At 69.1% G+C, this 115,343-nt stretch carries 91 protein-coding genes, 4 pseudogenes and 1 riboswitch (2 of these 96 running past the window's edge); of the genes and pseudogenes, 31 read left to right on the top strand and 64 right to left on the bottom strand.

The window, feature by feature from the left end:
- From FHS42_RS12005 to FHS42_RS12090, 19 genes are all read right to left on the bottom strand, one after another.
- A protein-coding gene (locus FHS42_RS12005) for an FAD-binding oxidoreductase (protein ID WP_184571937.1) crosses the window boundary here: on the bottom strand, positions 1 to 744 show its start. It extends 771 nt beyond the left edge of the window; 744 of the gene's 1,515 nt are visible here — the first part of the coding sequence; the start codon lies at positions 742 to 744; its stop codon lies beyond the left edge, outside the window.
- A gap of 396 nt (positions 745 to 1,140) precedes the next feature.
- Entirely contained in the window at positions 1,141 to 2,553 is a 1,413-nt protein-coding gene (locus FHS42_RS12010; RefSeq protein ID WP_184571939.1) for a cation:proton antiporter domain-containing protein, read from the bottom strand.
- A complete protein-coding gene (locus FHS42_RS12015) occupies positions 2,540 to 4,345 on the bottom strand; it encodes an NAD(P)/FAD-dependent oxidoreductase (RefSeq protein WP_221476388.1) in 1,806 nt (601 codons plus the stop codon). Before FHS42_RS12015 ends, FHS42_RS12010 begins: the two co-directional genes overlap by 14 nt.
- 20 nt (positions 4,346 to 4,365) lie before the next feature.
- Complete coding sequence (locus tag FHS42_RS12020) at positions 4,366 to 5,160, bottom strand: TauD/TfdA dioxygenase family protein (protein ID WP_184571941.1); 795 nt, start codon at positions 5,158 to 5,160, stop codon at positions 4,366 to 4,368.
- Positions 5,161 to 5,442: 282 nt separating this feature from the next.
- On the bottom strand, positions 5,443 to 5,883 hold the full coding sequence (locus FHS42_RS12025; RefSeq protein WP_184571943.1) for a hypothetical protein: 441 nt from the start codon (positions 5,881 to 5,883) through the stop codon (positions 5,443 to 5,445).
- Between the two features lie 3,952 nt (positions 5,884 to 9,835).
- Entirely contained in the window at positions 9,836 to 10,660 is an 825-nt protein-coding gene (locus FHS42_RS12030) for an inositol monophosphatase family protein (RefSeq protein ID WP_184571945.1), read from the bottom strand.
- Positions 10,657 to 11,883 (bottom strand): alpha-D-ribose 1-methylphosphonate 5-triphosphate diphosphatase, encoded by a 1,227-nt coding sequence (locus FHS42_RS12035; RefSeq protein WP_184571947.1) that lies wholly within the window; start codon positions 11,881 to 11,883, stop codon positions 10,657 to 10,659. The genes FHS42_RS12030 and FHS42_RS12035 overlap by 4 nt, the downstream gene beginning before the upstream one ends.
- Positions 11,880 to 12,776, bottom strand: coding sequence for an ATP-binding cassette domain-containing protein (locus tag FHS42_RS12040; protein WP_184571948.1), 897 nt, complete (start codon positions 12,774 to 12,776; stop codon positions 11,880 to 11,882). The genes FHS42_RS12035 and FHS42_RS12040 overlap by 4 nt, the downstream gene beginning before the upstream one ends.
- An 11-nt stretch (positions 12,777 to 12,787) precedes the next feature.
- Positions 12,788 to 13,666 (bottom strand): ATP-binding cassette domain-containing protein, encoded by an 879-nt coding sequence (locus FHS42_RS36190; protein WP_221476389.1) that lies wholly within the window; start codon positions 13,664 to 13,666, stop codon positions 12,788 to 12,790.
- On the bottom strand, positions 13,663 to 14,652 hold the full coding sequence (locus FHS42_RS36195) for an alpha-D-ribose 1-methylphosphonate 5-phosphate C-P-lyase PhnJ (protein ID WP_221476390.1): 990 nt from the start codon (positions 14,650 to 14,652) through the stop codon (positions 13,663 to 13,665). Before FHS42_RS36195 ends, FHS42_RS36190 begins: the two co-directional genes overlap by 4 nt.
- The gene (locus FHS42_RS12050) at positions 14,649 to 15,893 is read right to left on the bottom strand and encodes a carbon-phosphorus lyase complex subunit PhnI (RefSeq protein WP_184571950.1); all 1,245 of its coding nucleotides are present in this window, start codon (positions 15,891 to 15,893) and stop codon (positions 14,649 to 14,651) included. The genes FHS42_RS36195 and FHS42_RS12050 overlap by 4 nt, the downstream gene beginning before the upstream one ends.
- Positions 15,890 to 16,966, bottom strand: a complete 1,077-nt coding sequence (locus FHS42_RS12055) for a carbon-phosphorus lyase complex subunit PhnI (protein ID WP_184571952.1) — start codon at positions 16,964 to 16,966, stop codon at positions 15,890 to 15,892. The genes FHS42_RS12050 and FHS42_RS12055 overlap by 4 nt, the downstream gene beginning before the upstream one ends.
- Position 16,967: 1 nt before the next feature.
- On the bottom strand, positions 16,968 to 17,663 hold the full coding sequence (gene phnH, locus FHS42_RS12060) for a phosphonate C-P lyase system protein PhnH (protein ID WP_184571954.1): 696 nt from the start codon (positions 17,661 to 17,663) through the stop codon (positions 16,968 to 16,970).
- Positions 17,660 to 18,100, bottom strand: a complete 441-nt coding sequence (phnG, locus tag FHS42_RS12065) for a phosphonate C-P lyase system protein PhnG (protein WP_184571956.1) — start codon at positions 18,098 to 18,100, stop codon at positions 17,660 to 17,662. The genes phnH and phnG overlap by 4 nt, the downstream gene beginning before the upstream one ends.
- 207 nt (positions 18,101 to 18,307) lie before the next feature.
- Positions 18,308 to 19,030, bottom strand: coding sequence for a GntR family transcriptional regulator (locus tag FHS42_RS12070; protein ID WP_221476391.1), 723 nt, complete (start codon positions 19,028 to 19,030; stop codon positions 18,308 to 18,310).
- Between the two features lie 241 nt (positions 19,031 to 19,271).
- Positions 19,272 to 21,161, bottom strand: a complete 1,890-nt coding sequence (gene phnE, locus FHS42_RS12075; RefSeq protein WP_184571958.1) for a phosphonate ABC transporter, permease protein PhnE — start codon at positions 21,159 to 21,161, stop codon at positions 19,272 to 19,274.
- The gene (phnC, locus tag FHS42_RS12080) at positions 21,158 to 22,195 is read right to left on the bottom strand and encodes a phosphonate ABC transporter ATP-binding protein (RefSeq protein WP_221476392.1); all 1,038 of its coding nucleotides are present in this window, start codon (positions 22,193 to 22,195) and stop codon (positions 21,158 to 21,160) included. The genes phnE and phnC overlap by 4 nt, the downstream gene beginning before the upstream one ends.
- A complete protein-coding gene (locus tag FHS42_RS12085; RefSeq protein ID WP_184571960.1) occupies positions 22,195 to 23,142 on the bottom strand; it encodes a phosphate/phosphite/phosphonate ABC transporter substrate-binding protein in 948 nt (315 codons plus the stop codon). The genes phnC and FHS42_RS12085 overlap by 1 nt, the downstream gene beginning before the upstream one ends.
- Before the next feature lie 352 nt (positions 23,143 to 23,494).
- Positions 23,495 to 24,442 carry an RNA polymerase sigma-70 factor gene (locus FHS42_RS12090; RefSeq protein ID WP_184571962.1) on the bottom strand — a complete coding sequence of 316 codons (948 nt, stop codon included), beginning with the start codon at positions 24,440 to 24,442 and terminating at the stop codon, positions 23,495 to 23,497.
- Between the two features lie 237 nt (positions 24,443 to 24,679).
- On the opposite strand from FHS42_RS12090, the gene FHS42_RS12095 reads away from it, so the two are divergent.
- Positions 24,680 to 25,444 (top strand): SDR family oxidoreductase, encoded by a 765-nt coding sequence (locus tag FHS42_RS12095; RefSeq protein WP_184571964.1) that lies wholly within the window; start codon positions 24,680 to 24,682, stop codon positions 25,442 to 25,444.
- A gap of 185 nt (positions 25,445 to 25,629) precedes the next feature.
- Positions 25,630 to 26,091: a hypothetical protein gene (locus FHS42_RS12100; RefSeq protein WP_184571966.1), complete on the top strand. Its 462-nt coding sequence runs from the start codon at positions 25,630 to 25,632 to the stop codon at positions 26,089 to 26,091.
- A 469-nt stretch (positions 26,092 to 26,560) separates the two neighbouring features.
- Here FHS42_RS12100 and FHS42_RS12105 read toward each other — a convergent pair whose 3' ends face one another.
- The gene (locus FHS42_RS12105; RefSeq protein WP_184571969.1) at positions 26,561 to 27,463 is read right to left on the bottom strand and encodes a S1 family peptidase; all 903 of its coding nucleotides are present in this window, start codon (positions 27,461 to 27,463) and stop codon (positions 26,561 to 26,563) included.
- Positions 27,464 to 28,035: 572 nt separating this feature from the next.
- Between FHS42_RS12105 and FHS42_RS12110 the strand changes: the two genes are divergently transcribed.
- Entirely contained in the window at positions 28,036 to 29,367 is a 1,332-nt protein-coding gene (locus FHS42_RS12110) for a helix-turn-helix domain-containing protein (protein WP_184571971.1), read from the top strand.
- Positions 29,368 to 29,406: 39 nt separating this feature from the next.
- Here the strand turns inward: FHS42_RS12110 and FHS42_RS12115 are convergent, their stop codons facing one another.
- Positions 29,407 to 30,258, bottom strand: coding sequence for a helix-turn-helix transcriptional regulator (locus FHS42_RS12115; protein ID WP_184571974.1), 852 nt, complete (start codon positions 30,256 to 30,258; stop codon positions 29,407 to 29,409).
- An 87-nt stretch (positions 30,259 to 30,345) separates the two neighbouring features.
- On the opposite strand from FHS42_RS12115, the gene FHS42_RS12120 reads away from it, so the two are divergent.
- On the top strand, positions 30,346 to 31,146 hold the full coding sequence (locus FHS42_RS12120) for an SDR family NAD(P)-dependent oxidoreductase (RefSeq protein ID WP_184571976.1): 801 nt from the start codon (positions 30,346 to 30,348) through the stop codon (positions 31,144 to 31,146).
- A gap of 31 nt (positions 31,147 to 31,177) precedes the next feature.
- Here the strand turns inward: FHS42_RS12120 and FHS42_RS12125 are convergent, their stop codons facing one another.
- The 3 genes from FHS42_RS12125 to FHS42_RS12135 form a co-directional block, all read right to left on the bottom strand.
- Positions 31,178 to 32,116 (bottom strand): SDR family NAD(P)-dependent oxidoreductase, encoded by a 939-nt coding sequence (locus tag FHS42_RS12125; protein ID WP_184571978.1) that lies wholly within the window; start codon positions 32,114 to 32,116, stop codon positions 31,178 to 31,180.
- A gap of 471 nt (positions 32,117 to 32,587) precedes the next feature.
- On the bottom strand, positions 32,588 to 34,255 hold the full coding sequence (locus FHS42_RS12130; RefSeq protein WP_184571980.1) for a catalase: 1,668 nt from the start codon (positions 34,253 to 34,255) through the stop codon (positions 32,588 to 32,590).
- 225 nt (positions 34,256 to 34,480) lie between these two features.
- Positions 34,481 to 34,714 (bottom strand): metallothionein, encoded by a 234-nt coding sequence (locus tag FHS42_RS12135; RefSeq protein WP_184571982.1) that lies wholly within the window; start codon positions 34,712 to 34,714, stop codon positions 34,481 to 34,483.
- Between the two features lie 756 nt (positions 34,715 to 35,470).
- Here FHS42_RS12135 and FHS42_RS12140 point away from each other — a divergent pair.
- Both FHS42_RS12140 and FHS42_RS12145 read left to right on the top strand, forming a co-directional pair.
- The gene (locus FHS42_RS12140) at positions 35,471 to 36,559 is read left to right on the top strand and encodes a Ppx/GppA family phosphatase (RefSeq protein ID WP_184571984.1); all 1,089 of its coding nucleotides are present in this window, start codon (positions 35,471 to 35,473) and stop codon (positions 36,557 to 36,559) included.
- 741 nt (positions 36,560 to 37,300) lie between these two features.
- The gene (locus tag FHS42_RS12145) at positions 37,301 to 37,990 is read left to right on the top strand and encodes an HAD family hydrolase (RefSeq protein WP_376772573.1); all 690 of its coding nucleotides are present in this window, start codon (positions 37,301 to 37,303) and stop codon (positions 37,988 to 37,990) included.
- On the opposite strand, the gene dhaL is transcribed toward FHS42_RS12145, so the two are convergent.
- Both dhaL and FHS42_RS12155 read right to left on the bottom strand, forming a co-directional pair.
- Positions 37,984 to 38,661 (bottom strand): dihydroxyacetone kinase subunit DhaL, encoded by a 678-nt coding sequence (dhaL, locus tag FHS42_RS12150; RefSeq protein WP_184571988.1) that lies wholly within the window; start codon positions 38,659 to 38,661, stop codon positions 37,984 to 37,986. The genes FHS42_RS12145 and dhaL overlap by 7 nt on opposite strands.
- Before the next feature lie 166 nt (positions 38,662 to 38,827).
- Positions 38,828 to 39,829 carry a dihydroxyacetone kinase subunit DhaK gene (locus FHS42_RS12155; RefSeq protein WP_184571990.1) on the bottom strand — a complete coding sequence of 334 codons (1,002 nt, stop codon included), beginning with the start codon at positions 39,827 to 39,829 and terminating at the stop codon, positions 38,828 to 38,830.
- Positions 39,830 to 40,471: 642 nt separating this feature from the next.
- Here FHS42_RS12155 and FHS42_RS12160 point away from each other — a divergent pair.
- The 8 genes from FHS42_RS12160 to FHS42_RS38600 all read left to right on the top strand — a co-directional run bounded on the left by FHS42_RS12160 (position 40,472) and on the right by FHS42_RS38600 (position 51,483).
- Entirely contained in the window at positions 40,472 to 40,918 is a 447-nt protein-coding gene (locus tag FHS42_RS12160) for a ChaB family protein (protein WP_184571992.1), read from the top strand.
- A gap of 218 nt (positions 40,919 to 41,136) precedes the next feature.
- Positions 41,137 to 42,084, top strand: coding sequence for a XamI family restriction endonuclease (locus FHS42_RS12165; RefSeq protein ID WP_184571994.1), 948 nt, complete (start codon positions 41,137 to 41,139; stop codon positions 42,082 to 42,084).
- Between the two features lie 253 nt (positions 42,085 to 42,337).
- Positions 42,338 to 43,906, top strand: a complete 1,569-nt coding sequence (locus FHS42_RS12170; protein WP_312866843.1) for an Eco57I restriction-modification methylase domain-containing protein — start codon at positions 42,338 to 42,340, stop codon at positions 43,904 to 43,906.
- Positions 43,907 to 44,380: 474 nt separating this feature from the next.
- The gene (htpG, locus tag FHS42_RS12175; protein WP_184571998.1) at positions 44,381 to 46,351 is read left to right on the top strand and encodes a molecular chaperone HtpG; all 1,971 of its coding nucleotides are present in this window, start codon (positions 44,381 to 44,383) and stop codon (positions 46,349 to 46,351) included.
- 575 nt (positions 46,352 to 46,926) lie between these two features.
- Positions 46,927 to 47,217, top strand: coding sequence for a hypothetical protein (locus tag FHS42_RS12180; protein WP_184572000.1), 291 nt, complete (start codon positions 46,927 to 46,929; stop codon positions 47,215 to 47,217).
- An 87-nt stretch (positions 47,218 to 47,304) separates the two neighbouring features.
- Entirely contained in the window at positions 47,305 to 48,810 is a 1,506-nt protein-coding gene (locus FHS42_RS12185; RefSeq protein ID WP_184572002.1) for a hydantoinase/oxoprolinase N-terminal domain-containing protein, read from the top strand.
- Complete coding sequence (locus FHS42_RS12190) at positions 48,797 to 49,903, top strand: DUF917 domain-containing protein (RefSeq protein WP_184572005.1); 1,107 nt, start codon at positions 48,797 to 48,799, stop codon at positions 49,901 to 49,903. Before FHS42_RS12185 ends, FHS42_RS12190 begins: the two co-directional genes overlap by 14 nt.
- Positions 49,900 to 51,483, top strand: a complete 1,584-nt coding sequence (locus tag FHS42_RS38600; protein ID WP_184572008.1) for a helix-turn-helix domain-containing protein — start codon at positions 49,900 to 49,902, stop codon at positions 51,481 to 51,483. The genes FHS42_RS12190 and FHS42_RS38600 overlap by 4 nt, the downstream gene beginning before the upstream one ends.
- 82 nt (positions 51,484 to 51,565) lie before the next feature.
- On the opposite strand, the gene FHS42_RS12200 is transcribed toward FHS42_RS38600, so the two are convergent.
- The 6 genes from FHS42_RS12200 to FHS42_RS12220 all read right to left on the bottom strand — a co-directional run bounded on the left by FHS42_RS12200 (position 51,566) and on the right by FHS42_RS12220 (position 58,386).
- A complete protein-coding gene (locus FHS42_RS12200; protein WP_184572010.1) occupies positions 51,566 to 53,242 on the bottom strand; it encodes a hydantoinase B/oxoprolinase family protein in 1,677 nt (558 codons plus the stop codon).
- Positions 53,242 to 55,284 carry a hydantoinase/oxoprolinase family protein gene (locus FHS42_RS12205; RefSeq protein ID WP_184572012.1) on the bottom strand — a complete coding sequence of 681 codons (2,043 nt, stop codon included), beginning with the start codon at positions 55,282 to 55,284 and terminating at the stop codon, positions 53,242 to 53,244. Before FHS42_RS12205 ends, FHS42_RS12200 begins: the two co-directional genes overlap by 1 nt.
- A 34-nt stretch (positions 55,285 to 55,318) precedes the next feature.
- Positions 55,319 to 55,450, bottom strand: coding sequence for a hypothetical protein (locus tag FHS42_RS38180; RefSeq protein WP_281392727.1), 132 nt, complete (start codon positions 55,448 to 55,450; stop codon positions 55,319 to 55,321).
- A gap of 115 nt (positions 55,451 to 55,565) precedes the next feature.
- Complete coding sequence (locus FHS42_RS12210; protein WP_184572014.1) at positions 55,566 to 56,006, bottom strand: nuclear transport factor 2 family protein; 441 nt, start codon at positions 56,004 to 56,006, stop codon at positions 55,566 to 55,568.
- A gap of 186 nt (positions 56,007 to 56,192) precedes the next feature.
- Complete coding sequence (locus FHS42_RS12215) at positions 56,193 to 57,158, bottom strand: hypothetical protein (protein ID WP_221476394.1); 966 nt, start codon at positions 57,156 to 57,158, stop codon at positions 56,193 to 56,195.
- Between the two features lie 202 nt (positions 57,159 to 57,360).
- Complete coding sequence (locus tag FHS42_RS12220) at positions 57,361 to 58,386, bottom strand: WD40 repeat domain-containing protein (protein WP_184572016.1); 1,026 nt, start codon at positions 58,384 to 58,386, stop codon at positions 57,361 to 57,363.
- 297 nt (positions 58,387 to 58,683) lie between these two features.
- Here FHS42_RS12220 and FHS42_RS12225 point away from each other — a divergent pair, with 297 nt between their 5' ends.
- Complete coding sequence (locus FHS42_RS12225; protein WP_184572019.1) at positions 58,684 to 59,073, top strand: DUF779 domain-containing protein; 390 nt, start codon at positions 58,684 to 58,686, stop codon at positions 59,071 to 59,073.
- A gap of 155 nt (positions 59,074 to 59,228) precedes the next feature.
- Here FHS42_RS12225 and FHS42_RS38185 read toward each other — a convergent pair whose 3' ends face one another.
- From FHS42_RS38185 to FHS42_RS12245, 4 genes and pseudogenes are all read right to left on the bottom strand, one after another.
- Positions 59,229 to 61,928, bottom strand: a complete 2,700-nt coding sequence (locus FHS42_RS38185; RefSeq protein WP_281392728.1) for an EAL domain-containing protein — start codon at positions 61,926 to 61,928, stop codon at positions 59,229 to 59,231.
- 610 nt (positions 61,929 to 62,538) lie between these two features.
- Positions 62,539 to 63,681, bottom strand: coding sequence for an NAD(P)/FAD-dependent oxidoreductase (locus FHS42_RS36945; protein WP_312866856.1), 1,143 nt, complete (start codon positions 63,679 to 63,681; stop codon positions 62,539 to 62,541).
- Positions 63,664 to 65,079: pseudogene (locus FHS42_RS36950) on the bottom strand (NAD(P)/FAD-dependent oxidoreductase); the annotation flags it as partial. The gene FHS42_RS36945 and the pseudogene FHS42_RS36950, both read right to left, overlap by 18 nt.
- 126 nt (positions 65,080 to 65,205) lie before the next feature.
- On the bottom strand, positions 65,206 to 66,642 hold the full coding sequence (locus FHS42_RS12245) for an FGGY family carbohydrate kinase (protein WP_184572023.1): 1,437 nt from the start codon (positions 66,640 to 66,642) through the stop codon (positions 65,206 to 65,208).
- Positions 66,643 to 67,461: 819 nt separating this feature from the next.
- Here FHS42_RS12245 and FHS42_RS12250 point away from each other — a divergent pair.
- Positions 67,462 to 68,457: a hypothetical protein gene (locus FHS42_RS12250; protein WP_184572025.1), complete on the top strand. Its 996-nt coding sequence runs from the start codon at positions 67,462 to 67,464 to the stop codon at positions 68,455 to 68,457.
- A gap of 187 nt (positions 68,458 to 68,644) precedes the next feature.
- Positions 68,645 to 70,183 carry an amino acid permease gene (locus tag FHS42_RS12255; RefSeq protein ID WP_184572027.1) on the top strand — a complete coding sequence of 513 codons (1,539 nt, stop codon included), beginning with the start codon at positions 68,645 to 68,647 and terminating at the stop codon, positions 70,181 to 70,183.
- A gap of 130 nt (positions 70,184 to 70,313) precedes the next feature.
- On the opposite strand, the pseudogene FHS42_RS12260 reads toward FHS42_RS12255, so the two are convergent.
- A pseudogene (locus tag FHS42_RS12260) lies at positions 70,314 to 70,463 on the bottom strand (peptidase C39 family protein); the annotation flags it as partial.
- A 215-nt stretch (positions 70,464 to 70,678) separates the two neighbouring features.
- On the opposite strand from FHS42_RS12260, the gene FHS42_RS36955 reads away from it, so the two are divergent.
- A complete protein-coding gene (locus FHS42_RS36955) occupies positions 70,679 to 71,062 on the top strand; it encodes a hypothetical protein (protein WP_246494595.1) in 384 nt (127 codons plus the stop codon).
- 51 nt (positions 71,063 to 71,113) lie between these two features.
- Entirely contained in the window at positions 71,114 to 71,773 is a 660-nt protein-coding gene (locus FHS42_RS12270) for an HAD family hydrolase (RefSeq protein WP_184572029.1), read from the top strand.
- Positions 71,774 to 72,571: 798 nt separating this feature from the next.
- On the opposite strand, the pseudogene FHS42_RS12275 reads toward FHS42_RS12270, so the two are convergent.
- Positions 72,572 to 72,871, bottom strand: a pseudogene (locus tag FHS42_RS12275) (aldo/keto reductase); the annotation flags it as partial.
- Between FHS42_RS12275 and FHS42_RS12280 the strand changes: the two are divergent.
- On the top strand, positions 72,871 to 73,869 hold the full coding sequence (locus tag FHS42_RS12280) for a helix-turn-helix domain-containing protein (protein WP_312866844.1): 999 nt from the start codon (positions 72,871 to 72,873) through the stop codon (positions 73,867 to 73,869). The pseudogene FHS42_RS12275 and the gene FHS42_RS12280 overlap by 1 nt on opposite strands.
- Positions 73,870 to 73,907: 38 nt before the next feature.
- Here the strand turns inward: FHS42_RS12280 and FHS42_RS12285 are convergent, their stop codons facing one another.
- The gene (locus FHS42_RS12285) at positions 73,908 to 75,314 is read right to left on the bottom strand and encodes a C39 family peptidase (protein ID WP_184572033.1); all 1,407 of its coding nucleotides are present in this window, start codon (positions 75,312 to 75,314) and stop codon (positions 73,908 to 73,910) included.
- A 298-nt stretch (positions 75,315 to 75,612) separates the two neighbouring features.
- Here FHS42_RS12285 and FHS42_RS12290 point away from each other — a divergent pair, with 298 nt between their 5' ends.
- Together FHS42_RS12290 and FHS42_RS12295 are read left to right on the top strand one after the other, a co-directional pair.
- Positions 75,613 to 76,251 (top strand): uridine kinase family protein, encoded by a 639-nt coding sequence (locus FHS42_RS12290; RefSeq protein WP_184572035.1) that lies wholly within the window; start codon positions 75,613 to 75,615, stop codon positions 76,249 to 76,251.
- A 502-nt stretch (positions 76,252 to 76,753) separates the two neighbouring features.
- Positions 76,754 to 78,649, top strand: a complete 1,896-nt coding sequence (locus tag FHS42_RS12295; protein ID WP_184572037.1) for an AAA family ATPase — start codon at positions 76,754 to 76,756, stop codon at positions 78,647 to 78,649.
- A gap of 84 nt (positions 78,650 to 78,733) precedes the next feature.
- Here FHS42_RS12295 and FHS42_RS12300 read toward each other — a convergent pair whose 3' ends face one another.
- The 10 genes from FHS42_RS12300 to ribD form a co-directional block, all read right to left on the bottom strand.
- Positions 78,734 to 79,789: a hemolysin family protein gene (locus tag FHS42_RS12300; RefSeq protein ID WP_184572039.1), complete on the bottom strand. Its 1,056-nt coding sequence runs from the start codon at positions 79,787 to 79,789 to the stop codon at positions 78,734 to 78,736.
- Positions 79,786 to 81,324 carry a hemolysin family protein gene (locus FHS42_RS12305; RefSeq protein WP_184572041.1) on the bottom strand — a complete coding sequence of 513 codons (1,539 nt, stop codon included), beginning with the start codon at positions 81,322 to 81,324 and terminating at the stop codon, positions 79,786 to 79,788. Before FHS42_RS12305 ends, FHS42_RS12300 begins: the two co-directional genes overlap by 4 nt.
- 196 nt (positions 81,325 to 81,520) lie before the next feature.
- Positions 81,521 to 81,976 (bottom strand): PH domain-containing protein, encoded by a 456-nt coding sequence (locus FHS42_RS12310; protein WP_312866845.1) that lies wholly within the window; start codon positions 81,974 to 81,976, stop codon positions 81,521 to 81,523.
- Between the two features lie 142 nt (positions 81,977 to 82,118).
- Complete coding sequence (gene hisG / locus FHS42_RS12315) at positions 82,119 to 82,967, bottom strand: ATP phosphoribosyltransferase (protein ID WP_184572043.1); 849 nt, start codon at positions 82,965 to 82,967, stop codon at positions 82,119 to 82,121.
- A 164-nt stretch (positions 82,968 to 83,131) separates the two neighbouring features.
- Positions 83,132 to 83,404, bottom strand: a complete 273-nt coding sequence (locus tag FHS42_RS12320) for a phosphoribosyl-ATP diphosphatase (protein WP_184572045.1) — start codon at positions 83,402 to 83,404, stop codon at positions 83,132 to 83,134.
- A gap of 35 nt (positions 83,405 to 83,439) precedes the next feature.
- Entirely contained in the window at positions 83,440 to 83,925 is a 486-nt protein-coding gene (ribH, locus tag FHS42_RS12325; protein ID WP_184572047.1) for a 6,7-dimethyl-8-ribityllumazine synthase, read from the bottom strand.
- Positions 83,926 to 84,141: 216 nt separating this feature from the next.
- A complete protein-coding gene (locus FHS42_RS12330) occupies positions 84,142 to 85,458 on the bottom strand; it encodes a bifunctional 3,4-dihydroxy-2-butanone-4-phosphate synthase/GTP cyclohydrolase II (protein WP_184572049.1) in 1,317 nt (438 codons plus the stop codon).
- The gene (locus tag FHS42_RS12335; RefSeq protein WP_312866847.1) at positions 85,455 to 86,114 is read right to left on the bottom strand and encodes a nicotinamide mononucleotide transporter family protein; all 660 of its coding nucleotides are present in this window, start codon (positions 86,112 to 86,114) and stop codon (positions 85,455 to 85,457) included. The genes FHS42_RS12330 and FHS42_RS12335 overlap by 4 nt, the downstream gene beginning before the upstream one ends.
- Positions 86,111 to 86,887 (bottom strand): riboflavin synthase, encoded by a 777-nt coding sequence (locus FHS42_RS12340; protein ID WP_184572052.1) that lies wholly within the window; start codon positions 86,885 to 86,887, stop codon positions 86,111 to 86,113. Before FHS42_RS12340 ends, FHS42_RS12335 begins: the two co-directional genes overlap by 4 nt.
- Position 86,888: 1 nt before the next feature.
- Positions 86,889 to 87,983, bottom strand: coding sequence for a bifunctional diaminohydroxyphosphoribosylaminopyrimidine deaminase/5-amino-6-(5-phosphoribosylamino)uracil reductase RibD (ribD, locus tag FHS42_RS12345; protein ID WP_184572375.1), 1,095 nt, complete (start codon positions 87,981 to 87,983; stop codon positions 86,889 to 86,891).
- A 183-nt stretch (positions 87,984 to 88,166) separates the two neighbouring features.
- A riboswitch (FMN riboswitch) is annotated at positions 88,167 to 88,297 on the bottom strand.
- Between the two features lie 355 nt (positions 88,298 to 88,652).
- On the opposite strand from ribD, the gene FHS42_RS12350 reads away from it, so the two are divergent.
- Positions 88,653 to 90,965 (top strand): chitinase C-terminal domain-containing protein, encoded by a 2,313-nt coding sequence (locus FHS42_RS12350; protein WP_184572054.1) that lies wholly within the window; start codon positions 88,653 to 88,655, stop codon positions 90,963 to 90,965.
- 255 nt (positions 90,966 to 91,220) lie between these two features.
- Here the strand turns inward: FHS42_RS12350 and FHS42_RS12355 are convergent, their stop codons facing one another.
- Positions 91,221 to 92,468, bottom strand: a complete 1,248-nt coding sequence (locus FHS42_RS12355; protein WP_184572056.1) for an ROK family transcriptional regulator — start codon at positions 92,466 to 92,468, stop codon at positions 91,221 to 91,223.
- A 327-nt stretch (positions 92,469 to 92,795) separates the two neighbouring features.
- Here FHS42_RS12355 and FHS42_RS12360 point away from each other — a divergent pair, with 327 nt between their 5' ends.
- A complete protein-coding gene (locus FHS42_RS12360; RefSeq protein WP_184572057.1) occupies positions 92,796 to 94,046 on the top strand; it encodes an MFS transporter in 1,251 nt (416 codons plus the stop codon).
- Positions 94,047 to 94,184: 138 nt separating this feature from the next.
- Here FHS42_RS12360 and FHS42_RS12365 read toward each other — a convergent pair whose 3' ends face one another.
- Positions 94,185 to 94,622, bottom strand: a complete 438-nt coding sequence (locus tag FHS42_RS12365; RefSeq protein WP_184572059.1) for a hypothetical protein — start codon at positions 94,620 to 94,622, stop codon at positions 94,185 to 94,187.
- Between the two features lie 151 nt (positions 94,623 to 94,773).
- Between FHS42_RS12365 and FHS42_RS38190 the strand changes: the two are divergent.
- Positions 94,774 to 95,319, top strand: a pseudogene (locus FHS42_RS38190) (transposase); the annotation flags it as partial.
- A 296-nt stretch (positions 95,320 to 95,615) separates the two neighbouring features.
- On the opposite strand, the gene FHS42_RS12375 reads toward FHS42_RS38190, so the two are convergent.
- From FHS42_RS12375 to FHS42_RS12395, 5 genes are all read right to left on the bottom strand, one after another.
- A complete protein-coding gene (locus FHS42_RS12375; RefSeq protein ID WP_184572061.1) occupies positions 95,616 to 96,731 on the bottom strand; it encodes a trypsin-like serine protease in 1,116 nt (371 codons plus the stop codon).
- A gap of 43 nt (positions 96,732 to 96,774) precedes the next feature.
- Complete coding sequence (locus FHS42_RS12380) at positions 96,775 to 98,556, bottom strand: PKD domain-containing protein (protein WP_184572063.1); 1,782 nt, start codon at positions 98,554 to 98,556, stop codon at positions 96,775 to 96,777.
- A 103-nt stretch (positions 98,557 to 98,659) separates the two neighbouring features.
- Positions 98,660 to 99,658 carry a hypothetical protein gene (locus tag FHS42_RS12385; RefSeq protein ID WP_221476396.1) on the bottom strand — a complete coding sequence of 333 codons (999 nt, stop codon included), beginning with the start codon at positions 99,656 to 99,658 and terminating at the stop codon, positions 98,660 to 98,662.
- 768 nt (positions 99,659 to 100,426) lie between these two features.
- On the bottom strand, positions 100,427 to 101,044 hold the full coding sequence (locus tag FHS42_RS12390; RefSeq protein WP_221476433.1) for a LuxR C-terminal-related transcriptional regulator: 618 nt from the start codon (positions 101,042 to 101,044) through the stop codon (positions 100,427 to 100,429).
- A 17-nt stretch (positions 101,045 to 101,061) separates the two neighbouring features.
- On the bottom strand, positions 101,062 to 102,885 hold the full coding sequence (locus FHS42_RS12395; RefSeq protein ID WP_312866848.1) for a sensor histidine kinase: 1,824 nt from the start codon (positions 102,883 to 102,885) through the stop codon (positions 101,062 to 101,064).
- A 324-nt stretch (positions 102,886 to 103,209) separates the two neighbouring features.
- Between FHS42_RS12395 and FHS42_RS12400 the strand changes: the two genes are divergently transcribed.
- On the top strand, positions 103,210 to 103,803 hold the full coding sequence (locus FHS42_RS12400; protein WP_184572065.1) for a L,D-transpeptidase family protein: 594 nt from the start codon (positions 103,210 to 103,212) through the stop codon (positions 103,801 to 103,803).
- 1,211 nt (positions 103,804 to 105,014) lie between these two features.
- Here FHS42_RS12400 and FHS42_RS12405 read toward each other — a convergent pair.
- On the bottom strand, positions 105,015 to 106,403 hold the full coding sequence (locus FHS42_RS12405; protein WP_184572067.1) for a uracil-xanthine permease family protein: 1,389 nt from the start codon (positions 106,401 to 106,403) through the stop codon (positions 105,015 to 105,017).
- 366 nt (positions 106,404 to 106,769) lie between these two features.
- On the opposite strand from FHS42_RS12405, the gene FHS42_RS12410 reads away from it, so the two are divergent.
- Positions 106,770 to 107,504 carry a DUF5995 family protein gene (locus FHS42_RS12410; RefSeq protein ID WP_221476397.1) on the top strand — a complete coding sequence of 245 codons (735 nt, stop codon included), beginning with the start codon at positions 106,770 to 106,772 and terminating at the stop codon, positions 107,502 to 107,504.
- A gap of 95 nt (positions 107,505 to 107,599) precedes the next feature.
- Here FHS42_RS12410 and FHS42_RS12415 read toward each other — a convergent pair whose 3' ends face one another.
- The 7 genes from FHS42_RS12415 to FHS42_RS12445 all read right to left on the bottom strand — a co-directional run bounded on the left by FHS42_RS12415 (position 107,600) and on the right by FHS42_RS12445 (position 112,971).
- Positions 107,600 to 109,315: a flavin monoamine oxidase family protein gene (locus FHS42_RS12415; protein WP_184572069.1), complete on the bottom strand. Its 1,716-nt coding sequence runs from the start codon at positions 109,313 to 109,315 to the stop codon at positions 107,600 to 107,602.
- 183 nt (positions 109,316 to 109,498) lie between these two features.
- Positions 109,499 to 110,305: a carbon-nitrogen hydrolase family protein gene (locus FHS42_RS12420; RefSeq protein ID WP_184572071.1), complete on the bottom strand. Its 807-nt coding sequence runs from the start codon at positions 110,303 to 110,305 to the stop codon at positions 109,499 to 109,501.
- A gap of 267 nt (positions 110,306 to 110,572) precedes the next feature.
- The gene (locus FHS42_RS12425) at positions 110,573 to 110,713 is read right to left on the bottom strand and encodes a lasso RiPP family leader peptide-containing protein (RefSeq protein WP_184572080.1); all 141 of its coding nucleotides are present in this window, start codon (positions 110,711 to 110,713) and stop codon (positions 110,573 to 110,575) included.
- A 90-nt stretch (positions 110,714 to 110,803) separates the two neighbouring features.
- On the bottom strand, positions 110,804 to 111,205 hold the full coding sequence (locus tag FHS42_RS12430) for a DUF6463 family protein (protein ID WP_184572082.1): 402 nt from the start codon (positions 111,203 to 111,205) through the stop codon (positions 110,804 to 110,806).
- Positions 111,202 to 111,585 carry a DUF2867 domain-containing protein gene (locus tag FHS42_RS12435; RefSeq protein WP_184572084.1) on the bottom strand — a complete coding sequence of 128 codons (384 nt, stop codon included), beginning with the start codon at positions 111,583 to 111,585 and terminating at the stop codon, positions 111,202 to 111,204. The genes FHS42_RS12430 and FHS42_RS12435 overlap by 4 nt, the downstream gene beginning before the upstream one ends.
- A gap of 130 nt (positions 111,586 to 111,715) precedes the next feature.
- Positions 111,716 to 112,279: a TetR/AcrR family transcriptional regulator gene (locus FHS42_RS12440; protein ID WP_184572086.1), complete on the bottom strand. Its 564-nt coding sequence runs from the start codon at positions 112,277 to 112,279 to the stop codon at positions 111,716 to 111,718.
- A gap of 335 nt (positions 112,280 to 112,614) precedes the next feature.
- Positions 112,615 to 112,971 (bottom strand): hypothetical protein, encoded by a 357-nt coding sequence (locus FHS42_RS12445; RefSeq protein ID WP_184572399.1) that lies wholly within the window; start codon positions 112,969 to 112,971, stop codon positions 112,615 to 112,617.
- Positions 112,972 to 113,014: 43 nt separating this feature from the next.
- Between FHS42_RS12445 and FHS42_RS12450 the strand changes: the two genes are divergently transcribed.
- The 4 genes from FHS42_RS12450 to FHS42_RS12465 form a co-directional block, all read left to right on the top strand.
- A complete protein-coding gene (locus tag FHS42_RS12450) occupies positions 113,015 to 113,200 on the top strand; it encodes a hypothetical protein (protein WP_221476398.1) in 186 nt (61 codons plus the stop codon).
- 150 nt (positions 113,201 to 113,350) lie between these two features.
- A complete protein-coding gene (locus tag FHS42_RS12455; protein ID WP_184572088.1) occupies positions 113,351 to 113,869 on the top strand; it encodes a MarR family winged helix-turn-helix transcriptional regulator in 519 nt (172 codons plus the stop codon).
- Between the two features lie 146 nt (positions 113,870 to 114,015).
- Positions 114,016 to 114,489, top strand: coding sequence for a hypothetical protein (locus FHS42_RS12460; RefSeq protein WP_184572090.1), 474 nt, complete (start codon positions 114,016 to 114,018; stop codon positions 114,487 to 114,489).
- Positions 114,490 to 114,590: 101 nt separating this feature from the next.
- On the top strand, positions 114,591 to 115,343 hold the 5' portion of the coding sequence (locus FHS42_RS12465; protein ID WP_184572092.1) for an NmrA family NAD(P)-binding protein. The gene runs 114 nt beyond the window's last position; 753 of the gene's 867 nt are visible here — the first part of the coding sequence; it begins with the start codon at positions 114,591 to 114,593; the stop codon falls past the right edge of the window.

Consider the following 115,343-nt stretch of genomic DNA (forward strand, 5'->3'; position numbering starts at 1 on the left):
CCCCGGCAGCACCTTTTCGGAGAAGGAGAACATCAGCAGGCGCAGTTCCTCGCGCCGTGGCAGCAGATCGACCACCGCGGCGGTCACGATGCCCAAGTTGGACTGGACGAACAGCCCGTCCAGTCCAGGACCGAGGCCATGGCGGTAGTGATGCGAGTGGCGAGCGTCGGCACCAGACCATAGGCCGGTACGTATCAACTCCCCGGTGCCGAGCACTACTTCGAGGCCCCGTACCTCCTCCGCCCGGTGCCGCCGAAAGCCCGTGCCGCGCTCCAGCAAGTTGCCCATCACCGACGAATTCGGGGACGAGCCGGTCACGTTGGTGACCAGGTCGGGTGCGTGCTCGGCCAGGTGGTCGGCCAGCTGCTTTTGGGTCACACCGGGCTCCACCACGGCGAACCGGCCCCGCGCATCGACGTAACGGATGCGGTTCATGCCGGACAGGTCAAGGAGTGCGGAGCCGGGGCGGACCGGCAGCTTCGAGCCGAGGCCCCAGTTAAGCCCGGTACTGACGGGGTGGAGCGGCACCTGCTGCTCGCGTGCTACCCGTACGACATCGGGGATCTGCGCCGCCTGCGTGGGACGTAGCACGGCGGTCACATCACGTGGCGGGAAGGCGGAGGTGTTGCGCCCCACCGCGGCCAGCGCGGCCGGCGTATGCAGGACCCCCTCGGCCCCCAAAATCTCGCGCCACCCCGCGAGCGCCTTCTCCTGATCTGCTTCGTCCCGCTGGTTTGGACTCATCTGTTCCGCTCCTGATAATCGAGGGATAACACCTGCGGCACCCGGTGAAAGAACGTGGTGAGCACGAGGGCAGTGGTGAACACGAGGCCATAGGTGCCGACGGCCGCCACTCGCTCCGCTCCCCCGCTGCGGCCCCTGTGAGCACTGAGGACACTGTGGGCACTGTGGACACTGTGGGCACTTGCGAGGCCGCTGAACATTCGTACGGGAGCATCGGCCAGGGACGCCGTTCGCGTCCCGTAGGCCGTGCTCCCGCCTCCGACCGTGGCCCTGCGGTGAGCGCCACGGCCGGTCCTTCATATGGTCCCTTGGACACCGTCGTTGTTTCCGGTGACTGCGTTACTTTCCGTGACTATTGTTTTCTGTTACCGCGTAACGGCGAGGCAGTTGCCCCCGTCAGACCCGAGGGTCGGAACGCAGGGCCCAGATCAATCGGAGCCCCGGCCCGGTCATGGCGGTGGTCACGAGGGTGACGACGACGAGCACCACAAAGAGCTGCGTGTCGATCACCTCCGCTTCGTGGCCGATGCCGAGGACGACTAGTTCGGTCAGGCCACGCGTGTTCATCAAGATCCCGAGCTCCAGCGAACGGGCTCGGGAGAGCCCCGTCAGATAGCCGGCCACCCCCGCGCCGATCACCTTCGTGAGCGTGGCCAGTGTCAGCAACCCCGCCAGGAGTAGGGCGCCGTCCGCGTCCAGGGAGAGGTCCCCCAGATCGAGGGAGAGACCGAACCCCAGGAAGAAGAACGGCAGCAAGAGCCCCGCGAGGGTGGTGACGGACGACAGTGCCACCGCATCGTCGCCCTTCCCCGAGATATGCGGCCAGGCGAGGCCGAAGAGAAACGCGCCGATGAGCTGATGAATGCCGAGGAGGGCCGTCACTCCCGCCGAGGCAGCGACGCCGGCAATGCACAGGGTGCTCGTGATGACCGGCGAGTGCTTCGTGCTGCCGTCGAGCAGCCGTGCGAGCCAGATGCGAACCGGCCCAAGGAGTACGACGGCCGTTGCCACGAAGAGCAGCAGTTTCCACCACTGGCCGCCCGCGCCCTCGCCCGAGGCCAGCGCAAGAGCCGCGGTGAGCACCACCCAGCAGACCCCGTCCCCCACTGCCGCCGCGTAGAGGCTGAGCCGGCCCGTGCGGGTTTTCAGCAACCCGAGGTCGGTGAGGACTCTGGCAAGGACGGGGAAGGCCGTGACACTGAGCGAGCACCCTAGGAACAGAGCGAACGCGAGCGGGTTTTGCGTGCTTCCGCTGTGTTCCTCCCACAGCCACAGGGCCGTTGCGGTGCCGGCGGCGAACGGCACCAGGAAGGAGGCGCAGGTCACCAGGGCGAACCCCCGCTCGACGCGGGTTTGCCGAGCCTGAGCCAGTTCTTGGCCCACCCCGAACATGAAGAGGACGAGGCCGAGTTGGGCCAGGGCGTCAAGCCCCGTCACCACCTTGGCCGGGAAGATCCAGTCCGACACGTCGGGGGCCACCTGGCCGAGTACCGAGGGCCCAAGGGCCAGCCCGGCACAGATCTCCCCCATGACTCGCGGCTGGCCGATGCGGACTGCCAGCGCCCCGGCGCCGAGCGCCACCGCGAGGACCCCCGAGGCGGCGAGCAGCAGCTTGGCCGTGGTGTGGTCCACACCGTGCCCCGCCCCCGCCGCGCCCGATCCCTCGGGCGCGGCGATGAGCGCGACGACACAGATGATGGCGGGGAGCGCGACGAGTGCGGCGTAACCCAGCAGGCGCTGACGTCTGCCGCGAGGACGGTCCTCTCCCTCACTAGTGTCGGGAGTGCCTCTGGCCTCAACGAGGCTCATGCGCCCCCCTGCTCGCACCGCCCAGGTCAAGCATGCCTGCGTGCAGCAGGCGCCGCAGGAATCGCTGCCCGGCACCGTCGAGCGAACGGATCAACTCCTCCCACAAGACGGGGCCCTGGCGCAGCCGTTCGGTGATCTGGGCCGCGCCGTCCCAGGCATCGATGCCGCGCACCTGTTCGGCATCGGGCTTGCCCTTGAAGGCGAAACGATGGCACGGCACCGTCCTGCCGAGCGAGGACGGGGTGGCGTCCGCGTTGCGCATCGGGTCGTCCCAGTACGTGGAGGCGCCCTTCTGCTCTTCCTCGGTCATCATCTCGGGGATCGGCGGGACGGCCGCCTTGAAGCCGGGAACGTCGAGCCCGGGCCCCGCCGACACCTCGACGCCGGGGGCCAGTGTGACCTCGGTGCCCTCGTCAAGGTTGAGACCGTGGGCCTCGGCGTACGCCACCATGAAGGGCCCGGTGACGTCGAGGGCGTCCACTCCCTCGCCTTGGGCGAGCACCTCAAGGAGGTCGGGAGTGAAGGCGGTGTTCAACAGGGCGTGGAAGGACTGCTCGTGGGTGATGCCGAGCGAGCCCGCCTTGCCGCGGCTGTTCCAGTAGATGCTGTCGGGGTTGTCCTGCCCGATGGCGTAATACCACTGGTCGATGGAGAGCGCGAAGGTCACCGCCATGCCGTGCCACTCGACGTCGTAGTCCCGCCACAGACCCCGCACCTGCGGATCGTCCAGTGTTCCGTCCGACGTCTTGCCCAGCAGCGTGGCGGCTGCCACGGCCTGGTTGGTCGCGAAGGCCACCCCGGAGGAGAAGAGCGGGTCCACGAAGTAGGAGGCGTCGCCGAGCAGAATCCACCGCTCGTCGTAGTTCGCGAAATTGTCGTTGATCATCGAGTAGTTGGTGGCCGTGAGCACGCCGTCGGCGACGGGTTTGACGTCCTGGATCAGCTCACGCAGCTTGGGAACGTCCTTGACCGTACGGAGGAATACCTGCGGGTCGGTGAAGTCGCAGCCGTCCTGCTTGAGGATGGCCGGGTCGGTGACGATGCCGATGGAGTGCGTCACTACGCGTTCGCCATTGACGATCTTCGGCACCGGAATGTACCAACACCAACCGTCACGGAAGGCGAAGCACCCGATGGGCGACTGGTCCTTCTCGCGGAAGATGTTCCAGTCCCCGTCCAGGGTCTGGGTCTTCTTCCCGCCCAGGTAGTGCTGCCAGATGGCGATGTTGCGGTAGCCCGAGAGCCAGTTGCGCTTCTTGTTCGTGACAATGCTGTTGCGACGCCCCGAGGCGTCCACGAACCAACCGGCCCGCACCGTACGGCCGTCCTTGAGGACCACCTCGCGGGCGCTGCCGTCAGGCGTCATCGTGCAACGGGAAACGGACGCACCCTCGAAGACCTCGGCGCCGGTCTCCGCCGCGTGGTCCAGCAGGATCTTGTCGAAATCGGCGCGGTTGACGTGCACGGCCCAGCGGTGGACTCCGTCGCGGACCGTGTTGGTGTGGTCGAAGAACGCGACATGGGGCTCGTCACCGCGCCACTGGAAGATCCCGCCGAACTTCTTCACCCAGCAGTCACTCGCCATGACCTTGTCCAGTACGCCGCTCTCCTCAAGAACGGGTATGAGCGGGTGCGCGAAGGACTCCCCTATGTGCTCGCGGGGGAAGTGCTCCTTTTCCAGCACGGCGACGCTCAACCCGCCCTGCTTCATCAGGAGCGCCGCGAGGGTCGAGCCTCCGGGCCCGCCGCCCATGATGACAACGTCGTAGTACGGCTTCAGTTGCTCTGTCATGTTTTCCCCGTTCGTGGTGGTCATAAGACGTGTACGCGCCGAAGGTGCCGTGCCCCGCTCCCGGAGAAGGCGGTACGGCCATGCAGCAACGCATGGTTATCGGTGAGGACGATGTCGCCGTCCTGCCAGTCGTGGTAATAGGTGACGTCCTCGGCGTAGAGGCGCTCCTCGATGTCCTGGAAGAACTCCTCCTGCGACAGGTCGTCGGGAAGCCCCTCCACGTCCAAGAACAGCGGGCTCAGGAACCGCTCGGGATCGAGCGGTTCCGCATAGCGCACGACCGGTGCGTCGGTGTGCGGGTGCTGCTGGATCAGCGGGGCGGTGATGTGCCCGCCGTAGTGCGCCGTCTGCTCCTTGCGGTACGTGACATTCAGGCGCTCCCACACCTGTCGTGTCTCGGCCGGCAATCCGGCCAAGACGAGCCCGGTGTCACAAAAGACGGTCTGACCGCCGGCGACGGGGGCGCGCACACACTGGAAGATCTGGTGTGAGGGCACCTTCTCGGCGAAGGCGCCGTCCCAGTGATAGGGCACCGGCCCCTGGGTGAAGACGTAGTCCTTGGGGTCGTCATGCACCGCAAGGTCGAGGATCTCGCCAAAGTTCCAAGAGAGCAGCGGGCCCCAAAGCCGCGCGTACTCGGTCATCTCATCGCGCTCCCAGATGCGGAAGCCGCGCAGCACCACCACGCGATGTTCCAGCACCAGCGCCCGAGCCTCTTCCGGCGCGATCAGGCCCGGGTCGGCATTCGGAACGCGGGACTCGACGAGTGCGCCGAAGGGCTTGCCGCGCGTGAGGACCGTGTCGGGGGCGCTCATCGAGTAACCCCCTTGCCAGCCAGGCCCGGCCGGGAGGCCAGCGACTGGGAAGCCCGCGGCTGAGGGAAGTTGCCGGGACGCTCGCCCCGCTGGGCCCGCATCGACCCGGGCCGTGCGGTCCCGTGTCGGCGGTCCGGACGGGTGACATCGCTGTCGCCCCGCACTACATCAGGTTGGGAGGTGGGCCAATGTTCCTGAGTGCGAATCATGTGTATACCGATCTTTTGAGAGTGGCTGCCCTGCGGAGGGGTGGACAGCCTCAGCGCCAGGTGACAGGACGTGTCAACGTGCCTGCTCCTGTCGTCGCTTCGCTGGATCATTGTGGTACGGAATGGGCTCCCAGGGCGCCTCAACGCCTAGGCGGACGGCGCCGATGCCGGTCTGGGTCTCGCCGTTGCGTAACCGGCGCGGCAGCGTCACACCCCGGTCGGCCATGTCTGCCCGGTCGGCGGCGTGGCGCTGGTCGTCCCCGCCGTGTACGGGGTAACCGTCTCCCGTTCGCGGTGGCGTGCGCCGCGAGCGGCGTCCCGTGGCCGGCGTCGAAGCGCACGGTGATCCGTACGTCGATGGCGTTTCGCTCTCCGACAGCACGGAGCGAGGCGAGGATGTGAGCGGGGATTCGGCCGGTTCCCTGGTGACCGCGCTGCGATCCGACAGCGCCGCCGGTCCAACGGAACGTACCCGAGCCGCGGTGAGGCGGGGAGTCTCGTTTGGGAGGGTCACGGTGGTCCCCTTTCTCTCGACTACGCGGCTTTCTTTCGACTACGCGGCGGTGCTACGGACGTCCGTTGCCGGACCTTCCGAAGCACGAGCAGCCTTTCGGCACCGAAGACGTTGGCTTGCGCCCGGGCGGAAGCGGCGGATGCGACGGGGGAGGCTAGGTGGTGGGAATGGTGAGAATGGTGGGAATGATGGCCAGGTAAGCGGGTGGGAGATGCTCGGCGGTCATCGGAAGACGTCTCGCAGTCGAACGTCGCGCTTTCCCCGGTGGTCGTTGCTGCACCACCGTCTCGGGCCGTGCTCACGGGATGCCGAGAGCAGCCGCTGCTGCCGCCCGAACGGCATCGACGTCTGTGGCACGACTACGGGAGCCTGAGCGGTCAGCACGATCGGCGTCAGCAGCCAGACATCGGTCAGCACACCGCACTGCGCGCAGGAGGCGGGACCGAAGGCCAGTTGGGCCGACCCGGTACCAAGTTCGCAGTTAGGTTCCCGATCGGGACATGCGACAAAGGCAGCAGATTAATTATGAGAAGTCCCTTCCGGATTGCGCGAGGAATCCCTTCCGCATTGCCTGCCGAATACTTCGGCTATCAACAGATAGGTATCACACTACTGTGCGATGCGGATAGGTCGCCTGCCTGTTTACCGACCCTTGACGAACAGCTTGCCGGAGTACCAACAGTCGCAATACTACTCGACGGTCGAGGTAAGCCCTTGGGAGCGAAGGAGCCGGTCGATGCGCAGCCGAAGGCACACTGCTTCTGACCGCCGAGCAAATAGCGGAATTCGCCCTTCCTATTTTGCAACTGCTCACCCCTTGGACCGCTCGTAGCCCAGCCGGTCAAGCAGCAACTTACTCAGCTCCCCGTTAGCAGCTCGGCGGCGCCCGGGAGGTGGCAGCGCTCGCGTCCCTTGCGTCGATCGGCGACCAGGCGAGTGCCGCAACAGTGATCCTCGACATGGAGTCATTCTCATACGCAGCCGCCCACCCGTAAAGCAGCACACTTCCAGCCACTCAACAGACGGGCCAAAATGGCGGAATGATCATCTCCGGCTATTGACAGGGCTCCGAGCTGTTGCTGTGTCGGATGACGAAGAAGAGGAATCCACACTTCCGGCTTGAGGCAAAATCGGTCATCTCGCTGCCCGCCTCGGGTTCCGCATAGGACGGGTCACGCGTCGGGAGTGCGCGCATCGGCCCGCCACCGACGCCGCCGTGGAGCGCACCGGTCCAAGGCGTGGACAGCCCCGCAACTAGCTGCACCGCGGCAGGCCCGCACCAGCATCTGGATGCCTAGGACGCTGCCGAACAGGAATTCACCAAAAGTCCGCGACGCGGCGGTTGACGTGTACTCGACTATCGCAGCGGAGATTGGTTGGCATTTCGGCAGTTCGCCTGGCAGTGGCACCGCGCCCCGTATCTTCATCTTCGTCATAAGCGCATTGCCAGACACCGGCGGTAAAGCCCGCTCATTAGATGAGGTCTGACACGTTTACGGCGCCGGCGGCCCAATCGGCGGTGGGGAATTTACGGAGTCCCGGACTTCGTGTCGATGTCCTTGCCCCAGCACATCTGCCTGAGCGTATCCGTGTGTACAGTGCCGAGCACCATGCGCCACCCGGCCGTGGCCGCTGGGGACGCGCTTTTCGACAACGCCCCGCTCCTTTTCTCGCCGTATCTCACAGTGCGGCGCTGAGCGCGGATGAGGCAGCGCGTTGTGTGCGGGAAAACCAGCGCTGAGGCCATCTTTTGCGCGAGCGCCTCGTCCGGCAGACAGGAATGATCGAAGACGGCGCACAGCGTGGCTTATGCCTTCGTCAGCGTGGCGCCGGGCGAAGGGACGGGTCAACGTCCTCACGTTGGGCAGAAGGTGATGGACATGGGTGGGATTTCAGCCTGTCGTTGCCTGGGAACAGGATTTCCTCAAACGCACCACAGGGTAGGGGCAAGCCGTATCCCGCCGATTTCCCGCTACGCTCGCCGGGGGCAACGCGCACGGCCGGAAATGGTTCGCCCATGTCGGCCCTCACCGACGTCAAGGAAATGACGGCGGCCGGCTGGACGCCTTTTGGGCGCCGAAGGCACCCAAAGCACCGCCGGCACGATCCCCCGAGTCGCGGTCCGCCTCTCGGCACTGGTCTACGCACCACGGACCCGCTGCGGCGATCACTTTGAAGCGACCTCACTAGCGGATTCCCGGGCGAGCGACGCTGCTTGCGCTGGCATGGGCCGCCACCTTCGTGGGGACCTCAGCGGCCGGGACACCGCGCCGTTGGGGCCGCGCCCCAGCACCACGCCCCGAGACCGCGCCCCGCACCGCCCCGCACCCGGCACCGCACCCCGCCAGTCAGCCAACGCGAAGAACGGCGACGAGTCACATCGGGACCGGCCACCGGGACCAGCCATCGTGAGCGCCGCCCGGCAGCTCCTGGCAGCTCCCGGCAGTTCCCGGCTCCGCTCGACAGCTCCGATATTTCCTCAGCCCGTTGGGGGCATCGACATGGGCCGCTACCCACCCAGGGGATTGAGGCCACATTGATGGCCAGCGCTGCGGTAAGTAAGCCTCTCCCCTTAGCTTTCCCCTTAACCGCCGCTCTCTCCCGATGCCAGGACGCTCAACCGCACGGCGCCCGGCGCGGTGGGCCCGACCGGTCAACCCCCGGGTCAGCAACCGACATTCCTGCCCACGACCGTCCGACCGCATCGCCCCCTCATCCGACGCCAAGGGAAAAACGGCCGCGTTCAACTCGTCCCCATGCCTTCGGCCATCGGGACCGAGTCGTACCTGCCCGCGTCCGATCGTTACGGTCACGTTGTACATATGGCCTGCCCCGTACGCCGATGCACTCCAGGTACGGCGTATGGAAAGCGTCTGCCACCTCATCGGGAAACGGCGTTCGGGCACCGCACCCGGCTCTCACGCGATTTCGCTCACGCCATCTGTGGTGGGAGATCCCCACCCACCCGACGCCCGCCCGCGTGGCTCACGCCCGGCGATCCTCGCCGCGGCATCGTGTCGCCAACGGCTCTCCAGGTGCGAAATGCGGAGAAAATTCCGCCACCCCGTACCTGCATAGCCACAGCCCACATTCCACAACAGGCCAACTCTGCGGCGATAGAAACCCGAGCGCGTACGGGCCGAAGGTGGCCGACCAGCGGGCGATCAATCGCCTGCGGCCCACCACATAGGACCCGGGTGACGTCCGTTTCCCTGCCTTCGCCGCCCATAAGTCCCCTATAAAAGTGCAGAATTGAACGATATACACCGGCCTTCTCGGGACCCACCTACCCGCGCCCTCCGCTTTCCCGCGTACCCCGGTGACCGTTTCGCAGAGCCTCGCCTCCACACTCGCCCGAGACAACGGCACGACTCAGTCCCCACCACCGCACCAGCACGCCTAGCTCAACCGACTACCACGGCTCCAACCGGTGCTGAGCCCGATCAGATGCCAGCAAGTGATACTTCCCGTTTCCACTGACGCCAGCGACGTGAGAAGTGCGTGTTGCACCACGGACGCCTAGCGGACGTTCGTCGGGGTCTGCTGTGCACTGCCTGGGCACACGGTGTGGGAGGGCTATTACGTCACGCTCCCCACGCGTCGCGCTTCATGGCCCGAATTCCTCGGGTTACCCAGAGGATTCCCAGGCCGCGCCGAACGGCATTTCTCCGACCTCCCTTCGAGACGACCGGCGGTGCGGCGCCGTGAACAGGCAGACATACGCTGCGCAGCAGCCGGCCATCTCAGGCATACGCCGACAACCACTCGTGGTTGGCCCCACACTTTCACCATGGAAATGACGCAATGCCCCCTCATTTCGTCGGCCGCCGCGTGCTGTACGCCCTCTTCGTGCTGACGCCACATCCGCGGGCACCACTGCCACCGCCGGACCCCGCCCCAGCGCCGGCCTCAACTGGCGGGGCGAGGGCGGGGCCCGGGCCGGTCACAGACGTCAGCCCTCCCGCTGGGCCGAACGCGCCGCCTGCGATAGCACATCGACCAGTTCCCAAGCCAGCTGTGGCGTGGCCGCCACCACACCGGACCAGCGGCGGGTGAGGTCCGGGTCGAAGCAGATCGGGCGGCCGAACGCGTCCAGGACCGCACCGCCCGCGCGGGTGACCATCACCACCGCGGCGGCCAGGTCAACCAGGCGATGGGTGTCCGAGCAGGCATCGGCGAAGGCGTCCGTCGCCCCCTCGGCGACCAGGGCCGCTTCCAGGCAGCTGGTGGAGAGGATACGGACCCGGGCGGCCCGCGAGGCCGCCGCCCACCAGGCCGCGGCAGGACCGGGTTTGGCGGTGTGCGGGCGCAACATCGACAGGGCGGCACCGGTGAGTTCCGTCCGGCCCGAAGTGCGGTAGGGCGTGGGAACGTCGCGGTGGGCCCACCAGGTGCGGCCGGTGTCGAGCCAACTGGTGTACGCCTGTGTGAACTCGCCCTCGACCGCGATCGCACCGGCGAAGGCCGTCAGGGGCACACCCGCCGCCCCGTTGGCCGACCCGTCCAGTGGATCGATGACCAACGTCACCTCGCTGCCTCGGTCGAGCCAACCACTCTCCTCGGAGAGGATGTTGACCGCGTGCGGCTCCAGGGCGTGCAGCACCGCGTCCTCCACGATGCGGTCGATGCGCATGGTCGGGGTGCCATCCGCGCCCTGGGCGACGGTCTCGGCCAGGGCCGCCCGGCCATGGGTGGCGCGGGCACGGGCGTAGGCGGCGTGTGCTGCTTCGGCGGCTGCGACGAGCGCCGGGGCCGGAGTGCCGGGAGCCTGGCTCATGCCCGGCCTCCCGCGGCGGCGAGCAGTCGGGCCACGGATACCGGGGCGTCGGTGGTCTGTCGGGATTCCTCGGCGAGCAGCGACATGCGTACGGTGTGCTGGCCGCTGTCCGCCGTGACGACGATCAGGTCGGCGCGCAGACCAGGAAGCAGGGCGCCACGGTCGGCCAGCCCCGCGGTGCTGGCCGCGCCCGAGGTGATCAGGGCCACCGCGCGCGGCAGCGGTACGACGCCTTCCCTGGCCAGCCACAGGGCAGCGGCGAGCAGCGTGGTCGGCATGTAGTCGCTGGAGAGGTTATCGACCAGGCCGGCCGCGACCAGTTCCGTGGCGCTGACGTTGCCGCTGTGCGAGGACCCGCGCAGCACATTGGGGGCTCCGGCGACGACCGACATGCCTGCGGCCATCGCCGCGCGAGCGGCGGCGATGGTAGTGGGGAACTCGGCAACGGCGGCGCCGGCCTCTCGGACCCCAGCCACCTCGTCCGGGCTCTCCACGTCGTGCGCGAGTAGCCGGATGCGCCCGGCGCGCGCCTGTTCGCTGAGGTAGGCGAGGGCCACCGCGCGCTGAGGTACGCCCTGCGCGCGTGCGGAGATCTGCCGCGTCACGAGCGCTTCGGCCTCCACCGCGCCGATCTTCTCCTGGTCTTGGATCATGCGGAGATAGGAGTGGAGGTCGCGGTACTGGCCCTGGCCAGGGGTGTGGTCCTCGTAGGAGACCAGTGGCGGTACGCCGGCCACCGGCAGATCGGCCAGCGCGGTACGGAGCACCGACAAGGCGTCGGCGTCACGGGCGTCGAGGCGGTGGAGCAGCCTGTGGTCGATCAGGCTGAGGCCGGCGGCGGCCCGTTCACGGACGGCGGTGGCCAGCGCCAGGGAGCGCTCGATGGTGCGGTCTTTGCGGGCGTGGGTCTGGTAGCTGACGGCGTGGTGCATGGTGGTGACGCCGGCGGCCCGTACCCGACCTTCGAAGCTGACCACCGCGAACTCGGGCGGGAACTCCACGGTGGGTCGGGGCCGTTGCTCCCTTTCCAAGGCGTCGCTGTGGGTATCGACGATGCCCGGCATCAGCAGCGCGCCGCGCAGGTCGGCGGCCTCGGCGGGGACGGCTCCGGCAGTGGCGTCGCCGACCTCGGTGATCAGCCCGTCCTCGACGGTGACCAGCGCATCGTCAAGGACACGGTCCGGCAGTACGGCGCGAGCGTGGACGAAGACGTAGCGGCTCATCGAGCCACCTCCAGCGGCAGGTTCGAGTCACGCAGGATGTCGCTGGGCGGGCCGGCCGCAAGCACCCGGCCGCCCCCGAGCACGACGACCCGGGTGGCCAGGCGCTCGATGGCGTCGAGGTCGTGGAAGACGGACAGGACGGCGGTACCGGTCTCCTTCAAGCGGGCGATCAGGTCGAGCACGGCGGCCCGGTTGGCCGGGTCGAGCGCGGACACGGGCTCGTCCAGGAGCAGCAGCCGGGGCGGTGCGATGGTGCCGGCCGCGATGTTCACGCGCTGCTTTTGGCCGCCGGACAGGACGGTGGCGTGCATGTCCCACAGGTGCTCGGCGATGGCGACCTGGTGCAGCGCGGCTTCGGCGGCCGTACGCGCGGCGGCGCGGGTCATGCCGCGCGCGGTCCCGGCTGAGGTGACGATCTCGTGTACGGAGCGGCGCGGTTGGGGCCGCAGGAACTGGGACACGTAGCCGATCTCCTGGCCGCGTAGGTCGGCCACCTCGGCGTCGGGCAGCGCTGCCACGTCCCGCAGGTCACCGGCCGCGGTGCGGAACCAGATGCTGCCGCCGCCCGAGAGGTAGGTGCGGTAGACGCAGCGCAGCAGGGTGGACTTGCCGGCGCCTGAGGTGCCGGCAAGCGCTACGTGTTCGCCGGGGGCGACATCGAGGTCCACGCCGTGCAGCGCGTCCACGGTCCTGCCGTCGATGGTGTGCAGGGTGAAGCCTTTGCGCAGGCCGCGTACCGAGAGCACGGTGTCCGATGGCAGGTCGGTCGGCGGGTCGGCGGGCGCACGGCCGGCCTGGTGCGAGGCCGCTGGGATGGCCGTTGGGGTGAACGCTGGGGTGGGCGCTGGGCCGGTGTGTGGGGTGGTGTGTGAGGTGGTGTGTGGGGTGGTCATCGTCCTCGTCCTCATCCTCGGGCCGCCGCGACGAGCTGTTGACTGTAGGGGTGTTGAGGGTCCTCAAGGAGTTGGTCGGTCAGTCCCGACTCGACGACCCGGCCGTGCTGCATGACCAGGACGCGGCGGGTGAGGAGGTCGATGACGCCGAAGTCGTGCGAGACGACTACGGCCGCTATCCCGGTCTCCTCCAGTAGGTGGCGCAGCAGGTCCAAGACCCCGGCGGCGACGGAGGCGTCGAGTCCGGTGGTGGGCTCGTCAAGGAGCAGCACCGGCGGGTCGTTGGCGAGCGCCTTGGCGATCTGTACGCGCTGGCGCATGCCGCCGGAGAAGGTACGCACCGCGTCGTCCATGCGTCCCACCGGCACCTCGACGCGCTGGAGGAGTTCGGCGGCCCGCTGTCGGATGCTGCCGTAGTTGCGCCAGCCGATGGCGGTCAGTGGGTCCGCGATGTTGCCGCCCGCTGTGACGTCGAGGTTGAGCCCGGCGGCCGGGTCCTGGTAGACGGCGGAGATCTGCTGGAGTCGGAGCTTGCGGCGGGCGGTGGGGCTCAGGTCTCGGATGTTGACGGTGCCGTCGCCTACGCCGCGTAGGGCGATGGTTCCCGCGGTGGCCTGTTCGTCGCCGGCGATGCAGCGCATCACGGTGGACTTGCCGGAGCCCGACTCGCCGATGATGCCAAGGGCTTCGCCGGGCGCGACCTCGAAGCCAACGTCCCAGGCGGCGACGACCGCGCCGGTGGCGGGCGAGATCTCCGTACCGAAGTCGGGCCCTGTGCCGACGAGGGAGGCGGGGCCGGGGTCACCGTAGATGCGGCCGAGCCCCTCGGTCCGCAGGGCCCAGGTGGGCGGGGCGGACGTGGTGGGCGGGGCCGTGGCGGCGGTGCTCATGCGGTCTCTTCCTGATCACGTCGGGCGGGCTGGGCAGCGGGCTGGACCAGTGCGGGCGGGGCGGGCTCACTGGGCTGGGCGGCCTGGAGCGCGGTGGGCTGCACGTGCGGCACGGTGGCCGGGGCGTCACCGGCGCGACGACGGCGGCAGAAGTCGGTGTCGGAGCACGCCCAGGTGCTGAACTGGCCGTCCCTGGCGGGCTCCTGCACGATGTAGGTGTCCGCGGAGCCGCACAGCCGGCAGGCCGCACCGGGCGTGTGCTCGACCTCGAATGGCCGGTCCTCGAAGGTGAGGGGGACTACATGGGTATGCGGCGGGACGGCGAAGATCCGCTTCTCGCGGCCCGCCGACAAGATGGTGATGGCCTGCGAGCCGTTCAGCTTGGGCACGTCCCAGCGCGGGATGGGGCTGGGGGTCATGATGTAGCGGCCCTCGACCAGCACCGGATATCCGGCGGCGGCGGTGACCAGCCCGTTGTGCACGACGTCCTCGTAGAGCCGGACCCACATTTTGGCGTAGTCGGCCTCGGCGTGCATCCGGCGCTGCTCGTCCATCTCCTTGACGATGCCGGCCAGCGGCTCGGCGCCGGGCACCTGGAGGACGAGCACCTGGCCGTCGCGCAGCGGCTGTTCGGGGATGCGGTGGCGGGATTGGATGATGTCGGCCTCGCGGGTGTCGGTCTCCTCTTCGCAGCCGACGTGGTTGACCACGAGCCGGCGCAGGTTCGCGGCGTTGACTCCGGCGTCCTCGCCCTGGTCGATGACCTTGAGCCGGGATTTCTCGCTGACGAGGGAGAGAGTGACCTGGAGGCCGCCGGACCCCCAGCCGCGGGCCACCGGCATCTCCCGGGAGCCGAAGGGCACTTGGTAGCCGGGGATGGCGATGCCGCTCAGGACGGCGCGGCGGATTTCGCGCTTGGAGAGTTCGTCGAAGATGCCGGGGGCGGGCGGCGGGCCGGCGAGTTCGGTGGTCAGATGCGTGGTCATACGGTGTCTCCGGAGTCGGGGGCGGCCTCGCGGGCGGCGTGGGCACGTTCGATGACCGACCGGTACTCGACGTGGTGGGGCAGCTTGAGGTGTTGTACGTAGCCGGTGGAGTCCAGGCCGTCGAGCGTGAGCAGGACGTCGTGTTGCAGGTCTGCGGCCCCCTCGTGGTGGGCGAGCAGCAGATCGAGGCCAGCCATCGAGATGGCTTTGCGTTCGTTGTGGCCGAAGCAGATGCCGTAGCCGACGTCGAGGTTTGTGGGCAGTCCGCTCTCACGGGTCAGGCTGTGAAAGGTCTGCACCTCGCTGACCCGGACCTCCGCCACCGTGACCGGGCGGCCGGTGTGCGGGTGCTCGACTCGTACGGGCAGGGCCCCGTGGCGCAACTCGCCCGGAACCTCGTGCTCGGCGGGACGCCAGTCAGAGCCGTACCACAGGTGCAGCAGCGAGCCGGTGTCGGCGCGGGCCATCGTCTGCAACCAGGCGGAGCGGGGAGCGCCGGGACGGATTGGCTGTCGGGTGATGTCACAGGGCTCGGGGTCCCCGTCAGCGGCACCGCTCGGCGGGGCCACGAGGCCCATCTCCCGAAAGACGGCCAGGACATGGGCGGGCGTACGCTCCACCTCGCCCGCGCCAGGGGGCTGGGGCGCCGCGGGCGCCGATGAGGGTACGGGCACAGGCTCGGGTCCGGGCTGGCCGGGACGATGTGGGTGACGATGAGCGGGCGTAGGCCCCGGCCCGTGGGTGTGAGCGTGAGCGTGGGCGTGAGCGAAGTCGTGGGAGTGCGAAGGCCCGTGCTGGGCGGCTGCCGCCTGGGCCGCGCGGGCGCGGCCCTCCTCCTCCGGCAACAGGTCGAGCAGTCGGCCCACATAGTCCATGGTCTTGCCGAGGATCTGGCCACCGGGCGGGTTACGGAACGCCGAGCTGATACGCCGCACCACCCGCAGCTCCCCCGTGGAGACCGCCGGGGTGATGCCGAGGCGGGGCAGGGTGGAGCGGTGGGCCCGCAACAACTGCGCCGCCTCCAACACATCCCCCTGCGCCTGCCGAAACGCACGCGCCGCCAACTCCGGCGCCCACAAACCCCCCTCCCCCATCACCCGATCCACCGCAGCCGACAACCGCTCAGTGATCTGCCCCAACTCCAACCAACCGCTACCACCACCAAAACGCGCCTCCGCCACCAACCGCTCCGCCGCCACAATGGCCTCCTGGCCACCGCCCGGAGCGCGCACCGGGCTCACCGTGCGCCTCCTGCCGCGGCGCGTACCGCCTGGACCCGCTCCATCGTCGAGCGGAAGTCCACGTAGTGCGGCAGCTTGAGGTGTTCGAGGAAGCCGGACGCCTCGGGGCCGTCCAGGGCAATCAGCACCTTTTGCTCCAGTCGATCGGTGTGCGGGTCGCGATGCACCAGGAGGTCGAGGCCGGCCATCGCCAGCGCCTTCGGCTCGTTTTCGCCGAAGCACAGCCCGTATCCGGTGTCGAAGCGGGTGCCGTCCGTACGCGGACGCCCGGTGGGCCGGACCGTACGGGCCTCGGTCACCCGAGCGGCGGCAACCACCACGGGACGGCCGGTGTGCGGGTGGCGGACCCGCAACGGCAGCCGGCCGCGCCGCAGTTCGAGGGGAATCTCGGGGCCGTCGTGGCGAGGCGCACGCGAGCACATGTACCAAAGGTGGGTCAGCGACCCCGTTTCGGCTCGGGCCATGGCACTCAGCCGTGCCGAACGCGGGGCGCCGGGCCGCGCGGGGGCGCGGGTGATGTCGTACGGGTCGGGGTCGGTGGTGACCCGCCGATCGGCCAGCAGGCCCTCGGCGCGCAACGCCGCGTCGGGCTCGATGGCGTCGTGGGTGCGCGGGGACGCGGTCGCTGCGCCACGGCCGCTGCGTGCGGGACGCTGCGTACGCAACTGTTCATCGGGGGTGAGGTCGAGCACTCGGGGGGTGTAGTCGGTGGTACGGCCGAGGAGTTGCCCGCCGGGTGGCTGTCGAACAGCGGGGCTGATACGCCGTACGGCGCGCAGGTCACGGGTACCGACAGGCAGGCCGTAGCCGAGTCGGGGCAGGGTGGAGCGGTGGGCCCGCAACAACTGCGCCGCCTCCAACACATCCCCCTGCGCCTGCCGAAACGCACGCGCCGCCAACTCCGGCGCCCACAAACCCCCCTCCCCCATCACCCGATCCACCGCAGCCGACAACCGCTCAGTAATCTGCCCCAACTCCAACCAACCGCTACCACCACCAAAACGCGCCTCCGCCACCAACCGCTCCGCCGCCACAATGGCCTCCTGGCCACCGCGCACTCCGGCGTAACCCATGTCAGGCTCCTTCCAGGACGCGGACCCGGGTGGTGCGCGGCAGTCCGGCGACGGAGCCGTCCCGGGCGCAGAGGAAGACATCGATGCCACGGGGATAGTCGGCGTTGGCTTCGCTGAGGGCCTGCACGGTGGTGGCGGACAGACCGCGCACAGCGAGCCGGTTCTCATCCGCGATGCCGGGGCCGGTCAGGCTCAGCAGTACGGCATCCCCCTCCGCGCCGTCCCGGTCATCTGCGCCATGGACGCCACCCGCCAGAGCGCCATCAGTGAGGGTGTCCACCTGGGCGAACACGCGGGCGCCGGTCTCGGGGTCGAGTGGCTCCCCCCGGTGCAGCACGCCCACGTCCTCGACGGTGAGGGGCCGTAGGGCTACGACACAACGGGCAGCCGCCGCAGTGGTGTTCAGGGCTCCCGTGGCGGTGTACACGGCCTGCGCCCAGGCGGCGTCCTCGGACCCGTCCGCGGCCAGCACATGCAGCGCGACCTCCACATCGGCAAGCCCGCAGGCCGCGACCGCGGCGACGGGCGCGCCGGCCGCGGTGCGCAACGCGCCGATCCTGCCCGGTCGGGCGAGTACGTCAAGCAGCACGGTGAAGTCCCGTTGGGACTCCTGCGGGCTGCGGCGCAGCGCGCGGGCTCGCGCTCCGGCCTGCGGCACGGGTGCGGCGGGCGCGGACAGCACGGGGGACTCGGTCACGTCAGCTCCTCGAAGTTCACGGTGGTGGCCGTGACGTCGGCCCACTCGGCGGCGTCCTCGGCCGCCCGGCGCTCGGCGATGGCGGCGCACAGGGAATCGATGTCGGTACGGGCCGGAAGCCCGGCGGCGGCCACCGCGTCCAGCAGGGCCCCCGCGAGTGCGGCGACCCGGTCGTCCCCCTCGCGCATGCACCAGCCGGGCACTCCATCGACCTCAACCGAGCACTCGGTCACCAGAACTTCGCCCAGGTAGAAGCGGGTCTCCTCGACGGGCTCACGCACCTGGAGGACGACCATGCCGACCTCCGGGGGCTTCACCACGGTGGGCCGGGGAAAGGCCCCTTCGGTGAGCAGGCGTTCGGCGAGGGGCACGATCTCATCGTGTTCGGCCGCGGCGAGCAGTTCGCAACGCCGTTCCCGAGTCAGCGTGTCGGGCACGCCATTCTCCTTTCATGCGGTTCATGCGGTTCATGCGGTTCGCGTGATCCATGTGATTTGCGGTGTCTATGCGAGCCGTGTGGTTTGCGCGGCGAGTGTGTTGGTTGGCTCAGGTGCTGGGCGCCCGCGGGGCGCCTTCGGGGCGCGGCCCGCTCGTGGGGCGGCCGACGGGTCCCGTGACCGACCGGTCACCGGCATGGCCAACGGTCATTTCCACGGCCCGTCGAGCTCGACGATGATGCGCGTGGAGTCGGGGCGGCTCCAGGTGCTGCTGCACATCACGGGCCGGCCCGTGTCCCCGTCCCTGCTCAGGCTCTCGATCAGCCAGACGGGTCGGGTGTGGTCGCTCTCCAGGCCAACGGCGACCTCCGGCGTCGGCAGTGAGTAACTGACCCGGCACCAGGCCCGTACCGGACTCACCCCACACATCTGCCGCAGGATGCTGTCCAGCGATTCGACGGCATGCACGGCCGCGTCCAACTCGGGCAGCAAATCGAGCGGTATCCACTCCTGCGCCCAGCCACTGAGCAGTCCGTCGATATAGGACTGCCGGACGAGCAGATGCGCCTCGCTGCCCTCGGGCTGTTCCAGCCGGGCGGCCAGCTCCCCGCGCAACGCCACTCGGCGGACATCGCATACGACGGTGCGGGGCGTGCCCCCGGCCTCGCGTACGGTCTGGTGCATCGACGGCGCCTTGCGTTGGGAGAGTACGTAGTCGATGCGGCGGTTCACGAAGGTCCCGGCGCCGCGGACCCGGCGGACCAGCAACCGGCCCTCCAACTCCTGCACCGCGGCCCGCGCCGCCGCCCGGCTCACTGCGAAGCGGGCGGCGATCTCGTGCTCACTGGAGACCCGGGCGCCGGCTGGTTGGTCGGCGATCTCCGCGGCGAGCACATCGGCTATCTCTGCGTACCGGCTTTTTTTGGCCACGTCATGCATCCTGCGAGAGCGACTTGTCCGTACAAGCGCCCGCATGTAAACGGCCCGGCCCCGCCCGGTGAACTCCGGAAACAGTTGTCGCGCCACGGGGCCAGCACCGCCCCCCTACCCCAGCGGCACACGGCGCCGGGCCTCACAGCGCTCACCGCGGGTGTCTGATAATCGACGGTCGGCATGGGGTGCATGGCTCAGACGGCCTCAGACGGCCTCAGACGGCATGGGAGTGCCTGGCTCAGGCGAAGATCTTGCGTACCCAGATGGCCAGGCCCTCGACGAGCAGGACCACCATCAAGATCATCAGCACGATGGTGCTGACCACGTCGAACTGCTGCACACGGGCAGCGTTGAGTAGGTCATAGCCGATGCCGCCCGCGCCGACGACGCCGAGCAAGGTGGCGGAGCGAATGTTCACATCGAGTGTGTAGAGCAGGTGGGCCAGCACCGTGGGCCAGGCACGCGGCAGGATCGCGGCGAAGAAGACCTGTCCGCGACCCGCTCCGGTCGCCATGGCGGCCTGGGCGGGGCCGGGGCCGATCTCCTCCAGCGAGTCCGCCACGAGCTTGCCGAGCAGTCCCACCGACCCGATGCCAAGGGCGAGTGCGCCGGCTACCGGGCCGAGGCCGGTGATGACCACGAAGACGATGGCGAGCAGCAGTTCCGGCAGCCCCCTGATGAGCAGGATCAAAGAGCGGAAGAACCGGGAGACGACGGCCGACCGTACGACGTTGCGCGCGGCCAGCGTGCCCAGCGGCAGGGCGAGAACGAGACCGATGAGGGTGCCTGCCAACGCAATGCGCAGCGTGATCCACAGGTCCTCCCACAAGATGTCCGCCACGCCTGCGGAGGCCGGGGGCAGGAAGTCCTGGATGGTCGGCCAGAGTGTCTGTGCCCCGTGCAGCAGGGCATCGGGCGATACCTCCGCCCGTACGAATGACGCCCCGACTAGCCCGGCAACCAACGCGGCCCAGCCCAGACGCCGCACGCGCCGGGCGTCCCAGGAGGGGCTGATCCGGCGACGCGCGTGCGGCGGCCCGGCCGGTGCGTTCGCTATGCGTGCCGGCTTACGCAGCGGGCCGGCGGGGGTGGTGGCCACGCTCGCGGCGGGCCGGGCGCGGGGGGCTTGCGCGGCAGGGGAGGCCGACGCGGTACGGGGAGCTTGCGCGGCAGCTGGCGTACGCGGGATACGCAGGGTGTTCAGCCGTGCGGTGAGCCGGCGCAGCGGCCCGGGGCCGGCCCGCTGCGCCGTGTCTGGCAGCAGGGTACGGCGAACGGCACCGGACAGCGTCTCGGCGGCGAAGCAGAGCAGCACCACTACAAGGGCCAGGCCCATGGCCTCCTGGTAGTCGAGGCGGCTGATGGCGTTGGACAACGCGTGCCCGAGCCCGCCGACACCGACGAAGCCAAGTACCACCGATACGCGCAGATTGATGTCGAGCCGGTGCAGCGCCGTGGCCACCAGGGACGGGAGCACCTGCGGCAACACCGCGCCGGTGATCTGCTGGAGCCGTCCGGCGCCCACGGCCCGTAGCGCGTCACGCGGCCCTTGGTCGGTCTCCTCGATGGCGTCCGCGTACAACTTGCCGACCATGCCCACCGAGTGCAGGCCCATCGCGATGACGCCGGTCATGCCGCCGAGACCGAAGACGCGGAACGCGGCGATGGCGAACACCACATCCGGGATCGCGCGGGCGAGCACGATCAGGGCCCGGGAGACAAGGCGCGCGGGGGCGCCCACGGTGGTGTTGTGCGCGGCCAGCAGCGCCAGCGGCACGCTGAGCACCACGGACACCGTGGTGGCGGCGATGACGATCGCGAGGGTCTGCCAGGTCAGCTCGAACAGTTCGCCGGGCGGCGGGAACTCCAGCGGCAGCATGCGCTCCGCGAAGTCCACGGCGTTGTCGGCGCTGTCCACGACGGTGGCGATGTTGAGCTGTAGCGTCACAAAGGCCCACACTCCGCCCGCGAAGCAGAGCAGCAGGACGGCGGTGGCTGCGAGCCGGGCGGTGGTGGGGCGGTGCAGGGTACGCCGGGAGCGCACCCGTTCGGCGCCGGGGGCACGGCTCGGCGGAGGTTTCGGGAAAGGCGCGGTGGGGCGCTGGTCGAGGGGCAGTGACACGGTCATCCCGCCCCCACCGCCAGGACCGCCGCGGCGCCCGCGTGGGGCTCAGGCCCCGGGTTCGCGCCGGACACCGGGCCCGCGCCCACCCGTGCGTACAGCCGCATGACCGCGTCCCGGCCGATGCCCTTGGTCGGCACATCCATCACGACCCGGCCCTCGCGCAGTCCCACGATGCGGTCGGCCCAGGACAGCGCCAGGTCAACCTGGTGCAGGCTGCACAGGACGGTGAGCTGGTTTTGGTCCGCCACCTCGCGCAGTAGCCGCATGATCTGCCCGGAGGACTCCGGGTCGAGGGAGGCGACCGGTTCGTCGGCGAGCAAGATGGTGGGCTCCTGCATCAGGGCGCGGGCGACGCCGACACGCTGCTGCTGGCCGCCGGAAAGGGTGTCCGCGCGCTGGAAGGCCCAGTCGGCGAGCCCGACCCGCTCCAGATGGTCAAGGGCCCTTTCGCGGATGGCCCTCGGGTAGCTGAAGAGGCCAAGTCGTGGGCCGCGCAGCGAGCCGAGGGCTCCGGTGCAGACGTTCTCCAACACGGTGAGCCGGCCGATGAGATGGAACTGCTGGAATACGAACCCGATCCGGCGGCGCAGCGCGCGCAGCTCGGCGCGTCCCGCGGTGGCCAGGTTGGTGCCAAGGACGGTGCCGCCGCCCGCGCTGGGCGTCTGTAGGCCGTCGATGTGCTGGAGCAGCGTGGACTTGCCGGAACCGGAGAGCCCGAGCAGGGCCACCACTTCGCCGCGCCTGACATCGAAGGACACCTCGTCCAGGGCGGTGAGCGCCACGCTTCCGCTGCCGAATCGCTTGGTCAGGGAGTCGATCCGCACGACGATCTCGTCATCGACGGGCGCGGATGCAACTGCGGCCCGCCGCGCGGCGCCCCCGGTCCTCCCCACCTGCCCGGCCTGCCCAGTTGGGACAGATTGCTCGGTGTGTCCGGTGCGCCCGGCCTGTGCGGTGTGTCCCGCCAAGCTGGCAGCCTGGGCACTCCCGGCGGTGGTTGCTGCTGCTGCCGACGTACGGGTGGAGGCGTCGGCCATCACGATCCCGCCTTGCACTGCTCGTTCTTTGTGGCGGCGCACACGTCGCGCACACTGTTGTAGTCGGCGTCATCGACCTTGACGTAGCCCCAGTTGGCCTCGGTCAAGCAGTCCTCGCCGCCTGAGCAGTAGCCCTTGGAGCGCAGGTAGTCGGCGTTGGCCTTGGTCTCGAAGACGTTGGCGATCTTCCTTTGGAGTCCGTCGGCCAGGTCGGTGCTGACGGCGACCGGGGAACCGGGGATCAGGCTGGACTTCCACAGGACCTTGAGATCGTCCTTGTCGATCTTCTTGTCCTGGACAAGTTGGCGGGTGGCCATGTCCTCGGTGGCGAACCCGCCGTCGCACTGGCCGCTGTTCACCGCCAGCACCGACGCGTCGTGGCCGCCGGACATGATCGGGGTGTAGTCCTTCTCGCCCACCCCCGCCTTGATCAGCTCGGCCGTGGGGTAGAGGTAGCCGGACGTGGAGTTCTCGTCCACGAAGCACACCTTTTTCCTGGCGAGGTCCTTCAGACTGCCGATATTGGAGCCGGACTTGGCTACGGCGACCGACCGGTAGCCAGTTTCGTCACCCTTGTTCTTCACGGGTGAGGCAATGACGCGCAGATCGACGCCGCTGTCCTTGGCGACGACGTAGGAGAGCGGCCCGTAAAAGGCGATATCGGCCTTGTGCGCGCGCTGGGCCTCGATGACCGCGGCGTAGTTGGTCGCCTTTTGCAGCACGACCTCCTTGCCCGTCTCGTCCTCCAGGAGCTTGATGACCGCCTCGTAGCGCTGGGCGAGCGAGGTGGAGTCCTCGGAGGGGATCGCCGCGACGACCAACTTCCCGGGGTCGCGGGCACCGCCGGAGCTGTCGTCGTCGGACGCGGCACTGGAGCCACACCCGGTGAGGGCGAGGGCGAGCACGGCACAAACGGCCGCGAGGGGCCCGCGAAGTGTGCTGATCATGGGTGGGTACGGTCCTTCTGCGACGCGGATGGCGGCTGGCCGCCGGGGCTGCCAGCATCAGCACGGCAGGTGTGAGGGCAGACGCCGCAGGGTGACGGGGCGCTGAACACTGCGGAAGACAACGCGGGACTTGACCTGACAAGCGCGGATTACACCCACCACAGGGGCCGCACGCTGGTGGCTTCCTGACGAGCGTCTCGGCACCGGCCCGCGGTGCGCCTGCCCGGGCCGCGCCTGCCGAGCGTCATCGCAACAACCTCGATCAGCTGGCCCCGTGCGATCACCGGATCGGTCTGAAACGTTGGCCCGATCTTGGCCGCACTTGGCCTGCTGCGCGCTGGAGCACCGGAGATCAGCGGCTGATGGCTGTCTCGTACGCCACGTGCGACAGCTTGTCGGGGTTGCGTACGTGGTAGGCGCCGGTGACGTAGCCGTTCTCGACGCGCACGGCTAGTACGCCGTCGACCTGTCCGTCGACCCGGACGAGGAGGGCTGGGCCGCCATTGATCTGTACCGGTTCGAGCGACCTTGTAACGTCGCGTTTCCACCAGCCGCCGGCCAGGAGGCGGGCGACCTTGTCCGCGCCCACGATGGGCCGTAGCAGGGCGTGTCGGACTCCGCCGCCGTCGCTGAGGGCGACGACGTCGGGTGCGAGGATGTCGAGCAGGCCCTGTAGTTCGCCGGTTTCCACCGCTTTTTGAAAGGCGTGGAGCGCGGCCCTTGTCTGGGCCGGAGAGACAGTGCCGCGCGGTCGGCGCGCCGCGACGTGGGCCCGGGCCCGATAGGCGAGTTGACGGACCGCGGCCGGGCTCTTGTCGACGGCGTCGGCGATCTCGTCGTACGCAAGGTCGAACACCTCGCGGAGCACGAACACGGCCCGTTCGACCGGTGCGAGCGTCTCCAGCACCAGCAGCATCGCCATCGAAACGCTGTCGGCGAGTGCGACGTCCTCGGCAACGTCCGGCGCGGTCAGCAGCGGCTCGGGCAGCCACGGTCCCACGTAGGACTCCTTGCGCCGGCCGAGCGCGCGCACCCGGTCGAGTGCCTGCCGGGTGGCGATCTGCACCAGGTACGCCCGTTCCTTGCGCACCGTCGCCGGATCGACGGCCGTCCACCGCAGCCAGGTCTCCTGTAGGACGTCCTCGGCGTCGGCGGCCGAACCGAGAATCTCGTAGGCGACGGTGAACAGCAGGTTGCGGTGGGCCACGAACACCTCGGTGGCGCTGTCCGGCACCTCCACCCGGGCGGCGCGATTCGGCGGCTCAGGTGTGTCCGCGGCCCGTGCGCTGTGCTCACTCATATCCGGCTCCCACCTGTTCGCTTCCCCGCCATGCCCAGCCATCGTCCGTGCACGGGACGCCGGGCGGCGCTGTTGTGTAACACCTGTGACGCGTGGCCTACGTCATACGGCCGCGACTGTTACGGGCGACGGGGGGCCGACGTCTCCTGTGCGTCAGGACGCCGCGCGTAGGCACCGCGAGTTCCGTGCGCCGGCGTACCCCTCAGACACCCCTGGCACTTGAGAAAGGCATGGAATATGAGCACCAGCAAGTTCGCCGTGGCAGGAGCAACCGGACGGCTGGGACGCCACGTCGTGGACGTCCTGACCGAACAGGGGCACCGGGTCGTGTCGATGTCCCGCGCCACCGGTGTGGACGTGATCACCGGTGCGGGCCTGGCCGACGCGCTCACCGGTGTCGATGTCATCATCGACGTCGCGTCATGGCACGCCTCCGACCAGGAGGCCGCCACGGAGTTCTTCCGTACCGCCACCGGTAACCTGCACGAGGCCGGCCAGCGGGCGGGAGTCAGCCGGCTCGTCGCCGTGTCGATCATCGGCGCGGACAAGGCCACCGCCGGTTTCGTCGCCGCCCAGCAGGTGCACGAGGAAGCCAATCTGTCCGGCCCACTGCCCGCCCGCATCCTGCGGGCTGCGCAGTTCCACGAATTCGTCGGCCAACTCCTGGACTGGCGGCAGGGCGACGTCGCCTACATCCCCGCCCTGCCCACCCAGCTCGTGGCCTGCCGCACCGTGGCAGAAACGCTGGTCGGCCTGGCCTCCGACCCCAACGCCGCGCAGCCGGGCCCCGGAGAACCGATCCCCGAGATCGCCGGCCCCGTCAAAGAGACCATGTCCGATGCGGCCGAACTTCTCGGCGCCCGCCGAGGCATCAAGGTGTGCGCGGTCGCGGCTTCCGGCATGCCCGACGCCGAGATTGCGGCGGCCGGTGGGTTCCTGCCAAGCCCGCACGCCACGCTCGCCGGCCCCACGTTCCGGGAATGGCTCGACGCCCAGTCCTGACCAGGTCAGGCGGACCTGGTGACCTTCGGCGGGTGGCTGGGGGCCGCCCCGCCGACGTGCCGGACCTCCAGCGCACGACGGCGTTGAGTACCAGGTCGAGAGCGCCCGGGAGGGAGCCACCTACAGCACGTATGGCCGCCCGTACGTGACGTACGACCACCTGATCGAAAGAAATGGGGACTTCCATGCACGACGCCTCTTCCCGGGGTGAGCCCTCCCTAGCCAGGACGGGCACTGCGGTGATGACGACCCGGGTGGTGAACGGTCGTGGCGCGATCACACTGCTGCGGGTGGTGTCCGCTGTCGCCTGTCTTCAGACCCTGGTGCAGGGCCTGCTCGCCGGGATGCTGCTGAACGGCGACGTCAATTCCATCGACCCGCACGGCTTCAACGCGTACGTCTTCGAGCTGCTGGTGTTCCTCCAGGTCGCAGCAGCCGTCCTGGTGTGGCGCAGCAACCGCTGGCTGACGTGGCCGTTGAAGGCCGCCATCGGCATCCTGGTGGCCACGTTCACGCAAACCGCGCTGGGTCTGACGAGCTCGCTCGCCGCGCACGTCACCCTCGGTTTGGCGTTGTGCGCCATGCAGGCGGTGTTCGTCATGCGGGCCTTCACGCTCCGCGCAGACAGGCCAGCCAGGCTCGCCTGAGTGACGCTTAGCTTCGAGAAGCACTGCGACCGGCGTGGAGTCGAGCCCCGCATCGCGCCCGCCAGCCTCAACATGCCGGACGTCCGACATGTTGCTCCAGCGACGCCCCGAGCGATCCCGACGTGCGCAGTGCACACAAGCCCCCGGTACCACCGCAGCGCGTCATAGCCGTAGCTCCGGCAGGTCGCCGTACTGACGCCGCAGAGCATCCGGTCCCGCAGGTAGACGCTGCCCGGCTCGCCCGCACGGCCGGCGGCGCACAGCCCCCGGGACAAGCAGTACCCCGAGTTGGTGCAGTGAACAGACCAGGCGTCGCTGCCGGCGGGGGCGCCATCCCCGTCGTGCGCATTCCACGTCAGTGGACAGAAGGGGAGAACGGGAGAAGGCCCTCCCTGTCGGCAAAGCCGAGGGAGGGCCAACTCTGCGTTACCGGTGCTGCCACCCGTCACAAGGATCGGTCGGGCGGGTCCTAGTAGATGGTCAGGCCGTAGGCGCTCAGCACCTCGGTGACCGGCTGGAAGAATGTCGTACCGCCGGAGCGGCAGTCGCCGCTGCCGCCGGAGGTCAGGCCGATCGCCCGGTTGCCAGAGCGCAGGGAGCCACCGCTGTCGCCGGGCTCCGCGCAGACGGTGGTGCGGATGAGGCCGCTGACGACATCGCCGTCGCCGTAGTTCACGCTGGCGTTCAGGCCGGTGACGCTCCCGCTGTGGGTGCCGGTGGTGCTGCCGTGCCGGATGACGTTCATGCCGACGGTGGCGTTGGCCGCGCTGGTGATGTCCACGCCGCCCGCGGTACCGGGGTGGCTGACGCTGCCGTCGTAGCGGATGACGCCATAGTCGTTGCCCGGGAAGCTGGAGGCCGCGGTGGGGCCAATGAGGGTGGAGTTGCCGGAGTTGGCGTACCAGCTGCCGCCGCCCTCGGTGCAGTGCCCGGCGGTGACCATGTAGTACGTGGTGCCCTTGCGTACGTTGAAGCCAGCGGAGCAGCGCGAGCCGCCGGTGTAGATGGCGTCGCCGCCCTGGATGTACTTCTGGAACGTGCCGGCGGTCCGCTGGATCGTCAGGGCTCCGGCGTTGTCACCGGCCGCCTTCTTGATGCGCGCTATGTCGGCCTGTGAGACCCGCTTGTCCACCGTGACGTTGACCTTGCCAGTCTTGGCGTCGATGTTCCAGGCGGTACCCGCCACATCCGCGTCCAGCACGGCATTGCTCGCCTGGGACAACCGTGCCGTGCTGAAGGTATCCGCGGCCGGCTCAGCGTTGGCGCTGGTGGCGCTGACGCTCAGCGCCGCGACGGCCGCCAGGCCGGCGGCCATGGCGATGCATCTGGAGCGTCCAAAAGTGCCACTGTGGGAGGTGGTGCGCTTGCTCATTGATCTCTCCTCCGAGAAAACCTTGGTCATCGTTGCCACCGCCCGCTATCGGACGGCCCGGTCAACGACAGCCCCTTCCTGATTGGCATGCCCCTGACAGCACAACAGCCGGTGCGCACCGACATCGCCGCGCTACCCAAGGGGTGAAGCGGCCTGTACGTACCGGCCGCGTCTGCATACCGTTCACCGAGCGAGCGAACACTGACACCGCCGCGACTGCCGCGTCAACGCCGTGAGCTGCCACGATGGGGCGTTGTCAAATCCAGGCAACCCGCCGAGCCGGGGCCATTCCTTCCACCGGGCCAGCGGCGACGTGCGTGCGGGGAAGCTGTCGTCGTCATGGCGGTTTCGTGCAACAGCCTGCACATGAGCCTCACATGAGCACTTGTGGCGCATATCATGAGCCGCCTGGCGCGATGGCGCCGTCGCGGACTGCTGGGGTGCGTAATCGACGCATCGCGTGCCGCGTGGGGGCGCCCCGATGCGACATCCCATGGGCCCGCGGAACGTGTTCGGATCGCACCGCTACCCGCTTACGCCATGTCGCACCCGACGAGCCAGTGGAGGGAGCAGTGTCGTGCACCGCAGAGCGAGACCCCCAAGCCTGGGCCACCTTCGGCCGCCAGCTACGGGCCTGGCGCCGCCGACGTGGCCTGACGCAACGGCAGCTCGGGGTGCTGCTCGGCTATGACCACAGCCTGGTCAGCCGCTGGGAGTCCGGAACGCGCGAACCGCTGGGCACCGCGGTACAGCGGCTGGACGAGACGCTTGCCACCGGCGGAGCCCTGGCCGGCGCCCTGAGCGAACCGCCGCCTGAGCAACCCTCCACCGGCGGTGGCTCGTTTGCGCAACAAGGCCTCTTCGCCCCACTGCCCGAAAACACCGCCGCGACGAAGGTGCCGGTGGACGCGGACCACTGGCCGGACCAGCTACCCAACGTAGAACTGGCCTGTCCGCTGCACGGCGGCCGGCGCTGCCAGGTGCCTCCGCTCGCGGACGTCCTCGCCGCCATCGCGTCGGGGCCATCGGCGCTTCCGGCGCACCAGGACCCGGAGCTGCTGCACGGGCTCACCGCGCTCCTCGAACGCCTCGTGGTGCACAACCGTACGGAACTTCCCGTCGGCACCGCATGGGTTGAGTCGGTGCTGCGGCTGACGGTGAGCTGGTCCCAGGCGCTTCAGGCCGCCGGCCGACCGTTCGGCGGACCTTTGAACCTCTGCGCGCACTACGCCGTGCTCGCGGGGCGCATCCGTCGCCAATGCGGTCAAAACGCCGCCTCGATGGCCTGGTTCGCGCACGGCAACCAATGGGCGAACGCCAGCGGCGACCCGGTCGTACGGGCCACGCTGCTAGGCGAGATGTCCATGCTCGCCCGGGCCGAGCACGACCCCGCATCCGCGATCTCCTACGCACGGGCCTCGTATGCCTGCACCCCCGACCGCGGCTGGGCCCGCACCATCTCCCACTACCTCCAGGCGCGCGGCCACGCCCTCACCGGTGACGTCCGCGAGTGCCATCGGCACCTGGCGCAGGCCCGACGCGGGCTCGACCAGCTCGATGAGCGGGACCTGGCGGAGTCCCCGTGTCTACGCGGCACACAGGGTGTGATGCACGTGGAGGCCACGGCCGCCGCCGCGTTGCGTGATCTGTCCGTCACCACCGGGAGCGCCGCGTCCGCGCGGCAGGCGGTGCACGCCGCCCGTACCTGTCTCGGCCACCTTCCGGAGTGGATGCGCCCCTTGCGCCTGCTGCTCACCCTGCGGCTGGCCGACAGCTACGCGTGCACGGGCGACATCGACGCAGCCCGGGAGACGGCCGCGCCGTCCCTGTACCTGGCGGCCCTGTCGTCCCGGTCGGTGATCACCGAGGAACTGCGGGGCCTGACGCGGAGACTGCCCAACTAGCCAGCCCCGCCGCGCTGAGCAGGTGTGCAGCGGCGCGGCTCAACCCGGTACGTCCATGCGCTGTGTGCCGACGACCGACAGCAGCCGCAGCGCTTCTTCGGACGGTGAGCCGGGCGGTGCGGTGTAGATCACCAGCCGCTGGTCCCGGTCGGCGATGTCCAGGACGTCGCAGTTGACGGTGATCGGGCCGATCATCGGGTGTTGGAGGGACTTACACAAGGCGGGCTTAGCACACACGTCATGGGAGGCCCAGAGCTGGGCGAACTCCTCGCTGCCGGCGATGAGTTCTTGCACCAGTTCGGCAACCTCGGGATCGTCGGGGTACCGCGCGGCGGTGGCGCGCAGGTACTGGGCCGAGGTACGAGCGAACGCGTCCACGTCCGACAGGCTGTACAGCCGCTGATCCCGTGGGTGCGGCTCAAGGAAGACGCGGCGCATGAGGTTTCGGTCGCGCCGCGACACAGCGGAGAAGTCCTCCAAGAGGGCTGCCGCGAGATGGTTCCAGGCGATCACCTCGTACGTCGCGGATATCACGATCGCGGCGGACTGCGGCAGCCGGTGCAGCAGATCAAGGATGCTCTGCCGCACCTCGCGCGAAGGGCCGGCTGGCAGGCTCGGCGGGACGCCGGCCAGATGGTAGAGGTGGTCGCGCTCCGCGTCCGACAGGCGCAGGGCGCGGGCCAGCCCGGCCAGCACCTCGCGCGATGGCCGCGGGGCGCGGGCCTGCTCAAGCCGCGTGTAGTACTCGGTCGAGATGAACGCCAACTGCGCGACCTCCTCACGCCGTAGCCCGGGGGTGCGCCGGCGGGGCCCAATGGGCAGCCCGACCTCGGCGGGGCCGATCCGCTCGCGCCTGCTGCGCAGGAAGCCAGCTAACTCGCGTCTGTTCACCTCTCCAGTGTGCGCACGCATCATGCGTCCCAAACAGGTACAGCCGGTGCCTGGATAGGCCGGGCTGTCGGTCCCAAGCTTGAGGTTATGGACACCACACCGAATAACAGCATTTCTACCTCCTCTTCGTTGGGTTTGCTGGCCGGCAAGGTTGCCTTCATTACCGGCGCCGGTCGCGGTATCGGCGCCGCTGCGGCACGGCTGTTCGCCAAGGAAGGCGCCCGGGTGCTCCTTGCGGCGCGGACAGAAAGCCAACTGAAAACGGTAGCCGAGGACATCAGAGCGGCCGGCGGCGTCGCGGAGTACGCGGTGTGCGATCTAGCCGATGCGGCCAGCGTGCGCGCCGCCGTCGATCGCACCGTGGAGCTGTACGGCCAGCTGGACATCGCCTTCAACAACGGCGCGACGTTGGCGTCGCCCGGCCCGATGGACCAGGTGGAAGAAGCCGACTTCGACCACGTTTACGCCGTAAACCTCCGGGGGACATGGCTGGCCATGGTCGCCGAGGTCGCGGCTATCCGGGCCACCTCCATTACGGGGGCCATTGTGAACAACTCCAGCGTCGGCAGTTTGATGGGGAATGCCGAACTGGCCCCTTACGGCGCGATGAAGCGTGCCGTCAACAGCCTCACCGAGTCAGCGGCCGTGACGTACGGTCCCGAGGGCATCCGCGTCAACGCCATAGCGCCGGGGACCACGTTGACCGAGATGATGTACGAGTGGGACGACGCCTCCCCCGGCATGATCGAGCGGCTCGCCGCACAGGCCCCCATGCGCCGCGCGGCTCATCCCGACGAGGTGGCCCAGGCCGCGGCTTGGCTCCTCAGCGACCGTTCCTCTTACGTCACGGGCACCGTCCTACGGGTGGACGGCGGCTTGCGGGCCTAAGCCACAACGCACCGCGACCGACACTGTGTGCCTAAACAACAGGCTCCACGCCGGTCAGGTCCCGGCTCGCGGCCCAAAGGCGTGCCGCACCTACGGTGTCGGTCAGGTGGTCCCACAGCGGTTCGATCCTGGGCTTGCCGCGCAGCCCGAACATCCGAGGGCCCCACATCTGGCCACCGCGCACCTGCGGGTCGAGCACGGCTCGCGCGGCGGGCCACGCGCCGGCTTCCTTGCCCTGGACAAAGAGGCCCAGGGGCAGGCCGCGTAGTCGTGTCCCGACGGTACGGACGTGCACCGGCGGGCGGGATGGGGTGAGAGAGTCGAGCGCGCCGCCGGGGTGGGCGACCACACTCAGCGTGGTACTGCCCGCGGCGCGCAGCCGGCGGTCGAGCTCAAAGGCGAAGAGCATCTGAGCCAGCTTGGAGCGTCCGTAAACGCGCCCTGGCCGGTAGTCGCGGTGGCTTTGGAGGTCGTCGAGATCCAGGCGTTCGGACTTGGCCGCGAAGCTTCCGGTGGTGACGACCCGGCTTCCTGGTGTGGCGTTGAGCAGGGGTGCCAACCAACTGGTCAGTGCGTAGTGCCCGAGGTGGTTGGTCGCGAACATCGCCTCGTAGCCGTCGCGGGTTTCACGGCGCGGTGGGTGGTCAAGCGCCGTGCCGGCGTTGTGGACGACGGCGTCCAGACGCTCCAGTTCCCATGCATCCGCTGACGACTTGAGCGAGGTGAGGTCGGCGAGGTCCAGGTGCACGTGCCGCACCATGGCACCGGGCACGCGTGCGGCGATCGCAGCGATGGCGGTCTTGGCCTTGGCGGCGTTGCGGCTGCCAAGGATGACGGTGGCTCCCGTGCTGGCGAGCTGCTCGCAAAGGAAGTACCCGATGCCCGCATTGCCGCCGGTGACCAGGAACACCTTGCCATCGGCGGCAGGCAGCCGATGAACATCCCAGGGTGAGGTGGTGGCAGCAGGCATCGCGGGCTCCTCGCGCTCTGAGTGATCGGGGCACCGGCACAGTGGCGGCCCGGCGACGCGGCATGCGCCCCGGCGCGCGGGGTACTTCGCCCGTCGTCGGTGACCGCCGCTGTCCGTACGCCACACTCCCAGGAGCCACCGACACGCTGCCGGCAGACGCCCGCCACCACCGATCACCACCGACATCCGACCGACACCGCCCGGCGTCATGACCGGAGAGCCCGGTGATCGGGGTGCCTGCGCCCGGGCCGCCTGCGCCCGCTCCCCCGCGTGCGCGGTCGCCTACCGCACGGCAGCCAGACGGTAGCCAGCTCACCGAGCCGCCTCATCGCGCGAGGCGGCTGCCGCGTGACGAGCCGGGCACGAGGGCCGATGCCGCGGGGTCAGCGGGTCAGCGGGTCAGCGGGTCAGCGGGTCAGCGGGTCAGCGGGTCAGCGGGTCAGCGGGTCAGCGGGTCAGCGGGTCAGCGGGTCAGCGGGTCACAGTACGCCGCTTATTGGGCACGCAATGCGTCATGGTCAGTCCCGAAACATCGCGCGGCGGGTTCTTGCCGAGGTTGGCCAGCCGCCTGTGGTCCTCCTCGGTGAGGTCCTGGCTAGCCAGTGGTCGCAGATGCGCCACCTCACCGGGCTGGATGCCCAGCCCCTCGCCGACCCGTAGCCCCAGCTCGTTATCGACGAGCAGGAAGTGCCAGACCATGCGTTCTTGCACCGGGCGGGCGGCCTGCGAGATGAGGGTGACGAAGTTGGCGACCAGGTCATCCTTCTCCCACGCCTGCATGAGTTGATAGCGCTGACCGGCCTGAAGGTAGTCATTGGTCCTGGGCAGCCGCTTGCGCGTCAGCCGGCCCTCGATGACCGGGCCCTGCTCGTCGTGGGTCGGGTAGTGGCCCTCCCGCAGCCCACCGGTGATCGACGGCTCGTAGTTGACCTCCGGGTTCTCACCGCCGTGGCTGTTGTCGTATGCCATCTGGCCGTCGCGCTGGTTGGTGGCCACGGACGCGTGCTTGGCTCGGTTGACGGGGAGTTGAAGGTAGTTGGGGCCGACGCGATGGCGCTGGGTGTCGCTGTAGGAGAAGGTCCGGCCGACCAGCATCTTGTCGTCCGAGAAGTCCAGGCCATCGACGAGGACGCCGGTACCAAACGATGCCTGCTCGTTCTCCGCGAAGTAGTTGTCCGGCACCCGGTCGAGCACCATTCGGCCCACCGGCTTGGGCGGGAATTCCTGCTCGGGCCAGACCTTGGTGTCATCCAGCGGGTCGAAGTCCAACTCCGGGTGCTCGTCGTCGGACATCATCTGCACGACCAGTTCCCACTCCGGGAACTCCCCCCGCCTGATCGCCTCGTACAGGTCCTTCGTGGCGTGCCCGAGATCGTGCGCCTGGACGGCGGCGGCGTCTTCCTCCGTCATGCTGTGTACGCCCTGCTTGGGCAGCCAGTGGTACTTGACCAGGACGGTTTCGCCTTCGGCGTTGACCCACTTGTAGGTGTTGACGCCAAAACCCTGCATGTGCCGGTAGTCGGCGGGGATGCCTCGCGGGCTGAAGAGGTTGACCAGCATGTGCATGCACTCCGGCGTCTGCGACATGAAGTCGAAAATCCGCGCGGGCTTTTGTTCATGGGAGACCGGGTCGGGCTTGAGGGCGTGGATGACGTCGGGGAACTTGATGGCGTCCCGGATGAAGAAGACGGCCAAGTTGTTGCCGACGAGGTCCCAGTTGCCGTCTTCGGTGTAGAACTTCACGGCGAAACCGCGGGGGTCGCGCGCCGCCTCCGAGGAGTCCCGGCCGCCGATGACGGTGGAGAAGCGGACGGCGACGTCGGTGCGCTTGCCCTGCTCTGCAAAGACCTTGGCCCGGGTGAAGCGGCTGATGGGCTCGTCACCCCACCTGCCGTACGACTCGAAGAAGCCGTAGGTGGTCACTCCGCGGGCGTGGACCACACGCTCGGGGATGCGTTCTCGGTCGAAGTGGCTGATCTTCTCCAGAAACTGGTAGTTCTCCAGCGTCGCCGGCCCGCGCGCCCCGACCGTGCGCTGGTTTTGGTTGTCGTAGACCTGATGGCCCTGCCGGTTGGTCAACACCGGCCGGTCATCGCTGCCTTGGCCTTCCGCTGGTCCCTTGCTCGCTACATCGGTCACAGCCCTGTGCTCCTTCGCGGTGGTGTGGGCGTAGCGGTGGGGTGCACCCCGGCAGCCGCATCGCTACGGATAATGCGGCGGTCTACCCGTGGGGAGGCGGGTTTTCGCGCACCGTCGCGCCATGCCGCCCGGCCACCCCCACACGGCGCACCGGGGCCCCGCCTCCGGACTGCCCCGGGCCAGTGGTTGCCCGCCCCAGCGCGGCGTGCGGGGCGCGATGCGCGCTTACGCGTGATCCACGAGTTGAGCGAAACCCGCCTGCCGGGCGCAGTGCGCGCAGCAGAAGAACTGTCCGTCCGATTGCAGGCCGTGGCCGAGAATGCGGCACTGGCAGTTCTCACAAATCGGCGCCATCTTCTGGGCCGCGCACTCAATGCTGTCGAAAGTGTGGACGGCCCCGGCGGCGTGAATTTCAAACGCCATCTCGTAGTCGTTGTTGCAGACCTCGCAGACGGCCATGAATGATCAGCTCCTCGTCACCGTGCAAAGGGTCGAGCGCCTGTGGTGAGCGCCTTTGGACGGTAGCCACCCGGCGCCTCAGGGCTCCGGCGACGCGTGGACTTCTCGTCAACCAGCGCGCGGGAATCACTCGTCTGGGTGTGGCCACTTCGCGTGCAAGAGCGTTGGCCTTTGCCGGCCATGCCCGGTGATATCCCCGGGGCGTGCCCGAAGTTCGGGGGCCTTTCGGGTTACGTAGATGAGGGTGCTTATTTCGGCGGCGGACAACTCGGCCGCGTACACACGGCTGCCCGGCTGATGTTTTCGGCCACCCCGGCCACGATGGCCGGCGTCCACGAGGTCGGAGCCGATGTCCCGTAGCAGCCCGGCGACCACCGCCTTGGCCTCCTCGGCACGGCCTGACAGGGGAATGGCCAGACGCTCAGGGTCTGCCTTAGGGCGACCGCGATCGCGCAGGTTCTACCAGTGGACAGTGGACAGTGGAGAGTGGGCAGTGGACAGTGTCGGACAGCGAGCAGTGTTGGATTCAGCACACTCATCGCGGTCGCGCCGCGCCGCTCATCATGCGTTTTTTGGGGGGGCCTTCGAGCCTGCGCGGCCGGCCGCCCGCGGGCCGCGCACGCCCTGGGCCGCCTGCGCTGGGCACGGCCACCGCGGCCTGCCCCAGCGGACTCCTTGGCCCGCTTCTCCCCCATGGCCCCATGGCCCCGAACAATGACCATGGCCGATGAGCGCCCGCTCAGGGACACTCTGTGGATGATGAACACCAATGTGGGTACGCACGTAGGGATGCTGATAGGTGTTCTCGACGTAGGTTCGTACACGGCCCATCTGCTGGTGGTCAACACCAGGGATGCGGCCTTGTCTGCGGTGCACCGGAGCAAGATTCCGCTTCGGCTCATTGAGCGGATCGGCCCCGACGGGCACCTCGACCAAGGCTGCACGGACAAGGTGGCCCAAGCGGTCGCCGCCTCGTTGTCCGAGGCCAAGCGCCTGGGTGTGCGGGAGATGTTCGCCTACGCCACTGCGGTGATCCGAGACGCCCCTAACCGGGACGAGGTCATCGCGCAGGTGCAGGCTCGTACGGGCGTGCGTTTGGCGGTCCTGCCCGGAGAGACCGAGGCCACCCTCACCTTTCTCGCGGCCCGCCGCTGGGCAGGTCGCGAGAGCGGTTCGATGGCGCTGCTCAATTTGGGCGGAGGCTGCCTGGAGGTGGCCTTCGGCCATGGTGACCTGCCCGATTTCACCGCGTGTCTGCCGCTGGGCGCCGGCCGCCTCACGCGCGAACACATCGCGCACTGCGGCCCGCTCTCCTCCCAGCAGGTCACAGCCCTGCGCCGCCATGTGAGTGAAGGACTACGGGAGACCGCCGAGTATGTGAAGGCACAGGCGCCCCAGACCGTCCTGGCCACGTCCCGCACCTTCCAGCAGCTCGCACGGCTGTGCGGCGCCGCCCCGCAGCGCGAGGGGCCGCACGTACCGCGCCGGCTGAATCCGGGCGATTTGAAGAAGGCACAACAGCGCTTGGTCTCGCTACCGGTGGCCCAGCGCGCGAAGCTGCCCGGCATCTCCAAGGCGCGGGCGCGGCAGGCGGCGGTCGGGGCCATCGTGGCCCACACCACCATGAAGCTGGCAGGCATCAACGAGGTACGCATCTGCCCCTGGGCGCTGCGCGAAGGCGTCCTGCTGCAACACCCCGCCATCGCCGCCACGGCCCGAGCAGTCCCCTCCATCGGCCTCCTCGCACTGCAACCCTGGGCCCCGACATCGCCCGCCCTCGGCCCGGCGTGTCCCTCGATGCGCCGGCGCCGCTCCGCGCCATCACCAGGTGACATAGCGGCCTAAACGGGCCGGCAGTGGCTACCTGAACCCATCACAGGGCTTGCCGTGCCGGGCCTCGTGCTGCACGTAGGTGTGTACGCCCCCTCCCCTAGCGAGGGGGCCCACCACGAGGTTTCGGGGCGCGGCGAGGGTGCTGGGAAGTACGCCTACGCAGGGCCATCGCACGGCGCCTGCGCGGTGAGTCGGTTTCCGATAGCGCCTGGCCCAACGGCAGCAATGCGCTATTCAGCGAGGCGATGGGGCGACCACTAGAAATCATTACGGTCGCACACGCGTGCCCGCTGCATCCATTTTCGGCTGTGCACACCTGCGAGTGAGTTTGCAGTAGCCAAGCCACATCACACGGGCGGTCCCTCGCTTTTCGCGTCATTGCCCATTGCGCTCAACGCTGCCGTGTCAACTCGCCTGCATTGCCGCCAACTTGGCCCCCACCTTACTCGCGACAATGCCGGCGTCTCGCGACTTATCACATACATCCCTCGCTATCACGCGTCGAGCGCCCGAATCGGTGATTGCGCTGGCTCCCGCCCTCGAAATAGCGTAGCTCTCGCAAAGTTTTCGCGGTACATCCGGACAGACCAAAGAAGTTCGGACCGCTGACGCGCGAAGCCTCGAACATCAGTATCTGATTTCGAGAGCGACACGCACGCCAATCCCCCGCCTATTTGGCGCGGTAGGTATTCACCCACCCCCGCAACTCATCCACGCACACACGGCGTGGGACGACATTCCCCTAGAAAGGGCATGCCCATGACAGAAAATTCGCTCTTCTCGTGGTCGCCGGCGGCCGTGGTCTTCGACTGTGACGGCACGTTGATGGATACCGAGAGCCACTGGCAGGACGCCCGCTGGATGGTCCTGCGTGACTTCGGCATCACCCCGGCGGCCGGGTTCGCCGAGCGAGCCAAAGGCATGCACTACACCGCGTGCGGACAGCTCATGGCCGACGAGGCCGGCAAGCCCTACCTGGGCGAGGACCTGGCCCGTGGGCTGCTCGAACACTTCACGGCGCGGGTCGCGGAAAACCCGGTGACCATGCCGGGCGCGGTGGGTCTGGTACGGCTCCTCAGCCCTCATATGCCCCTCGCAGTGGCCAGCAACTGCCCTCGCGACACGGTGGAATCCGGCCTTGGCCGGGCCAGGCTCCTTGACCACTTCCAGCACATCGTCGTCCCCGGAGATGGCCTACGCGCCAAACCGTGGCCCGACGTGTACGCCGCCGCGGCCAACCTGTGCGGCGTCGAATGCGAGCAGGCGTTGGCCGTGGAGGACTCTTTGACCGGGGTCGAAGCCGCCCGGCGGGCCGGGATGCGGGTGCTTGGCGTGGGCCAGCGCCCGGCGGGCGGCGGCGCGACCCGGGCCGACCTTTGGGTCCACTCCCTGCAAGACCTCGACCTGGTTGACTGGTTGCGTACCCAGGTTCAACGTCAGTGACCGGCTTCCTGTAGGTGCGGTGCGAGCGTCGGCACCACGGTGACGCCCGATGCAAACAGCAGGCTGACACCAACGGCTCCCGGATCGGGAATGCCGGTCGCCCGGTCGCCGAGGTAGCTGGAGCGGCCCAGGCGGGCCTTGATCCGTACCGTGTCCCGAGCGCCCTGCCAGGCGGCGTCCGCGGCGGTGAGCAACGCCCGGTCGGGCGGGGTGGCGGCGGGAACCGTCCGCAGCGCGTCCGCGACCGGTGCGAGCGCATCAACCAGCGTTCTGTCTCCCACCGCGGCTTCTCCGACCCGCTGAATGGCTGCGAGGCCGCTGGCGGCCCCGGCGGCGAGTGCGGGCGTGGTGAGTGCGGGGCCGGCTTCCGCGGCAGCGGTGGCGAGCGACTGAAGTAGCAGGCCGAACAGGGGACCGCTGGTGCCACCGATCTCATCCAGGAAGGCACTGGCGGCGGCCTCAAGAGGCGCCGCAGCTTCGTCTTGGGGGCCCGGCTTGTCCGGTAGGCGTCGCAAGGCCGCCTGCACGCCGACGCTGAGGTTGACGCCGAAGTCACCGTCACCCACTTGCTGGTCGAGCCGCGTCAACTCGTCCTCGGTGGCGGTGACGGACGCGGCGAACCGCCGCATCCAGTCGCTGGTGAACGTCGCGCCGAAGGATGTGCTCGTCATCGGGTCGTTGCTCCCGCTGTCATGGGCCAGACGCCGCCGGGCCCGCCGGCCATCGAAGGTGGGAAATGAGAGGTGCTGAAAGGTGGGAGGTGGGCGTGCGAGATGGGTGGTGGGGCGGTGAGGTGAGTGGTTGCCGGAGGTCAGCCGTTCCGGTCCGGTCTGCTTCTCACCAGTGCAGTACCGCCGTCCGTACGGGCGCGTCGTAGTAGCGCAGTGTCTGCGGATCGTCCACGACGAGCAAGGTGAGCGAGAAGCCGCGCATATCGAGCGCCGTGACGTAGTTGCCGACCAGGTTTCGGGCCACTTCGCAGCCGCGGGCTTCGAGGTGGCGGGCCAGTGCGTCAAAGATGCCGTAGAGCTCCAGTTGTGTCACCGCGCCCAGCCCGTTCACCAAGACGATCATCTGAGCTCCGGCAGGAGGGGCCAGCGCGTATAGGAGCTCGTGCGTCATCTGCTCAACAAGCGAGCCGATGCCCGCCACCTGGATGGCGTGGTCGGCTCTTTCGCCATGAATGCCGACGCCATACTCCACCGCGCCCTCCGGCACGGCGAAAGCGGGCGCGCCGGTGGTCGGAGCGGTGTGGGCGGCGGACGCGACGGCAAGGGTGCGGCAGCTGGCCGTCAGGGTCGTGCCCAGGGCAGCCAGCTCGTCAAGACCCATGCCGGTGTCGGCGGCGGCGCCGAGTATTTTTTCGATCAGCACGGTGCCGCCGGTGCCCCGGCGGCCGGCCGCGATGTCGGCCGACTCCGTGGCCAGGTCGTCATCGACCAGCACCCGGGCGCACGGGACGCCGCGGTGCGCGAGGCGCTCCGCGGCGATACCGAAGTTGATGCGGTCGCCCGTGTAGTTCTTCACCACGTGCAGCACTCCTGCGCTGCCCGCAACGGCCAGCGACGCCTCGTAGATCTGACGGTTGTGCGGTGAGGCAAAGACGCGTCCAGGGCAGGCGGCGTCGAGCATTCCGGTGCCGACGAACCCAGTGTGCAGCGGTTCGTGCCCCGCCCCTCCGCCGGACACCACTGCCACCCGCCGTGCGGGCGCGGGGTGCCGCGCCCGAAGATAGCCGTGCTCGGCCTGGAGAGTGAGGAGGTCGGCGTGGGCGCGGGCCACGCCGACCAGGGCGTCGGATACAAGTGAGGCGGCATCGTCAGCGAAGTACGGTCCCATCCGCGTCCTCCGATGTCACAAGTCACAAGCCACATCGAACCCACCGGCCCGGGGTCGGTCCCGTTCCGGCTGAGGCCCTCCCTCGGGCACGTCCATCGACCCCCCGATCCCATCCAAGGCCCGGCCACCTCTGCCCAACCGGACCAATGTTGCCCTGGCCGGCGGGCGAAGAGGCGGGCGGGGCAGGCATGGCACCGCTCCGCCTTACCTGCCCCAGATGGCGTCGTGACGAGGACTCGGTTTCCGCTGCCCACACGAGAACCACTCAAAGACATACTCAATGAAGACCGTATGAAGTGCACGGCAAAAGCGCCGATGCGTGTGGAGATCTAGGGAGCAGATGCGCATCGCAGGGCGCTTTAGAGGCATATAGGCCAATATCACCCCGCCGTGCGCCGGGCGAGGGCGCGCACATCGGCGGGTGAGCCCCCGTGGTGCGCGGGCGCCCTCTCGGACACCCTGACCGCTGGTCCTGCTGAGCACGGCGTGACAGGGGGGCGACAGGAGGCCGCAGGGTGCTCTCGTGCGGTCGGCGTTTCATACCCGCTGGAGCGGGGTCCCCGGACGACGTTCACGCAGGTATACGACGGACACGCAGACACGCGACGAAGGGCCGACCGAGGCCGGAAGCGAGGCACGGCGATGCCCGGACGGCAGGAACTCCCCTCGACGCTAGAGCGCTCGCCCGAAGATGCCCAGCGCACCTGGGTGGCGGCCCATGCTTCAGCCATCCAGGAATACGGCGAGGGCGAGCGCACCCACCGGGTGGCGTACGGGGCCCTCAACCACGCGTACGAAAAGGTGGGCGACCACTGGGAGCGCAAGGAGGCCCAACGCAAGGGGCCGTCCGATCCGCAGTCCGCCCGCCCCCGCCAGCAGGACCAGCAGGACCAGCAGAACCAGCGAAACCAGCAGAACCATGAGAAGGGGCGCAGTGGCGAGGGCGTCGATGAGCAAGCGACCAAACAGCACCTCTACGAGGTGGCACGGCGGCTGGACGTGGAAGGCCGCCCCCGTATGACGAAAAGCGAGTTGCTGGAAGCCATCCGCAAGGCGAACCGCTCACGCACCCGCGAGGCCCGCGACTGACGGCGCCAAGGGCCGTTCGCAGCGGGCGGGCACGTTCACGGACGACTGAACCCTGGGTGGCCACTCGCGTGGCCGGCCCGGGAGCCTGCACGCCATGGGTGCGGACCCACACGGACGACAGGTGGCACCCGTCTCCGCGCAAGCGCCGTGTTCCGTAGGCTGTACTTCGCATCTCGCGGAACCTGAGACACGCTGTGCAATACCGAAGGCGGAGCTAAGTGATCAACGCTGACAAGCCGTACCTGTGGGAGGAAGATATTCAGGCATCGGTCCGGCTGTACAACGATTGGTTTCTGGAAGCGGCTCCGCAAGCCTACCGGGATATCCGGAAGAGCACCGCGGAAGAGGTAGCGCGAGCATTTGAGTACACAAGGGATATGACAGATATCTCGCCCGAGGCCCTTCTTCGCTCTCCGCAGGCACTGCGTACCTTGCGGATGTGCACTTCTCCGCCCCTTGCTCGGGATCGTTTGGCCGGGCTGTCTTACGGGTCAAAGATTCTCGTGGGAATCATGGAGCAAGGGAAACTTCCGCAGCGCATGATGGCGGCAGAGCTGGAAGCTCAGCTCTCGCGCATGTGCGACGTTGTTACTGAGCTGCTTGACCTGGACCTGTTTGACTGGTGCAGCACAGGCGGGCCGGCTAGCAGTCGGCAGCGAGAGCTGGCAACCACCGTCGTGGCCGATCGCCTGTCTGGGGCGATTGCAGAGCCGATCATCCGAAATGCTCAAGAGCGTCGCCAGTTGACCCTCATAGGGGAATGGCTAACTGTTCGCGGCTACAAACAAAAGGCACACCGTGCGGCGGCCCCGCTGGAAACGATGGAGGCTGGCACGTTCTCATTCCGGCAGATAGTCGTCGTAGGTGACAGTCTCTCGGTGAACATCCCGGTGGATGTGGTGATCCAACCACTCAGCCCGGCGCCCCACCGGCTTCCTATCCTCGTTGAAGCCAAATCCGCTGGCGACTTCACAAACCCCAATAAGCGACGCAAGGAAGAGGCAACAAAGATAAACCAGCTCCAGGGCAAGTACGGCCCCAACATCTCACTGCTGCTTTTCTTGTGTGGCTACTTCAATGCTGGATATCTGGGATACTCGGCAGCCGAACACCTTGATTGGGTCTGGGAGCATCGCATCGACGACCTGGAGGCGGCTGGTGTCTGAAAGCACACTCACGATCGAGGCTGAAAGGCTGCGCCGGCAGTCGTCGCTGGATGCCGAGCGCACTCCGGTTGATCGTAACCGGTGGGGCCAGTTTGCGACTCCCCCCTCTCTAGCGGGGGAGATCATGCAGTATGCCCTTAGTTTGCATCGTGGGCCTGAGGTGAGGTTCTTGGAGCCTTCCTGTGGCTCAGGGGCGTTCTTTTCCGCACTCCTTCAGTCCCGAGCGGGAGTGCCCGTTGGCGAGGCTGTTGGAGTGGAGCTGGACCCGCGCTTTGCGCAGGCGTCCAGAGAGCTATGGCGCGACGCCGGGTTCCGAGTGATTGAGGGAGATTTCACTTCCCCTGAGACGATCGAGGGATATTCGGCATCACTCCTCGTCGCCAACCCTCCGTATGTGCGACATCATCACCTTGAGGCTGCACAAAAGCGCGCCTTGGTCGGCCGGTGTGCAGCAACTGTGGGGATCAAGCCGTCGGGCCTTTCGGGGCTCTATCTGTACTTCGTTCTCTTGAGTCACCGGCTGCTTGCCCCTGGAGCCCTGTCGGCTTGGTTGATCCCCAGCGAGTTCATGGATGTCAACTACGGGGGCGCCTTGAAGGAGTATTTGGCGCGTCACGTAAAGCTGATTCATATCCACCAGTATGACGCCTCTGAAGTGCAGTTCGACGATGCCCTAGTGACGTCGAGTGTTGTCGTCTTTGAGAATTCTCCACCCCAGGCGGAGGACTGTGCGAAGTTTTCATTTGGCGGGTCACTGGCTACGCCAAAGGCAGCACAAGATATTCCGCTGGCGAAGCTGGATATTGCCAAGAAATGGTCGCAGTATATTAACGGAACGGGCTGCGATTCTCCTCGGACTGGCCCCAAGCTTTCCGACTTCTTCAAGATTCGTCGTGGCCTCGCCACCGGCTCGAACGCATTCTTCATTCTTCCGCGAGAAGAGGCGGAAGGCATGGGGATTCAAGAGGATTTCTTGCGCCCAATTCTTCCCAGCCCCAGAAATATCGATAGCCTTGTCATTGAAGCAGATACTTCTGGGTGGCCACAGATCAAGGAGCAGTTGGCCCTCGTCGACTGCCCCTTGTCAATTGATGCGGTCCGGCTTAAGAATCCGCAGTTGGCCAGCTATCTGGACTCGGCCGAAGAAAAGGTGAGAGCTGGCTATCTTGTGAGTCAGCGATCTCCTTGGTACAAGCAAGAGCGGCGTGAACCAGCGCCCATCTTGCTCACCTACATGGGGCGCGGGAAGGATGAGAAGCATCCTTTGCGGTTCATCCGAAACGAGTCGCAAGCAGTCGCATCAAACATGTATCTCATGCTGTACCCGACGCCCCTACTACAGACCTACGTTGACTCAGTCGAAGACGGTATGGCGAAGGTGCACGAGGCCCTTCTGGCCCTCACGGCCGGTGATCTTCGCGAGGGGGGCAGGGTGTACGGCGGTGGGTTGCACAAGATGGAGCCCAAAGAGCTTGCTTCGCTTCCCGCTGACGGTATCGCCGCCCTAGCCCCCGCCACGTTGCTGTTGGATTCCTACGCACAGCCGACTCCGGCCCCACGCAGCCGTCGTCGAGCGAGCGTCAGCCAGGTGAGTTCGGGCGAACCATCAGCGGCAGAAATCCGTGCTTGGGCCCTGAACGCGGGGCTGGACGTTCCTCGGCACGGACGCTTGGGCCCGGAGTGGAAAGCGGCATGGCGCCAGGCACATGTGAAGGGTGTGGCGTTGCCGGAGCCCAGGGAAAGCGCCTCAAAGCCCGGCGCTGCCAGCCGAGTTGAGGGTGGTAGCGAACAGGGCGAAGAGTACATCGACACCTTGTGGTGACCCTTGTGGTGCATGCACGCGAGATGCGCACTTCACGTTGATCGCCCAACCCTGCGCCGCGCGGGCCGTCCCGTAAGTGATCTCTGTCTGGGTGAGGCGTGGTCGGCGGAGGTCCTCCTGCGGGCGACGACGTGTTCGCCGCGGGCGCGGACCTGGTGGGCGGGACCTGTCGTAAGCCTCAGCCCGGTGCCGGACGCTACCCAAGACGGCTCCGACGCCGTGAGCGCACCAGCCACCAAAAGATCACCTCACCCGGTGACCAGTCCGCACGGGACAGCGCTGAGCAGCGCGTTCGGCGAGCTGATGGCCGCCTGTGTCGCGGGGTGGGAGGACGGCGTCGTACGGGCAGCGTTCGCCCTACCTCGGTCCGGCTGCGGGCTATCGGGAAGACTGGGACCGCAGCACTGACGAGCTGTTCTAAAGTTTCCACGTCAGTCCCCGTCGCCTGATGGCCCGAGAAGGAATACACGGATTATGCCGAAAGATACGTTCGAGTTTCAGGTGGAAGCGCGCCAGCTTCTACAGATGATGATCCACTCGATCTACTCGAACAAAGACGTGTTCCTCCGCGAACTCGTCTCCAACGCTTCCGACGCCCTCGACAAACTGCGTCTCGAAGCACTCCGCGACGACACGCTCGACGTGGACGTGTCCGACCTCCACATCGCCATTTCGGCCGATAAGACGGCCCGTACGCTGACCGTGCGGGACAACGGCATCGGCATGTCGCGCGACGAGGTGGTCCAACTCATCGGGACGATCGCGAACTCGGGCACCGCAGCGTTTTTGCAAGAGCTCAAGGATGCCAAGGACGTCAGCGACACCGCCGCAGCCGAAGGGCTGATCGGCCAGTTCGGTGTCGGGTTCTATGCCAGCTTTATGGTGGCCGACGAGGTCACCCTGCTGACCCGCCGCGCGGGCGAGAGCCAGGGCACCCGCTGGTCGTCCACCGGCGAGGGCACGTACACGATCGAAACCGTCGATGACGCCCCGCAGGGCACCGCGGTCGTGCTGCACCTCAAGCCGGCGGACGACGAGGACCGGCTGCACGACTACGCCGCTGCCTGGAAGATCCGGGAAATCGTCAAGCGGTATTCGGACTTCATCACCTGGCCCATCAAGATGGCCGCCGAGCCCGCCGCCGCAGCGACCGATGCCGACTCTGACGCCGAGAGCAGCGCCGACGAGGCCGCTTCCAGCGAGCCCGAGACGTTGAACTCGATGAAGGCCCTGTGGGCCCGCTCGCGGAACGAGGTGAGCGACGACGAATATCACGAGCTGTACAAGCACATCAGCCACGACTGGAACAACCCGCTGGACATCATCCGGCTCCAGGCGGAAGGCACCTTCGAATACCAGGCGCTGCTGTTCATCCCCTCGCACGCGCCCCAGGACCTGTTCATGCAGGGCTACAAGCGCGGCATCCAGCTCTATGTGAAGCGCGTCTTCATCATGGATGACTGTGAGGCGCTCATGCCGCCCTACCTGCGCTTCGTCAAGGGCGTCGTCGATGCGCAGGACCTGTCGCTCAACGTATCGCGCGAAATCCTTCAGCAGGATCGCCAGATTCAGTTGATGCATCGGCGGCTGGCCAAGAAGGTGCTGTCCACGGTCAAGGACATGATGTCCGCCCACCCCGACCGCTACGCCACGCTGTGGCGGGAGTTCGGCCAGGTCATCAAGGAGGGGCTGCTCAGCGACTTCGAGAACCGCGACACCATCCTCGGTGTCGCCTCGTTCGCCTCGACCCACGACGCGCAGGAGCCGACCACCCTGCGGCAGTACGTGGAACGCATGAAGGACGGGCAGCAGCACATCTTCTTCATGACGGGCGAGTCCCGGCAGGCCATCGAGAACTCCCCGCACATGGAGGCGTTCCGCGCCCGGGGCATTGAGGTGCTGCTGCTGACCGACCCGGTCGATGAGGTGTGGGTCGATGCGGTCCCCGAGTTCGACGGCAAGCAACTGCGTTCCGTCGCCAAGGGCGAGGTGGACCTCGACAGCGAGGAGGAGAAGGCGGCGGCCGACTCCGAACGTGAGAAGCAGCAGGAGCAGTTCGCGGGGCTGCTGACGTGGATGACGAACGAGTTGAGCGAGCACGTCAAGGAGGTACGGCTCTCCTCTCGGCTCACCGTCTCGCCCGCCTGTGTCGTCTCGGACGCGGGTGATGTGACCCCGGCCCTACAGAACATGTACCGCGCGATGGGCCAGGAGGTACCGTCCGCCAAGCGCATCCTCGAACTCAACCCCGGCCACCCGCTGGTGAGCAGCCTCAACAAGGCGCACACCGAGCGTGCTGCGGACACCGAGCGCAAGGCCGACACCGGGCTCGCGGAGAGTGCCGAACTCGTCTACGGGATGGCCCTTTTGGCCGAGGGGGGCGAACTGAGTGACCCCGCCCGCTTCGTCAAGCTGATGGCGGACCGGCTGGAACACACACTGTAAGCGTCCGCCGCTCCCGTCCTGACCTCGGTGTCTTGGCAGGTGCCCGCCTCGTCGCCCGGGCGCCTCGCTGCCTGGCACTTCAGCTGTAGATCGCGATCTCGCTGGCCCGGGTCGGCTCGGGAGCGGATGCGGCCACCGGTGATCGTCGGTGTGTGAAGACCGACGATCACACGGTGGCCGCAGGCCGCAGCGACGCCCATCATCGGCGCGCCGGGAGTTACCTCATGGGCATGAACGAGGGCAGGGTGAAGACCGAGTGGGCCGGCCGTCCCTTTGGGGGGGCATGGTGCTGAGGTTGCACAGCATGTCGTTGCGCTGTTCCAGGGCCCGAGCGGTGGTGGGGGAAGCAAGGTGTCTGACCCACGGCGCCCGCACCACCGACACCGTCACCGGCGCGGGACGCTGCGTGGCAGCAGTCCCTCGGCCCGCCAAGAGCCGCTTGCGCTGTGCTGCGCGCGCCGCGGCGAGGACCATTTCGCGCAGCTTGGCATCCCCCGTGGACGGCACCGGGTGCCCGTCATCCCCGGCGCCTAAGCCCAGCTGGTACGCCCCTGTGGGATGCGGGGTGGAGCGCCATGTCACCGCGGGCGACCATGGTCTTCGGCCGGGTGATCGAGGTATGGGAGCGGGAATGCGAACCGCTGGGCTTCCTCGGCGGCCGATTCAGCACCATCACCGACCGCGGACATCAGCCGGCGCACTGGTTGTGTTGCACCCGCGGCCGGTCGGGCCAGTGGGATGCGTGCGTACGCGATGACTCCGGGCGCTGTGCGAAGCCGCTGAGCTGGGCGTACTCGGCGACGTACCAGGTCAGGCCCCGCGTCGGGAGGTACGATCGCCCGCACATGGGGGATGGTCTGGGATAGGCCGAGATGGGCCGAGATGCACACGGGAAGGTGGCGCGCGGCAGCATGCGGGTGGGAGCCAGCTGGGGACCCGAAGGGTGTTCCGCCGTGCTGCTCAGTGGCTCCCGGGTACTGGCCGCCGCCGGCACGCCCGGCTTTGGGCGTGCGGCCATGGCCCGACTGCTGGCCGAGGTGTGCGGTGCGCACGCCGCGGCCGTACGGCATGTCACCTTCGACGTGGGGCCCGCCCTGCTGGCGACGGTGCGCGAGCCGGTCGCCGGATCGCAGGACGGGCCCGGCACGTGTGGTGCGCGCGCCGCCCCGGTGGTCGCGGTCCGGATCGCGCCCCGGCCTGCCCAGCACCCCGCCCTGGCCCGGCACCCATCGGCGCCGATTGCCCGGTTGGTCACCCGTTCGGTGACCCTGCCGGGCGGCCACGATCTGCTGGGGCGCGAGTTGTCGCCGCTGAATGCTGCGCGGGTCGCGGAGTTGGCTGATGAGCTGGCCGCGACCGGCGTACGCGACGTCGCCGTAGCGGCCTGTGGATCGCTGGCCGCACCCGCCCATGAACGGGCGGTCGGTGAGCGGCTGATGGCGGCCGTGCCAGGACTGCGCGTCTCGCTCTCGCACGAGTTCGGCGGCCAGGATTTGGTGGGCCGCGAGGCGTCGGCCGTGCTCAATGCGGCGCTTGCCGATGTCGCCGATGAGGTGCTGACCGCGTGCGAGGCCGCCGCTGAGCAGGTCATGCCGCAGGCCCAATACGGCGTCGCGCGCGGAGATGGGGGCCGCTCCCCCCTTGCCCGGGTGCGGGCGCTGCCGGTCGTGGCCGTCGGCGCGGCCGAGGCCGCGGCGCTGCTTGGCGCGGCGCACCTGGCGGGCCTGGAGCGGTGCCGGGTGCTGCTGCCGGGTCCGGCGGGCGCACTCCTTGGCGAGGTGCGTAGCGGGGTGCCGCTGGTGCGGCCCGGACAGGTGCCCGGATGGGGGGTGCGACTTTCGGTGCCGATGGCGATCCTCTCCGCGAAGGGCACGGCCGCAGGCGATGTCGCTGCTGGCGTGGCCGACAGCGCCGGCGATGGGACCGAGCCACCACTGGTGGTGGTCACCCCCGAGGGCGACCACCACCACGCGCCACCCAAACCGGCCGCCACTCGCGGCCCCGGCCCCGGCCCCGGACACAGTCCCAGTCACAGCCACAGCCACAGCGCGGCTTCCGCCGTTGTACCCGAACCGGCAGCCGGCCGCCCGGCGGCGTGGCGTGGCCGGGTGCCGTTGGTACCGCCGGCCGACCTGTCGCTGATCGGCATCGCGCTGTGTCCGCCGATGGCCTGGGTCGATGAGGTCGTCCAGGTCAAGGACGCCCGCGAGTTGACAGCGGTGCAACGCGACGCGGAGGAACGCACCATCGCCATGGTCATCGCCCAGGGCGCTGCGCCGGGCAGCGCACGGCTGGTGGAAACCACGCTGGTCGCCATGCCGTTCAGCCCGGCCGGCACCATTCGGGTCCATCTACGGGCCATCGGGCGATCCGAGCCCGAGGCCGCCGGGCAATCCGAGAGTGCGGAGCACGAGATGGCCCCAGGCGGCGTACGCGGGGGGTGCCGTGCCGGCGAGTGAAGCGGGCCCGGTGCAGGCCATTGGCGCCGATGACGTGCCGACGTTGTGGGCGGGCGCGCAGTTCTACGCCCCGGCCTTCGGCGATGGTGGCGCCACCGCCTTGCGCGATTGGGTGGCCGCGCTGCTCGCTGAGCACGGTTCCGTCCCACTGGTGCAGGCCGCGGCCCTGCCGCCCGATACCCGGTGCGCGGCGCTTGGCCTGGTGGGTTCCGGTACGGCGTTGGCCGAGCTGCCGCCTGTCGGGGATGAGTTCTCCACGGCGTTGAGCGGCCTTGAGCAGCGGCTCGGCCACCGGATCGAAGCCGTGTTCCCGCTCGCCGCTGCCGCGCTCAACGCCCTGACGCCGCTGGTGGCGGCGTGTCTGCGCGGGCTGCCGCTGATCGACAGCGACGGCATGGGCCGCGTCTTCCCTTTGGTGCAACACACCTCGCTGCATCTGGCGGGCCTAGCGGTCGGCCCGGTGTGCGCGGCGGGCCCGGCCGGGGAGAGCCTGACCGTGCAGGCCGCGTCCGCCGACCGGGTGGAGACGATGCTGCGCGCTCAGGTTCATCTCATGGGTGGCTGGGCCGCCACCGCGAGCTATCCCTGTAGCGCGGCCCAGCTGCGCGGCGCTGGCCTGCACGGGACGGTGTCCCGGCTGCTGGCCGCCGGTCGGGTCCTGCTCGCTGGGGGCCCGGTGGAGCGGGTGGTCGGTGCGCTGTCGGCCGTCACCGGTTGCCGCAGCGTGGGGCGGGGCCGGGTGGTGGAGGTGGAGCAGCTCACGCGGCCGATGGAGTGGGCCCAGCCAGCGCACGCCTCGACGGTGTTGGTGGCCGAGTCCGGTGGGGCCGGGCGGTTGCTGCAACTGGAGTTGCAGAACGACATTCTGCTGGCTCTGACCGATGGCGCGCTGACGGCGGCCGTGCCGGACGTGATCTGCTTGCTGGATGCCGTACGGGGTGGCGTCGTTGGCCTTGACGGTGTGGAGAGCGGTGATGTGGTGGAGGTGTTGGTGATGCCGGCGGCGGCGGTCTGGTACTCCCCCGCGGGGCTCGCGCTGGCCGGGCCGCGCGCCTTCGGCCTGCCGATCGAGCATCCCCGAGCGGCACCGTGAGGGCGTCATCGACCGGGCCGATGGCCGGGCTCACCGTGGCGGAGATGCTGACCGTCGGCGCGCTGCACGGGGCCGATGAGGTGTTCTTGGCGGCGGGCGACAGCCCCGTGGAGCACCTGGTGTTGGCCGGAACTCTGCCTCGGTTGCGCGAGTTGGCGCCGAACACCCTGGTGGTGCTGCACGGCGAAGCGGCCAGCGGTGGCTGGTCGTTGGCCAGCGCCCTGCACACGGCCTGGGAGCGCCATGCCGCGGCGGTGGTCACCCCGCGGGTGGCGCTGAGTCGCTCTGCCGCGCTGTTGGCGCAGCGGCTGGGCATCACCGTGCTCGCCGTTGATCGGGACCCGGTGGAGGTGGCGTTGGCTTTGGCCGCCGAGGTGGCGCAGCCGGCGGCGGAGCGCGCCCGCCGGGTGGCCGCCTGCGCCGAACTGCTGGCGCAGCAGTCCACGGTGCGCGGGGTGCTCGGGGTGCTCAATGCGGAGTTGGCGGGCGTTTCGGTGGCTTTGCTGGTGGATGGGGGGCTGATCGCGGGCCGTGCCGCTGCCTTGCGGCCTGGCCGTGGGCGCATTGACGTACGGGTGGATGTGCCGGGTCCGGCCGGGCACCGCTGGGCCGAGTTGGTGGCCGCCGTACCCGAGCCGTCGAGGGGCTACGCGGAATATGTGCCCACGCTGCTGCGGTTGGCGCGGGCACCGTTGCTGGCCGCTTCGGCCCGCCAGCGCATCGAGACGGCCCGGCGTACCGCCCACGAGCAGGCCGCATTCCGGCTGCTGCGGGAGAGCGCTGAGAGCCGGGAGGCGGTGGCCGGGGCTCCCCTGGCTGCTGAGGAGCCGCTGACCGACTCGGAGCCGCCGATGTGGACCAGCGAGCTCGGGTGGCGCGTCAAAGGGGTCAACACGGCGATGTGGATCACCGCCCCGGCCGGCACGCGAGGCCCGCCGTCGCCGGAGCAGACCACGATGTTGCGGGTGGCGTGGGCCGAGCAGCTACGGGATTTGCCGCTCGTCGCCGATCAGGGCGGCTGGCTGAGCTGGTGGAACCAGCCGCCGGGGGCGCCGGACGAGGAGGTGTCGAAGCGGCTGCGCGCCCTGCTCGGCGATGTGGCGCGCGGGCATGGTGCGGCGGTCGGCATTGGTGCGCGGCGGCCCGGGGCCGCCGGGTTGCTGCGGTCGCTGCGCGAGGCTCAGTTGGCCGCCGGTGCGGCGTTGGCCGATGGGCCGGGTGCGGTGCGGGAGTTCAGCACGGCGGGGGTGGGTGCCGCGCTGGCCGCCCTGCCGGTGGGCCGGCTGGTCGCGGTCGCCGACCTGGTGTTTCCGGCCCTCGCCGACGTCCGCGACCGGGAGCAGATCGTGCGCACCGTGCTGGCCGTGCTGGACCACGGCGGCTCGCTCCACCAGGCGGCAGCGCAGTTGGGGGTGCATCGCAATACGGTGCTGGCCCGGTTGAAGCGGGCCCAGGAACTTGGTCTGGCGTACGACGACCCAGCCGGCAGGCTCGCCGTGCACGTGCTGTGCCACGCGCTGACGGTCGCCGGGCACCGGGCCCAGCCAACGGCTGCCGTTCGGCATGACTGGTCCGGGTGACACCAAGCCAGCATGCGGTGGGCGCCCGGCGGCGGTGGGTACCGCATCGCCGGGCGCCCACCGCGGGTGGGCCAGGTCGCGCTCAGTCGCCGATGCCGTACTGGCGCAACGCTGCCTCGGGGCTGACGAACCGGTCGGCGATGTCGGCGCGTACCGCCTGCGGGTCTCGCTTCGTCGCGTCGCCGAAGCCGCCACCGCCGCCGGTGCTGCACCGTACGACATCGCCTTGGGCGAGCCTCAGCCCGTTGGCCTTGAGCAGTCGGCGTTCGTCGGGACGGCCCGGGTTGATGACGACGTCCGGACCTACCGCGTCGTCGCCGCCGAACAGGCCCCACGCGGGCTGCTTGGAGCGTTCGAACCACAGCGACACGGTGCAGTCGGACAGCGCCTCGTACTCGCGGGTGACGCCGTTGCCGCCGCGCCACTGGCCGGCGCCGCCGCTGTCGGGCCGCATGCCGTAGGACGTGATACGGAACGGGAATCGGGTCTCGAAGACCTCGACCGGTACGTCCTTGAGTGAGCCGTTGACATTGTTGATGAGCGCGCTCTCGCCATCCGAGCCACGCCAGGCCCCCCAACCACCCAAGGTGGCCTCCAGGCTGACGTACTCACGTGCCACGCGCGGATCGAAGCCCGCGAGGAGCACGATCATCGAGTCGCCGTGGCTGGCCGCGGCGACGCGTTCGGGCACGGCCGGCGCCAGCGCGCGGCCGACCATGTCGATGAGCAGGCCAAGGTGGGAGAAGTACCACTGGCAGGCGGCGGGGGCCTTGGCGCCGAGCACCGAACCCTCCCGTACCTGGGTGGTCATGGTCCTGAACGAGCCGCCGTTGCCGGGCACGTCCGGGCTCACCAGCAGCTTGTAGCCCACTCGCAGGGCCGAAACCGCTTGCGCGACACCGCAGTTGACGGGGCCGGTCGTCTGGTCGGCGGATTCGGTGACGTCGAAGTCGATCGTGTCGCCCGCCACCGTGATCCGCAGGCTGATGGGTACCGGCGTCTCCAGGTCGATGCCGTCGTTGTCCAGTACGCCGTCTGCGGTGTACACGCCGTCTGGGATGGCGGCGACCACCTCGCGCTCCAGGAGTTCGGTCTGCCGGAAGATTTCGGTGCTGGCACCTTCCAGGGTTTCCAAACCGAACCGGTCCACGATCTCCGTCAGCCGGGCCGAACCCATCTGGATGCAGGCGATCATCGCGTGCATGTCGCCCGTGGTGGGGTAGGGGAAGCGGACGTTGGTGGCGATCGTGTCGATGATCTCGCGGACGAACTCTCCGCCTGCCACCAGCTTTTGCGGACCAAGCCGCAGGCCCTCTTGGAAGATGTTGACCGAGTCCATGGAGCCGCCGGGGTCCTTGGAACCCACATCGATCCAGTGCGCACGGGAGGCCGTGAAGCCGATCAGCTGGTCGTGGTGGAAGACCGGGCCGAAGATGGTGACGTCGTTGAGGTGGGTGCCGCCCAGATAGCTGTCGTTGAGAATCCATACGTCCCCGGGTTGCCAGATCTCCCGCCCGAAGCGCTCCTCGGTGGCCCGGGTACAGGTCTCCAGGTTGCCGAGGAAGATGGGCAGCCCCGCCGACTGGCCGAGGACTTGGTGGTGAGCGTCGAGCAGCGCCACCACACAGTCACCGCACTCGTAGATGATGGGGGTGTACGCGGAGCGGATGAGCGTCGCGTTCATGTCCTCGGCCGAGGAGTTGAGCGCGCTGCGGATGATCTCGACGGTTACCGGGTCAACTGCCGTGGTGGTGGTCATCACTTGCCCTTCACTCGGATGATCAGTGAGCCGATCTCGTCCACGCTCACGTCATACCCGGGCGGTACGACGCTGGTGGCGGTGGCCTCGACGATGACCGCGGGTCCGTCGAAGCGGTGCCCTGCGCGCAGGTCGTCCCGGTGCACGACGATGGAGTCGGTCCGCTGGCCGCCGAAGACGACCGGGCGGGTGCGGTGCGGGAAGTCGGGCCCGGCCGCCTTCTCCAGCGGCTCGGGCTCGGCGCGGCCCAGGTCGCCGAGTGCGGTGCTGCGCAGGGTGACGAACTCGATCGGTGCGCCGGGGTTAGCGTGCCCGTAGCGGCTGTGGTGCATCTCGGCGAAGCGATCGGCCATCACCGCACGGAAGTTGTCCAGTTGGGGCTCGTCCGCGCTGGTCAGTGGCACGGTGAGGGTGTATTCCTGGGCGGCGTAGCGAATGTCCACGGCGTGCTGGACCGTGCGCTGGTCCGCGACGACGCCCTCGCCGGCCAGCGAGGCCAGGCCCTCGTCCTCCATGGCGGTGAGCTTGCCTGCCATGTCTGCGGCATCCAGGTCCGCGTCGAGGAAGAAGTACGGCTCCGAGAAGTCCTTGCGGATCTGCGTTTGGAGCATGCCCCAGGCCGAGAACGCGCCGGGGAACCGCGGCACGATCGTCTCGGCGATGCCGAGTTCGCGGGCGAGGAACACCGCGTGCATGGGGCCCGCGCCACCGAAGGCGACCAGGCTGAAGTCGCGTGGTTCGATGCCGCGGGAGACGGTGATGGTACGGATGGCCTGCGCCATCTTGGAGTTGGCGACATCGCAGATGCCCTCTGCCATGGCGGTGGTCTCCAGGCCCAGATCGCCGGCCAGCCGGTCCACGGCGCTGATCGCCGCGTCCTGGTCCAAGGTCAGCTGACCCGCGGCGAAGCCCTGCGGATCGACCCGGCCGAGCACCAAGTTCGCGTCGGTGACGGTCGGTTCGGTGCCGCCGCGCCCATAGCAGGCCGGCCCGGGGCTGGCGCCCGCCGACCGCGGGCCCACCCGCAGCCCGCCCGCCTCGGCGTAGGCGACGGAGCCGCCGCCCGCTCCCACGGTGTGGATGTTGACGACGCTCATCAGCATCGGCAGGCCCTCAAGGCGGGCCTCCGCGGCGACGTCCGGCTTCCCGTCCACGACGAGTGACACATCGAAGGACGTGCCGCCCATGTCGATGCCGATGAGGTTGGGCCGGTCGGTCACCTGGGCCAGTTCATGAGCGCCCATCGCCCCGCCGACCGGGCCCGACAGCAGCGTTTGGAGCGGTCGCCGCCGTGCCGACTCCGCGGTCAGGACGCCGCCGGATGACTGCATCACATGCAGGGGGACGGACAGTCCGCCCGCACGCAACTCCCCCTCAAGCTGGCTGAGGTACTGCCGTACCACCGGGCCGGTGTAGCTCTCGATCACGGCGGATGAGGTGCGCTCGTACTCGCGCCACTCCTTGGCCGCCTCGTGCGAGAGGGACACGGTGAAGTCCTCGCCCAGTTCCTCGGCGACGATCTCCTTGGCCCGCAGCTCGTGCTGCGGGTTCTTGTAGCTGAACAGGAAGGCGATGGCGATCGCGCCGTGCCCCTCGCGCTGCGCCCGGCGCGCGGCCTGCCGTACTGCGTCCTCGTCCAGCGGCCTTACCTGCGCGCCGTCTTGCGCGAGCCGGCCGCCGATCGCCACCACGTCCCGGCGCGGCACCAGCGGTTCCGGCTTGCGGTAGTGCACGTCGTACAGCCGGGTTCGTGGGCCGCGGGCGATGTGGTACGTATCCTCGGCGCCCTGCGTGGCGAGCAGCAAGACGCGGACGCCGCGCCGCTCCAAGAAGGCGTTGAGCCCCTGGGTGGTGCCGTGCACCATAAAGCTGATGTCGCCCGGAGAGGCGACGACCGACGCCAGTCCGGACAGGACGCCACGGCTGAGGTCGCCTGGCGTCGTGGACGCCTTGGTCGCGGCGAACCGGCCGGTTTCCTCGTCGTAGGTGACGACATCGGTGAACGTTCCCCCGATATCCATCGACACGCGGTAGCGGGTCATGAACCCTCCTTGAGTGCGGAACCTGCTCCGCAAGCTAGAAGGCGCCGATGACGCCGCCATGTGCGGGCCGCACACCCTGCTCACGGTTGCCCGTGCTCCGCGCACCACCGCGGAAGATGCTCGTACGGGTGTCCGGGTGCGGCTGGACCGGCGCGGGAGCGCTCATGCTGCGCTGCGCTGCTCCGCTCTGCGCTGCTCTGCGCTGCTCGGCTCGGCTCGGCTCGGCTCGGCTCGGCTCGGTGAGCCGAGCGGAGGCGGGGCCCCGCTGTCGGGTCGGGCGGTCAGTCGGCGGCCTGTCCGTCCTCGTGCAGATGGGTGATGAGCCAGCCCCCATGGGCGCGCCGTAGCACCGCGGTGTTGCGCAGCAGCCCCGACGGCCGGTCACGGTAGTCGATGCGCAGCCAGTGCCGGCAGACGGCCAGTTCCCCGAAGACGTCGATGACCTGGTCGTACGCGGTCAGTCCGGCCTCGACGGGGCCGCCGCCAGCGCGCTCGGCGGCGGGTCGCTGCGCGCGCACCTGGTCGAGTGCCGGCTTGCCGAGCAGCAGCTGTGGTGTGGCCGAGTCCCAGACGGTGGCCTCGGGGTCGAGATGGGCATCGATACGAGCCCGATCGCCCGCCAGGTACGCCTCGTACATGTCGGTGAACACCGCCCACACGGCCGCAAGGTCGGTGGCGGAGCCGCCGGGGCGCGCGGAGCTACGGGAAACATCGGACGGCATGTGGGGCACCTGTCATCGGGGGTCTTGGGGCGCAGCAGGCCCCGCGACCAAGCCGTAGGCGGGTTGCCGTTGCTGCCCTTCGCACCCTACCAACGCCGAAAACACGGTCCTGAGCAGCGCATGCCGCAAGGCGTCCGTCGAGGCCGGCCACCAAAAGCCCCCGCGCATGCGCTGCCGGCCGGGCCGTCAGGCGGTGCAGTGCTTGTGGGCGTCAAGACGTACCTTGCGACCGGTGAACTCCTCCAGGATGGCGATGTTCTCCGGGGCGTAGTTCGTCGCGGTGATCTTGTCGGCGTCGGGGCCGCCCACGACTCCCGTGTACGGCGCGGACTTCTCCAACCAGTAGGCCGTGCGCAGGAATTGGGTCAGCACCAGGTCGCGCAGCTTGGGTTCGGCCTTGATCTTGGCCCAGTAGTCGGGGTGCTTGTCCTTGGCGACGCGCAGATAGAGCAGCAGGTACCGCAGGTTGGTGGCGGCGATGTCCCTGGCGTTGCTGGCTCCGACTCCCTTGATGAACTCGTGGACGACCGTCACCGACGGCAGTCCGGTCAAGCCGGCGTTTTGCTCTGCCAGTACGCCCTGGAGGAGGTAGGCACCCTGCGTCTTGTCGCGCAGATAGATGTTGTCCATGGAGGTGGTGAGCTTGTCCTTGATCAGCGGCAGGATCTCCTTGCGTGGGAAGCCGCCGCGCACCGGCACCTGCAACGCCTGCTGGGAGCCGTTGATCCAGGCAGCGATGTGCACGTCCCACTTGGTCCTGGACGGGTCGAGGTCCCACATGTGGGTTTCCTCGTGAATCGCCACCATCATCGATTCGGCGAATCCTTCGAAGCTCCTCTTGTTGACGAACTGGTCCCAGTATTTGTCCTTGGCCTGGGCGATCGCCAGCTTTTCGCCGCTGGGCCAACGGCGCTTGTACATGGCCTGGAGGGTCTGCATCCAGTTCGCCGAGGTGAAGGCCGCCTTGAGGTCTCGTAGGTCGGCTTGGGGGTTCGACGGCTCGTCGTAGCAAAAGGGTTCGGCGGCGCTGGCGGGCCGCCCGTCAGCGGTGGGCCCCGCCGGGACGGGGTCGGCTACAGCCACGTAGCCCGACCCGAAGGACAGGGCAAGGCAGCCGGTCAGCAGGCGCAGGGAACGTCGTCCACGGCTCACAGGAAAACCTCGTCTCAAAGCGGACGTGCGGGAGACCTAGCAGGGCCCGGGCCTTCTTGTCGTGTACACAACTTAATAAGCCGCATGGGGCGCGCCTACTTCCACTGCGTCATAACGCGCCGAGAGGGACGCCGGGCCCCGGCGGGTACGGGCCGGTGTCGGCCCGGCGCCCTGCCCCCGGGCGCGGCGCACGCCGTCGCTGTCACGGCGCGGGCGGTAGCACCCGCAACCCGCTGTCGGTGGCGACGAGCAGGCCCATGTCGGGATGGACGGCGAGGTCGTTGACGTAGTCGTCCACCTGCCAGGCACCGCGGGCCCGGCCGTCCCGCACATCCCACGCCCGCACCTGCCCCTCCTCCGTGCCGGTGACCAGGACCGGGTGGCCGCCCGGGCGGTGGGAGCCGACCGCAAGCGCGGTGAGGTCATCGCCGTGCCTGATGGCGGTTTCCTGTGCGATGCCCGTCAGCGCGTCGAAGAAGCGGATGGTGTGCAGGGGTTCGGTGGCCGCTGCGATGAGCCAACCCTGCGGGGTCTGCCCCACCGCGCACAGCGCGTCAACGTTCAACCCGTCGATACGAAAGGCGATCTCCGCGGTCGTCAGGTCGTAGACGACCGCGTAGAAGAGTTCGCGTGTGTATCCACCCTCATCGTCGTCCTCCCACTGCCAGGCGGAGGTGGCCACCACGGCAAGCGGGCGCTGCGGGGGCCCCGCGACGAGCGTGCGCAAGAGCGGCCGGGTATGCGCGGTGGCCTCGGGCAGCGCCCGCAGCTCCGCGGTGCCCGGGTCCCACATCGCACAGGTGCCGCGGGCGACGCCCACCAGCAGCACCCACCGCCCGGTCACCTGCGCGAGGCCGAGCGCGCCCATGCCAGCGGGCGCGTGGGCCGGCGCGGTCCACGGCCCCGGGCAGCCATCGGGCGGGGCGCTGACACGGGTGCGAACGCGGCCTGTGCCGTCCCGGCCGGTGACCTCCAGCAGCGCGGGCACGCCGCTCTGACCGCTGGGCAGCAGCGTCGCCCGATGTGCCACGAGCTCCGCGCACCGGCGGGGCAGCGCAGCGCCCGCCCGCCACAGCCGCGGCTCCTGCCCGGTGCCGTACACGAGGGCGTACGGGCTGCCGGGCAGCGCGCACACGCCGTCGCAGGCCACGGGATCGACCACAGCCGGCGCACCGAACCACGAACGCGGGGCTCGCATCGAAATGACGACCTCCTGACCATGTTCCACCGACGACAGGCGGTCAGGGTAACGCCGGGCGCTACGCGGCTCGTTCGACCCGATCGCCGTGTGCGCTCACACCGTCCGGCGCTCCCACCGCGCGCTGGCCGAAGGGCGCCGTAGTGCAACCATCTCGCAACCTCCTACGGAGTTGGCTGAGGGCTTGTCCGCGGGATGGCTCGGGCCGGCTCGGCAGTCGCGGAGGTCGTACAGGATCGGCTTGGCGCCGCCTCGCGCGCGTACCCGCGCGGTGGTGGCCTCAGCGCATGGTGCGCGCAGGGCGGGACGACGAGGTGGGAGTCCGGGATGAGTGACGCGTACGGCATCTCCCGCATTGCGCTGAGCGAGTCGGCGCAGGAGCTGCTGCGAAAGCTCACCCGACTACACGGGCCGCTGATGTTCCATCAGTCGGGCGGTTGCTGTGACGGCAGTGCGCCCATGTGCTACCCAAGGGGCGAGTTCCGCACCGGGGCCGCCGATGTGTTGCTCGCTTCCCTTGCGGTCGTCGGGCTCGCCGAGCAGATCGACTTTTGGATGGCGGCTCAACAGTTCGAACGCTGGCGGCATACGCATCTCACCGTGGACGTGGTGCCGGGGCGAGGCAGCGGATTTTCGGTGGAGGCGCCCGAGGGCGTGCGCTTTCTGATCCGCTCGCGGCTACTCACCGATCAAGAGCGGCTGCTCCTGGACGGCTGAGCGGCCAGCGCCTTGGCATCCTTCGCCGGGCCTGGCCCGGCGCCCCCGGATGGGCGGCTGACGTGGACGGCGCGTCAGCCGCCTGTGCGGCATGAGGCGGTTCGTGCCCGGGGCCGAGCAGGGCGGAGTGGAGTGGAGTGGGCTAGCCGGAGTGGTTAGCCGCTCGCCACGTCCGTCAAGGCGAGTTGGTGCAGTCGATCCGGCGGGCCCGGGCGGGCGTAATACCAACCCTGCGCCGTATCGCAGCCGAGCAACCGCAGATGCTCCGCCTGCGAACCGGTCTCGACGCCCTCCACCGTCACGGCCAGGTCCAGCGTGTGGGCCAGCGAGACGATGCCCTCCACGATCTTGACGTCCACCGGGTCGGCCGGGTCACGCTGCATGCCAAGGGTGAACGACCGGTCCAGCTTGAGGGTGCTGACCGGGAGCCTGCGCAGGTAGGCGAGGTTGGAGTAGCCGGTACCAAAGTCGTCCAGGGCGATATCGACGCCCAGATCGGCGAGTTGCCGCAAGGGGCGCAGGGCCTCCTCGTCGGCGCCGATGAGGTCGTTCTCGGTCACCTCCAGGCACAGCGCCGCGGGATCGAGCCCCGCGTCGTCGAGGACCGCGACCGTGTCGGCCACCAGGTCCGGGTAGCGCAGTTGGCACGGCGAAAGGTTGACGTTGACCCGCAGTGGAGCGCCGTCATAGCCCGCTTCGCGCCAGGCACGGGCCTGCCGGGCGGCCTCGGTCAGTACCCAGCGGCCGAGCGGCACGATCAGTCCGGTGTTCTCGGCGAGTGCGATGAACTGGTCGGGCCCGAGCACCCCGTGCACCGGGTGCAGCCACCGCACCAGCGCCTCAGCGCCGCGTACGCTGCCGTCTTCGAGACTCACCAGCGGCTGGTACTCGATGAAGAACTCGCCCTTCTCCAACGCCGCGGGCAGCCCGTTGGTGAGACTGTGTCGGGCGATGACGCGGGCATCGGACGCCGCATCGGCGACCTCGTAGCGATTGCCGCCGGCCGCCTTCGCGCGATACATGGCGATGTCAACGCTGCGCAGCACGGCGGCTCTGGTGGTCTCGCCGCGCACACCGCTCGCGACGCCGATGCTGGCACGTACCAGCAGATCGCGGTCCTTGATACGCACCGGCTCAGCGAGCGCTTCGAGCATCCGCTCAGCAAGCTCCATGACATCGCTCTGCGCGGTGGGACCGACCGTCAGCGCGAAGAATTCGTCTCCCCCGGGGCGGGCGACAATCTGGTACGGGGACACGGCGCAGGCTTGCAGACGCTCGGCGACGGCGCTCAGCAGGTGGTCGCCGACGACATGGCCAAGGCTGTCGTTGACGGCACGGAAGCCGTCCAAATCCACGTAGCACATGCCGAACCGGTCGGACGGGTCGGCGGACAGCGGGCCGCGGCCCGTGCTCGGGCCGATGCCAAGGTGTGTGCCGGGGCCCGTATCGGTGGCGGGCCCCGATGCCGTCGCGGAGTGCGGCGTGGGGGGCGGAGCGGCGGTGGTGGGGCCGCCGGAGTCCGGTCCGTATGCCGCTCCCGACCACGGCACGACGCCGATTTCCGGGTCGGCCACCCGCGCTGGGCCGGGGTCGGCCGGGCCGGCCCCGGGGCCGGTATGCGCATCGAGCCCGTCCGCGCCCACGTCATGGGGCGCCGCGCGCCGGCCGTCGGCGGCCGGACGCGGCTCGGGTATCACGACGGGTTCTTGGGGGGCCGCTGAGGCGTCCCGCGGTCTCGACGGGGAGTCGATGGCGGGCGTCAGGTCCGTGACGGAGCTGCCGTCTGACGGCGCAGCGCGGTCCGCGGTGACACCGTCGTCCCATGGCTCACCGCCTCGCGCTAGCCCTCCGTCCAGCGCCGGTACGCCGCCATCCCGCAGCCAGTCACCGTCCAGCGCCGCCCCGCGGCCGGACGTGCCGGGGCGCCCTGGGGAGGAGGACCCACCGCCATCGAGGGTCGCGACGGCCTCGTCGAGGCACTCGAAGAACAGGGCGCGGTTGGGCAGGCCCGTCAGTTCGTCGTGCGTGGCCTCGTAGCGCAGGCGGTCGTGCAGCCTGCGCTGCTCGGTGACGTCCTCCATCAGCGCGAGCTGGTACTGCGGGGCGCCGGTCTCATCGCGCAGCAACGTGACGGTGAGGTTGGTCCACAGCACGCTGCCATCGCCCCGGTAGTAGGGCTTCTCCATCCGAAAGTGCTCGCGCTGGCCGGTGATCAGCTCGTGGTAGATGTCCATGGCCGCCGGTATGTCCTGTGGGTGCGCCCAATCCACGACGTTCTCGCCGAGCAGATGGTCACCGGGGCGTCCGAACATGCGCGCCACCGCGTCGTTGACGAGCAGCACATGGCCGTTCAGGTCGGCCACGCCGACGCCGATGACCGCCCCGTCGAAGACCGCCTGGAAGCGAGCCTCACTGGCATGCAGCGCCTGTTCGGCGGCGGCCCGGGCGGCCAGCGCCTGACGGGAGACGGACTCCTGCTCGCCCTTGGCGCGCTCGCTGAGCGCGTGCGCAAAGCCGGCGGCCAGCGCGTGCTGGAGCCTGGCACAGCGGGCCCGACTCTCCTCCGCCGGCATGGGCCGGTCGGGAGGGCAGTAGAGCACCAGGTAGGCGTCGAGCACCCCGAGCGTCAGCGGCAACCCGCCCGCGTCGTAGCACTGGGCCGCGACAAGCGCCTGCCCGACCTCGTACGCGGGCTGGGTGTCCAGCGGCACGGTGCGCAGCGCGTCACAGAGCCGACGCACCAATGGCACCAGGCATTCCTCGAACTCGACCTCTGGCAGGGGGGTCGCCGTCGTCGGGCGAATCGCCCGGCTCCAGATCCTGGCGAAGCGACGGAGCCGGTCCTCCTCGCTCATCGGCCCCGCACGGTACGGCTCGGCGTCCTGTCTCCCGCTCGGCCTCGCGGTCACGCTTCGTGCCTCACTGCGGCCCGCTCCATCAGTGCTCTCCAGCTCTCCCGGGTGTGTGGTCCGGCTCCGCGCGCCGTTGATGAGCAGACATTACTGATCGCCCGTTCGAAGGGAAGACGCAAACGGAAATCTACGATCCGCATACGGCCGCGGGCCAGGTGGAATTCTGCCGTGCCGAGGGGGGTCGCGTCGCCTGGTGTGCGTGTGATGTGGGCCTGATGAGGTAGTGGGGGCTCACCGGTACAGACGTGGCGTACCAACGCGCCACCGTGGCCGAGGTGTTTCGGCGACCGGCTGATTTTCGTCGTACATGCGTTCCCTCTTTGGCGCTTTCCCGCCATCATGACGTTCGCTGCACCGGCCGCGCCGGCCGCACCGACCCAGTTTGCGCAGCGCGCGCAGTGGCATCCCGTAGTCACATAGCCGTCATGCAGCCGCCACCCAGCCACCATGCAGCCGCCATCCAGCAGCCACCCAGCCGCCACACCCAGGAGGGTCACATGCTCGTACGGGCAACTCGATGGGCAGGTGAGCGGTGTGGGCCCGCCCGTGCGGCTCAACCCCCGTGCTCGCCGATGGTCACGCTTTGATCGGCGAGCGGCCATGGCGCTCCCGCCAGGTAATCGCGTACCGCTCGCGCGGCCACATGACCCGCGAGCACCGCGGCGCGGGCGGGGGCGGCCGGGCGCACCAGGGCTCCCACTGCGAAGATGCCAGGCCGCGACGTGCGGCCCTCGGCATCGATACGCGGGCCGCGGTCGGCAGCAAGCGCCAGGCCCGCCGCCCTGGCCAGCTCGTTCTCCGGTACCCAGGCGCCGCAGAACACCACCGCATCGCAGCGCAACTCGGCCCGCGCACCATCGGTGCGCCGCAGCCGCACGCCGGTGATCTGGCCATGGCGCCCGATCAGTTCGCTCACGGTGGCGCAGCCCAGCAGCGGAACGCCCCAGCCGAGCCTGACCAGCGCGCGGTGCGGCCAGTGGGCCGCGCTCATCGGCATCGCGCCGGTCAGCGCGACGATGTCGGTTCCGGCCCGGCGCAGGGCGCCCGCCACCCGGTAACCGGGGTCGTCCGCCTCCCCCACGACAACGGCGGCGGTACCGACGCGCTGCCCATGCCAGTGCAGCGCGCGAAGCGCCCCCTCCCCCGTGAACACGCCTGCGCCGCGCGCCCCCGGCACGCCCCGCGCGGCGCGCGGGCGTTCCCGGGCGCCGGTGGCGAGCACGATGACTCGCGCGGTGATCAACTCACGCCCCTGTGGCCCGGTGACCTGCACGGTCAACGGGCCCACCCAGTCGGTGACGCCCACCCAGGTACGTACGGTCGCCCCGGCACTCACCGCGGCATCGGCGAGCCGGCGTGCGGCGACCGGCCCGGCCGGGGTACGGCGCATCTCGCGCAGCCCCGGCCAGGCAGGAGGGGCGCACCGCAGTGCGCCACCAGCGTGCGGCTCGCGCTCCACGACCTCGACGCGCCCCACCCCGCCGGCGGCCAAGGCAACGGCAGTGCTGAGCCCGGCCGGCCCCGCGCCGACAACCAGCACATCCACACTCCGCGCAAGCGTGCCCGCACCGGACTGATCAGCTGCGCTTGCAGATACGACCGCCGCAGCGGCGGGGCCCGCGGGGGCAACAGGGGCAGCAGGGGCAGCAGGGGCAACGTGGGTATCACCCACCGGCCCTTCGCACAGCGCCCGCACCGCCGCACCACAGCGGGTGCCCTGACACCGTCCGCTGAGCGCCCGGGTACGGCGGCGCAGGCCATCCAGCGCCGTGGGCGGCACCGTGCTGGCCAAGGCGTCGCGTACCTCACCGCGGCTGACGCGTTCGCAGTGGCAGACCAGCGTGCCGTACTCCGGGTCAGCGGCAATGAGCTCGGGCCGTTGATACGGGCGTGGGAAGCCCTCGCCGAGTTGGGGCATCCGCACCGGGGGCAGTTCACGGGGCGCACCGAGGCCGAGGCCGCAGTCGGCGAGCAACTGGGCGACGTACGCGGCGATGGCCAAGGAACCGGTCAGCCCGGTGGAGCGAATGCCCCCGACCGCCACGTACCGCTGCCGCGGATGCGCGTGAATAAGGAAGTCGTCGTGCTCGGTGGCGGCGCGCAGCCCGGCATAAACCGCGGTGACCTCCTCATCGAGCAGTTCGGGCATGATGCGGGCCGCGTGCGTGCGCAGGAAGGCCAGCCCATCGGCGGTGGACTCGGTCGCGGTCTTGTCGGGCAGGTCCTCGGCAGTGGGCCCGAGCAGTACGTTGCCGAAGACGGTGGGTGCCACCAGGACGCCCTTGCCCAGCGCCGTCGGCACCGGCAGCAGGATGTGGCGCACCAGGTCACGGGCGAGCTTGTCGAAGACCATGAGCTGGCCGCGCCGTGGCGTCACCGTGAACTCGCGGTGACCCAGCATTCGGTTGACCTCATCGGAGCGCAGCCCGGCCGCATTGACCAGATACCGGGCCCGCAACGGCCCGCGCGAGGTGGCGATCTCATGCCGCTCGCCGTCTCCCGCAGGCCCCCCGGCGCCGCTGATCTCGCGCACCCGACAGCTCAGGTGCAGTTCGACTCCGGCGCGTACGGCCTGCGTCGCGTACGCCACAACCGTGCTCCAGGGGCAGATGATGCTCTCGTCCGGCACCTCGAGCGCCCCCAGCGCCCCCGGGCCAAGGTGTGGTTCGCGCCGGCGCAGTGCGTCGGCGTCGATCAGTCGGGTCGCGCGGTAACCGTTGCGCTCGGCCTTGGCGGCAAGCGCCGGCAGCGCGGCGAGCTGTTCCGCATCCCAGGCGACGAGCAGCGCGCCGACCCGCTCCACGGGGATGCCGCTCGCGGTGGCATAGCCGGACAGCAGTCCGTAGCCCTCGCGCACCAGGCGTGCCTCCAGCGTGCCGGGAGTGGCATCGAACCCGGTGTGCAGGATCGCGGTGTTGGCCTTGGACGTGCCCTTGCCGACGTCGTCCGCCGCCTCCACGAGGGCCACCCGCAGCGGGTAGCGGGCCAGCTCCCGGGCGATGGCACAGCCGACGACACCGGCGCCGATGACGGCCACGTCGTACCCCGTCTCGAACGCGGTGCGTGGCAGGTCGCCCGTGGTCGTGACGGTCATGCGGGTCCCTCGCTGCGTGCGGGTGGTGATGCGGGTGTGGTGCTGTTCCGGCGCCGTCCGGTACGGGTGGCTGAATTTCGCCAAGCCAGCCAAGCCAGCCAAGCCAGCCAAGCCAGCCAAGCCAGGTTACGGCGTGCGCGTCAGCAGGGCATCGACGGCCGCTCGGAACGCCGCGCGCCGTTCGGCGGCCTGGTCTGCGCAAATGCGGGGTTCGTAGCCGGCCGCTGGCCGCCAGGCGGGAACGGCCTCGCGCACCGTCAGCCGCGGGTCGAGCCCAAGTCGGGCCGCCGCCCCCACGCCCAGTGCGGTGGCGTCCGGCAGCGCGGACACCTCGATGGGGCGCTGTAGCAGATCGGCCTGGGTCTGCATCAGCAGCGCCGAGCGGGTCAGGCCGCCGTCCACGCGCAGGCTGGTCAGCGGCGCGCCGAGGTCGGTGGCGGCAGCGTCGGCGAGCTCGGCGACCTGGGCGGCGATGCCCTCGCACAGCGCGCGGACCAGATGCCCGGGGGCGGTGTCGAGGCCGAGCCCCGTCACCGCGCCACGCGCCTCGCCGCGCCACCAGGGCGCGGCGAGCCCGGCGAGGGCGGGCACGAAGGTGACGCCGCCGGTGTCGGGTACGCCGCCGCCGACCGGGTCGAGGTCGTGCGCCCCGGAGATGACACCGAGGTCGGCCAGCCAGCGCACGGCCGAAGCGGCGGTGTACACCTGCCCGTCCAGGCAGTAGCTGGGTTGGCCGCCGAGTTGCCAGGCAATGCAGCTCACGAGGCCCGATGTGCCGCGGTGGGCCCGGCCGCCGGTCTGTGCGAGGACGAAGGCGCCGGTGCCGTAAGTGCACTTCGCGGCGCCCGGCTCGGTGACGCCCTGAGCGAGCAGTGCCGCCTGCTGGTCCACGAGCAGCCCGGTCAGCGGCACTTCGGCACCGAACGCGGTGGTGCTACCGACGCGGCTGTTGGCGTCCACGATCTCGGGCAGCTGCTCCCTGGCGAGCCCGTAGATCTCCAGGGCGGGTGGAGACCAGGTGACGCTGTCGAGGTCGAGGAGTTGGGTGCGGCCCGCGGTCGCCGCGTCGGTGACGAAGGCCCCTGTCAACTGGTGGATCAGCCATGCGTCGCTGGTCGTCACGACACCCTCGCGGGTCAGATGGCGGCGCAGCCAGGCCATCTTGGGTGCGGCGAAGTACGGGTCGAGTGGCAGCCCGGTGATCTCCCGCAGGGTCTGGGCGTGTTCGGCCAGTTCCGCGCAGAGCGACTGGGCGCGGCGGTCCTGCCATACGAGAGCATCGGTGAGTGGCTCGCCCGTCGCGGGGTCCCAGGCCAACACGGTCTCCCCCTGATTGGCGAGGCCCACGGCCACGACCGGCTCGCCCGCGTCGGCCAGCGCCCGGCGCCCCGCCTCGATGACGGAGGACAGCAGCGTCCGCGGATCGACCTCGGCCAGCCCGCCGGCCGCGTATCGGGGCCTGACCTCGGAGTGAGCGGTGCCGATCACGCCCCGCTCCGGGCAGATGACCAGCGCCTTCGTACCGGAGGTTCCCTGGTCCACAGCAAGTACGGGTCCGCTCATCGCCCGCCACCGTTCACTGGCCTACCTCGCTCCTTGCCCGGGGGTGATAACCGACCGCATCTTGCCGCAGTTTCGGCGCATCGGGCAGGTCCAGCGGTACGCGAATCCCCTCACGATGCCGCACCCCGCATACCCCTGTGGGCCGTGCGGCCCATGCGGTCGCGCACGGCTGGGCCACATGCGGCGTATGCGGGGCGAAGGGCAGTGGTGTGCGCGGCGGTTGAGCTTGTGTGGCATCCCGATATGCACGCCTAGGCGCACATGACCGTCATCTCACTTTCCTTCCGACAGTGCGCACGATAAACGTCGGGAATTCCACTTCCGTTAGCCGTGATTGCGCCGTGCCTGCCCCAGCGAGCGGCCATTCGGATGGAAATGCACAGGAAAGCGGATGAGGGTCGGAAGGGATACCACCCGGTTTCGCCGATCTGACGCCCTGTCGGTTTCCTAACTGGCGGGATTCCCTTCCCTGATCCCTGTACGAATGCCACCCGAGTATCAGAACATCATCAGTGGACTGCCGCCCCGGCACGGCGATCGACTCGCGGACCGAGCGGCACCCCCGCGCCTACCGCGCACCAGCCTCGCCCCGGTGGTGCGTTCCGCTTCACCGTCGCTCACCACGCACCCTGAAGGACCGATGACCCCCACGCCACGACCCGAGCAGCGCCACGGCGGGGCCCGGACCCGCTCATTTCGCCCACCCTTCACGCTGACAGACCGAGGCTGCCCGCGTGCGGCGCCCAGCGGCAGGAACCGTCAGGCGGGCGGGCCGCGCGAGCCGGGGCGGGGCGCACGGCCGATGGCGGCGGTGGTCTGATGTCCGAAGGCGAGTTCCGCCCGATCTATCACCCGGCCGGCCACGACAGCAGGCTGCGGAACGCGATCCAGGATGTGCGCACGGGCCGTTGGGTGGCCATGCGTGACCTGTTGGGCTCGACCCCGGATTGGGCGACGTGGACTCAGCGCACCCAGGTGCTCGCGGCCACGGCGGCGGGCTCCGATGTGGTGCGGGCCTGGCGATTAGAGGAACCCGGCAATGTGGCTGCACTGGTGATGCACACCCGGGTCCTGGTGGAGCGCGCGGTGCGCGCCCATCGCGAGGGGCACCGGCACACCAGGGAGTTGTGGCAGGAGGCATGGGAGGCGTGCCAGCTCGCTGCACACCACAACCCCGCCGATCCGGTGCCTTGGGTGTGTTTGGTGGCCCTGGCTCAGTTGGATGAGCGGCAGCAACTCGCCGAGCACCAGATGCGGCCCCCGGAGCCGATGCTCTTCCCCGGGCCGTGGGGGCTGTTGACGGAGGCGCACCGGCGCGACCCGTACAACCGGGAGGCGTACCACCGGATGCTCCAGTTCGTGCACGCCCGCAGCGGCGGCGGGCTGCTCTCCGAGGCGGTCAACTTCGCGCGCTGGGCGTCATCGCGCGCGCCCGCCGGCCCTGCCGTGCACGTGTTGCCGCTGTATGTGCACGTGGAGCGCTATCGCGCGGAACGCGGCCATCAGCAGGCGCTCGACCTGCACTGGACGTCGGACGAGGCGCTGCGGGCCGCCGATCACGCGCTGCGTTACTGGTTCGTCTACACGGCTCCAGCGGCCTGCTCACTGCTCGATTTGAACTATCTGGCGCACGCACTGTGGGCGGCACTGCGCTTCGCCGACGCGGCAGCGGTCTTCCAAGCGCTCGGCCCGTACTACACGCCGATGCCCTGGGCGTGCCGCGGGCAGGGCGTCGGCGGTCGTGAAGCGGCCGAGGAGGTGTTCCTCCGCGCCCGCGGCCGGTGTCTGGCGGCGGCACGGAGCCCAGGCCCCTGACCGCCGCTACGCGACCTCGCCCGTCCTTCACTTACCCCCACCCTCATCTGCACCCCTCTTCGCATCTGCACCCCTTTTCGCATGGCCGCCGCTTCCCAGCGGCGTCGCGGCCCGCCTCGGTCGCATAGGCCGTGCCGCTCCCCCTTGTTGTTCCCCCTTGTTGTTCCCCCCTCCGGAGGTGTCTGCCATGTCCCCCACGAAATGGTTCCGTTCGGGCCCCGACGCGCCGCGAGAGACCGCGCAGCGGGACGAGGAGCAACGGCTGCGCGAACTCGGCTATCAGCCGGTACTGGCTCGGCGGATGGGGCATTTCGGCAACTTCGCCATCAGCTTCTCCGTCATCTCGGTGCTCTCCGGATGTATGACGCTCTACGGTTTCGGCCTGGTCACCGGCGGCCCCGCAGTCATGCTGTGGGGCTGGATCGGTGTCGGCCTGTTCGTACTGTTCGTCGGGCTCGCGCTGGCCGAGGTCACCAGCGCCTATCCCACATCGGGCGCGTTGTATTACATGGCCGATCGGCTTGGCGGCCGTAAATGGGGCTGGTACACAGGCTGGCTCAATCTGCTCGGGCTGCTTGGCGCCATCGCCGGAATTGACTACGGAGCTGCGCTGTTCACCGGCGCCGTACTCAACCTCCAATGGGGCTTCGACCCCACCCCCGAGTCCACGATGCTCATCTTCGTTGGCATTTTGCTGGTGCACGCCGTCATGAACCTCTTCGGTGTACGGCTGGTCAGCGTGCTGAATTCCATCAGCGTGTGGTGGCACCTGGCGGGCGTGGCCCTGATCGTCATCGTCTTGACCGTGGTCCCCGACCACCACCAGTCCGCCGACTTCGTCTTCACCGAGTTCGTCAACGGCACCGGCTGGGACAACCCGCTCTACGTGACGGCCATCGGCTTGCTGCTCGCGCAGTACACCTTCTCCGGGTACGACGCCTCGGCCCACCTGTCCGAGGAGACCTCGCACGCCTCCGTCTCCGCGGCACGCGGCATCGTGCGAGCAATCTGGGTGTCGTGGATCGCCGGCTTCGTCCTGCTGGCCGGCCTCACCTTCGCCATCCAGGACTACGCCGGCGCGCAGAACACCGACACCGGGGTGCCGCCCGCGCAGATCATGCTGGACGCGCTCGGAAACACCGGTGCGGTCCTGCTGCTCCTCGTGGTCATCGTGGCGCAGTTGTTCTGCGGCAACGCCGAGGTCGCCGCCGCGAGCCGGATGGTGTTCGCCTTCAGCCGGGACGGCGCGCTCCCCGGCTCCGGCCTGTGGCGGCGGGTGAGCGCGCGCGCCCAAACACCCGTACACGCGGTGTGGCTCTCGGTCACGGTCGCCTGCCTGCTCGCGGTGCCGTCCCTGTACTCCGAGACCGCCTACGGCGCGGTGACGGCCATCAACGTCATCGGAATCACCCCCGCCTACGCCATCCCGATCTATCTACGGCTACGCGCTGGGGAGGACTTCGAGCGCGGCCCGTGGCATCTGGGCCGCTGGAGCAAGCCGGTGGGCTGGGTGGCGGTGGGCTGGGTGGCGATGGTGACGGTCCTGTTCTGTCTGCCGCAGTCCCGCCCGGTGACGATCGATTCGATGAACTACGCGGTGATCGCCCTGGCCGCAGTGCTCACGCTGGCCACCGTCTGGTGGTACGTCGCCCGCCGTTCGTACGGCACACCAACCTCTTACGGAACGGCCCGCGAACAGGCGGAGATCGCTGAGGGCATCGTCTGAGCCGCGCCCGCGCCCCTCTACTCCCCTTCCACATGCCCGCGCGCCTACCGCTGTCCCGACCAGGGCAGCGGTGGGCGCGCCAACCTACCCACCGGCCGTGGCACCCACGCCTTCGCCGGTTCGCGCTGCCTCAGCGGTGTTCTCCCGCCGCACGCAGCGCCCGCAGTTGGCGAGCGCTCGGCCGGGCTGGAAAATACAGGTAGCACACGCCGCCGGGGCCGCTGACGACCTCGCCCTTGGCGTTGTACCGCTTGGTGCGCAGCCAGATGTTCTCGAACTGGGAGCCGGGGCCCCAGCAGACATAAAACCGGATCGCAAACACGCTGGTCAACGGCTTGGTCTCGCTCCTCAGAGCGAGACCAAGCCGGGCGGTGCTGAGTTCATGCTGGCTTCCGCTGGGGTCCGTTCCGGTTCGTTCGGGTGCGTCGTGATGGAGCCGTGCTGACTTTCACGGAGTGGCTCGCTCTCCGGAGGAACAGCCTGGGTCGGCCCCTCATGGAACGTCTCCAGGCCATCTTCGTGCGCTACTGCGGAGCTCCCATCCAGACCGCCTGCGAGTACGCGAACGCCTGTCTGGACTGCCGCTTCTTCATCACCACCGGCGACTTCCTCAACCAGCACCGACGCCAACGGAACGAGACCCGCAAGCTCATCGGCGACGCTGAGGAGGCCGGGTTCTCGCGCATCGTCGAGAAGAACACCCGCACGCTCGGCAAGCTCGACCCGCGCTCGAACGAAACCGGCAACTTGGCGAACAGGTCGCTGACCTCACCCGGAAACTGGAGACCGTCCACTGCGAGATGTGCCGCCTGCGCGTGCTGCCGGGCGCCCCGGTGGTGGCGCGAGCAACTCCCGGTGAAACCTGCGCTAGACCGGTGAGAGCCCTACGCGGTGAGGGGCTCGCGCTGACATCCCTCTACGCTGCTGATCATGACGCAAAACCCTGTGGAACTGGTGATCTTCGACTGTGACGGCGTGCTGGTGGACAGCGAGAAGATATGCGTCAAAGTGGACGCGATGATCATGGCCGACCTCGGGTGCACGTTCACCGAAGCCGAGATCATCGAGCGGTTCGTGGGCTCGTCCACCGAGGTCTACACAGCAGCCGTGGAGGAACGGCTCGGACGGCGCCTGGAAAAGGGCTGGCAGCAGCAGTACGAGCATCTCTATGACGCGGCATTCGCGGCCGAACTGACCGCTGTCGACGGCATCGCCGAGGTACTGAGGCGCCTCACCACAGGCATCTGTGTCGCCTCGAATGGTGATCACGCCGGCATCCGGCGAAGCCTGGAGATCACCGATCTGATGAGCCACTTCGAGAACCGCATCTTCAGTGCGGGCGACGTCCGCCTCGGCAAGCCTGCACCTGACCTCTTCCAGCACGCTGCACGCTCCATGGGAGTACCAGCCGAGCGGTGCGCGGTGATCGAGGACAGCGCATACGGGGTGCAGGCAGCTCGGGCCGCCGGCATGCGGGCCTTCGGCTACTGCGGGGGCCTTACCCCGGCCTTGCGGCTGGAGGGACCAGGCACCGTCGTCTTCGACGACATGCGCAACTTGCCGGAACTGCTGGCGACCGCCACCGCCTAAGCTCGCGCAGCCCTTCGTCCGGAGCCGCTGAAGCGACATGCCCATCTCACAAAGCAGCACGTCAGATCAGTCCTTGCGACTGGGAGATCGACGTCACCCCGAAGAGGAGGATGCCGTTGCACAGCAACCGCCCCCCTGCTCCGGGTGGCTAGCAACCGAACGAGCGGCCTGACCATCTGGACAACGCGCGGCGAGACACTCCGGTTTTTCCTGATACATCGTCAAGTCCTCTTGCTACACAGCGCCCTCACCGTCGGAGGCGGGCTCAGGACCCTGGGGGAGGTCCGGTAACAACGGTGAGGGCGCCGATCTTGGTGGGTGATGAAGGTTCTTGGTGTTCTGGCCGACGACTACTTCTCGTCGTGCAGAGCGCTGGCCGTACCGCTCAGCCACCGGCCGTACCGGTGCGATGTATGGGGCGACGTTGCCTCCGGGCGGCGGCGGGGCGTCGCGGCTGTCTCCGTCATCAACAGAGCCACTCCGTCTGCTCGTCGGCGCTCACCATCCGCGCCCCGGTGAAGAGGCGCCGCGCCCAGGGAGCAAACTCCTGACGCACCTAAGCGCCGGGCTGACTTCTTCTGTCTCGTTCACGGCTCAGACGCTCCTGAGGCCCACGAGCACGCGCCCGATCATGTTCGGTTCGGCCCGTGCAGCCTGCGGCTTCCCTCGACCAACCGTTGCGTGCTGAGCAGGAGAGCGCGTCGTTCTCTCATCCTCGCCAACTGGGCTGGCGGGTACGAGAGGCAGGGCAGACAGGCTGATTAGCAGAAGTGGATCACAGCGCCGTGGGGGCCCTGCTCATGCCGTCTCATGGTGGAGGGGGTCCAAGGCGATCAGTTCTTCCACCGACAGGCGCAGGGAGCCGACAGCGACGTTCTGGGCGAGGTGGTCGAGGTCGCCGGTGCCGGGGATGGCCAGGACGTGGGGGCCCTGGTGGAGTGTCCACGCCAGCCGGATCTGGGCTGCGCTCACACCGTGGGCGCGGGCGATGGCGTGCACCTCCGGGCCGTGGTCGGTGGTCGCGCCTCCATCGCGTCCGGTGCCGGCGATCGAGTAGAACGGCACGAACGCGATGCGCTGTTCACCGCAAGTGAGGAGTGGTTGTCCTGGCAGAGCTGGCGTTCTCGACGAGCGATCTGGCGCAGGTGCGGTTCGCCGTCTCACCGATGTGGGAGGTCGCGCCCAGCTTCCGACTGCTGACATCCGCCGCCGCGCATCCCATCCACCGACCCTGGGCCGACCAGGTACGCCCACGTGTGGTGGCCGCCGGGTTGAACCGTGGCTGGCTCCGCGAGCTGGTCCCTCCCACCGGCGGCTACGTCCCCGACTTCCTCAACCCCGCCCCCGCCGGGCCGGCCCCCACCCCGGCGGCAGAGCGCGACGCGATCCGGGCCTCGCCCACCGACCGGGTGCGCCAGGACCTCGACCACCTCGCCCGCCACCAGGGAAATCTCGGCCCCCGGCTGCGAGCCCTGCACAACGGCCCACAGGGACTTCTGGCCAAAGTCGCAGCAGAGCTCGAAACGTACTGGGAGCTGGTACTCGCCCCCTACTGGGCACGAATCCGGGCAGTCCTGGACGCAGACATCCTCTACCGGGCCCGCCTGGCCGCCGAGCACGGCGCCGGCCACCTCCTCAACGCTCTGCACACCTCCGTGAGCTGGGACGACAACGCGCTCCGGATGTCCCGCAGAAAGCGGCCACTGACCCGCACGACGGCAGGCACGGGACTGCTGCTGATCCCCTCAGTCTTCACCGGACCAGGGTTGCGCACCCGAACGACGCCGCCGGACCCGCCCCAACTCGCCTATCCGGCGCGCGGTGTCGGCTCACTATGGACGAAGCACCCCGTCCCCCAGACCGACACCCTCTCCGCCGTACTCGGCCGCTCGCGGACCCTGCTGCTCACCGAGTTGGAGATCCCGGCCTCCACCACACAGCTGGCCCACCGCACCGGACTCTCCCCCGCAGGGGTATCCCAGAACCTCACCGCGCTTCGCAACGCGGGCCTAGTCAGCGCCCACCGCGCCGGCCGCTCCGTTTACTACGCCCGCACCGCCGCAGCCGAAGCCCTTCTCCAAGCCGCCTCCGCCTGACCTCACGTGAACCCCCGAAGGACTTCGAGAGCCGACCTCTATCGGGGTACACCTGCGCCGAAAATCCCCAGCTCTGTGAGCACCCGGTGCTGAGTTGGTGCTGGCCTGACCGGGAAGTAGAGGTAGCAGATTCCTCCTGAACCGCTCTTGACCTGGCCTTTTTCGTCGTACCGCTTGGTCCGCAGCCAGATGTTCTCGAACTCGCGGCGCCGATAGATGCGGCGCACCGCCTCGTTGTCCTTGCTCGCCGGGTCGCCTGCGATGACATCGCCGTCCGACGTGAAGCCGATGACGGTCATCAGATGGCCCGCGGTGCCGTAGCCGGCGCCGGTCAACTCGGTGGGCAGGAAGGACTGCGAGGTGATCAGCGGGATGCCGGCGGCGATCAGCTTCTCGGCATCGGTGAGCGTGTCGAGGCGGGTCACCAAGGCGGTCAGGTCCCGGTAGGTGGCCGCGTAGGCGGCGTTGAAGGGCCAGTTGCCGCAGCCGTTGTACTGGTAGTCGAAGGTGAACCGGGCCGCATGGCAGATCTGCGGGTCGGCGTAGTCGGGGTTGACCCAGGCAAGGTCTTGCTCGGTGGGCTTACGCCCCCAGTATTCGATGATCATCTGCGATGAGGTGGGGCTGCACCACGCCTCGCCGCCGTTGTCGTACTCCGGGTACTGGCCCTTGTGGACCTCCTGCGAGTAACGCGGCACGGTCAGTTCGCGCCCCGCGCCCACGCCAGGCTCGGACGCCGGCACGGTGAACCGGTCGGGCACGTTGGAGCCCATGGCGCCCACCCGCCACACCGTGGGCGTCACCGAGGTGCCCGGGCGGCGGTAGAGAGTGAGCCGCAGCCGGTAGGCGGCGATCCGCAGGCCCTCGCCGGCCGGGCCCGAGTCGATGGACAGGGTATCCGTCCACACGGTGCTCTTCGTGTCCCGCTGGTCATCGACGGAGGTACGCCGGATGTCGAGGTCGCCCGCCGCCCACCGGCCCATCACATACCAGGGGCTCAGCGTGCCATCGGTGTACCCCGCGCGGATCTCGACCTGGAGCCAGGTCCCCTCGGGGGTGTGCGCGTTCCACGAGACGATGGCCTCGTTCGCCGGCGTGGGCAGGGTGTGCACCGGCCCGGTCCAGGTGGCGTACGCCCAGGCGGCCTTGGTGCCGGTGTGCGGGTCGGTGTACTCGGTGGTCCCGGCCGGTTTCACGATGACGATGCCGGGCCGCGCCCCATCTCGCACCCGCACCCCGCGCACGGCGCCCTCCCGCCAGTCCGCGCTGGTGGTCCAGGCCCGGCAGTCCACGGTTGATCCGCCAGCGTTGGACGCCGCCTTGCGCGCCCCGCCCGCGCCATCGTCAGGGCCGGCGGCGCCGCGCGCTGAGGAGACGGCGGCCAGACTCGCGGTGGCACCGAGCGCGGCGGCCAGCAGGGTACGCCGTGGGGTCAGTCTGCTCATGGTGGGATTCCCCCAGTCATCCGATGTGACGGCAGGTGCACGACAGGTGGCCCCACTATGACCGCTGCGCGTCATCGGGGGCCAGTGACGCGTCGTACGACGCGCGTTTGCCACGGACATGGCTGCATGCCCGGCGATGCGTCCGCCGGTGCACTCGGTGGTGCGCCCGGCAGCACGCCCGGCGGTGCCGCCCCGGTAGTGCGCCCGGCAGGGCGCGCCTCGGCAGCGCCCCGCGGCACGGCCGGTGCCCAGCGGGCGTGCCCGGCTGCGGGCGGCCCCCTGACCGTAGGGTGACCCGGTGACCGCCCGCACTGATCCCTCGCTCGTCCAGCTCGCCGAGCGACTGCGCGCGCTACCGCCGTCTTGCGGCCCGGTCCGCCTCGTGGCCGTGGACGGCCACGCCGGGTCCGGCAAAACCACCTTCGCGGACCGCCTGGCCGCGGCTCTCGGTGGCGCCCCGGTGCTGCACCTCGACGATGTGGCCACCCACGCGGAACTTTTTGGCTGGACGGGCCGACTACACGAGCAGGTGCTGCGCCCGCTGGCGCGGGGCGCCGACGCGCATTACGAGACATACGACTGGCATGCGCGCCGGTTCACCGACCAGCGCACGCTGCCGCCTGCTCCGGTGGTCCTCATCGAGGGCGTCGGCGCCGGGCGGCGCGCGGTGCGGCCGTTTTTGGCAAGCCTGTTGTGGATGGAGTTGGCAGCACAGGACTCCTGGCGCAGGGGACAACGACGGGATGGACCCGAGATGTCCGGGTTCTGGAAGGGGTGGCTGGCAGCAGAGGGCGAGCATTTCGCCGCCGACCCATCCCGCCCCTACGCCCATGCCCTGGTTCTCCAGCGACGCACCGGGCGCAGAGCAACGGAAGGGAAGACGGAGGAGTGCGTCGAGGGGTACGTGGTGCTGCCGGGTCCCGGTGTCGCCGCGTGAGCCAGCGTTCGCCTCACTCTGCGTAAACGCCACCGCCATGCCACCCACCGCACCGGAACACAGCCAGACAAGTGCCTCAACTCGGCTTGACCCGGGGGCCATACAGGTCTTACGTTCTCAATGTGCGGCTTCTAGGGGCCGCCCACCAACGCGAAGCCCCCGATTGTTCCCCCGTGATCGGGGGCTTCGTTCTGCCTCCAGCACTGCGTTTTGCGCGCTTTGCGCCGCGGGTCGCTTACCCTGAGTAGCCATTTCCGGAATGACCCCTCTCGGATGACGGGAATCCCCGGGCAGCGACCGGATCACGCCCTTCCTGCACGAACAGCCGTGCGCACCCTTCGATCGACACCGTCTTCGCAGGTACGATGCCCATCAGTGCAGCCGATGGGCGGACGCACTGACACACTGGCCAATCCCCGGCCACGGCACGGCGGTTCGGCAAGGCGGCGGCGGGGCATCCGCCCGGCGCCACACCACGGGGGCTCGGTTTGTGGGGGATGTGATGGATTTCGGCATCCAGGGCTCGCAGGCCCCGGCCGATCTCGCCTGGCTGCGCGGCGTGGACGCGTACACCATGGGCGCTTATCCGCAGGCCGAGGAGGAGTTCAAAGCCGCGGTCGAACTCGATCCCGGCATGGCCGATGGCTGGCTCGGCCTGCACGCGCTGCGCGCCGACACGGCGACCGCGCTGCTGCGCATGTACCGCCACCGCGACCGGTTCGGCGAGCAGCGAGCCCGGCACCGGCGCTCGCTCAACTCCTGGTACTGGCTGGGCTGGTGGGTGCAGCCGGTCCTGGAGAGCGGCCGTGACCTGCTCCTGGCACACGCCTCACACTGGCTCGACGGCCGTCATGTACCCGAGCTCGACCGGGCGCTCGCGGGCTGTCCACCGGTGGAGGCCGATCCGCAGGCGCGTTTTTTGCACGCGTGCCGGGCTTATTTGGTCAAGGACTGGGAGCAGCTCGTACGGCACACCGAGCCACTGCTCCAGGACCCGCTGCTTGGCATCGAGGCGGGCCTGTTCGGGGGCATGGCCCGGGTCCGTCTGGAGATGTACAGCCAAGCGGAGCCGCTGCTCTCGGCTGCGCTGATGCGCTGCCGAAGTGAGCAACCGCAGCGCAAGGAGTTGCGCTACTGGCTGGCGCGCGCCCACGAGGGCATCGGCCGTAGCGCCGCGGCCCTGCCGCTGTACCGGGCGGTGCACCGTATCGACGCCACCTTCATGGACACCGCAGCGCGGTTGGCCGCCATCGCCGAGGGTGATGGCTTCGACGACAGCCAGGACCTGGCCGCCGTCTCCCTGGCCGGTGCCGGGCAGGACGCCATCGATGGGCTCGACAGCATCGAAACCGAGCCGCTGCCTGCGGCCGACCCGCTGGACGGGCGCGAGTTGCGTGCCGGGCCCGACCCGACGCTGAGCACCGCGGCGCAGGCCACCGATGGGCCTCGGGATCGGACCGCGGTCCCCGGCCGAGCGGGCGGCGGGCTGCCGCCCGGGCCATCCGATCCGCAGCTCTTGGCCGACACGCTCCTGGAACTGGACCGGATGGTCGGCTTGGAGCCGGTCAAACGCCAGGTGCGGGCGCTGTCGGCACAGTTGCACATGGCGCGGCTACGCACCGGGCAAGGGTTGCCGGTCCAGCCGCCCAAGCGCCACTTCGTCTTCTCGGGCCCTTCCGGCACCGGCAAGACCACCGTTGCGCGCATCCTCGGCCGGGTCTTCTACGCGCTCGGGCTGCTCGGTGGCGACCATCTGGTAGAGGCCGGCCGGGCCGACCTGGTGGGCGAGTACCTGGGACAGACGGCAGTCAAGGCCAACGAGTTGATCGACTCGGCGCTCGGTGGAGTGCTCTTCGTGGACGAGGCGTACAGCCTCTCCAATTCCGGCTACACCAAGGGCGACGCCTACGGCGACGAGGCACTTCAGGTGCTGCTCAAGCGCGCCGAGGACAACCGGGACCGGCTGGTGGTCATCCTCGCGGGCTACCCGGAGGGCATGGACCGGCTGCTCGCCGCCAACCCCGGGCTCGGTTCCCGCTTCACCACACGGGTGGACTTCCCCAGCTACCGTCCCGCGGAGCTGACCGCCATCGGCGGGGTGCTGGCCGCGGAGAACGGCGACCGCTGGGACGAGGAAGCCGTGGAGGAACTACAGAGCATCAGCGGCCACGTCGTGGACCAGGGCTGGATCGATGAGCTGGGCAACGGCCGCTTTTTGCGCACGCTGTACGAGAAGAGCTGCGCCTACCGGGATCTACGGCTCTCCGGCTGGAGCGGGACGCCGGGCCGCGAAGACCTGGCCACCCTGCGGTTGCCGGATCTCATGCAGGCGTACGGCGAAGTCCTCTCCGGTCGCGGCCCGACCGACCGCGACCGCAAGGACCCGCCGTTCGGCTAACCCCCGCGCCCTGCCCCACGCTCGCGCGGCCCCGGGCGGGCAACACGCGGGCGGGGGCAGGCGGGTCAGGGCCGAGCAGGCGGGTCAGGGCCGGGCGGTGGCCTCCACCGGCGCCCGGTGCGAGGGGTCGCGGACCTCGCCGACCAGCTTCTCCAGCACATCTTCCATGGCGACCAGGCCAAGGACCCGCCCCGACGCATCGGTGACCGCCGCCAGGTGGACTGCCGCCCGGCGCATCACCGTCAGCGCGTCATCCAGCGGCAGTTCGGCGTGCAGCATCTCGATCCGGCGCCATACGTGCTGCGGCACCGCTCGTTCGGGCTCCTCCAGGTCAAGGACGTCCTTTACGTGCAGATAGCCCATGAAGCCACCGCCAGGCCCGCGCACGGGAAAACGCGAGTAGCCGGTGCGTACGGTCAACTCCTCGATCTGCCGCGGTGTCACGGCCGGATCGACGCTCACCAGTTCCGCCGGGTCGAGCAGCACCTCGGTAACCGGTCGGCTGCCCAGTTCCAGAGCGTCCGCGAGGCGCTCTTGCTCACCTGGGGCGAGCAGCCCCGCCTGGCGGGAATCGGCGACCAGATCGGTGAGTTGCGCACGGGTGAATACCGCTTCCACCTCGTCCCTGGTCTCCACCCGAAACAGCCGCAGCACCAGGCGAGCGCACGCCCCGAACAGGGCGGTCACCGGGCGGCAGAGCCGCGCGAAGGCGACGAGCCCCGGCGCCAGCCACAGCGCGGTCAGCTCCGGTGCGGCCATCGCCAGGTTCTTCGGCACCATCTCGCCGATGACCAGGTGCAGGCAGACCACGACGGCCAACGCGATGGCGTAGCCGAGCGGATGGATGAGCTGGTGTGGGAGATGGACGGCGTGGAAGGCCGGCTCCAGCAGCTGGGCCACGGTCGGCTCGGCGACCGCGCCAAGCGTCAGGGAGCACACCGTGATGCCGAACTGTGCGGCGGCCATCATCTGCGGCAGGTTCTCCAAACCCTGCAACACGGTGCGGGCCCGGGCCGAGCCTGCCGCCGCAGCCGGTTCGATCTGGCTGCGGCGCACGGAGACGAGCGCGAACTCCGCGCCCACGAAGAAGCCGTTGGCGCATACGAGGAGGAGGGCGAACAGCAATTGCAGGACGCTCATCGGCCGGCCACCCGCGCGGCCGGGGCGCGTACGACCTGCGCCGGTGCGCCCGCAGCGTCCCCCGCAGCATCCACTGGGGTTCGGGGCACATCCACCGAGGCCGGGCAGCGCGCCCCGTCCGCCGTGCCACGGGGCCCGATCGGGACCGGGCACGTTTCCGTACGCGGGGCGTGCACGGCCGTGGTGCCGGCGCCCGCGGACACCGGCAGCGCCGCCGACACCAGGCCCATCCGAACGATGCGCATGCGTTCGGCGCGATGGTGGCTGACCTGGCGGACCGCCAGCCGCCAGCCGCCGGGCAGTTCGGCGGTGTCGCCCGGGACGGGGATGCGTCCGAGCAGTCCCGCAATCAGCCCTGCCGCCGTCTCGTACGGGCCGTCTGGCACCGAGAGCCCGATCGTCAGCAGCGTGTCGATGCGGCAGCTTCCGTCCGCCTCCCAGGCCAGCCTGCCGTCGTCGCACGCCACCTGGACCAGCTCCGGCAGGTCCGCCGCGTCGTGTTCGTCGCGTACCTCTCCGACCAGCTCTTCCACGATGTCCTCCAGCGTGACGACTCCGGCCGTGCCGCCGTACTCATCCACGACGACGGCTATCGGCTGCTCGCTGCGCAGCTGCTCCAGGAGCGGTTGCACCGGCAGCGTCCTGGGCACCATGAGCGGCGACTGCGCGATGGTGTCCACCGGGGTGCGCAGCCGGTCGGCTGCCGGGACCGCGAGCGCGTCCTTGAGGTGGACCATGCCGATCACCTCGTCCAGCCGGTCCCGGTAGACGGGAAAGCGGGACAGGCCGGTGGCGCGGGTGAGGTTGAGAACGTCTTGGGCGGTCGCCGTCGCTTGGAGGGCGCTGACGCGCACCCGGGGCGTCATCACATGGTGCGCGGTGAGGCCGGCGAGGGAGAGCGTACGGACGAAGAGGTCGGCGGTGTCCTGCTCGATGGCGCCGGCGCGGGCCGAGTGCCGAGCGAGCGAGACGAGTTCGCCGGGGGTACGGGCCGAGGCCAGTTCCTCGGTCGGCTCCACGCCCAGGGTCCGCACCAACCGGTTGGCCACCGTGTTCAGTGCGGTGATCAGTGGCCGAAAGAAGCGGGCGAAGGCGTGTTGCGGTCCCGCTGCGAAGCGGGCGACCTGGAGCGGCCGGGAGACGGCCCAGTTCTTGGGCACCAGTTCGCCGATGACCATTTGGACAGCGGAGGCCACCAGCATTCCGACCACCACGGCAAGGCCCGGCACGGCGCCTGTCGGGGCCCCGGTTGCGGTGAGCGGGCCGGCCAGCAGATATCCGAGGGCGGGTTCGGCGAGCATGCCGACCACCAAGGAGGTGATGGTGATGCCCAGTTGGGTTCCGGAGAGCTGGAAGGAGAGCTCGCGCAGCGCGTTGACCACGGTGCGGGCCCGGCGGTCGCCGCCGGCGGCGGCCCGTTCCGCTTCCGGTCGCTCCACGGTGACCAGACCGAACTCGGCGGCCACGAAGAAGCCGTTGGCAAGGATGAGGACGAACGCCGCGGCGAGCAGCGTCAGGGAAACGGTGAGGCTCATGCCGCCGCCTCCCAGACGCGTGGAGAGGCGGCGCGGGTACTACAGGACGAACCGTCCATCGCTGGAGGAATTCACTCCTCGGATCGCAGGAGCCTGCCCGGCCACGCGCAACGCGCGCTCAGCCACCGGGAGGCGGGGCGCGGTGCGCGCCTTGGGCACCAGAGTAATCACGGAGCGAGCGCCGGGGCAGGAATCGTCAGCGGGTATGGTCGCCGCTCCCGTACGCCTCGGTGAGTGCGCGCAGCGTCCGCGCATCGTCGATCGCCTGCGCCTTCGCGATGCCGGGCTGGATGCCGAGCGCCGGCAGGCTCGTACCGTCGGCGAGGTCGAGAAAGACCCAAGGGTCGCCGGGCCGCAGATTGACCCGCAAGATCTCCGGCCACTCCAGATGCCGCCTGACGGTCAAGTTGGTGACGGTCACGCCATCGGCCTCGGCGACCACCTTGGGGCGGGCGAGGATCGCGAGCACGCCGCAGAACAGCAGCCCGATGAAGATGAAGCTGATGCGCTCCCCCGGGCTGAGTGAGGGCAGCAGCAGCGCGATGGCCACCAGCGTGACCAACATCAAGATGCCGACGAGCAGCAACACGATCCTGGTGCGGGTCGGGCGGAAGGTGACCGGCAGCTCAGGCAGGGGCGCGGGGGCGGACACTCGGCTGGCCTCTCAGATTTACGGTAGGGCGGTTACCGCGGGGCCTGTGCCGGCGAGCCCGGCTCAGGCCAGGGCCTGCGGCGGTCCAGCGGGCAGGCGTGGTCCGCCCGCGCAGGGTGCGCACGGTGCGGTACCAGTGGGGTCACAGCCGGCAGGCGTGAATGCCGGTGGTGAGGATCGCGCGGGCGCCGAGGTCGTACAACTCGTCCATGATCTTCTGGGCTTCGCTGGAGGGGACCATCGAGCGGACCGCGACCCAGCCCTCGTGATGCAGCGGCGACACGGTGGGCGACTCAAGACCGGGAGTGAGAGCCACGGCCCGCTCCACGTGTTCGACGCGGATGTCGTAGTCCATCATCACGTACCGGCGGGCGACCAGGACGCCCTGCATGCGGCGCAGGAACTGCTGGACCTTGGGGTCGTCGGTGGCCTCGCCTGCGCGCCGGATGACGATCGCCTCGGACTCCAAGATCGGCTCGCCGATGATCTCCAGGCCGGCGTTGCGCAGCGTGGTGCCGGTCTCCACGACGTCGGCGATGATCTCGGCGACGCCGAGCTGGATGGCGGTCTCCACCGCGCCATCGAGGTGGACGACGGCGGCGTCCACGCCGTTGTCAGCCAGGTGCTTGGTGACCAGGCCGGCGAAGGAGGTGGCGACGGTCATGCCGCCGAACTCGCGTACGTCCTTGGCTGTGCCAGGCCGGGTGGCGTAGCGGAAGGTGGAGCTGGCGAAACCGAGCTGCATGATCTCCTCGGCCTGCGAGCCGGAGTCGAGCAACAGGTCGCGGCCGGTGATGCCGATGTCGAGGCGACCGGAGCCGACGTAGACGGCGATGTCGCGCGGGCGCAGAAAGAAGAACTCGACCTCATTGGCGCTGTCCACCAAGACCAGTTCGCGCCGGTCTTTGCGCTGCCGATAGCCGGCCTCATGGAGCATCGCCGACGCAGGCTCGGACAGTGAACCCTTGTTGGGGACGGCGATGCGCAGCATGAGCTCAGCTTCCTTTGTACGGGGGGCAGACGTAAGGGCCAACGGATGTGGCCGTCAGGTCGAAGGGGCAGTGCGGGACGTTACGGGATTCCCGGGCCTTGGGGAGGGCGCCGAGAGGATGCCGCGCGGCGGACGCGGGGTGGGTCCGCCGCGGCGGCGCGACATCACAGGCGAGCGTATACGTCGTCGAGGGAGATCCCTCGGGCGACCATCATCACCTGAACGTGGTACAGGAGTTGGGAGATCTCCTCGGCGGTGGCGTCGGCGCCCTCGTACTCGGCGGCCATCCACACCTCCGCGGCCTCCTCGACAACCTTCTTGCCGATGGCATGCACGCCCTTGCCGACCAGTTCGGCGGTGCGGGACGTGCTGGGGTCGCCGGTGGCGGCTTTGTGCTGGAGCTCGGTGAACAGCTCCTCGAATGTCTTGTTGGCCATGGTGGTACTTACCCTACGGGGTGCCGATGGCGGGTTCAGCGCCAGGGCTCGGAGATCGAGCGCAGGGTGGTTGCGGTGGCGATGGCGGCGGTGACCGCCTCGTGGCCCTTGTCCTCGCGGGAGCCATCAAGGCCGGCCCGATCCACCGCCTGCTTCTCATCGTCGCAGGTCAGCACGCCGAAACCGATCGGGACTCCGGTATCGACGCTGACCTGCGTCAGGCCCTGGGTGACGCCCTGGCAAACGTATTCGAAGTGTGGGGTGCCGCCCCTGATGACCACGCCGAGGGCCACGATGGCGTCATAGCCGCGGCCGGCGAGGACCTTGGCGACCACCGGAAGCTCGAAGCTGCCCGGTACGCGGAGCACGGTCGGCTCATCGATGCCGAGCTCGGTCAGCGCGCGCAGCGCGCCGGACACCAGGCCCTCCATGACCTGCTCGTGCCACTGCGCCGCGATGACGGCGACCCGCAGGTCACCGCAGTTCTTCACGGACAGTTCGGGGGCGCCTTTGCCGCTCATGTCTCTCCTTGGTGCTGTGTGCTGAATAAACTAAATAACCTGAATCAACCGAATTAATGGACTAGGCCGGACTCACCGGACGAGCTGATGCAGCCGCACTAGCCCATATAGGGGTAGTGCGTCGTGGGGCCCGGGCGCGCCGCATCCGGGGTGTCACAGGGTGCGCTGCTGGTGGTGGTGGTGGCTGGGTGTCGTGGCGGCTGGGTGGGGACGGGCTTACTGGTCGCAGGTGGTGCTGTGCTCAGGGTCGAGCCAGGGCAGTTCGTGCCCCATGCGGTCGCGCTTGGTCCGCAGGTAGCGCAGGTTGTGCTCGCCGGCCTGGACCGGCATCGGCTCGCGTCCGGTGACCACGATGCCGTGCTCGGTGAGCGCTGCGGCCTTGTGGGGGTTGTTGGTCATCAGCCGTACCGAGCGGACCCCGAGGTCGGCGAGGATCTGGGCGCCCGCGGCATAGTCCCGCGCGTCGGCGGGCAGGCCGAGTTCCAGGTTGGCGTCAAGGGTGTCCCGGCCGCGCTCTTGCAGTTCGTACGCGCGCAGCTTGGACAGCAGCCCGATGCCGCGGCCCTCGTGGCCGCGTAGATACAGCACGATGCCGCGGCCTTCGGTGGTCACTCGCTTGAGGGAAGCCTGGAGTTGGGGGCCGCAGTCGCAGCGCTGGGAGCTGAAGATATCGCCGGTCAGGCACTCGGAGTGCACCCTGACCAGTACGTCATCACCGTCGGCGAGGTCGCCTTGGACCAGTGCGATGTGCTCGATGCCGTCCACGGTGGAGCGGTAACCGTACGCCTGGAAGTCGCCGAAGGCAGTGGGCAGTCGGGTCTGGGCCTCGCGGCGCACGGTGGGTTCGGCCGTGGCGCGGTAGGCGATCAGGTCTTCGATGGAGATGATCGCGAGGCCGTTCTTGCGGGCAAAGGGCACCAGCTCGGGCAACCGCAACATGGCGCCGTCCTCGCCCGCGATCTCCACGATGGCGGCGGCGGGGCGCAGCCCGGCGAGCCGGGCCAGGTCAACGCTGGCCTCCGTGTGTCCGTTGCGGGCGAGTACGCCGCCGGGGCGGGCCCGCAGCGGAAAGACGTGACCGGGGCGCACGAAGTCGGTCGGGGCGCTGTGCCGGTTGGCGAGCAGCCGGATGGTGGCGGCCCGGTCGGCGGCGGAGATGCCGGTGGTGACGCCGTGCTCGGGGCCCGCGTCCACCGAGACGGTGAAGGCCGTGCGCATCGACTCGGTGTTCTCCTCGACCATCTGCGGCAGGTCGAGGCGGTCGATGTCGGAGCTCTCCAGTGGCACGCAGATCAGGCCCCGGCATTCGCTCATCATGAAGGCGACGATCTCGGGGGTGGCCTTTTCGGCGGCGATGACGAGGTCGCCCTCGTTCTCGCGGTTCTCATCATCCACGACCACCACGGGCCGACCGGCGGCGATCTCGCTGATGGCCCGCTCCACCGAGTCAAGGGCCAGGCTTTCGCTGGTAGTGCCGGTGGGGCCGGTGCGGTCGGCGGAATGCAGGTCGTACCAGTTCAGTGACGCGGTCATGCGGGCGCTCCTTCCAGGACGGGCGCGCCCGTACGGGAGCGCAACCACCAGTCGCGGGCGCCCCACAGGGCGAGCGCGAGATAGACGACATAGACCAGGCCGGAGAAGGCCAGGCCGCTACTGAAGGCGAGCGGGACGCCCACCAGGTCCACCAGCAGCCAGGCGAACCAGAACTCGACCAGGCCGCGGGCCTGGGCGACCATCGCTGTGAGGGTGCCGACGAAGATGTACGCGTCGGGCCAGGCGTTCCAAGACAGCTTGGGCACGAGGGTGAACAGTGCGCCGACGGCGAGGGTGCCCGCGGCGGTGCAGCCGATGAGCACGGCGCGCTCTCGCCAACTCGCGAAGCGCACCGCTAGCTGCCCGCCTTGGTCCTGGGGCCCGCCATGCCACTTCCGCCAGCCCCAGGCGGCTACGGCCATGACCAGAAGCTGTTTGCCGACGCCACCGCTGAGGTGGGCAGCGGCGTAGGCGGTGACGAGCACGGCGCCGGCGACGAACTGCACGGGCCAGGTCCACATCGAGCGCCGCCAGCCCAAAGCGAGGGCGGCGAGCCCGAAGAGGTTGCCGATCATGTCGGACCAGATGACGTGCTGACCGAAGAGCTGAAAGGCATCGTCGCGCAGCCAGTCGCCTATCTGCTGCCACGGGCTCACCGGACGCCCCCTTCGGGTGCGGGGGCAGCGCCAGGCGTCGGGGCCGTGTCGAGGGCCGAAGCCGTGCTGGGGGCCGAGCCGGCACTGGCGGCCGAAGCCGCCTCGGGTGCGGCGCTCGTCGTGCCGGGGAGCCCTGCGCCTGGCACTGCGCCGTGGGCGAGTAGCCGCTCCACGTACTTGGCGAGGACGTCCACCTCCAGGTTGACGGGATCGCCGACCTGCTTGATGCCCAACGTGGTGAGGGCGAGGGTGGTGGGGATGAGGCTGACGGTGAAGTGGTCGGCGCCGGCCTCGACGACGGTGAGGCTGATGCCGTCCACGGTGATGGAGCCCTTGTCGACCACGTAGCGGGCCAGCTCGGGCGGCAGTGCGACGGTGACGACCTCCCAGTGTGCGCCGGGTACACGCTCGGTGATCACGCCGGTGCCGTCCACATGGCCCTGGACTAGGTGTCCGCCGAGCCGGCCGCCGAGCTCCATCGGGCGCTCCAGGTTGACCCGAGAGCCGGGCTTGAGGGCACCGAGGCTGGAGCGCAGCAGCGTTTCGGCCATCACATCGGCGGTGAACGCGCCATCGGCGACGTCCACGACGGTCAGGCAGACGCCGTTGACGGCGATGGAGTCGCCGTGCCGCGCATCGGCGGTGACCTGCGGTCCACGGATACACAGTCGGGCAGAGCGGGCGGAGCTCTCGCCGGGGGTGGCGGGAAGCGCTTCGCCCTGCTCTTCGATGGCGGCGATCTCACCCAGTTCTTCAACGATTCCGGTGAACACGTCAGCTCTCCTGAGTGGTGGTGGGAGTGGCCTGCCGCTGGGGCACGGCCGTGATGCGCAGGTCGGGGCCGATGCGGGCGGTATCGGTCACGCTTAGCCGCAACGCCCGCCCGATGGTGGTGATTCCGGCATCGGCGAGGGCGGCTGGCCCTGCGCCAAGCAGTACGGGAGCGAGATAGCCGACGACCTTGTCCATGAGGCCGGCGGCGATGAACGCCCCGGCCAGCGTCGGGCCGCCTTCGAGCAGCACGGATCGCACGCCCTGTGCGTGGAGCGCGGCGAGCAGCGCCGGGATGTCCAGGCCGTGCCCGCGTGGTCCTGGCGGCAGCCGCAGCACGCGGGCCAGCCCGTCCAGGTGCCAGGTGTCGGCGTCCTCGGCGACAGCGATCAGGGTGGGGGCGGTGCCGTCCAGGACGCGGGCGCCGGGGCGTACGACGACGGCACGCGTGTCCACCACGACCCGCAGCGGCTGGTCCACGTCGCCCTGGGCGAGGCGTGCGGCGAGCTGCGGGTCATCGAGACGTGCGGTGCCGGAGCCGACGACGATGGCGTCGGCCTCGGCGCGCAGCCGGTGGACGTCGGCGCGCGCCTCGGGAGAGGTGATCCAGCGGCTGGTGCCATCGGCCGCGGCGATCCGCCCGTCGAGCGTTGCGGCGTATTTCCACAGCACGAACGGGCGCCCCGTACGCATCGAGGTCAGCCATGCCTCGTTGCCCGCTGCCGCCTGCTCGGCGAGCAGCCCGCCCGCGGTGTCGATGCCGGCGGCGGCCAGGGTGGCGGCGCCACCGGTGGCCTGCGCGGTGGGGTCGGCGACGGCGTAGACGACGCGGGCGATGCCGGCCTCGACGAGGGCGCGGGAGCACGGTGGGGTGCGGCCGGTGTGGTCACAGGGTTCGAGAGTGACGACGGCGATGCCGCCGCGGGCCCGCTCGCCCGCCGCACGCAGGGCGTGCACCTCGGCGTGCGGTCCACCCGCCCGCTGGTGCCAGCCTTCGCCTACGGGCTGTCCAGCGGCATCGAGGACGACACAGCCGACGACGGGGTTGGGGCTGGTGTGGCCGAGGCCGCGGGCGGCGAGCGCGATGGCGCGGCGCATGGCGGCCGTCTCAGCCGCGATTGCCTCGTGGGTGGCCACCGGGTCCTCCTGCCTCTTCGGGCACGGACTCCGGGGCTGTCGGAACGACAGAAAAACGGACGGAACACACCAAGGGACGCCACGGTCGGGATACAGCCCACCCGCAGGGTGAGTGCTCAACAGCGGCGCACCGGTGCTCGCCCGCCGCGCACTGCCTCCCATCCGGACTTTAACCGTCGGTCCAGGAGTTTCACCTGGTCAACCGGCCGCTGGAGGCGGACGGGTCGCGGACTATAACCGCCGGTTCGGACTTTCACCGACCCCGGAGTGCGCTGACGTCACTGGTACGGGTTCCAGTCTGCCATGGGTGCACGGGGGCGCGCGGGCCGACCTTTGTGGTCTGACTCACAGGGTTGGCTCGCAGGATGGCTGAAACCGGTCGTTGAAATCTTGGCCGAACTGGAACTCCCGGGCCCCATCTTCGCGTTGCTATTGGTCCATACCTATTGACGCTTTGGTCTAGTCCTCTTAACCTCTGGCACACCTCCGAGGAAATCGGCCCGGGGCGTGCGCACGCCTCGGGCCTCCACCCCACCTCCCACATCGCACGCCCCACACGTGTGTACGGCTCCCCCACCGCACGACTCACCCCCGCGAGCTCCACCGAGCCCCTTCCAGGAGGAACCGATCGTGTTGTCTCGTATCCGCGCGAGAGCCATGCTTGCGGCGACGGCCGCCGCTGTCGCCGGACTCCTCATCAGCACCCTTTCAGCGACCGAGTCACACGCCGAAGACCAGTCCGCCTGTCGCCCCGACGGCATGTACCGCACCCCTGGCGTAGACGTCCCGTACTGCTCGGTCTACGACAGCGACGGCCGCGAGAAGATGGGCGCCGACCACAAGCGCCGCGTCATCGGCTACTTCACGAGTTGGCGCACCGGCAAGGACGGCACCCCCGGGTATCTGGCCTCGAACATTCCGTGGGACAAGGTCACCCACCTCAACTACGCCTTCGCGCACGTGGACAAGGGCAACAAGCTCTCCGTTGGCCCGGACAGCGCCAACAACCCATCGACCGGCATGACCTGGCCGGGCGTCGAGGGTGCCGAAATGGACCCGGCCTTCCCGTACAAGGGCCACTTCAACCAGCTCAACAAGTTCAAGAAGCAGCACCCGAACGTCAAGACGCTGATCTCGGTCGGCGGTTGGGCCGAAACCGGCGGCTACCTCGACGAGAACGGTGGGCGCGTCAAGTCCGGCGGCTTCTACTCGATGGCCACCAACGCAGACGGCTCCGTCAACCAGGCGGGCATCAACACCTTCGCCGACTCCGCCGTGGACTTCATCAAGAAGTACGGGTTCAACGGCGTGGACATCGACTACGAGTACCCCACCTCGATGAAGGACGCGGGCCACCCGCAGGACTGGCCGCTGGCCAACGCTAGGCGCGGCGGGCTCAACAAGGGGTACGCGGCGCTGATGAAGACGCTGCGCGAGAAGCTGGACCGGGCGAGCGCAGCGGACGGCAAGCACTACCTGCTGTCGGTGGCGGCCCCCTCGTCGGGCTATTTGCTGCGCGGCATGGAGACGTACCAGACCACCAAGTACCTGGACTACGTCAACATCATGTCGTACGACCTGCACGGTGCCTGGAACGAGTTCGTCGGGCCCAACGCTGCGCTCTACGACGACGGCAAGGACGCCGAACTGGCCAAGTGGGGCGTCTACACCGCCTCGCAGTACGGCGGACTCGGCTACCTCAACAGCGACTGGGCCTACCACTACTTCCGCGGCTCCATGCCGGCGGGACGGATCAACCTCGGCCTGCCGTACTACACGCGTGGCTGGAAGAACGTGAACGGCGGCAAGAACGGGCTGTGGGGCACGGCGAAGGCCGCCTCGTGTCCAGCCGGGTCCGGGCTGACCGAATGTGGTGACGGCGCGGTCGGCATCGACAACCTCTGGCATGACAAGGACGACAACGGCAAGGAATCCCCGGCCGGTTCCAACCCGATGTGGCACGCCAAGAACCTGGAGAAGGGCGTCGTCGGCGACTACGTCACTCGCTACGGATTCCCCGCCGACACCAAGCTCACCGGCAGCTACGCCCGCAACTACGACACCACGCTGACCGCCCCTTGGCTGTGGAACGCCGACAAGAAGGTGTTCTTGTCCACCGAGGACGAGCAGTCGGTGAAGACGAAGGCGCAGTACGTCGTGGACAAGGGCCTGGGCGGCACGATGATCTGGGAGCTTGCGGGCGACTACGCGTTCAACGCGGGCAAGGGTCAGTACGAGCAGGGCAACACGCTCACCACCGCGCTGTACGACGCCTTCAAGGCGGCCCCGGCGTACGGCGCCAAGCGCGCCACGACCCAGCTGCCGACCGAGGCCGTCGATCTCGATGTGAGCTTCCGGGACTTCCCGCTGGGTGACTCGAACTACCCGATCAGCCCGAAGGTGAACATCACCAACAACACCAAGACCGCCATTCCGGGCGGGGCGGAGTTCCAGTTCGACTACGCCACGTCCTCCCCCAACAACGCCAAGGATCAAAGCGGCTGGGGCCTGAAGGTCATACGCAGCGACCACACGGGCAACAACATTGGCGGCCTCAAGGGCGACTACCACCGAACGTCGTTCAAGCTGCCGAGTTGGCAGTCGGTGGCACCGGGCGCGTCGGTGACCGTTGACCTCGTGTACTACCTGCCGACCTCTACGCCGTCGAACTGGACGGTCTCCTTCAGCGGGAAGACCTATGCGCTCGCCGGCGACCTGGCGCGCGGCACCACGATCGTCGAGCCGGGCGGCGGCACCACCGGCGGCACCACGGGCGGCACCACCGGCGGCGGCCAGTGCACCGCACCGGCGTGGGACCGGGCCGCCGTGTACAACGGCGGCGCGACCGTCTCCCACAAGAGCCACACCTGGAAGGCCAAGTGGTGGACCCAGGGCGGAGAGCCGGGCGCCGACGGTGTCTGGCAGGACCAGGGAGCTTGCTAATCCCTTGAACCGCCCGGCGGCTCCCCTGAACCGCCTGGCGGCTCCTCTGAACCGCCCGGCGGCGGTGGAGTGGTCATCACCCGCCGCCGGGTGCACCACCGGGCCGAGCCCCCTACCCAGCGGCGGGGGCCCGGTCCGGTGACCAACGTGGCAGCGCCGGGCCCCCAGCGGGCCCGGCGCTCGCGCGTCCGCGGCTGCGGGCTCAGTTCGCTGGCGTACAGCGGCGGGCTGAGCCTTTGCCAGGCAGCGGCGGGCTCAGCTCTCCGGCGCGAAGAGGTCGTCTTGCGCCGCGTCCATCGCGGTGAGTACCGCGCCTCGTAGCACCGCCGCGCCGCCCATGGTGCCCGCGCGCACCTCAAGCCGGACCGGGGACATCCGGGCGACCCGCTCCTGTACGCGTCGGGCCAGTTCATCGCCGCCGGCCAGGCCGGTCTCGCCGCCGATGACCACGCAGCCCGGGTCGAGTACGGCGCTGACGGCGGCGGCGCCGATGGCCACCCCGTCCGCGTACGCGTCGAGGAAGGCATCTTCCACAGCGGCCCCTTCGCTCCCCTGCACCGCGGCGACGGCGGAGCGCAGCGCTTGCTCGGCCGCGTGGATGTCCACGCCCTCGCTCGCGAGGCCATGCGAGCGAACGAGCGCGCACAGTCCGGGGCCACCCGCTAGCGAGTGGAAACCGCCCTCGCAACCGGTCCAGGCGGGCAACTTGCCGGTCCCGGGGACCGGCAGAAACCCGATCTCCCCCGCGCCGCCGGACGCGCCCCGGCGCAGCACCCCGTCCAGGACGACCGCGGCACCCGTACCCCCGCCCAGCCACAGCAGCACGAAGGTGTCCCGGTCGCGGGCGGCGCCTAGCCGCTGCTCGGCGACGGCGGCGAGGTTCGCCTCGTTCTCCAGCAGCAGTTGCGTGGGGAAGCGCTCGCGCAACGCCGTGACCAGGGCCGTATGCCACTGCGGCAACCAGCCGGTATGCCCCAGGGTGCCGGTGACCGGGTCGAGGAGGCCGGGCGCGCCCACGCCGACGCTGTGGAGCGGCACCGCCCCGGCCTGGGCCGCGGTACGGGTCAGCAACTCCACGGCCGCCTCCACCGCGGGCAGACCGGCGTCGGGCCCACCCGGTGCGCTCGCGGTCTTCGCATCGATGGGCAGCGACGCCTCGGCCAGGGTGCGACCCAGCAGATCGGCCACACAGACCGAGACGCTGTCGGTGCGTACGTCCACTCCGGCCAGGTGGGCACGGTCCGCGACGATGCCGTAAAGCCGGGCGTTGGGTCCGCGCCGCTCGGCGCCCGCCTCACCGACCACGGTGATCAGATGGGCGTCTTGCAGGCGTTCCACGAGGTCGGCCACGGTGGGGCGGGAGAGCCCCGTGAGCGTCTTGAGTTGACCCGCCGTCAGCGGACCTTCGCGCTGGAGAAAGCCCAGCGCCAACCGGTCGTTGATGGCGCGGGCGGTGCTTGGAGAGGCGGTCTTCCCGCCGGAGTGCACGCGCGTCGGGGTCATACGGGAATCCTTGCACGGCCCGCAGAAATTCTCTATTTATCAGGCAGGCTTCCTGATAGTTTCGGCGCGCTCCGGGGAACGCTTCCTCGGGAGCCCCCGCAAGCGGGGCGCAACACGGGGCCGGGAGGGCTGGACAGCATGGTGGACGCCGGAGCAAGAGGGGGTGCCGAAGGCGCCGAGGGTGCCGAGGGTGCCGAACGCGCCACGGACGCCAGCGATGCCCGGGATGCACAAGAGGCTCAAAAAGCTGACGGCGCTGACGGCACTGACGAAGCTGAAGGCGCCGAAAACGCTAAAACCGCTCAAAACGCTAAAAACACAGCCAGCGTGGCGCGGCAGCAGCTACGCCGGGCACGGATCGCCGTGGCCCTGGCGTTCGCCGTGCACGGCGCGGTCACCGGCAGCTTTGCCACCCGCGTCCCCTGGGTGCAGGAGCATACGGACGTCAGCGCGGGCCAACTCGGCCTGGCGTTGGCCTTTCCCGCGCTCGGCGCCTCGCTCGCGATGCCGCTGGCGGGCTGGGTCAGCCACCGCTTTGGCGCCCGGACGGCGCTGCGCGGGTTGCTCGCGCTGTGGACGCTCTCGCTCGCGCTGCCCGCGCTGGCGCCGGGGCTGGTCGCGCTGTGCGGGGCGTTGTTCGTTTACGGCGCCACGGCCGGGATGTCGGACGTGGCGATGAACGCGCTCGGCGTGGAGACCGAGGACCGCCTGGGCCGTTCGATCATGTCCGGGCTGCACGGGATGTGGAGCGTGGGCGCGTTGGTCGGCTCGGTGGCCGGTACGGTCGCGGCACATGCCGATGTGGACGCCCGGCCGCATCTGGCGGTGACCGCGGCAGTGCTGACGGTGCTCGGCGTGCTCGCCTGTCGGGGCGTGTTGGATCTGCGCAGCGGACCGGATGAACATCCGCCGCCCCGGTTCGCGCTGCCGCCGAGGTCGGCGCTCATCATCGGTGCGGTGGGGTTTTGTGCGGTCTTCGCCGAGGGGGCGAGCTTGGACTGGTCGGCCATCTACCTCCGGGACGAGTTGAACACCTCGCCTGGCCTGGCTGCGGCCTCCACCACGGCGTTCGCCTGCACGATGGCGGTGGCCCGGCTGGCCGGGGACGCGGTGGTGACCCGTTTCGGGCCAGTGCGCACGGTGCGTACCGGCGGGGTGTGCGCGACGCTGGGCGGCCTGCTGGTGGTCGCAGCCACCCATCCGGCCATGGCGCTGGGCGGCTTCGCGCTGCTGGGGCTTGGCGTCGCCGTGGTGGTGCCGCTGGCGTTCGCCGCAGCGGGGCGCAGCGGCCCGGCTCCGAGCCAGGCCATAGCGGGCGTAGCGACCATCACCTACACCTCGGGCCTGATCGCCCCATCGGCCATGGGCTCGGTGGCCGATGTGACCTCCCTGACGGTCTCCTTCGGCGTGGTCACGCTGCTCGCCTTGGGCCTGGTCGTCGGCGCGGGAGTGCTCCGCACGGCGGGCCACGGCAGCCGGCCCCCGACGACGCGGGACGAGCGGGGCGGCCCAGCCTCCGGCACCCCCAACACCGCCCCCGCCCCGGGCGAGTCGGGCCCGGAAGGCCGCAAGGCGTAGGGATACGGGCGACAGTGGCCAATCCGCCCTACGCCGCCGCGTAACGGGGAGGGCCAGGCACGCAACGGATCTGCCGCCCTATGTGACCGATGCGGCAGATCCGTTGCGCGTTAAATGAGAGCCAAGCATGTGGCAGTTCTACGTCGCCGAGGTCTCTTTATCTCCGCTAGGCCACTCGAACAGGACGACGTGCCAATGACTCTTCTCGTGCATGAGTTCAACCGTTTCCCGCAGCGAGCGCCCCGCACTGTCAGAAGTTGCCAGGGAGACCGTGCCCATGTACTCGCCCATGAGGTCGTACCGAATGGGCGCTTTCATAATGGTTAGCCCCTTGCCGCCCTTGGATCGAATGATCTCGTCCGCCTGTTTCCGTGACCACGGCTTGTCGGGGGCAGATCCGACGTCAAGAAGGGCCTTCACGTCACGGTCATTGAGGGCTTCGACGTAGCGCTTGACTGCGTCCCGAGCCCCAGGAGGCGGGCTACTGCTCTCAGAGGTACCGCCAGCGTCGGCGGAGCTACAACCCGCGGTGAGGAGCAACGCAACGGTTGCTACGAGCATGCGTCGCCTGCTCATGGCGCCTCCTAAGGTGGTCTTTTGCATCGAGGTCCGAACGGCTCGTCACACTTGATCACTCGGTCCGGTAACTGCGGTAGATCCGGCGGCCTTCGGCTGAGCATGCGATCCGACCAAGGAACACACAACACCCAGCACGAAGGCCGTGGGGATGGGTCTGTCGCATCACGTCGTCCGCCAGGCTTCGATTGCGGGGTTGTCACGCTTGCGGGGTGAGTCCTACTCCTTTCCGACCAGGCGTGCGGATGGACTGTTCGAACTCGTGGACGCGGTGTTGTGCGCGGACGGGCCGGTCCTGTTCCTGGTGGAATTGTCACCGGTCGGCGAACACCGGCGGGGACACGGCGGGCTCTACGACGCCCCCGCCGCGGGCCGGGTCGCGCGACCGGCTGCGACGGGCCCTGGCCACGGAGCCATTGCCAAGGCCGGCGGGCGGGCGGCCAACTGATCCTTGCCGCTGACCTGGCCTGCTGGCTTGCGGCCCAGCGCCCCCACCTCACCGCAACGAAGTCTGTGCCACACCCACGGGCGGGGCAAGAACCAGCACATCCCCGTTCCTGACTGGCCCCACTCGATGATCCGCGCGCTGGAGACCGGCCGACGTTCCCGGACCGCACCACTGGACGCACCACGCCTGCCACCGGGCGCGACACCGCCACCGCACAGGCAGCTGCGCGAACTCGTCGAACGACTCATCACCCCGACCCCAGCAGCACACGACCACCTCGGGCACACCGGGGAAGACCCCGCACCGCGGCATCCGCCGCTCGGCCCCTCCCGGGCCCGGCACGCCCGCGGCCGTCCGCGCCGGGCCCGGGTATCGTCCGTGGCCCCGGCAGACCCCGTATCCACCTGATCATCTCGCTGACACGGCCTTGGCCCCCGTGGCCGGGTGCGGAGATCGGATCGGTAGAGCGAAGTGGCGCACTCGCACGGGCAACGGCGGCGCCGTGAGGCGCCGCCGCTGGGAGGCGTGCTGACGTGCGCGCGGTCCTAGGCCCGGAAGCAGAAGCCCTGAGAACCGAACCCCCAACACTGAACGGACTGTTGAGTGGTGTCTGACTTGCCCGAGTCGTCGGTGACTGTGAGGTTCACCGTGTAGGTGCCGTTGCGGGGTGGATAGGTGTGGCGCGCGGTGCTGCCCGATTCCCGTGTGCCGTCACCGAAGTCCCATGCGTACGACGTGATGGCGCCGTCCTCGTCCGATGAGGCGGTCCCGTCGAACGTGCAGGTGAGCGAGGCGCCCTGGCAGGAAGCGGTGAAGTGGGCGGTGGGCTTGCCGGTGGGTGGGGTTGGGGCGTCGTCGAGTTGTTCGTTGGCCCAGTCGCCCATGACGCCGTTCATTTTCCCGTGCGCGTTGTAGGAGGCGCAGTCGGTGCGCAGCCAGGAGAAGACGCCGTAGACCTTGCCGTTGTGAAGATAGGGTCCGCCGCTGTCGCCCTGGCACAGGCCGGTACTGCCGTCACCATAACCGTCGCATATCATGTACCTGTCATCAAACTGCTGGTTGATGTTCTTGCAGTTCTGGCTGGCCACGACAGGCAGGGTTGTCTCGTAGAGCAAGGTGTTCTTCTGGGCATCCTGTGCGTCGGTCTTGCCGTATCCGAGCGCGGTTCCCCTTGTGCCGACCGGCAGGGCGTCGCCCGACCGGGCGATCGGCGGGAAAGCCATGCCCTGCGGAGTCGGTATGTCGGTCTTGGTGAGGATGACGGCGACATCGAAGCCGGTGCGCCAACCGTCGTTCGGATTGTAGTTCGGGTGCGTGCGGTACTCCGCGATCTCGACGCGGGTGCCCGTGCTCGTATCCGCGAGATCGTCCCGGCCGTAGATCAGGTACTTGGGGTCGCCGGCCGAGAACTTGCAGTGTGCCGCGATCAGCACGGCGCGCTTGGCGACCACCGAGCCGGTGCACGACTGCTCGGCGGGACGGGCACCGCCCGTCCGGTGTTGGGAAATGATGAACGGGTGCTCGCCGACGGTTGTCGGTTTCCCGTTGATCACCTTCGGTGTGATGGGGTCGGTGGGGGCGGCCAGCGCCACGGGAGCGGTGCCGATCGCACCAGCGAGGAGGCCGAGGACGGCCAGCAGCCGGATGAGTCGTCTGGTCATCGCAGTTCAATTCCCTCGGGAGTGCGGGTGGGTGGGGTCTCACTCAGGCGCGGAAGCAAAAACCCTGTGCCGTGAACGCCCAGCAGCGCACGGACTGTTGCGCGGTGTCCGTGTTGCCCGAGCCGTCAGTCACGGCCAACTTGACCGTGTACGTGCCGTTGCGCGCCGGGTAGGTATGCCGTGCGGATGCGCCCGTGCCGCCGGTGCCATCACCAAAATCCCAGGTGTAAGTGGTGATGTCGCTGTCCGGGTCACTCGATCCGGTTCCGTCGAATGCACAGCTAAGGGATGTGCCGCAGTCCACCGTGAGGCTCGCGGTCGGCGGCTGCCCGCCGCTGGTATCACCGACACGAACCGGCTGCTCAGTGCTGCCGCTGCGGCCTTGGGCGTCGGTCACGGTGAGTCTTACGGTGTAGGTGCCCCGCTGTGCGTACGCGTGTTGGGCGACTTTGCCGTCGCCGTTCTCGCCGTCGCCGAAGGACCATGCGTACGTGGCGATGTCGCCGTTTTCGGCCGAGGATGCAGACCCGTCCAACGTGCAGGTCAGCGATCCGGTCGGGCACGAAGCGTGGAAGCGCGCGACGGGCTCCCCCGGCGGCGCCGAGCGTGGCAGGTGCAGCAGTTTGTCAGGAGTGCCGGCAGGCAGGCCCGACATCTTGCCGCTGCTGGCGTTGTCCATGACCCAGGTGTGCAGAGCGGCCGGAGCGCTGTTGGGGCTGTCGTGCAGCCGCAGGGCCATTGCGCCCGCCACGTGCGGTGCGGCCATCGACGTCCCGCTCAGCGTGCCGTACGCCGAGTCGCTGCCCCGGTAGGCGGAGTTGATGTTCGAGCCGGGCGCGAACAAGTCCATGCACCGGCCCGCGTTGGAGTCGGACGCCCGGCTGTCGCTGCTGGTCGAGTTGCCGACCTGGAGCGCTTCGGGAACCTGCCCTCCGGGCCCGTGGGCGCACGCGTCGCCGCCGTTGTTTCCGGTGATCAGCGACCACTGAACACCGGATCTGACCGATCCTTGGATAGCCGAGGCGGCGATGTCGCGGTCACCGGTGTAGACGCTGAGGTTGACCACCGCCGGCTTGACGGCGTTCTTGGTGATCCACTCGGCCGCCTCGACCACATCGACGTCTTCGCCTTGTCCGTCGCAGCCCAGGACACGTACGGATACCAGGTTGGCCTTCTTCGCCACTCCTCGGGTCTTGCCGGCAGCGATGCCGGAGACGTGTGTGCCGTGGTTGTGACAGTCTTCGCCCTGGTTGGGCCGGGCATACAGATCGACGCCGAACTTCGCCCGGCCCTCGAACTCCTGGTGGCTGTAGCGGATGCCGGTGTCAACGACGTAGATGTTCACGCCCGCACCGTCGTTGGGATAGGTGTAGGCGTTGTCCAGAGGTCGATCCCGCTGGTCGATGCGGTCCAGTCCCCAGTTCGGGGGATTTTGCTGGGTGCCGCCCGGGCCGCCGATGCCCGCTCGGCCGCTCTGCCGGACTTCCGCGACATCCGGGTGTGCGGCCAGCTTGTTCGCCTGCCGGGTGGACAGGTCCTCGACCACGAATCCGCGCATGGTAGCGGTGAGGGTGGTCTTGAGCTGTCCGCCGTACCGGTCGGTCAGCTCGTGCGCGGCCCGCACGGTGGCGTCGGCGGACTTCGCGACCGCGCTGTTTCCGGCGAGGGTCACCAGGTACGTGCCCGCCACGGGGTGTTCGGCGACGCTGACGACCGATGCCTGTGGTGTGGTGGTGTCCGCCGCGGCTGGCTGGGTCAATCCCAGTCCAGCGCCCGCCACGATGGCGAGCACCGTCGCGAGGACACCACGTCTTCCTAACCTCATACCGCCTCCTGTGTGGTCTGTGACACACGGAGGCTAGGAGGGTGCGGCGAAGCAGGACCAGGGCCGTTAGGTCAGGCGGCGGCGCGCGTGCGGCAATACTGTTTCACCGCGCGTCGCGGGGCTGCTCCTCCGTCCGCACCGGCACAGCGGGCCAGGCCCAGCGCATGCCCACGATGCCGGCGGGGACATCCGACTCGGCGAGCAGGGCCGTGTCGGAGCTGCCGATCCACAGCTCGCGGAGGTTCCCCTCGGGTGCCGACACGGTGCGCCGGTCATATCGGCGGCATTCAGCAGGCACGGCGCTCGGCGCGAAACGCACCTGGAGAACGAACTCCCTGATCGGCTCCGCGAAGCGGTGCTCGTAGTTGACCATCGGCACGCCCTGCGGAAAGCACCACTCGTACTCCACCAGGGCTCGCTCACCGACGTTCAGCACACGGTCGAGGATCAGTTCGGCGGCGGTGACACCTGCCGACTGGTCCACCTGAACCCGCCCTACCCGGCACTCCCTGAGATAGCCAAGCGCCGCCGGGTTGTCGGGTTGCTCCTCTGCCACGTACACCACGCCACAGCGGGAGACCCGGTCCGCGTTGGCTTGTACGAGCTCTCGCAGACGAATGGACCAGGCTTGTCTGTCCCCGGCGACGCTGACGGTGACGTGTGTGCTGATGCGGCGCAACGCGCCACGCGCCATCGGCACACCCACCGAGTGCAGCAGGTCGATGGGGCGCGCGTCGCCGAAGAGCTTGCCGGCGTCCATCCGTCCCGGCAGGTGTCCGATCCACCGACCGCGCAGGCGCCGCGGCCCCAGTAGCGAGAGCAGGGAGTCAGGGGGCAGCGTCAGGAAGCCTTCCAACACACGCACGGCCTGTAGCGAAGTAGGCCGCTCGGGTCGGCTACGGCCCCGACGCCAGTAGCTGAGGGTCGGCACACTGACCCGCACCCCCTCCTCCATCAGCCGAAGTTGGAGTTCTTCCAACGTCAGGCCGCTGGCCTCAATCGCCAAGTTCAACGCGGCCGAGAACGGGCCGCTTCGCAGCGCCTGCCGCAGTTCCTGGCACACACGGTCATTGGCACCACCCACACCGCGCGCGACCGGCACAACGCCTCCAGAACGTGCGACCGACGTATCGAACCGTGCTCCGTCACAGGCGCACCTTCCACCACCGTTTAACAGTTTTGCCGATTCCTGCGCGGGTGCACAGCCCCGCGAGGCGAAGTCAGGAGCGAGGCGGCTGGGGCAACCACTGCCGTCAACCGGCGAATTGGCCGCGGTTCGGTGTCATTCTTCCCCCTGTGAGCGGTTGGGGGAGAAGCGGACGAGTCCGGCGTTGGGCTCTATGACCTGGCTTACGGGAGGGGTTGTGGATGTGATGTCGAGCTTGGGTCATAGGTCGCGTTCCGCGGAAGTTGCAGAAAACCGGGGTCCCGCCCGATAAACCCGCAGGTCACTTACTCTGCTCCCCGCGCACGCGGGGACGGACCCGAGCTCGAAGCCCCCGGCCGGCCGAAGGCCCGATCCCACCTCAAGCACGCCTTCGATCACGGCGACGACGAGACCGAAGGGGCCGCCGCAGAACGCTAGCGATGGGGCCTGGCCGTGACCAGTTCGTGGAGACGACCGGCCATCTGTCCCAACACGGCCCGGCTGCTGGCTCTGTGGTGGTCAGTCGGCTAGGGGCACGCGGATAACGGGGTCGTAGGGGTGCTTGTTGAAACCGGTGCGCACGTTGCGGCACTTCGGTGCCTCGCACATGAAGTACCCATCGACGTTCTTCTGGCCCGTTTGGTTCTTGAGCCAGATCTTCTCGTTGTCGGTGAGGGGCCGGTGCGGTTCGTCGGTGTCGCAGGCGCTCGTGTCGGGCCCGCGTCATGCCTCAAGGTAGGCGAGCACCGCGAGAACGCGCCGGTGGCCTTCCAGGTCGGGCTCCAGGCCCAGCTTGGTGAATATGTTGCGGACATGGGTCTCGACGGTCTTGCCGCCGACCCCCAGGTGCCGGGTGATGGACTCGTTGGAGCGGCCCTCGGCCATCAGGGTCAGCACCTCCCGCTCGCGCCGGGTGAGCATCTCCAGGGCGCTGGTCGTACGCCGCCGCCCGAGAAGGCGACGTACGACCTCTGGGTCGATGAAGGACTCGCCCGCAGCCACGCGCTCGATGGCCCGCGTGAGTTCGGCGAGGTCGGCGATGCGGTCCTTCAAGAGGTAGCCGAAGCCTGTTGGCTCGCGGGACAGGTCCCGCAGGGCAGTGCCGGTCTCGACGTACTGGGAGAGCAGCAGCACTGCCGTCTCAGGGTGGAGCGACCGTATCTGCGAGGCCGCCCGTATGCCCTCGTCAGTGTGGGTCGGGGGCATACGGATGTCGACTAGCGCGACGTCGGGGCTCAGCTCGGCGACCAGGGTGAGAAGGTCGTCCGCGTTGCCGGCCTGGCCCACGACGGTCAAGCCCGCGTCCTGCAGCAACCGTACGAGCCCCTCGCGCAGCAGCATGGAGTCCTCGGCCACGATCACTCGCACGGCAGTTCCGCCCGTACACGTGTCCCGCCGCCGGGCGGACTGGTCACCCGCAGGGTGCCGCCGGTCGCAGCTACCCGGTCGGTGAGGCCGCGCAGACCGCTCCCGCCCGCCGGGTCGGCACCACCGATCCCGTCGTCGATGACCTCGATCACCAGCCGGTCGCCGACGGACTCCGCGATGGCCTCCCGCTTTGCGAACACGCTCACCGCATCCGCCTTCGAGTGCTTCATCGCGTTGGACAGCGTCTCGGCGACGACGAAGTACGCGGTGGACTCCGTCAGTGGGGTGAAGCGTCCCGGCTCGACCATGACGACGACGGGGATCTCCGCCAGTGCCGCCAGAGCGGTGATCGCCGCCGCGAGACCGTCGCGGGTCAGAACAGCGGGGTGAATGCCGCGGGCCAGGTCGCGCAGATCGTCCACAGCCTGCCGCACCGCCTGGTCGGCTTCGGCCACCGTCCGGCGCAGTGGCCGGTCGGGTGCCTCCCGGGACAGCGCGGCATCGAGCCGGCGCAGCGTCATCAGGGCGAAGATCAGCCGAGTTTGAGCCCCGTCGTGCAAGTCGCGTTCCAGTCGCCTGCGCTCCTCGTCCACCGCCTTCAGGAGACGGGAGCCGAAGGTCGTCGCCTCCTGCGTCCGCCTGGCGACCTCCGCCCCCAGGCGATTGTTGCGCAGGCAGAGGCGGACCGAGCCGCTGACCGCGAGCATCAGCTTCCTGTCCTCCTCAAGTGCGGTGTCGTGCACGAGCACCACCGTGGGTTCTCCGGCGGACTCCTCGACGGTGGTGGCGGTCAACCCGCTGCCCGGGCGCGGCAGTACCAGCCGCCGTCCGTCCGCATCGACGTAATCAGACTGCTCGCCCTCCCCGCTGCTCGGCGACCGCAGGCCCAGACGGAGCGAAGGATCACCGAGCAGCCGGACCAGCGCGTCCTGCAGCCGCCGCGGTGTCGGGTCCGCGCCGACTTCGATGACGAGGTTGCCCACGTAGGCCCGCCGCAGGCGCATGCGCAGCAGGCCGATCAGAAAGCTGACCGGTATCAGAACCTGGCTCGCGTCCGATGGCCAGATCAGCACCGCGTCCGCCGCGCCCAGGGCGTCCGGGCCCAGTAGGTGGATGATCTCCCACCCGACGAAGGCCACGGTGACGGAGAGTGCCACCCAGGCCGGCATGAGGATGCGCCGCCGCGCCGGGCAGCTCACCCGCCAGCGGCGAACGAGCGCCACCAGGCACAGGAGGGTGAGCAGCGCTCCCGCCCAGCGGTAGACGAGATCGACGACCTCGAACAACCGCGGTGCGGAGTGCAGCAGCACAAGGTTCACGCTCGGCCCGCAGCCCTGACAGGACAGATACGTGGCATCGTCGCTGGCGGCCGGGTCGTACAGCATCACCCGCAGCAGCCCGCCGAAGACCACCAGGCCGTAGCCGACCGCCACCACGCCCCGGTCCAGGGCGGTGGCGAGCCGTCCGTCGGGGAAAGCGAGCAGCAGATGCGCCAGTACCGCCAGGTTCAGCGCCTCTCCCCACGCGCCGATGGTGAACAGCAGTGGTACGCCGGTGCCTTGCAGATTGCCGAGGTACCACGTGACCCCTTCGGCCAACATGAGCCGGCCCGTGCCGTTGGCCGGCCTCCGCCACCAGGCGATCAGTCCGGCGCCCGCATAGGACCAGCCCACCGATAGGTCTCGTACGACATCGGCCCACGCCGCTCCGGCTCGGAGGTAGCCCCACGCTCCGCAGATGCCGACGCCCAGTGCGGCCGTGGCCCAGCACGCCGGTGACCAGCGGAAGTCAGGCCTCCTCTGGCACCCCTCCACGGCGCCGACCCTATAGGGCGGGTCACCCTGGGCGGAGAGGAACAAGCCGGGCGTACGCAACCGGTCAACGAGCGTTGGTGGCCGATCCGGGAAATCAGGGCCAGCCCTGATGCTGCCCTGGCGGCGGGTGCATACGTTGTGGCCACGCGGTTCTTGGGGGTGGCCGGCCCGGTGGGGGCGGGCCTGTAAACCTGTCGGGCCTTCAGGCCGTCGCACCTTCACAGCTCAGTTTCTGTGTTGGTTTGTCACCGTGTCGGCCGCTTTCGGATTCAGCCGAATCTTGCCGCCGTTGGGTGATACATACATGACTGGAAAGGAGACACCGTGGCTTCACGTACACGGAACCTATCGCTCACCGTCGCGGTCGCCCTGATGGCCGGCTTCACGGCCACCGCCACCGCAGCACCCGCGCAGGCCGCCAAGGCCGACTCCACGGCCACCGCCACAGCATCCGCGCAGGCCGCCAGCAGCTACAACTTCCTCTACTTCAACAAGAACTCCGGCAACCAGACCAAGTCGACCCTCACCCTGTACCGCTACATCGCGTCGAGCGACCGGACGGTCAAGCTCGACTCGTGGCGAGCCGGTTCCGGCTACACCAAGAACACCTGCGCTCTCAACAAGGGCTGGCTGCCGAACGGTACGTACAAGATTCCCTCATGGCACAAGAAGTTCAACGGCACCAAGATCAAGGGGTATGTGGTGAGGCTCTCGAACAAGCGGTGCCACAACGGCACTCCTCGCACCGAGCTGTTCATCCACAGCGAGATGACTCGGCTCGGCTACCAGGGTTCCACCGAGCCGTGGCGGTGGGACGGCCCTTCGGACTACAAGTCGAACGGATGCGTCAAGCTCCACCCCGCCGACATCAAAGAACTCTTCCGCTACGGCAAGCCCACCAAGCTGATCGTCGGCTGACCCACCGACCGGACGCCGGGCCCGACTTGGGCCGGGTGTCCGCGTACGGGCGGGGCTGCACAACTGCGGCTGACCCCCGGCACCCTACGTGGGTGCCGGGGGCACCGCATCCCGCCTGCGCCCAGGGAGAGGAGGACGATCCTTCGGCTGAAGCCCATGGAGCGTCTCGCCGCGTGGCGCGCCCCCCTCGCACCGTTGCCGTGCGGCTGGGGATGGTACGGCGGGCCGCTCAGAGGGCTTGTTCCTCCTTTTTCTCCTTAGGCGACACCGAGCTTCCACGGGTCTGTGGATTCAGCGGAAAGGAGGAGATCACCTGAGCACGGAATGTCTGCGAGCGGCTGTGGCGCTTCTGGTCGGCGGGCAGCCGTTCGGCCGCGCCGCCGTCTGCTCACCTCAGTGGGCGGCGACGCCAGTCGAGGGACGTCGGCGGGGAGAGAGGCAGGACCGGGCGCGGTACAGGCGTGCGGGGTGGCGCCACCGGCCGGAGACGTCGCGGGCAGGAACAGACGCCAGTTAACCGCCGCCTAGGCACCGTGGGAAGCCAGGTACTAGGAGAACCCCGGCCTGGCAGTCGGTGACCTTGCCCGGTGCCGGTGTACTGCCTGTTCACGCAAGCCACGCGGCCCCGTCCTTGAGGAACCGGTGTCATCAAGGACCAGGAGGAACCGGTGTCATCAAGGGCCAGCGCGCTGGGTTTGATGACCGGCTGCATACGCCAGGCCAGACGCGCCCGCACATGCGCCGCCATCCCACGGGCTGCACGTGACGAAGTGGGCCACGCGGCCTACCGGTTCCCATCCTCGCCCAGGCGGGCGGCCACCGGCTCCACCGACTTGCGCCCGCCGTCCGGCAGCGGACCCCGCAGGTATGCCCCGCCCCACCGCCGCCGCAGCACCGCAGCACCGCAGCACCGCAGATAGTTGCGAAGCTCGACGGAGACGGCCCAAGGTTTTTCGGCTCGCTCGTGCAACCGGCCGTCGTCGAGTTTTCGGTTACCGATGTTGAAGGCCGTGGGCCCGCGGGCGTCGAACGCGCGGCTTCCCCCGAGGGCGGCGTGAGTGATTCCGCTTCATCCGAGCACACGAATTCCTTCCTCTCGGGGCGGCGGGGCGTACTGATGTCGGCGATAGGTGGCCGTCGTCAATGCCGCAAACCAGGAAGACAGGAAGACAGGAAGATCGACCCTCGCGTACGTGGGGCCTTTATCGCCCTCACTCCGGCGTGGACTTAGCTCCCGCGTCGTAGTCCGTGGTTCCACCATCGAGGAGCGCCGGCTGGTGGGTGCCCGTGGCCTTCGACAACCACCGAAGGGCGTGATAGCCGGTGAGCACGATGAGTGTTCCCAGCGCAATGCCGCTCAGCTCGAAGCTGTCAGTGAACTTCAGCGTGACTCCGCCGATGCCGATGATGACGCCCGCGGCGGTCGGCACCAGGTTCAGGGGCTGGGCGAAGTCCACCTTGTTCCGCACCCAGATCTGAGCGCCGAGTAGGCCGATCATGCCGTACAGGATCACAGTGATCCCGCCCAGCACGCCCCCGGGGATCGCGGCTACCACAGCGCCGAACTTGGGGCAGAGGCCAAAGAGGACCGCGAAGCCTGCTGCTGCCCAGTAGGCCGCGGTCGAGTACACCTTCGTGGCGGCCATCACCCCGATGTTCTCGGCGTACGTTGTCGTAGCCGGCCCGCCGACCGCCGTGGACAGCATCGTCGCGGTGCCGTCCGCGGCGATCGCGGTGCCCATCGTGTCGTCCAGCGAATCACCGGTCATTTCGCCGACCGCCTTGACGTGCCCCGCGTTCTCAGCGATCAGCGCCACAAGGACGGGCAGCGCGACGAGGATCGCCGACCACTCGAAACTCGGAGCGTGGAAGGTCGGTGTCCCGATCCAATCCGCCGTCGTGACGTTGGAGAAGTCGATGCGCCAATGGTCGGTCACCTTGCCCGAGCCATCTGCCGAGTGGATCTTGCCTGCGGTGCGGTCGAGGACCCACGACATCACGTACCCGAAGACCAGGCCGAGGAAGATCGCGATACGCGCCCAGAAGCCCCGCAGGACGACCAGGGCGAGACCGGTGAACAACATCGTGGCGAGTGCTGTCCACTGGTCTTGCGGCCAGTACGTGCCAGCCGTCACAGGCGCGAGGTTGAACCCGATCAGCATGACCACGGCACCGGTCACTGCCGGCGGCAGGACCGTGTGAATGATCTTGCCCCCGATGACCTGAATGATGAGGCCGCACAGCGCGAGAACCGCACCCACCACGAACAAGGCGCCGGTCAGCGTGCCGGCGTCGCCACCCTGGCTCGCGATGACGGCGGCGACTCCGACGAAGGAGAGCGACGATCCCAGGTAGCTGGGCACCCGCCCGCGCGTCAGCAGCAAGAAGGTGATCGTCGCCACACCGGACGCCATCAGCGCCAGGTTCGGGTCCAGGCCCATGAGCACGGGGGCGACGAAGCACGCGCCGATCATCGAGACGACGTGCTGGGCACCGAGCCCCACCGTCCGCCCCCACGACAGCCGCTCATCCGGCTTGACGACTTCGCCCGGCACCAGGTTCTTGCCGTCTCCGTGCAGCTTCCATCCGAGGCCCACCATGTTCACTCTCCACATTCGCACCGCTCTGCGCACCGCAGAACCCGGGTGATGATGAGTGGACCACCCCGTCAGAGGCAAACCGAGCCGGAAGCCCACGCAGTGCGCAGAGTGAATGAATTGCCCACCTTTCGCCATTCGTATGAGCATTCCCACGCCGGACCAAGATCGTAAATGTGCCTATATGGACCTTGATCAGTGCCGCGCCGTGGGTGCTCCCCGTCGTGCCGTACGCCCCGTTTCGGCACCCGACGCCGCCGCCGGGCCCCTTGCCCCTCACGGGGTCCGTGGCGGAGGCGGTTACTCCGTTGTGAGGAAGCGGCGGTCGGGGGCTGCCGGTTGGGCGGTCGGGCTGGGACGCTAGCCCGCATGACGCAGGCCGAGCAGCGATCCGTTCCCCGCCCCGCCCCCATCCGCTCCTCCTTTGACCAGCTGCCCACCGTGGAGCAGGTGTTGCAGCGGATGTCCGTGCTGGAGCGCGCACTGCCCGAACGGGACGGGGTCGCCGTCTTCAACGGCGTGTACCTCTCCGTCACTCGGGAGGTCGAGGACCGGCTGTCGGCCGGGCATTTCCACCATGGGCCTGCGGCCGAGGAGCTGACGGTCCGGTTCGCGGCCCGCTATCTGGCCGCCGTGGATGCCGCGGCCAGCGGCGGGCGTCCGGCCGCCTGTTGGCGACCGCTGTTCGAGTTGCGGCAGCATCCGGCGGTAGCTCCGGTGCAGTTTGCGCTGGCCGGGATCAATGCTCATATCGGCAACGACCTGGCCCTGGCCCTGCGTGACACCTGCCATCACCTCGGCTGCGAACCCGCGACGCTGGAGAGTGACTTCGACCGGGTGGGCGACGTGCTGATCGGCATGGAGGAGCGCGTCCGCGAGGAGCTCATGCCCGGCCCCGACCTACTCGACATCGCGGACCCGCTCACCCATCTGGTCGGCGCCTGGAGCCTGGACCGGGCCCGCGACGCGGCATGGGCTTCCTTTCGCGCACTGTGGGGGCTGCGTGAGTTGCCGGAATTGGCCGATGAGTTCGCGGACCGGGTCGATGCGAGCGTCGGCCTGGTCGGGCGCGTACTGCTGACGCCGCTGGGCGTGGTGGCTTAACGGAACGGCGGGAGTGCGGCCCTGGGCACAACCAGGCCGCGCTCCGCGGCCCGGGCAAGGACTCCCGGGCCGTGCCCGGTCACGTCAGGCGGAACTCAGTCCTCCGGCAGCTCCACCGGCGCGATCTCGTCGTACACGTCGCCGGGCCCCGGGTTTGTGGCGTCCGTCGCCCCGCCGAAGTGCCGCAGTACGCCCCACACCGCGTTCAGCGCCGTCTGCACCGCGCCTTCGGCCCAGCCCGCCGTCCAGGAGATGTCGTCGCCGGCGAGGAAGAGGCCGCGCTTGTCCGCGGGCAGCGCATCCTGCATGAAGTGGGTGAACAGGCGCCGCTGATAGCGGTAGTGGCCCGGCAGATTGGCCTTGAACGCGCCCATGAAGTAGGGCTCGTTCTCCCAGGAGACCGTTATGGGGTTGCCGGTGATGTGCTGGCGAATGTCCACCTTCGGGTAGATCTCGCGCAGCGATTTGAGCATGACCTCCATCCGCTCGTTCGCCGACAGCGGTAGCCACTTGAGGCTGTCGTCGCACCAGGTGTACGACAGGCAGATGACGGCGGGCTCATCCGGCCCGTTGTCCAACAGATAGGTGCCGCGCGTCATCCGGTCGGTGAGCGTCATGCTCATCACGTCCCGGCCCGTCTCCTCGTCGGTGTCCAGCCAAAACGGCCGGTCCACGGGAACGAAGAGCTTGCTGGACTCCATGTAGTGCGTGCGCTCCATCGCCGTCCAGTGGTCGATGGGGAAGAGCGCGTCATCGCACTCGATCTTGGAGAGCAGCATCCAGCTCTGCGCCGTGAAGACCGCCGCGCGGTAGGTCCGGATGTCGCCGGACGCGTCCGTGACCGTGATCCGGTTGCCCGCCGTACGGTGCAGCCTGGTGACCGCGGAGCGCGGTGCGCCGCCGTGCAGGGAGCTCAGCGAGGTGCCCTGCGCCCAGTGTGTGATCTTGCCGGGCGCGCGCTCCCACAGCCGTTCGGGCAGTTGCTGGCTGCCGCCGACGATGCCCCGGTGGTCGTCGTCCGCACCGGTGTAGACGACGCGCAGGATCTCCAGGATGGAGTTGGGGAAGTCGGTGTCCCAGCCACCGGTGCCGAAGCCGACCTGGCCGAAGATCTCCCGGTGCCGAAAGGAGGCAAAGGCCGGGGAGTCGCACAAGAACCCGTAGAAGGTCTGGTTGTCGAGTTTGTCCACGAGTTGGGCCCAGATGGCGCGGATGGTGGGGATATCGCGCTCGCGAATGGCCCGCTGCATGGCGGAGAAGTCCGCGCCCTCCTCCAGGCACGCGTTCCAGGCGTCCATCACCTGGTGGTAGACGTCGGGCAGGTCTTCCAGGGTGCGCGCGTAGTGCGACTGACCCTTGAGGTCCACGACGGTGGAGGGCGTGTCGGGGGCGAGCGGATTGGGGAAGGGCTGGGTCTTGAGGTCCACCAGGTCGATGTAGTGCTGGAGGGCCGTGGAACACGGCGGGAAACGCATCGCGCCCATCTCGGCGATCAGCGGCTGGCCGTCGCTGGTGGCGCTGCCGTCGAAGCGTGCGGTACGCAGCCGGCCACCGATTTGATCGGCCTCGTACACGACGGGCTTCAGACCCATCTTCATCAGCTCGTACGCAGCGACGATGCCGGACAGACCGCCGCCGATGACCGCGACCTCGGCGCCGTGCTCGGTAGCCGGTATCTGGCCGAGCCCGGCGGGATGGGCGAGGTAGTCGTCGTACGCGTACGGAAAGTCCGGCCCGAACATGGTGACCGGCGGCTGCGTGGGCTGCGGCGACTGCTCGTCGTGGACGGCGGTGGGCACCGTGGACGTCATGGGGTACGGACTCCTTGCGTGAGGGCGCACGGCGGTACGCGAAGATGATGTGCGTGCGGTGGCGAGCATCCACGGGCCTGTCTCGCGCCAGCTCGGCGCACCTCGCGCCCTACCAGTCACCCCAGGTCACAGGGCGCGTCAAGGTAAGGGCAAGCCGGCTCAGGGGATCAGGGGATCAGGGGATCAGGTCAGGGTGGTGTAGAGCGCGGGCCGGCGGTCATGGAGGTAGGGGTTCGCCTGCCGTGATGCGGCCAAGAACGCCGGATCGACGTCGGCGGTCAGCAATTCCGCCCCGTGGCCCGCGCGGGCCCTGGCAATGCCGTCGGGCCCGGCCAGGCAGCTTCGGCCGATGAAGTCGAACTCGCCCTCGGGACCGCAGCGGTTGACGTACGCGACGTAGAGCTGGTTCTCGAACGCGCGGACCGGAACGAGCGATTCGGCGACGAACTGGAACGGGTGCATCTGCGCGGTGGGGACCAGGAGCAGTTCCGTACCGGCCAGGGCATGGGCGCGGACGTTTTCGGGGAACTCCACGTCGTAACAGATCATGACGCCGACGCGCAGCCCGCCCAACTCCGCGAGTTCGACCTGCACAACGGGTGTGTGCCCGGGGGCGAACGAGCGCTGCTCGAAGGCGCCGAACAGGTGCGTCTTGCGGTAGTTGAGCAGCCGCTCGCCGCTCGGGCCTATCAGTTGGGCCGAGTTGAAGAGCTGCTCGCCCGCACGCTCGGGGTAGCCGTAGCAGATGGCAAGGCCGTGCCGGGTGGCGGTGCGCGCAAGGGCGTCGGCTGCGGGGCCATCGGCCGGTTCGGCAAGTTCGCTTATGCGCTTGCCGATGGCGTATCCGGTGAGGAACATCTCCGGAGCGACCAGTAGTCGAGCACCGGCAGCCGCGGCGCGCGCGGCGGCCTCCTCCAGGAGGCGCAGATTGTGGCCGACGTCGCCAGGTCGTCCCGAACTCTGTAGCAGGGCGATGCGCGGCGTGGTCATGGAACCCCTCGGGCGGTGATGCGGCGGGCACAGGGGCCACGGCGGTTTGAGTCGGCTCTTAGACGGTACGGCCCGCCCCTGACACCGGACAAGGCGCCTGTGTTGCGCGTCGATAAGGGATTCATTGCGCGTGCGGGCCGATTGGCGGCGATTCGTTGCGTACTGCGTTTTCGCAGGTGGGGTGGGTGGCGTCAGCCTCTGGGTGGAGAGTGCGGCGATCGGCGCCACCCCCGTGGTGGCATCGCGGGTCATCCGGGCGCCCTGGGATCAGGAGGTCTTGTACTGGCTGTCGGCGGCGGTGTCGAAGGTCTGCGTGCCCAGCGTCACCACGACCACGGCGCCCACATCCAGCACGACCGGCGTCTCGTAACCGGCCGCGACCTCGGTGATCTCGACATTGTGGTCCATGTACGAACCTGTTTCACGACGCGTCTCCGGGCGTCCCGCGACGCCGGTGGACGGCCGCACTACCCGATGCCCGAGCGGCCCCGGGAGCCTTTAGGCCGCCGGCGCCGCGGCGCCGGCTCGGGACGGCCGAGCGGCAATCACCGCGAGGACACCCAAGGCGATGACCAGTACGGCGCCGGACACGGGCTCGACAACGAAAGCGATGGTCCCCATCGCCAGGAGGTAGCTGCCCACCTGCACGGGCAGCCGCCCCACCTGCCTGACGGCCTGCTGAGCCATTGTCCCGAGCGCGAGCAGACCGATGCCGGTGATCAGGAACCAAAGGTCCCCATGTCGTTCCGCGGCGATGACATCACTCTGGCCGCGGACGGTGTCGAACAGACCGTCCCTGAGCATCGGCAGCCAGCTGTTCGGGGCGGCGACGGCGTACGCGAAGTGCAGTACAGCGGTGGCGATGATGAATTGTGGGACCAGGCGTGAAAGTCGGCTCATCCGGGCGACCTCTCATAGTTGGCGACTGCGGCAATCAGGCGCCGCATGATCAGAGGGTGAAAAGGCCTGATCAGGTGGGAGTAGAGCGGGCACGTCCAGCGGTGATAGTGCACGCCTGTGAGAAATCGGAACGTATTGTCGGGGCCCGGTCCGGTCCGTTCGCGATTCACGACGAGGGGCACGGTCATCTGCGTGTCGGCGGCCGTGAGCACGACGAATTCCTCTTCGTCAACGGCAGTCACCGCGCAGAAGGCGATCTTGTCGCCGGTGCTGAAACTGAGGCGATCGGGGAGCAGGCCATCGGTGGCTGTGTCGCGGGGTGGTTGATGCGCAGCATCCGGGCGAGTGCCCCACGGGCGAGGAAGAGCGCCTTCAGCCACCAGGGACGCCAGGGCATGACCACGCTCACACATTTCCGAGGGGACATGGCAGGTCGAGCATGTACTTGATCAATGTGGTCGGCCGCCTGGACGTAGCGTTGCAGATCTGCGCGTAGCGGGCTCATCACGTCTACCGACCCTGCTCGGTCGAAGGCTCGCGTGAGTCTGCCGCGATCGCCCGCAAGCAGATTTCCCGGAGGTCCTCGGCGGTCAAGTAGGCGGCTAGTTGCCGCCCGCCGATCAGGAGCAGGTACAGGGTCTTTGCTCGGGTGAGCGCTTCGTCCGCGGAGCAACCGAACTCGCGCCACAGGCTGCTGACGTAGTCCAGGCGCGCTTGGTCGATGCGATCCTGGACAGCGCGCACGGCTTGGTCTTGCATGCTCCATGCGCGCACCGCTCCCTGAAGCCCCGTTTGGACGCCCGGCTCGGTGGCCAGTTCCACCAACCGTCGCAGTTTGTGGATGGGGTCCTGCTCGCCATCGGTTTCGGACGCCGCGATCAAAGAAGTGGTGCTTTCCCATTCGTAACGGGACAGCACTTCCCCCTTGAAAGCGTCGTAACTCTTGAAATGGTGATAGAAGGAGCCTTTGCTCAGCCCCATTTCGGCGGACAACCGATCGATGGTCAGGTGAGCCGAACCCTCATCTGTCAGCACCGCGACCGCAGTGTCGATCCAGTTGCTTTTACGCGCCATCTCAGGACCGTACCATACGGTACGGTACGGTACGGCGATCTAGCGTCCGCCCGCGTCGTAGCCAAACGCGGCGTGGCCAGCCGCGTTGTTGCCAGCGCTCTAGGCGGGGTCGTTCGCGGCCGGCCGTGGTGTCCGGGTGCGGGGTGGGGTGTCCAGGGAGCCGTTCCGGGTGACGGTCCGAGCGCGTCAGGTAGCCGCGTCGAGGGTTGGGGGTGGACACGGCCCTTGAGGCCTAACGCTCGGAGAAGCACCGTTGTCCAGGATCTGAACCGCTCGACGATCCGCTCGTACCCCGAAGCCATCCGCTCCTTCTGTCACGTCGCCACCGATCCCATCTACGAGTGGGCCAGCACATGCGAAGATCGGTTCGGCTCCCATCCGATCCAGATCGTGCACGAGTGAACACCGCGGTGCACGTCCAGGAGAACGAATACGACGCGAAGAAGCGTGCCTTTACCGAGGCCGAACTGCACGCCTTCTTCGCCCGCTGCGACGACGAGGTGGCCCGCATCCGGGCCTTCGGCCGCAAGGGCTGGCTGCCCGTGTTCCGCGACGCGACCGACGTTGTCCGCAGCGACGAGCAGATTCTCCTCCGCCTCGGCGAACCGCCATCCCCAGTCCCCGAACCACTCGCGGAATTGGTGGTTCGATGGATCGACAGCCGGGACAACATGAACACCGCGACCAACCACGCCCCCCCGATGGCTCTTCCCCGGCCGCCGCGCAGGGCAGCCGATGCACCCCGACGTCCTGGCCGCACTTATCAACGACATCGGCATTCCCACCACCGCCGGCCGTACGGCTGCGATCCGACAACACGTTCTGGAAATGCTCGCACCGGCCGTCGCCGAGGCTCTTGGCTACCACCGAGTCACGACAGCCAAGCTGACCTCCGAAGCCGGAGGCACCTGGAGTCGATAAGCCGCCGGTGACCACTGGCGGTCGCCGCCCGGGTGGACCCCGCGGAGAACCGGTGACAGTTGAATACGCGAGCCACCAGTAGCTGTACCGCTGCCCCAAGCGCCGCCATCCACCTTGACAGCCCAAGTAATTAGCCGCCATATTAGTTGCATGACGAGGAACGGAATCGATGGCGAGGCGCCCACACTGGACCAGGCCAGGCGGCAGGTCGAGCACTACGGCCTGGAGGTCGATCCGCAGGCGGTGCTGGTCGCGGTGCGCCTGATCTCGGCGGGCGCGAGGGTCGGCCGGGCGGCCGAAGCGCACTTTGCCAGGTTCGGCCTGTCGACGGGGCGCTACCGCCTGCTCGCCGACCTCGAAGACCACGGCGGGGAGAAATCCCCCTCGCGCCTTGCAGCCGACCTCGATGTCTCCAGGGCCACGGTCACCGGCCTGCTGGACGGCCTTGAGCGCGAGGGCCTGATCGCCCGCCGCGCATCCACGGAGGACGGCCGGGGCACGGTGGCCGTCCTGACCGCGCGCGGTGCGCAGCGCCTGCGCGACATGGCGTCTGAGCATTTCGGGCGGCTTGAGGCGATGGTGGGCGGGCTTTCCGTCGAGGAGCGTGCGACATTCCTGGATCTGCTCGCCCGCGTTGTGCGCGGCAGTACGGCCCTGGCCGCTGACTGACCCGGTTTCCCAGCTGGTTTGGCCCCGCCCTCCGGGTAGGGCCCTCTTTACGAGATTATAGTTAGCTGCCTAATTATATTGCGGAGCAGGCCTGCCGCCCCGCCGCGACCCTTCACTTCCCTCACGCGAACGAGAAAGAGGCCAGCATGCCCATAACGAAGGACACAAGCAGCCGAAACCGGGCAGCCTCCCGGCCATCCCGGCCGTTCACCCTGTGGCGCGAGGTGCTGACCGCCTACGCCGCCCCCGCGCTGATGGCCGGCACCGCCGGGATCGTCACCGGGCAACAGGACCTTGCCGTGGCCGCCTGCACCTCCATCGCCGGCACCTCCGCCGTGGTGGCGTTCCTGGTCGGCACTTGGCTGCGGAACGGCGGGCAGCCCCGACGGTGGACCACCACCACGCCTCGCGTCGCCCTGACCACCGCGCTCGTCATCACCGCCGCCGGCGCGGCGGCCCTGCTGGGATGGTTCACCGCCCAATGGCTACCCGCTCACGCCCCGATCCCCTCTACTCCGTGGCTGGAGCGCCTGCGCAGCGACCTGCCCGTCTCCGCAGCCCTCGCCACCACCATCGTCACCCTGCGCTGGCGCAGCACCATCACAGCGTCCCCGACATAGCCGAACCCGGCACCGGGCCCACCCGCCCCACGAGCCCAAGCCCGACCGAGCCCACCCCGGCAGCACCCGCAGCCGGGAAGTAACCAAGAAATGAGCAGACGATGATCGTTGTCATGGGAGCAACCGGAGCGACCGGGAACGCCCTGCTCCACAGCCTCCTCGCACTCGGCACACCCGTCCGCGCACTGACTCGAACCCCGCACAGGCCGATCCCCGGCATAACCGGCGCACACCAACCGCCCGTCGAGGTTCAGTACGCCGACGCCGCCGACCCTCACTCCCTGCACACCGCCTTCAAGGGCGCCGGCCAGCTCTTCCTCGCCATGGCCAACAGCCCCGCACAGGTCGAACTCGAAACCCGCGTCATCGACATCGCCGCCCACACTGGCATCGGACACATCGTCAAGATCTCCGCACCCGCCGCCGAACCCGACTCCCCGGTCGCGATCTCCCGCGGACACCACGCCGTCGAGGAACACCTGCGCGCCAGCGGCCTCACCCACACCATCCTGCGCCCCTACGCGTTCATGCAGAACCTCTTGCGCCTGGCCCCCACCGTCGCCCAAGGCGTCATCCTCGGCACGACGGGCGACGCGCCCTGCAACCACATCGACTGCCGCGACATCGGCGACGTCGCCGCCGCCGCCCTCACCAGGCCCGACATCGCCGGCGGCACCTACACCCTGACCGGACCCGAAGCCGTCTCCTACCCCGACCTTGCTTCACGACTGACCGCCCTGACCGGCGATCAGATCCGCTACGTCGGCCTCACCCCGGACGAACTGCGCCACAACCTCATCCACAACGCCCACATGCCCGCCTGGCTCGCCGACCACGTGACGGAGATCCTGCAA

The organism is Streptomyces zagrosensis, assembly GCF_014203645.1.
Lineage (GTDB): Bacteria > Actinomycetota > Actinomycetes > Streptomycetales > Streptomycetaceae > Streptomyces > Streptomyces zagrosensis.

Bases quoted from the DNA above. Each gene is read 5' to 3' on its own strand.
- FHS42_RS12450 (WP_221476398.1), top strand. From the start codon at position 113,015: ATGCACCCCGACGTCCTGGCCGCACTTATCAACGACATCGGCATTCCC.
- FHS42_RS12420 (WP_184572071.1), bottom strand. From the start codon at position 110,305: ATGACCACGCCGCGCATCGCCCTGCTACAGAGTTCGGGACGACCTGGC.
- FHS42_RS12425 (WP_184572080.1), bottom strand. From the start codon at position 110,713: ATGGACCACAATGTCGAGATCACCGAGGTCGCGGCCGGTTACGAGACG.
- FHS42_RS12160 (WP_184571992.1), top strand. From the start codon at position 40,472: ATGCCCGGACGGCAGGAACTCCCCTCGACGCTAGAGCGCTCGCCCGAA.
- dhaL (WP_184571988.1), bottom strand. From the start codon at position 38,661: ATGACGAGCACATCCTTCGGCGCGACGTTCACCAGCGACTGGATGCGG.
- FHS42_RS12365 (WP_184572059.1), bottom strand. From the start codon at position 94,622: ATGAGCAGGCGACGCATGCTCGTAGCAACCGTTGCGTTGCTCCTCACC.
- FHS42_RS12105 (WP_184571969.1), bottom strand. From the start codon at position 27,463: ATGAGCAAGCGCACCACCTCCCACAGTGGCACTTTTGGACGCTCCAGA.
- FHS42_RS12320 (WP_184572045.1), bottom strand. From the start codon at position 83,404: ATGGCCAACAAGACATTCGAGGAGCTGTTCACCGAGCTCCAGCACAAA.
- FHS42_RS12380 (WP_184572063.1), bottom strand. From the start codon at position 98,556: ATGAGGTTAGGAAGACGTGGTGTCCTCGCGACGGTGCTCGCCATCGTG.
- FHS42_RS12095 (WP_184571964.1), top strand. From the start codon at position 24,680: ATGAGCACCAGCAAGTTCGCCGTGGCAGGAGCAACCGGACGGCTGGGA.
- FHS42_RS12405 (WP_184572067.1), bottom strand. From the start codon at position 106,403: ATGGTGGGCCTCGGATGGAAGCTGCACGGAGACGGCAAGAACCTGGTG.
- FHS42_RS12455 (WP_184572088.1), top strand. From the start codon at position 113,351: ATGACGAGGAACGGAATCGATGGCGAGGCGCCCACACTGGACCAGGCC.
- FHS42_RS12040 (WP_184571948.1), bottom strand. From the start codon at position 12,776: ATGACCACCCCACACACCACCTCACACACCACCCCACACACCGGCCCA.
- FHS42_RS12255 (WP_184572027.1), top strand. From the start codon at position 68,645: ATGTCCCCCACGAAATGGTTCCGTTCGGGCCCCGACGCGCCGCGAGAG.
- FHS42_RS12090 (WP_184571962.1), bottom strand. From the start codon at position 24,442: ATGAGTGAGCACAGCGCACGGGCCGCGGACACACCTGAGCCGCCGAAT.
- FHS42_RS12140 (WP_184571984.1), top strand. From the start codon at position 35,471: ATGATGAACACCAATGTGGGTACGCACGTAGGGATGCTGATAGGTGTT.
- FHS42_RS12300 (WP_184572039.1), bottom strand. From the start codon at position 79,789: ATGAGCGTCCTGCAATTGCTGTTCGCCCTCCTCCTCGTATGCGCCAAC.
- FHS42_RS12180 (WP_184572000.1), top strand. From the start codon at position 46,927: ATGTCACCGCGGGCGACCATGGTCTTCGGCCGGGTGATCGAGGTATGG.
- FHS42_RS12250 (WP_184572025.1), top strand. From the start codon at position 67,462: ATGTCCGAAGGCGAGTTCCGCCCGATCTATCACCCGGCCGGCCACGAC.
- FHS42_RS36955 (WP_246494595.1), top strand. From the start codon at position 70,679: ATGGAACGTCTCCAGGCCATCTTCGTGCGCTACTGCGGAGCTCCCATC.
- ribH (WP_184572047.1), bottom strand. From the start codon at position 83,925: ATGAGCGGCAAAGGCGCCCCCGAACTGTCCGTGAAGAACTGCGGTGAC.
- FHS42_RS12085 (WP_184571960.1), bottom strand. From the start codon at position 23,142: ATGATCAGCACACTTCGCGGGCCCCTCGCGGCCGTTTGTGCCGTGCTC.
- FHS42_RS12200 (WP_184572010.1), bottom strand. From the start codon at position 53,242: ATGACCACCACCACGGCAGTTGACCCGGTAACCGTCGAGATCATCCGC.
- FHS42_RS12330 (WP_184572049.1), bottom strand. From the start codon at position 85,458: ATGACCGCGTCACTGAACTGGTACGACCTGCATTCCGCCGACCGCACC.
- FHS42_RS36195 (WP_221476390.1), bottom strand. From the start codon at position 14,652: ATGACCACGCATCTGACCACCGAACTCGCCGGCCCGCCGCCCGCCCCC.
- FHS42_RS12055 (WP_184571952.1), bottom strand. From the start codon at position 16,966: ATGGGTTACGCCGGAGTGCGCGGTGGCCAGGAGGCCATTGTGGCGGCG.
- phnE (WP_184571958.1), bottom strand. From the start codon at position 21,161: ATGACCGTGTCACTGCCCCTCGACCAGCGCCCCACCGCGCCTTTCCCG.
- FHS42_RS12020 (WP_184571941.1), bottom strand. From the start codon at position 5,160: ATGAGCGCCCCCGACACGGTCCTCACGCGCGGCAAGCCCTTCGGCGCA.
- FHS42_RS12285 (WP_184572033.1), bottom strand. From the start codon at position 75,314: ATGAGCAGACTGACCCCACGGCGTACCCTGCTGGCCGCCGCGCTCGGT.
- FHS42_RS12305 (WP_184572041.1), bottom strand. From the start codon at position 81,324: ATGAGCCTCACCGTTTCCCTGACGCTGCTCGCCGCGGCGTTCGTCCTC.
- FHS42_RS12120 (WP_184571976.1), top strand. From the start codon at position 30,346: ATGGACACCACACCGAATAACAGCATTTCTACCTCCTCTTCGTTGGGT.
- FHS42_RS12460 (WP_184572090.1), top strand. From the start codon at position 114,016: ATGCCCATAACGAAGGACACAAGCAGCCGAAACCGGGCAGCCTCCCGG.
- FHS42_RS12430 (WP_184572082.1), bottom strand. From the start codon at position 111,205: ATGAGCCGACTTTCACGCCTGGTCCCACAATTCATCATCGCCACCGCT.
- ribD (WP_184572375.1), bottom strand. From the start codon at position 87,983: ATGCGCCGCGCCATCGCGCTCGCCGCCCGCGGCCTCGGCCACACCAGC.
- FHS42_RS38180 (WP_281392727.1), bottom strand. From the start codon at position 55,450: ATGAGCGCTCCCGCGCCGGTCCAGCCGCACCCGGACACCCGTACGAGC.
- FHS42_RS12125 (WP_184571978.1), bottom strand. From the start codon at position 32,116: ATGCCTGCTGCCACCACCTCACCCTGGGATGTTCATCGGCTGCCTGCC.
- FHS42_RS12375 (WP_184572061.1), bottom strand. From the start codon at position 96,731: ATGACCAGACGACTCATCCGGCTGCTGGCCGTCCTCGGCCTCCTCGCT.
- phnC (WP_221476392.1), bottom strand. From the start codon at position 22,195: ATGGCCGACGCCTCCACCCGTACGTCGGCAGCAGCAGCAACCACCGCC.
- FHS42_RS12295 (WP_184572037.1), top strand. From the start codon at position 76,754: ATGGATTTCGGCATCCAGGGCTCGCAGGCCCCGGCCGATCTCGCCTGG.
- FHS42_RS12035 (WP_184571947.1), bottom strand. From the start codon at position 11,883: ATGAGCCGCTACGTCTTCGTCCACGCTCGCGCCGTACTGCCGGACCGT.
- FHS42_RS12145 (WP_376772573.1), top strand. From the start codon at position 37,301: ATGCCCATGACAGAAAATTCGCTCTTCTCGTGGTCGCCGGCGGCCGTG.
- htpG (WP_184571998.1), top strand. From the start codon at position 44,381: ATGCCGAAAGATACGTTCGAGTTTCAGGTGGAAGCGCGCCAGCTTCTA.
- FHS42_RS12155 (WP_184571990.1), bottom strand. From the start codon at position 39,829: ATGGGACCGTACTTCGCTGACGATGCCGCCTCACTTGTATCCGACGCC.
- FHS42_RS12030 (WP_184571945.1), bottom strand. From the start codon at position 10,660: ATGAGCCAGGCTCCCGGCACTCCGGCCCCGGCGCTCGTCGCAGCCGCC.
- FHS42_RS12225 (WP_184572019.1), top strand. From the start codon at position 58,684: ATGAGTGACGCGTACGGCATCTCCCGCATTGCGCTGAGCGAGTCGGCG.
- FHS42_RS12100 (WP_184571966.1), top strand. From the start codon at position 25,630: ATGCACGACGCCTCTTCCCGGGGTGAGCCCTCCCTAGCCAGGACGGGC.
- FHS42_RS12390 (WP_221476433.1), bottom strand. From the start codon at position 101,044: ATGCTGCTGCGCGAGGGGCTCGTACGGTTGCTGCAGGACGCGGGCTTG.
- FHS42_RS12205 (WP_184572012.1), bottom strand. From the start codon at position 55,284: ATGACCCGCTACCGCGTGTCGATGGATATCGGGGGAACGTTCACCGAT.
- FHS42_RS12410 (WP_221476397.1), top strand. From the start codon at position 106,770: ATGACGCAGGCCGAGCAGCGATCCGTTCCCCGCCCCGCCCCCATCCGC.
- FHS42_RS12270 (WP_184572029.1), top strand. From the start codon at position 71,114: ATGACGCAAAACCCTGTGGAACTGGTGATCTTCGACTGTGACGGCGTG.
- FHS42_RS36190 (WP_221476389.1), bottom strand. From the start codon at position 13,666: ATGAGCACCGCCGCCACGGCCCCGCCCACCACGTCCGCCCCGCCCACC.
- FHS42_RS12355 (WP_184572056.1), bottom strand. From the start codon at position 92,468: ATGACCCCGACGCGCGTGCACTCCGGCGGGAAGACCGCCTCTCCAAGC.
- FHS42_RS12210 (WP_184572014.1), bottom strand. From the start codon at position 56,006: ATGCCGTCCGATGTTTCCCGTAGCTCCGCGCGCCCCGGCGGCTCCGCC.
- FHS42_RS12135 (WP_184571982.1), bottom strand. From the start codon at position 34,714: ATGGCCGTCTGCGAGGTCTGCAACAACGACTACGAGATGGCGTTTGAA.
- hisG (WP_184572043.1), bottom strand. From the start codon at position 82,967: ATGCTGCGCATCGCCGTCCCCAACAAGGGTTCACTGTCCGAGCCTGCG.
- FHS42_RS12015 (WP_221476388.1), bottom strand. From the start codon at position 4,345: ATGACAGAGCAACTGAAGCCGTACTACGACGTTGTCATCATGGGCGGC.
- FHS42_RS12245 (WP_184572023.1), bottom strand. From the start codon at position 66,642: ATGAGCGGACCCGTACTTGCTGTGGACCAGGGAACCTCCGGTACGAAG.
- FHS42_RS12440 (WP_184572086.1), bottom strand. From the start codon at position 112,279: ATGGCGCGTAAAAGCAACTGGATCGACACTGCGGTCGCGGTGCTGACA.
- FHS42_RS38185 (WP_281392728.1), bottom strand. From the start codon at position 61,928: ATGAGCGAGGAGGACCGGCTCCGTCGCTTCGCCAGGATCTGGAGCCGG.
- FHS42_RS12010 (WP_184571939.1), bottom strand. From the start codon at position 2,553: ATGAGCCTCGTTGAGGCCAGAGGCACTCCCGACACTAGTGAGGGAGAG.
- FHS42_RS12415 (WP_184572069.1), bottom strand. From the start codon at position 109,315: ATGACGTCCACGGTGCCCACCGCCGTCCACGACGAGCAGTCGCCGCAG.